Here is a 112926-nt window from a genome sequence, read left to right as displayed (position 1 = left end):
CTGTTCGACACCAAGTCGATGAGCGATTACGGCCAGCTTTCCAAGCGTCCGCTCGACGAGCAGCAGGCTGGCGCGCGCGTGGCTGTCGATGCGCACAAGAAGAACCCCGGCGACTTTGTCTTGTGGAAGCTTTCCTCCCATAACGAACCCGGCTGGGAGAGCCCCTGGGGGCGTGGCCGTCCGGGCTGGCATATCGAATGCTCGGCGATGAGTGGCCGCTATCTCGGCGAAGTCTTCGACATCCATGGCGGCGGCCTTGATCTCATCTTCCCGCACCACGAAAACGAGATCGCCCAGTCGCGCTGCGCCCATGGCACTGAAGTCATGGCGAATGTCTGGATGCATAACGGCTTCGTGCAGGTCGAAGGCAAGAAGATGTCGAAATCCGACGGCAACTTCATCACCATCAACCAGCTGCTGGAGACCGACACGTTCGGCGGCCGCAAGTGGCCGGGCGAGGTGCTGCGGCTTGCCATGCTGATGACGCATTACCGCGAACCGATCGACTTTTCGGTGAAGCGGCTCGAGGAAGCAGAAAGGCTTCTGGCCAAGTGGCCGGCGGTCGATCCGTCCGAGATCCCGGCAGGCACCGAGCCCTGCCCGATCGTGCTCGAAGCGCTTGCCGATGATCTGAACACGGTGGCCGCCGTACAGCGCATCCACGCGCTGGCGCAGGAAGCCAATGCCGATAGGACGCTGTTGCCGATGTTTGCCGCCAGCGCCGCACTCCTCGGTGTGCTACCGAAGAAAACCGAAGTCGATGAAGCGCTTGCGGGTGCCGTCGATGCGCTGGTCGCCATGCGACTTGAAATGCTGAAGGCGAAGAACTTTGCCGAAGCTGACAAGATCCGCGACGAACTCTCGGCCAAGGGCATCCAGCTGAAGGACGGCAAGGACGCGGCAACCGGCGAGCGTGTGACGACGTGGGAGCTGAAGCGGTAGGATGGTTACGGCAGCGGCAGTTGCTACCCCCCTCTGCCCTGCCGGGCATCTACCCCACAAGGGGGGAGATCAGCAGGTGGCACCGTCTCTGCTTAACAAAGACTACAGTGCCGTGTTCGCCTCACCGCGAGAGGAAAGCGGCAATCTCACCCTTGGATTGACGTGGCGGGTTCGCTACTCTCCGATCTCCCCCCTTGTGGGGGAGATGTCCGGCAGGACAGAGGGGGGTGATCTCCACTCCGCAGCAGACAACGAGGAGCATGACATGCCGCATGCCCCCGTCTCACCCAAGCTTCGCACCAACGCCAGACGCATGCGCAAGGCATTGACGGATGCCGAACTAAAACTCTGGAATGCCCTTCGCGCCCATCGCCTGATGGGCCTTGGCTTCCGCCGCCAGGTGCCGATTGCCGGCTATGTTGCCGATTTCGCTTGCCCCACGCCGCGCCTTATCGTCGAGGTCGATGGTTCCCAGCACGGCAATGATCACGACCTCGCTTATGACGCGGCAAGAACAAGGCGCCTGCAACAGGACGGCTGGACGGTTTTGCGTTTCTGGAACGACGATGTCTTGACGGATATCGACAATGTCTGCCTGCATATCCTGAAAATAGTCGGGGAGGCATGGTGATGACTCAGATCCATACCGGCGGCTGCCAGTGCGGCGCCATCCGTTATCGAGCGACAGGCGAGATCGGTTTTCCGCATGTCTGCCATTGCCGCATGTGCCAGAAGGCGGCGGGGAGCTATTTCATGCCCTTCGGCGGGGTGAAGCATGAGAATTTCACGCTCACTCGCGGCGAACCGGCGTGGTTCAAGTCTTCCGACACCGTGCGGCGCGGCTTCTGTCGCGATTGCGGTACGCCGCTGTTTTACGATGGCGGGCACGATCATGTCAGCATCACGCTCGGCTCTCTCGATGCTCCGGAAAGCGTAAAGCCGGAGATGCAGACCAATCTTGCCCGCAAGATGCCATGGTTCGGTGCGCTTGACGGCCTGCATCATGAACCCGGCATGGATACGACGCCGCAAGAGGCCGTCGAGATTGCCAAAAGCAGCCGGCAACATCCCGACCACGATACGCAACATTGGCCGAAAGCCGGATCGGAGTTCTGGATTTGACCCACCATTTCCATACGGGCGGCTGCCAGTGCGGTGCGGTGCGCTTCGTCATCGAGGGAAAGCCGGGCCAGTCGTCCATCTGTCACTGTCGCATGTGCCAGAAGGCGTTCGGTGCCTATTATGCACCATTGATCTCGACACGCGGCGCAAGCTTTCGCTGGACGCGCGGAGTGCCGAAACAGTTTCCGTCGTCGAACCATGTAAGCCGCGGGTTCTGCGGCAATTGCGGCACGCCGCTGACCTATGAGGCTTCAGACGGGATTGCCGTTTCGGCCGGTGCGCTTGACGATCCTTCGGCGCTGCCGCCATCGATCCAGTATGGCGTCGAGGCGAAGGTGCCGTTCGTCGATCACCTCGGCGCGCTTCCGGCGCATCACACGATGGATGATATCGCGGAAGCCCCCTTCCTTGCCGATATCGTTTCCAACCAGCATCCCGACCACGAGACGGAAACCTGGCAACCGGTTCCTGCTTCAGGCGGAACCACCAAGGAGGATGACGCATGAGCGAGACGACAGGAACGGCTGCCCCAAGAACCGGCGGATGCCAGTGCGGGGCCGTGCGCTTCAAGATCCATAGTAAGCTTGGCCGCGCCTCGATCTGCCATTGCCGCATGTGCCAGAAGGCTTTTGGCGGTTTTTTCGGCCCACTCGTCAGCGCACCCACGGACGGCCTCGAATGGACCCGTGGCGAGCCGACCTATTTCCAGTCATCGGTCAATATCGACCGCGGCTTCTGCAAGCGTTGCGGCACGCCGCTGACCTACCGTCACCCTGAGGGCATCGAGATCGCCATCGGCGCCTTCGACGAGCGCGATGATCTGGCGCCGCAGGTTCAGGTCAACCATGCCTTCCGGCTGCCCTGGGTCGAGACGATCTTCGATGCGCCGGTGCATGGCGACGTCGATTATTACGACCGGCAGGAGCAGATCATCTCCTTCCAGCATCCAGACCACGATACCGAGAACTGGCCCGAGAAAGGCTTGCACCTGTGACCGACATTCTGCGTACGCTTTATCCCGTCTCCAGCCCTTACGACACCGGCACACTCGATGTCGGCGACGGGCATGTGATCTACTGGGAACGCCATGGCACCAAGGGCGCAAAACCTGTCGTCTTCCTGCATGGCGGACCGGGCGGCGGGATCACGCCGATCCAGGCGCGACTGTTCGATCCGGACCTTTACGACATTCTTCTATTTGACCAGCGCGGCTGCGGCCGCTCGACACCGCATGCGGGGCTTGAAGCCAATACGACCTGGCATCTCGTCGCCGATATCGAACGGCTGCGCGAAATGGTCGGCGTCGACAAATGGCAGGTGTTCGGCGGCTCCTGGGGTTCGACACTGGCGCTGGCCTATGCCGAGACGCACCCGGATCGCGTTAGCGAGCTTCTTTTGCGCGGCGTCTATACGCTGACGAGGCCGGAACTCGACTGGTACTATCAGTTCGGCGTGTCGGAAATGTTCCCCGACAAGTGGGAGGCCTTCGTCGCGCCCATTCCGGAGGCCGAGCGTCATGAGATGATGGCGGCCTATCACCGCCGCCTGACCGGCAACGACCGGGCCGAGCAGATCGCCTGCGCCAAGGCATGGAGCGTGTGGGAAGGCTCGACGATCACGCTTCTGCCGGAACCAGACCTGGCCTCGAAACACGACGAGGACCATTTCGCGCTCGCCTTTGCGCGCATCGAGAACCATTTCTTCGTCAATTCCGGCTGGCTGGATGAAGGCCAGCTCTTGCGCGATGCGACGAAGCTTGCCGGCACTCCCGGCGTCATCGTGCACGGCCGTTACGACATGCCCTGCCCGCTCAAATATGCCTGGCAGTTGTCCAAGGTCTGGACGGATGCGGATTTCCACATCGTCGAAGGTTCCGGCCACGCCGTTTCCGAACCGGGGATCACCGACCGGCTGATCCGCGCGACGGACGGGTTTGCAGGGAAAATCTAGTTTCGGCCAAGTTTTTGGCAGCCCCTCATCCGGCTGCCGCCACCTTCTCCCCGTCCATACGGGGAGAAGGGATATGCCGCTCCCTCACCGCCTGACGCCCCGTCGCGTTGGGCACGTCCCCTCTCCCCCCTGCGGGGAGAGGGTTAGGGTGAGGGGCAGCTTCACACATAACAACCAGCTCCATGGGAGGAGCATCCATGACGACCCGAGACCGCCTATATCTCTTCGACACCACCCTTCGTGACGGGCAGCAGACGCCCGGCGTTGATTTTTCCGTCGAGGACAAGATCGCGATTTCGGCGATGCTGGACGAATTCGGCTTCGATTATGTCGAGGGTGGTTATCCCGGCGCTAATCCGACCGACACGGCCTTCTTCACCGAGAAGAGGACGATCAAAGCAAAATTCGTCGCCTTTGGCATGACCAAGCGCGCCGGCATTTCCGCCTCCAACGATCCGGGCCTTGCCACGCTGCTGCAGGCGAAGAGCGATGCCGTCTGTTTCGTCGCAAAGAGCTGGGACTATCACGTCAGGATAGCGCTCGGCTGCACAAATGAAGAAAACCTCGCCTCCATCCGCGATAGCGTCGAGGCGGCCAAGGCTGCGGGCAAGGAGCCGCTGGTCGATTGCGAACATTTTTTCGACGGCTACAAGGCCAATCCGGAATACGCTCTTGCCTGCGCCCGCACCGCCCATGACGCCGGAGCGCGTTGGATCGTGCTCTGCGATACCAATGGCGGAACACAGCCGAATGAGGTGCGCGAGATCGTCTCCGCCGTCATTGCCACCGGTATTCCCGGCGCGTCGCTCGGCATCCATGCGCATGACGATACCGGCCAGGCGGTGGCCAATTCGCTTGCCGCCATCGAAGCCGGCTGTCGCCAGGTTCAGGGCACGCTCAACGGCATCGGCGAACGCTGCGGCAATGCCAACCTGATCACGCTGATCGGAACGCTCTGTCTGAAGGAGGCCTATGCCTCCCGCTTCGAGACGGCGATCGACCCGGAGCGGCTGTCGGGGCTGACGCGCCTGTCGCACGCCTTCGATGAGCTTCTCAACCGCTCGCCCAACCACCAGGCACCTTATGTCGGCGCATCGGCCTTCGCCACCAAGGCCGGCATCCATGCCTCGGCGCTGCTGAAGGACCCGCGCACCTACGAGCATGTGACACCGGACAGTGTCGGCAACCTGCGCAAGGTCATGGTGTCGGACCAGGGCGGCAAGTCGAACTTCATCAATGCATTGAAGCGCCGCGGCATAGAGGTTGCCAAGGACGACCCCAAGCTCGACCACCTGATCTCGATCGTCAAGGAACGCGAGGCAACCGGTTATGCCTATGAGGGCGCCGACGCGAGCTTCGAACTGCTCGCACGCCGCACGCTCGGCACGATCCCCGAATTTTTCTCGATCGACGGGTTTCGGGTGATGGTCGAACGCCGCTTCGACAGTCTCGGGCGCATCAAGATAGTGTCCGAGGCGGTGGTGAAGATCGTCATCGACGGCGAGAACCATATGTCGGTGGCGGAAGGCGACGGCCCTGTCAACGCGCTCGACCTCGCACTCAGGAAGGATTTCGGAAAGTACCAGAACGAGATCGACGACCTCGTTCTGGCAGACTTCAAGGTGCGTATCCTCAACGGCGGCACCGAGGCCATCACCCGCGTCCTGATCGAATCCACCGATGGAAGCGGCGTGCGCTGGTGGACGGTCGGCGTGTCGGAAAACATCATCGATGCCTCGTTCCAGGCACTGATGGATTCGGTCATCTACAAGCTGATGAAAAACCGGGAACTGGCGGGCCGGATTGCTGCTGAGTGAACTCTATCGCCGCAGCACATCCGCCAGTGATGCCACCGCGATTGCCACTGTCGTATAGGCTTTGTTCCAGTCCGGCGAGCGTTTGCCCAGTTCGAGCAGGCGCGACTGGGTAGCGTCGAGGGCCTTGAAGGCGTCGGCTCGGGTGCCGTCATGGCTGTCGGCTTTTGTCGCTGCGTAATAACGCCGTGTCTTGAAGCGCGGATTGGCGCCGGGTTTGACTTCCAGCCTGTCCTGATCGCCGTCAGCATGGGCGTTGATGATCGGCGCGACGGATCCGGCACCAGATCTCAGCGCCTCTCGCATCGGGCCGTAATCGCCGTGATAGGGTATGCGCCGCGAGGTCAGTTCAAGCCCCTGGCGAATGCAATCCAGCCGATAGACGGGAGACGCCGTCATGCATTCGCTTCGCACCGAGGCCAGATCCCTGACAATGCTCTGCGTGACAAGACCGTTGAGGCTCTGGTCATAATCCGACGCCCCGTCGCGGCCTTCGGCGCGGGCATCCTGCGCATGGACCGCCGGCGTTATCGACAGGGATTGAACCGATGCCATCACGATGAAAAACAGCAAGCCCCGAACACCCATTATCGCCCCTTCCGATTGCTATCGGAGCCTCATATCCGTGCCCCCGCACGTCAGACGCCCCACGCAAGATGCTACCCTAGAGCCGCGGCAATCGGAATGGCTTTCGGGCGGCGTGAGAGACGCCGCCCGAAAACAAAGACCTATTGCTTGAGCAGGATCCGGCCGAGGAAATCGTTCATCAGCGGCGCGATCTCGTCGAGCTTGTCTTCCAGGGCGAAATGGCCGGTGTCGAGTATATGCATTTCGGCATCCGGCAGATCCTTCAGGTAGGGATGCGCGCCGGCTTCCGGGAAAATCTTGTCGTTCTTGCCCCAGACGATCAGTGTCGGCGGCTTGCGGTCGCGGAAGAATTTCTGGAACTGCGGATAAAGCGGCAGATTGGTGCGGTAGTCATAGAACAGGTCGAGCTGGATCTCGTTATTGCCGGGCCGATCGAGCAGCGCCTGGTCCTGCAGCCAGTTGTCGGGGCTGATGCGAGAAACATCCCTCACCCCGTCGGTATACTGGAATTTGGTGGCATCCAGCGTCAGTATGCCCTTCTGAACCTCGCGATCCTTTTCCGATCCGCTTGCCCAATAGGCCCTGATCGGGTCCCAGAATTCCTTCAACCCTTCCTCATAAGCATTGCCGTTCTGGACGACGAGGGCCGTCACCCGCTCGGGGTGTTTCAGCGCCAGCCGGTAGCCGACCGGGGCACCGTAGTCCATCACATACATGGCGTAGTTCGTCGCGCCGATCCGGCCGAGGAGATCATCGACGATATCGGTGTAATGGGCGAAGCTGTAGGTGAACTTGGTGTGGTCCGGCGCATCGCTGTAACCGAAGCCCGGATAATCCGGCGCGATCACCCGGTAGCGATCTGCAAGCAGCGGGATGAGGTTGCGGAACATGTGCGAGGAGGTCGGGAAACCGTGCAGCAGAAGCACGACCGGCGCATCCTTGCGGCCGGCCTCGCGATAAAAGACCTTGACGCCCTCCACCGTGGCGTAACGGTAATGGATGACGGCGGGTGCGGGGCGCGCAGCGGCGATCATGTCGGCGGCAGTTGCAGCGCCCGGAAGCGCCGCGAGACTGGCAAGCGACAATCCAAGGGAGATCACAAATCGATTCATTTCCATTCTCCAAGTGGTTGACATTACAATTAAAACTTTCGACGCTGCCGGATGTCCTTCGACCGGCTGCATGGGCGTCCGGCAAAGGCCGGTAAACGGGAAGACGATGGACCGCATAGAAGCGATGACGATGCTGATCAGGGTTGCCGACACCGGCAACTTTTCGGCCGCCGCAAGATCGCTCAACGTCCCGGTGACCACGCTTTCGCGCAAAATCTCGGATCTAGAAGCGGCGCTCGGGGCAAAGCTTCTCGTTCGCAGCACCCGCAGAACCGACCTGACGGATGCCGGCAGCAGCTATCTTGCGGCCGCACGGCGGATCATCGAGCAGGTGGAGGAAGCCGAACGCGAGGCGGCAGGCGAGTTCACCGAACCGAAAGGCCGGCTGGTCATCACCGCGCCGATCCAGTTCGGCCAGTTGCATGTGCTGCCGGTCGTCACCGACTTCCTTGCCCGTTTCCCTGAAATCGACATCCGCCTGCTGCTGCAGGACCGAAACCTGCAGCTGGTCGAAGACCATATCGACATGGCCGTGCGTATCGGTCGGTTGCCGGACAGTTCGATGATCGCGACTTCAGTCGGATCGGTCCGCATGGTGGTCTGCGCCAGCCCAAGGCTCATCGCGGCGCAAGGCATGCCGGAAACCCCGCTGGATCTTTCCCGTTTTCCCTCTGTCACGATCGAGACACCACTCTCCCAACCCGGCTGGCAATTTCGCGAAGCGGGCGACCGGTCGCCTTTCTCGGTCTCGCCTACCCCTCGCCTGTCGGTCACCACGGTCGAAGCGGCATTACAGGCGGCCATCCGCGATGCCGGCGTCATCCGCCTCTTCCACTATCAAGTGGCCGATGCCGTGAAGGCCGGCGACCTGAAGATCATCCTTGAAGATTACGAGACCGATCCTGTCCCGGTGAGCCTGATCCACGCATCACGGGGCCAGATGCCGCTGAAAATGCGCAGCTTTCTAGACTTTGCCGTTCCAAGGCTCAGGGCAGTCTTTCCGATCGAGACTTAGGCTGGGCCGGCCTTTGCCCGAAGCGCCGCATTTTCCTTTTCAAGTTCGGCAAGCCGATCCTGCAGCGGCCGCACGGCGGCTGCGACTTCCTTTTCGGTGAAGCGCGGGGTGATATGCTGCGGGCAGTTCCAGTCGAAGGCTTCCAGCCGCACCTTGAAGATGCGCTCGGCCTTACCGCGATAGCCTGCGTCGGTAACGAGAGCGGTGATCGCCGGGTCTTCATCCAGCGCCAGTTTTTCGACATGCGCATAGATTTTCAGCCGGGCGCGGCGCGGATAATCCATCAGGAACAGGCAGGCCTTGTCGCTGGAGGCCAGATTGCCGGTCGAGATGTACTGGCGATTGCCACGGAAATCGGCGAAGGCAAGCGTGCGGTCGTCGACGACTTTTAGGAACCCTGCCGGTCCGCCGCGATGCTGGATATAGGGCCAGCCGGTCTCGGAGACCGTAGCTATGTAGAAGCTGTCGCGTTCACCGATGAATGCCTTTTCGCCTTCGGTGAAGCGATCCATCGTGCGGTCGCCGGAAAAATCCGACCAGAAATGATCGATGCCCATTTCGGCTTGTGCTGCCCGCACGCTTGGCGTCGAGGCGATATCGAGAAATCCGTAGGACATGGCGTTCTCCCTTGAAACCTGAACCGGGGATCGATGGCGATCCCGCGCGGTTCGTTGGGAGAACTATGCCTCTTTTCATTCCTCGTAATAATCGGCCATTTCTGGAGATCATCTCTCCGGAAAATGGGCAGATGAAATCAGGGCTCGTCGAATGACAGGCCCCAGTCTTTCTCGCCATACCATTCCTCGCCTGTCGCCTCCGTCTTCCAGCGCAGGCTTCTTACCCTGCGCAGGCCACGCGCCCGGAAAGCGGCTTCCAGCCCGGCATGACGACCTTCCGGTACCGGCTTGGTACTTTCACCCCAGATGAAGGAGACGATCTGCAGGAAGCGCGCGCCAAAACCCTCAGCCTGACGGTCGATCATCAGGTAGCCCGCATGACGGGTGAAACCGATGCGGCTTTTTTCGATCGCCGGAATGCCGAGCGGGAAGATCAGGCGACCATAGGGCGCGAGCTTTTCAATCCAGGCTTCTGGCGGGTGGTCGAGGGCGAAATTGGCGTAGATGACATCGGCTTCTTCTCTCGGCCAGTCGAAGGCATCGCCCTGCACCACCTCGACATTTGCGTATGAGGCGAGATTGGCCTTCGCCCTTTGCGCCAGCGAGGCATCATATTCCACCCCGATCACCCGACCGGACGGGCCGACGAGTTCGGCCATGATCGCCGTATAATACCCGACGCCGGCGCCCATATGCACGACCGTCTCGCCCTCGCGGATCTTGAACGCGTCAAATGCCGCCGCATGCAGCGAGGGGGATCCGTTGTTGATGCCCTTTTCAGTCTTCAGCCCGACAAGCACATCCTGATAGAGCACGATCGGATCGGTCGAGGCGACGGGGCGGTATCCGCTGCCGAAGATATCGTCGAATATCCAAGGCGGCGGGCCGACATAGTCCTCGCGCGGCACGCGGGCAAAAGCGGCAAGCAGTCGCGCATTGTCGTCCACCCCGGCCTTGGCGAGGAGCTGGAGCGCATAGTTGCGACGATGCGCGGGCTGGTCTTCCAGGTTCATACGTCATTCTCCGGTCTGTTATCCATCATGCCGCGCTTTCCACCCGATCTGGCCTCTCGATCAGATTTGCGAAAGAGCTTCGCGTGTGGGTGGCAGGATGGATGACTTGTCTCAATGCAAGGTTCAAAGAAATGAATTGGTAGCACAGGGCACGATCCTGTAATTGCGCCATGATAATTACAAACACAATTACAACAGAATGCCGGAAGCACCCCATGGCCACCGAAAACGCCGCGTCCCCCGCCAACACGCCTGTTGCGGTCAATGAAGATACGCCACGCGGTTTCGCCTTCGGCTTGACTGCCTATTTCATGTGGGGTTTTCTGCCCTTCTACCTGAAGGCGGTGTCTCATCTTCCGCCGATGGAGGTGCTGGCGCACAGGGCGATCTGGTCCGTCCCTGTGGCGGGTATCGTGCTTATCATTCTCGGCCGGCTGAAGGATGTCCGGGCAGCATTCGCCAATCCGCGCATGCTCGGCATGGCCTGCGTCACCGCGACATTCATCACCCTCAACTGGGGCGTCTATGTCTGGGCGGTTGCCGCAGGACACGCGCTCGATGCCGCTCTCGGCTATTTCATCAACCCGCTGTTCAGCATCTTTCTGGCCGCCGTCATTCTGAAAGAAAAGCTCGCACCGTTGCAGATGGCGGCAATCGGGCTGGCCGTCGTGGCGGTCGCCATCCTTGCCTGGGGCGCCGGCGGGCTTCCGTGGGTATCGCTGGCTTTGACCTTCACCTGGGGCATCTATGCGCTCTTGCGCAAGACGCTGCCGATCGGCCCCAACCAGGGGTTCTTTCTCGAAGTGCTTTTGATCAGCATCCCGATGCTGCCCTATGTCATCTGGCTCGAAGCGACCGGACAGGGCCACTTCCTTGGCGGAACCGGTTTCGACATGGGCATGCTGGCGCTTTCCGGTATCGTGACCGCGGGGCCACTGATGATCTATGCAAACGGCGCCAAGCTTTTGAAACTGTCGACCATCGGCATCATGCAATATATCGCGCCGACGATGATCTTCCTGATCGCGATCTTTGCCTTCGGCGAGCCGCTGAGCCCGATAAAGCTTACAAGTTTCGTCTTGATCTGGGCGGCGCTGGCGCTCTACACCGTCGCCATGCTGCGCCAGTTGCGCGGCCGCTGATTTTCGCCACTGGTTCTCAAGGACAGACCGTCATGCAGATGTCAGACATTCCCTTCGGCGCGACCGACTGGTCGGAGATCGAACCGACCGTGCACAAGGGCGACAAGGGCCATTCGACCTGGCGGACGCAGCATTTCGGCGGCATTCGGGTGCGGATGGTCGAGCACTCGCCGGGTTATCTGGCCGACCACTGGTGCGAAAAGGGTCATATCCTTCTGTGCCTTGAAGGCGAGATGACGACGGAACTCGCCGACGGGCGGATGTTCGTGCTTAAACCCGGCATGAGCTATCAGGTTGCCGACAAGGCCGAGCCGCACCGCTCCTCGACGACGACCGGCGCAAAGCTGTTCATCGTCGACTGACTACGCGTTCAGACGTAGTCCTCTGGCCTGTCTTTCCGTCATCCTCGGGCTTGTCCCGAGGATTTATCCACGTCGCAAAAGCCGATATGTAGCAGATGCTCGGGACAAGCCCGAGCATGACACAGGATTGAGACTGCTACAGCTTTGAAATAACTGCCTCTTCCCCCTTTGAAGACGCCGTGATCTCGTCGCGCTCCAAAATTGCCGGCACGATGTCGTCGACCTCTGCGATGACCAGCGGCTGGACGAGATGGGCGCGGTGGATGAAGCCTTCGCCGCGCATGTGGTTTACGAGCGACAGCATCGGATCCCAGAAGCCGCCGATATTGGCAAAGACCATCGGCTTTTCATGGCGGCCGAGCTGGCCCCAAGTCATGATCTCTACGATTTCTTCAAGCGTGCCGATGCCGCCGGGAAGCGTGACGAAGGCGTCGGAGCGCTCGAACATCTTGTGCTTGCGCTCATGCATGTCCTTGGTGATGATCAGTTCGTTCAACTGACCTAGCGAATGGCGGGTCGCCTCCATGTCGACGAGGAATTCCGGGATGATGCCGGTCACCTGGCCGCCATTCGACAGGACACCGGCAGCAACTGCCCCCATGATACCCTTGGTGCCACCGCCATAGACGAGCCGCAGACCATGTGCGGCAATCGATTTTCCAAGCGCGCGGCCGGCGGCGATATAGGCAGGGTCACGGCCAGGCTGGGAACCGCAGTAGACGCAGATGGATCGTATTGGCACAGTTTTCTCCATTGGGCATTCAAAGGTGCGTCAGTTGTGGTCGCACCACACAAAATTGACGGGAAAATCCCGCAAGAGCAAGGCTTTATGACGTGAAAAGCTTGTTAAGAAGGGTGGAAAGGGCTAATCGGTAAAGTAGCGGAAACTCAGGCCCTATGAGGCAAAAGACGATGAAGAACCGTGCCGGCTGGCTCGCACTGATTGTACTTGCAATTGCTTCGTTGCTGATGATCTTCGTTGTCATGCCGAGGATTAACCAGGAAAGCAAGCCAGTCGCAGCCGCGATCAATGCTGCCGGCGATGCGGTCAAGGATGCCGTTACCGAGGGTAACAAGCCTCAGGAGACAGCGAAGGTCGAGCCTCAGACGACAGCTCCATCCTCTGCCCCGGCCAATGCGCCTGCAGCCGCCGCTGCGCCTCAGGCTGCCTCCCACGATACACCGACATTCGACGTGCTTCGCGTCGAACCGGACGGCTCCGCGGTCATCGCCGGCCATGCGGCACCCAATTCCACCCTCGAGATCACCAACGGCACTTCCGTCATCGCCAAGGTCGATGTCGGCCCGAGCGGTGATTTTGCCGCCGTGCTGGACAAGCCGCTGCCCCCCGGCGACCATCAGATCGTGCTCAAGGCAACGGGCAAGGACGGCAAGGTCTTCACGTCGGAAGAGGTCGCAACGGTTTCCGTGCCCGCCGACAAGAACGGCAAGCTTCTCGCCATGGTGACGAAGCCCGGCAAGGCGAGCCGCCTGATCGCCGTTCCGGAAGAAGCCGGCAAGGCCGCGGCTGCACCGGCGGCGACACAGCCTGCGGCAGGCGTCGAGGTTTCGGCCGCCCCTGCTGCTCCCCAATCCACCGACGTCGCTTCCGCTCCGTCTTCCGGCACCACTGCTCCGGCAGCGGCGCCTGCCATGTCGAGCGAGCTGCAGATCACGGCGGTCGAGATCGAAGGCTCGAAAATCTTCATCGCCGGCGTCACCAAATCGGGCCGTCAGGTTCGCGGCTCTGCCGATGGCTCCGTCGTCGGCCAGGCACAGGCCGGGGGCGACGGACATTTCGTCATTGACGGAAGTGCAAACCTCACCGTCGGTGATCACCGTATCGCCGTCGAGGCGCTCGGCAGCAATGGACAGGTTCTGGTCCGCGTCGAGGTGCCGTTCAACCGGCCGGCCGGCGATCAGGTTGCAGCCGTCGCATCGCCCGCGCCGACAAGCCCGGTCACGGTTTCCGATGGTGGCGCCTTCGACAATTTGCGCGGACAGGTGGCAAAGGCATTTTCGCTGCTCAAGGGCCTTTACGACGCAGGCAAGGTTCCCACCCTTGAAAGCATGACGGCAGCCCGTTCGGCAACCTCGATTGCGCTGCAGTCGCTTGGCGAATACAGGCTTCCGGCCGGTGCTTCCATCAATGCGACCGAAGCTGTCGGTGTCACGGCCGCCCATGCCAATGCGGCCCGCAAGGTGCTGGAAGACCTGCCGCGTGACGTGGCAGCGGTCGGTGCTGCCCTCGACAATCTGACCAAACTGATTGCCGATACGGTCGGCCCGGCACTGGCGCAGCAGTTCGGCGGCGCACCACAGACCGTGGCTTCGGCCGACGGTACGCGCACGTTCCAGCAGGCTCCGCTGACCCAGAGCAGCAGCAACTCCGTCATCATCCGCCGCGGCGACACGTTGTGGCAGATCGCGCGTCGCGCTTATGGCCAGGGCGTGCGCTACACGACGATCTATCTCGCCAACGAGGAACAGATCGCCAATCCGGATGTCATCCAGCCCGGCCAGATCTTTGGCGTGCCGGAACAGTTCCGGCCGGATTCGGAAGAACTGCATCGTGAACGGCTGCAGCATCGCAAGGGCTGATTGGTCCGCATCATCGATTTCCCCGGCCGGCGGTCCCAACAGGACCGCCGGCCGAAGTGTTTCTGAGAGCATGCAGTGCAGAGACGGATTGAGGGTCGAAGTCTGGTGTGCGGAACTTTCGCACTGGCGTCTGCGCGGGAAAGCGGGGATGGCTGAAGGGTATTTGAAAAAATCTTCGGAGCACGCGCAATCGCTTAGCGGTTCCGTCGACGCCTCTTCATCCCCGCCCTCACCGACAGGCCGATAATCACGTCGTCATCGGATGGGAACCGGGTTCGCGAACCGGCCTCCTTCACAACGGGTTGCCACTCGGTCTCCGGTGATGGTCGCGATTGCGATCGAACGGGAACTGACAAGTCCCGCAGGATCAAATGAGCCGGCCGGGGCAGGCGGAAAGCCTGAAATACCAAATACCCGATACCCCACCGCCTGCCCCTTCCCTATTCACCGAACCGGCCTTGCCGGTGCGGCTATCGGCGTTTGCCGGATTGCCACTCTCCGAAAGAATTGCGAGCACTGATCAGCTTCGCGCATGCCAGCCGCGGGACGCTTGCCTCATTGAGAATGACCGAATCGATTGACGCCAAGCCGATATTCTTCGCGAGGACAAAATGATTTCCAGCATCAGCTCCAGCCGGGCCTGGCCGCAACAGGTCGTGTTCAAGGCTTTTAACGACACGTCCGGCAATCCGGACAATCCGACACCCGGCTCGTCCGCCGCATCGCTTTCGCGGCTGTTCTATTCCGAAGCCGCCGATGAGGACGAGGATTACGGATATGAAAACGAACTGTCGTCGCAGTTCGGATCGATGCAGCGAACGGCAACGGAAAACAGCGCGGATCGATATACTGATGGCGCAATCGATGACATATCCTCGAATGCGTTCATGAAGGCTCTGCAGCAGAAGCTCGATCTATTGAAAGCCAGCGAAGATACATCCGCCATGGCCGAAACGATGCAGGCGGCGCTTGGAGATGGCCGGCTGACCGTCACCGATGTCGTTACCGGCGAGCAGGTCATCGCCCGCGATGTGGCGGGTGGCGACACGACATCCGGTGAGATCATCCAGGTCGCGACATCCGAATGGAGCAGCTTTCTCAGGGACACGCTCTTGCGCGACTCCTACGGCCGGTTTGTCCGCAACCAGGATTCCAGCCATATAGATAAGGCAAGCGGGGCCAGTTCGTATTTCGGTATGATCGGTGAAACGCATTACTATCTCACATGGACGGCAACGTCGAATTCCTGACGCCGAGCACATCCGCGCACTCGGATTGACAACTCCAGCATCGGCTGGAACACAGGTTCTGTCGCCTGCCTGAAACAGAGCCTATGGGAGTCGTCGTCATGCTGCGCTCGCTCTTTCTCTCGATCGCGTTCTTTTTGCGCGCCACGAATGCACTTCAAGCGCAAGAAGTGCAGGAGAACGTTGTTCTCTCCGTGGAACGGGACGTGGTGCGATGGGCCGCTGTCTACAAGATGCAGCCGGCACGAGAGGATGATCCCTACTTCCACGTTCGTGTCTTCGAACATCGGAAAGGTTGGCAGCCTTGGAAATTCAGGCCGCTCATCTTCCATATGGCCGTTACACCAGAGGCGCTGCAGGCCAGCCGCATTGACAGGCAGGCAACAATCTACAACTACAAGGATGTTGAGATCCGCGCAGCTTATCCCGCTGGCTGAATGGTTCTGAAGCGCGTACCAAAGTTCCCATCTGCGATACGGATATTCTGAACTGTATCGCAAGGCTGCAATAACACTCATGCAGCGCCTCATCGGCTCCATAGTACGTGCCCTTTATCTCCGATCGCCGCCCTCACTTCTGCGACTTTTTCTCGTGCCGCAAGCGGCGCCGGGAAAGAAACCGTTTCGACGGGCTGGGGAATAGCGCTTTTACAAGCGCCACCAATCATTGAGCGTATAAACCGGAAGCCAGCAAAACGACGGCGAAGAGAAAAACCGGGACTGACCAGTAATCCATCCGGATGAAAAACAGGTCGTGCCGCGCGCCCGGCAATCCCGTCCTGTTGAGAAAACGTCCGAGCTTCCAGTTGAGCAACCCGGCCACGAGAAAGATTGCCGCGAACTCGAAAATCTTCGCCCAGTCCGGCAGCTGCAGCGTTTCCGTCACCCAAAGCGCGGCGAAAAGCCCGGCAAAGATTACAACTCCGATGAGAGGGATGGTGAGAAAACCCCATCCGCGCCAAATAAAAACCATTTCAGTCCATCCAATTCCATCAAATCCGATTTCAGTGCCCCTCGTATGTGCAGATCGCCTCCGGCCGGCAAAGCAATGCCAAAAGGCATTGCCGGTGTTTCAGCGGCTCATTGAAGCTCTGCGAGAATATCGTCGTAGAGTTTGCAGGCGCCATTCGGATCGGTTGCAGTCTGAGCCTGTCCCGCCGTCATCTTCTGGGCTACGGCTGCAGCTCTCTGCGGGTCCTTTGCTGCCAGTTCCTGCATCTTTTGAGAGACTTCAGTCGCCTTGGCGGTCAGGTCTTCTGCGGTGCAGGCAAATGAGGGAGTTGCCGCGATAATGAGAGCGGCGGTCAGGAGGTAAGTTTTCATGTTATTCCTTATCAAATCCCCCGGTTGCAAACGGGGCGCCGCGGTGGAATTCACGCGGTTATTTTCGGTCCAACTGCGGAGACTGGGCCGCCGAAGCCCATATGGGGTTACAATCGTTATGGGATCGTAGCCACAGCTGGGCCAATTCTTGTGGTCATGAATGCGCTCGGTAAAGGTTCTTTATGGCATTCGCACCTGCGACCCACACCCTCCCCCCAATCCATAACCACCCTATTTCCAGCGGAAACACCCGGCCTGACATTGCATCCGCCTCCTTTGCCGCCTATGTGCCGAGTGGCGCCTCTTTCGCGCGTCCCGGAGACCTGCATGTCGAACAAGAAGAAGATCGTTTCCGCGGATGACGGCAATCCGCTCGGAACACTCGTCAACCTGTGGCCCTATATGTGGCCGACAGGGCGTGCGGACCTCAAGGCGCGGGTGCTCTGGGCCACGTTCTTCCTCATCCTCGCCAAGCTGGTGCTTCTCTCGGTTCCTTATTTCTTCAAATGGGCGACCGATGCGCTGAACGGCAAGCTGGATATGGCTGGGCTTCTGCCGGCCTTCCTGCTCGGCGCCGTGGTGCTGGTCATCGCCTACAATTTCACCCGCATCCTCCAGGTGGGCCTGAACCAGCTGCGCGACGCCCTATTTGCCTCGGTCGGCCAGCATGCGGTGCGCCAGCTTGCCCACAAGACCTTCGTGCACATGCACCAGCTTTCGCTGCGCTTCCACCTAGAGCGCAAGACGGGCGGGCTTTCGCGCATCATCGAGCGTGGCACCAAGGGCATCGAAACGATCGTCCGCTTCACCATCCTCAATTCGGTGCCGACGCTGATCGAGTTCGTGCTGACGGCCATCATCTTCTGGGCGGCTTACGGTTTTGCCTATCTCGCGGTCACGGCGATCACCGTTGCCGCCTATATCTGGTTCACCATCAAGGCCAGCGACTGGCGCATCGCCATTCGCCGGACGATGAACGACAGCGATACCGACGCCAATACCAAGGCGATCGACTCGCTTTTGAACTTCGAGACGGTCAAATATTTCGGTAACGAAGAGATGGAGGCCAGGCGCTTCGACGTGTCGATGGCGCGTTACGAAAAGGCCGCCACACAGGTCTGGACCTCGCTCGGCTGGCTCAACTTCGGCCAGGGCGTTATCTTCGGTCTCGGCCAGGCCGTGATCATGATCATGTCGGCGCTGGCAGTACAGCGCGGCGAACAGACGATCGGCGATTTCGTCTTCGTCAATGCGCTTTTGATGCAGCTTTCGGTGCCGCTCAATTTCATCGGCTTCGTCTACCGCGAAATCCGCCAGGGTCTGACCGATATCGAACAGATGTTCGAGCTTCTGGAAGTCGAGGCGGAAGTGACCGACCGGCCGGATGCAAAGCCGCTCGTCCTCAATGCTACGAGCAACGAAAAAGGCGCCATCGCCTTCAAGGATGTCCGTTTCTCCTACGATCCCGAGCGGCCGATCCTCAAGGGCATTTCCTTCGAGGTGCCAGCCGGCAAGACGGTTGCTATCGTCGGCCCATCGGGTGCCGGCAAATCGACGATCTCCCGCCTGCTCTATCGCTTCTACGATATTCAGGACGGCTCGATCACCATCGACGGCCAGGATGTGCGTGACGTGACGCAGAAGTCGCTGCGCGCGGCGATCGGCATGGTTCCACAAGATACGGTGCTGTTCAACGATACGGTCGCCTATAACATCCGTTACGGCCGACCGGGTGCCGATGACACGGAGGTGCAGAAGGCAGCCGAGATCGCGCAGATCGATACGTTCATCAAGCAGCTTCCTGACGGTTATGAAACCAGGGTTGGCGAACGCGGCTTAAAACTTTCCGGCGGAGAAAAGCAGCGGGTGGCGATCGCCCGCACGATTTTGAAGGCCCCGCCGATCCTCATACTCGACGAGGCGACCTCGGCACTCGACACGACGACTGAACATGAGATCCAGTCGGCGCTCGACAAGGTTTCGGAAAATCGCACGACGCTTGTCATCGCCCACCGGCTTTCGACCGTCATCGGCGCCGACGAGATCATCGTGCTGCGCGCAGGCGAGATTGCCGAACGCGGCACGCATGCCGGCCTGCTTGCAGAAAACGGTCTCTACGCCTCGATGTGGAACCGTCAGCGGGAAGCGACACAGGCGGAAGAACATCTGCGCCAGGTGCGCGAAAGCGACGATCTGGGTGTCGTCACGCGCGGCACGCCGGCGGCGGAATAGCGAATCCCAATAGAAAGTTAGGCCGAAGCGATGAAACGAAGGATGAATTTTTCCTGGAAACGCATGGCGGTGGCGGGCAGCCTCGTGCTCGCCTACCTTCTCGTGCTGACCTTCTGGGGCTCACCGCTTCTGGCGCTGACGACCTGGCTCGGTCTCGTCGACCCGGCGAAAATCTGAAACCCCAGCAAGCCGAGGGGCGCCCGCCGGGCAACGGGGCCAATGCTGTGAAGGCCACTTGCCGGATAGCAATCTACCAGCCAAGACATGGAACACCTGCCTTAGGCTGCGTCTTGCCAACCGGAATGCTTTCGCGTCGTTCCGGCGTAAACTCCACCGTCTCGCACAACACGAATGTCGTCTTGTCGGAGCGGCGCGGAGATTTGCCGACACCGTAGATTTCCGCTGCCGCATGCAGCAGCTGCGCAAACTCCGGCGTGGAAATGCCATCGGCCCGCCGAAGCTGGGCGATCAGTGGGTCGGATACGACATCTTCGATGGTCAGGTCGCGTTTCATGGTTTTGCTCCTCTATCAAAACCTGTACACGGGGTGGACTACAGTCACATTGCAAAACTACGGCCAAAAAGGGGCATTTTCGATGTGGCAAATTCTCCTTATGCGAGAAATCGCGCGTCAAATTCACGCAGGCGATCCCATCTCAAATATTGCCCATATCTGACCGCGGAAAGCTGGTATTTGAACACTGCGATAAAACGCAAAAAGCCGCCAACCGGGCGGCCTTGTTCAAGACAAAGCGGTGTTGACAATGGCGGCGGAAGACAGATCCACCTGACAGAAAGGCGTGGTCAAAGCGAGGAAGAAACCTCGAGTACAGCCTTTCCACCTGCGCATCAGAGCATGCTTGTGCGTCCATTCGGGCGCAGGGCGCTCTAGCGGCGCGACGAACCGAAACGCATGCGTTCGCGATAGCGACGCTGGCTCCAGACCGTATAGGCCACTGCGGCGATCACGATCGCAATATCCGCCGCTGCTATCAGGCACCAAGTAACGCTCATTTCTCCAACTCTTCCGTGTTCCAGCCGAAGCGAATATACGAAAAGTGCTCCCAACAATGGTTTAAGCGCATCCGTAACATTCGACTTTGATGTAAGTCAGCTGCCTCCTGACCGACTTTTGTGACAACCATATGAAAATCGAAGCAAAAGCCATGCCATTTTGCTGCATTGCAGCAAAAATCTGATTCACATTCACATGTGCCAACGTATCCGTCGCGTGATGGTTGCAATCCCCATACGGTTTGGTGAGGAGCACGGAACCGCATTGCCGCGAATACCGTTTTTCGATAGTCAGTGCCGCTAACACAGGCCTTACGCCCCAGGGAGAAACAGTTGATCAACCTCTTCGACACCATCCGCAACACGCTCGTGCCGATCCACAAGGAAGGCTACGTCTTCGTTGCGATCTTTTTTGTCGTGTCACTGATCCTTGGTTATTTCGCCGAACCGCTATTCTGGATCGGTTTGGTGCTGACGCTCTGGTGTGCCTATTTTTTCCGCGATCCCGAGCGCGTCGTGCCGCAGGATGACGATCTGATCGTCAGCCCGGCCGATGGCCGTATCAGCCACGTCGCCATGGTAGTTCCGCCGTCGGAACTGGGTCTCGGCTCAGAACCCATGCTGCGCATTTCCGTTTTCATGAACGTCTTCAACTGCCATGTGAACCGCTCGCCGGTCCGCGGTGAAGTCAAGGTGATCGAATATCGCGCAGGACAGTTCGTCAACGCGGAACTCGACAAGGCAAGCTCCGACAACGAGCGCAACGGCCTCGTCATCGAAAGCCGCCATGGCAATGTCGGCGTCGTGCAGATCGCCGGCTTCGTTGCGCGCAGGATCGTCTGCTGGGTCAAGCCGGGCGAGCCGCTCAATGCAGGCGAACGCTTTGGCCTGATCCGCTTCGGTTCGCGCCTCGATGTGTTCGTACCGAATGGCGGACAGGCGCGTGTGTCGATCGGACAGCTTGCCATTGCCGGCGAGACGGTGCTGGCTGAGTTCGGCTCGACCAAAGGCCCGTCGCTCGGCCGTCGCAGCTGATAGATAGCATCAAGGAGAAAACGGATGATGGATATGCCCCCAGGAGAGCCGAACCGCTCGACCGACGAGGCCCGCGGTCCACGTCTGAGGGAAATCCCCATCCGGTTGATGGTGCCGAACCTCATCACGGTTCTGGCCATCTGTGCGGGCCTGACGGGTATCAGGCTCGCATTCGAGGCACGCTACGAGCTGGCCGTCGCCATGGTTTTGCTGGCTGCCTTTCTCGACGGCATTGACGGGCGGATCGCCCGTCTCTTGAAGGCCACGTCGAAATTCGGCGTGCAGATGGATTCGCTTGCCGACATCATCAATTTCGGCGTCGCCCCAGCGCTGGTCTCCTACGCCTTCCTGCTGGACGGTGCCCGTTCGCTCGGCTGGATTGCGGCGCTGCTTTATGCGATCGCTGCGGGCCTGCGACTGGCACGTTTCAACGTCATGGAAGACCGCGGCATCAAAGCGCCCTGGCAGTCGGAATTCTTTGTCGGCGTGCCGGCCCCGATGGGAGCCCTCCTGATGCTGCTGCCGGTCTATCTCGGCTTCCTCGGCGTCGAGCGTACCCCGTTGTTCATCTATGGCAGCGTCGCATATACGGTCGGCATCGGTTATCTGCTGGTCAGCCGGCTGCCTGTCTGGTCCGGCAAGTCGAGCAAGATCCGCCGGGACATGATGTTTCCGATCATGCTTCTCGTCGTTCTCTATGTCGCGCTCCTGATGAGCTACACATGGGAAGTTCTCTCGGTCACCGTCGTCGCCTATCTTTGCGTGCTGCCATTCAGCGCAAGGGCATGGAAGCGACGCTACGGCACGATCACCATCGAAGACGAACGTACGCACGTCTGACGCGTACTTAGGCAATACGGCACCCGCTGCAATGCACTGAAATTGCTGCATTGCAGCTCCTGCCTGCGGCAAGTTGCCACGCGTAGACTCACCTCATCGAAAAGCAGCGGATAAGCCTTTATTCCGCCCCTATTGCCGGTGATTTCCCGGCGCCCCGCAGCACAGAAGAATCATGCGGGTGAAGTGATGAGGATAAAGACGTGAGCAATACCCAAAAGACCGAAAAGCCGGAACAGAAGCCCGACTTCACTGCACATTTCCGCCCGCTCGGCATCAAGGCCGTTGCAGCAGCAGCCATGATGCTGAAGCGGAAGCCGAAGCTGACGCCGGTCCGGTAAGCCGCTCAGAATTCGCTGAACGCACTCCACAAAAGACCGAACGCCAGCGCGCTCATGACAAGGCCGATCAGGCCGTCCAGAACCCGCCAGGCGGCGGGTCGGGCGAAGATCGGCGCCAGAAGACGGGCGCCGTAACCCAGCCCGAAGAACCAGACGAACGAGGCAATGGCTGCGCCTGCCCCGTAAGCTAAACGTTCATCTCCTTCAAAGCCGGCAGACAGGCTGCCGACCAGCAGGACGGTGTCGAGATAGACATGCGGATTGAGGAAGGTGAAGGCAAGGCAGGTCAAGACCGCCGCCTTCAGTGACAGGCCTTCCGTTTTCTCCGCCACCATGGCCGCAGGCCGCAAGGCGCGCTTGAAGGCCAGCGCCGCATAACTTCCCAGAAATATCGCACCACCGATCGTGACCAGCAGGATCAGCGTTTTCGATTGCGACACGATCGTGCCCATCCCGCCGACACCGGCTGCGATCAATGTCGCATCCGACAGGGCGCAGATCAGGCAGAGCAGGAAGACATGCCGGCGCAGCAAACCCTGGCGCAGGATGAAAGCGTTCTGGGCGCCGATCGCAACGATCAGCGACCCGCCGAGGGCAAAGCCGGACAGACCGGCAGACAGAAGATTCATTTGGGAAGCATTCCGGTGGGAGAAGAAACAGTGAGAGCGGAATCCGCCTAGAACAGCGACATCTGAGATGTGTCTTTGCCGGGTTTCGGAGGTTTGTCCTCAAGCTCCGCGACGGCAACCGGTTTCTGCACATCAGGCCCCATGTTGGAGACCTTGTTGACCAGATCCGAGACGGGGATCGCCTCGAAGAAATCGTCTTCGGCAGGCTTCAGGAGATCGGCGACCTGGCGCGGTTCCTGGGTCTTGCATTCCAGCCAGCGCTCGAAATCATCGGGCCGGATGACGACCGGCATCCTGTCATGAATGCCCCGGATCGCCCGATTGGCTTTGGTCGTCATGATCGCCGCGGTATCGACTTCCGATCCGTCGGCCGACGCATAGGTTTCCATAAGCCCGGCAAACGCTATGACACCGCCGCTCTTCGGCCTGATCCAGTAGGCCTGCGAACTCATGCCGCTTTCCTTCGGCGGACGCTTCCACTCATAGAAACCGGAGGCCGGAACGAGGATGCGGCGATGGCGCATGGCGGCGCGGAAGGAAGCCTTGTCGATCGCCGTTTCCGAGCGGGCATTGATCAGCAGCGGAAAGTCGCGCATGTCCTTGACCCATCCGGGGATCAATCCCCAGCGTGCAAGCGTTGCCCGGCGATCCGGCAGGTTGCTGCCCGGCTGGCGATCGGCCTGTGCGACCACGAGGATGGGTTGCGTCGGCGCGATATTGAATCGCGGCGGAAAATCATCCTCGAAATCGGCGACACCAACTGCGCCAAGAACTTCGTCCGGCTTGTGGGTCAGGGCATAACGTCCACACATCGGTTTTAGATGGCATCCGGTTTGAAAGCGGTCAAGAAATTCGACCGAGCAAAATCAGGCGCTGCGCGGTCCGAACAGGATGATCGCCCCGCCGACGAGGCAGACGATGGCCCCCGTTACATCCCAGCGATCGGGCGAACGGCCCTCGACACCCCAGAGCCAGAGCACCGAAGCGACGATATAGATGGCGCCGTAAGCCGCATAGGCGCGCCCCGCAGCTTCCGCCGGCACCAGCGCCAGCGCCCAGGCGAAGGCTGCCAGCGAAACCATTCCCGGCGCCAGCCAGAGCGCCGACTTGTCGAGTTTCAGCCAGGCCCAGAAGGCAAAACAGCCGGCAATTTCGGCAAGGGCAGCGAAGGCGTAAAGGAGATAGGTCTGCATGGGATTTTATTCGAAATCCTGTCATTTGACGTCCCGTGCCATGTGCAGCACGCGCAGAATCACGATCCGATCTGCGTAGGAACGATAAGCCGTTTCGCCCTTTTACCGCCCTTCGTCGTCATTCATGACATCCGCAAGCAGGGATTCATGAGTATCATATTCTATCCCGAGGCCTTCTGCGATCTGGCTCTCAGCTGACTGGATTGCCTGACGAAGAGACTGCACGCGCATCTCGTAGTCGGCAAGCATACGTATGCCCGCCCGAACGGCTTCAGTTTCCGTTCCAAAGCGGCCGTGTTTTACGAGATCCGCCAGGATGCCGTCATAAGCGTCACCAAGGGAAAAGGTCTTCGCACGCGCCATGGGATGCTCCTTAAAGATCGACAATACGGTATTTTGCAATACTTTTACAATATCGCGATGTGAGGTTAGGATTTGGCAGCCGCACAACCTCCCTGTTACCGAGTAATATCAAAACATGCCCCTCTCCCCCCAAGCCGCCTCTTCCGCAATTCTCGAACGCGATGGTCGCTTTCTGCTAATCCGGCGGAAGAACCCGCCGATGGCCGATCTGTTTGCCTTTCCCGGCGGACGGGCGGAGCCGGGCGAGACGCCGGCAGAAACGGCGCTAAGGGAATTCTTCGAGGAAACCGGCATCCAGGCGCGCAATCCGACGCTCTTTGCCACCTATGACCTGAAGAGCGAGAAGGATGGCGGAAGCCATTTCTTTCTCTCCGTCTTCAGGATCGAGGCCGATCGGCATGTCGAGGCTGTTGCCGCCGACGATGCGGCCGATCCCGGCTGGTACACCGCGGAAGAAATCCGCCGCCTGCCCTGCCCGCCGAGCGTTCGCGATTGCGCCGAAAAGCTGGCGGCGCTCGCAGCCGACCGGTAATATCGGCGCGTCGGATCGCTGCCGAATCATGAACAGGCGAATCGACCTCGGACACCAACCCAAGGAATTCCGTTTGAAATTCGCCGCCTGCCTCGCTCTCCCGATTTTTCTGATCATCGCCTCTCCGCTTGCAGCGCAGGGAACGAAGAAGTCTGCGGCCGAGACCAGGGCTCCGGTTCAGCAACCGGCACCGGCGGAAACCTCCCTTCCTGCCCCTTATGATGCGCAGCTTTTGCGGCTTTCCGAGGTCCTGGGCTCGATCAGCTACCTGCGCGAATTGTGCGGCGCACCGCAGGAGGACTGGCGCCGGACGATGCGGCAGCTGCTCGATTCCGATGCGGCAAACGAGCCAGCGCGGCGGGAGCGGTTGACGGCCGCCTATAATCGTGGATACCGCTCCTTTGCTGCCGTGCACACGTCCTGCACAGTTGCGGCGCGCACGGCTGAGGAGCGATACCGTAACGAAGGCGCAACACTTGCGACGGAAATAACCTCGCGTTTCGGAAATTAGCGGATTATTTACCTCTTTCGTCAGGAAGGCGTGTCGTTTCGATAAAAGGCTGATAAAGTTCTTAACGGCGCAGTAATCAAATCGGCCTCATTGGCCGGCACCGAGGAAAGTTCAGTATGCAGTCAGGCCGCAACGAAATCGATGACATGATCGTCCACGAAAAGATGCAGGTCGCGCTCGAATATCAGAACGACGCCTGGGCAGACGGACGCGCAGACGGTATCGAGCCGGAAATCATCGCAGACGCAGCAATCGCCTTCGCCATGCGCGAAACGATCCGCCAGCGTGGCGAGGAAGGTGCGGAAGCCCTGCTCGAATCACTTCGCCAGCGCATGCTGGCTGGCGAGTTTTCTCCCGAACGCAACATCCAGTAATATTCGAGCTTCCCATGCGGAACGCCATTTTCAAATCCGTCACGACAAGGCTGCTGGCAACGGCGGCTGCATTTTGCGTTTCAGCAAACGCGTTTGCGCTTTCGGATGGACGCATGGCGCCTGTCGCCGAGGATATTCGCCCGCAGGAAACGCCCCTGATTCAGGCGTTTGAAGACGCAACCCAGACGCGCCCCGGACTTTCGCCGGAAGGTGACGCGCGCCAGCAAGACGCGGAGAATACGGCGCCAGCTGCCGACGACAAAACCGCTCCCAAGAGTGATGGGACGGATGCCAATCCGAGTGGAGCCGGATCGACATCTGCTGCCGATCAGCCCTCGGCAGAAATCATCCGCGATCTCTCCGCCCTGCCCGCGCCGGTGAAAGCCATGCGCGAAAGGCTGGTGGAAGCAGCCGCGTCCGGTGATATCGAACGGCTGCGCCCGCTGATCGAAGGCACGCCGAAACCGCCGCAGATCATGAATAATGAGAGCGACGATCCGATCGACACGCTCAAAAACTTTTCCGGCGATGCGGAAGGCCAGGAAATCCTCGCAATCATGCTCGATCTTCTGGCGACGGGAGCTGCAAGGGTCGATGCGGGAACGCCGGACGAAGCCTACGTCTGGCCCTATTTCATCGGCAAGCCGCTTTCCGAACTCACGGCGCCGGAACGGGTCGAGCTGCTGCGCATCGTCACCGCAGGCGACCTGATGGGTATGGAAGAGACCGGCAATTACAATTTCTATCGTCTGGGCATTTCGCCGGACGGACAATGGAAGTTCATGGCCGGCGGCGACTAAGGTCCTCGCTCTAGGCCTCGCATGCTCGCATCGTACGCTCTGAGAGCGGATAGACGCCTTAACGCAACACCATGAGCAGTTTCGGCCTGCCCCCGCGGATATTTGGACTTTCCGAACCCGTTCATTTTCGAATATGGAGGATGCGGCTCAAGTTTGGCTGCTTCCTTCTGGCGTTCTGTCGCCGAACCACATTCCAGAGATGCCGTAATGCTTTCCCGTTTCTTTGCCTATTACCGCCCCTACAAGGGATTGTTCATTCTCGATTTCAGCTGTGCGGTTCTTTCCGGCCTGCTGGAACTCGGTTTTCCCATGGCGGTCAAGCTGTTCGTCGACCGGTTGCTGGTGACACAGGAGTGGTTCTTGATCGTGATCGCATCGATCGCGCTTCTCATCTGCTATGCGATGAATACCGGCCTGATGGTGGTGGTTACCTATTGGGGCCACATGCTTGGCATCAATATCGAGACCGACATGCGCCGGGAAGCCTTCAACCACATGCAGAAGCTTTCCTTCCGCTATTACGACAACCACAAGACCGGGCATCTGGTCGGGCGGCTGACCAAGGATCTGGAAGAGATCGGCGAGGTTGCGCATCACGGGCCGGAAGACCTGTTCATCGCCATCATGACCTTCATCGGCGCATTGGCGCTGATGATCTCGGTCAACTGGAAGCTGGCGCTGATCACCGCGCTGGTGGTGCCGCTGACGGCCTGGGTGACCAGCCGCTACGGTGCGCGGATGAGCGCCAATTTCCGCCGGCTTTTCGACCGAGTGGGCGATTTCAACACCCGTATCGAGGAAAATGTCGGCGGCATGCGGGTGGTGCAGGCCTTTGCCAACGAGCCGCATGAACGGGCGCTGTTCGAGCGCGACAACCAGAATTATCGCCGCGTGAAGCTCGAAGCCTACAAGATCATGGCCGCCAGCACCTCGCTCAGCTACATGAGCATGCGCCTGACGCAGATGATCGTGATGATCTGCGGCGCCTGGTTCGTGCTGCAGGGCGAACTGACCGCCGGCGGCTTCATCGGCTTCCTGCTGCTCGTCACCGTGTTCTTCCGTCCGGTCGAGAAGATCAATTCGGTGATCGAGACCTATCCGAAGGGCATTGCCGGTTTTCGCCGTTTCACCGAGCTTGTCGATACCGAGCCGGATATCGCCGATGCGCCGGATGCGGTCGCGGTCGGTGCGCTCAAGGGCGCGATCGACTATAACGGCATTTCCTTCGGCTACAGCGCCGACAAGCCTATCCTGAAAAATGTCAGCCTGTCGATCCAGCCCGGCGAGACGATCGCCTTTGTCGGTCCTTCGGGTGCGGGCAAGACAACGATGTGCTCGCTTCTGCCGCGTTTCTACGATGTCACGAGCGGCTCGATCACGATCGACGGCATCGACATTCGCCAGATGACCAAGGCGTCGCTGCGCCAGCAGATCGGCATCGTGCAGCAGGACGTGTTCCTGTTCGGCGGCACGATGCGGGAAAACATCGCCTATGGCCGCCTCGGCGCCAGCGATACAGAAATCATGGATGCAGCGCGCCGAGCGCGTCTTGAAGATATGATCGCCGACCTGCCGGAGGGTCTGGACACCGTTGTCGGCGAACGTGGCGTCAAGCTTTCCGGCGGCCAGAAACAGCGCGTGGCGATCGCCCGCATGTTCCTCAAAAACCCGCCGATCCTGATCCTCGACGAGGCAACCTCGGCACTCGATACCGAGACGGAACGGGCGATCCAGCGGTCGCTGTCGGAGCTTGCCGTCGGGCGCACCACGCTGATCATCGCCCACAGGCTTGCCACCATACAGGGTGCTGACCGTATCGTCGTGATCGATGAAAGCGGCATTCTGGAACAGGGCACGCATCAGGAATTGATCGCGCGTCGCGGCGCCTATAACCGCCTGCATTCGGCCCAGCACGGCGGTTGACGGAAAAAGCCGTAACGATCGGCGTCATGTTCGCCACGGTTGAAGATGCGCAAGAAACTTGATAAAATAAGAATAGTTTTCTCGTGGTCATTTGCACGAGGGTGGAGCCGCGGGGTCGGAGCATGACGTTTCAGCCGAGAATGCGTAATCAGATCGAGGGTTTTTCGGTTCTGGGCGGATTGCGTCGGCGATACTGGAACGGAATTACCGCCGATCTGTGGGACGTGGAATGCGCCGCTTACGCCGGTGGCTATTACGTTGCGCGTGATCCGCGCCTGTTCATCCTTTTAGACCAGCGCGGCCAGGGCCGCCCGGCGCTGAAGCGCACTCCGCGGGAAACCGGGCTGATGCAGGATGCAAGCCTGAGCCCGATCTCCTACATCCCCGCCGAAATGGACCTGTGGATCGATATAAAGGACGTGCAATATGTCCGGCATCTCGACATCCATTTCGAAGCAGACACGATGAGCCGGCGGCTGGGCGACAATCTCGATCCGCGGCGGCTGAAGGATCCACAACTGGTGTTTGCCGATCAACGCGTCATGGCGCTTGCCGAACTGATCGCCGCCGAGATCGCCAATCCCGATCCGCTGCACGATCTTTACGGCGACGGGCTGGCGCTGGCGCTTCTGATCGACGTGCTGAAGCTCGCCAAGTCGGAGCCACGCAAGCGCGGTGCATTGGCGCCTTGGCAGTTGAAGCGGGCAAGCGAGTTCATCGAACAGCATTGCCTGCGCAATATAAGGCTGGAAGAACTGGCGGTGTTGACCGGCCTGTCACAGTCGCATTTCTCGCATTCCTTCAAGGCTTCGACCGGCATGGCGCCGCACGAATGGCAGATGAATGCGCGGCTTTCGCGCGCCAAGGACATGCTGAAATCCGGAGACCAGCCGCTGACGGAAATCGCTGCCGAGACGGGGTTTTCCGACCACGCGCATTTTTCCCGCGTGTTCCGCAAGCATATGGGGCTGGCGCCATCGCAGTGGAAAAAGTCACAGTCGGAATAAAACATCCGGGCAAACGCGCGAGGGGTGAGAACTTTGCCCAATATCGTTCAAGTCCCGCACATCAAAACAAGCGCCGACAAGAAATCTGAGTTAACCACTCACCTTATTATTTTACCGCAGGAAAAGCGGCGCGAGTGGGGCAAAAATGAAGAAAACCGTCAAGTCTTCCGCAATGAGAGCGGGTGTCGTAAAGGCCAGCCTTTGGGCGGGTGTGGCTGCCATCGGGCTTGCTGCCGCCTGGAGCGCACAGGCACAAGAGGCTGAGAGCCAGAACAGCACGACGCTTGCACCGATCGTGCTTCAGGGCGAAGGCGAACAGGGCGGCACCGGCCCGGTCAAGGGCTATGTCGCCAAGCAGACGACGACCGGTTCCAAGACGGATACGCCACTGAATGAGCTTCCGCAGGCTGTCTCAGTCGTCGGCCGCAGCGAGCTTGATGACCGCGCTGTCGTCAACAAGGTCGATGAGGCGCTTCGCTACACGCCAGGCGTCGTCGCACAGCCCTATGGTACAGACCCGGATACGGACTGGTTCTACGTGCGTGGCTTCGATGCCAGCCAGACGGGTCTCTACATGGACGGCCTTAACCTGTTCGGTTACGCCTTCGGCAATTTCCAGATCGACCCGTTCATGCTGGAGCGCGTCGAAGTGCTAAAGGGGCCTGCCTCGGTTCTCTACGGCGGCGCCAATGCCGGTGGCGTCATAAATCTGGTGCGCAAGCAGCCGACGGACACCCCCTATTATTACACCGAGATCGGCATCAACAGTAACGGCAATGCCTTCACCGGCTTCGACTTTTCCGACAAGCTGGGCGACAGCGGCATATACAGCTACCGCCTGACCGGCAAACTGGCCGGTGGTGAGGGCTATACGGACTATACCAACGACATCCGCGGCTTCATCATGCCGCAGCTGACCATTTCACCGGACGACGCTACCAAGCTCACCGTCTTTGCCTATGCTGCAGGTCTCAACCAGCGTCATACCGGCAACGGCTTCCTGCCTTACGAGGGCACGGTCGTCGACGGCCCGTTCGGTGGCAAGATCTCCCGTCGCTTCTTCCCCGGCGAGCCGGATATCGATAACGGCCATTACGACCAGCAGATGCTCGGCTACGAACTGGAACACGAGTTCGAAGGCGGCTGGAAGGCGACTTCGAATTTCCGTTACAGCCATCTCGATAAGTGGGAACATTTCGTCTACCCGTATCTCTATACGGCAACCGGCGATCTCAACCGCATCAATTTCTCGGGCGACACGAGCGTCAACAACGTGGCGTGGGACAATCGTATCGAGAACGACTTCGATATCGCCGGCGCAAACCACAAGATCATGGTCGGTGCCGACTACCGCTATTATAATATCAAGAACATCCAGAACTCGACCTTCGGCGCGAGCACGATCGACCCGACGGATCCTGTCTATGGCCTGCCGCAGACACCGGCCGGGCCTCTCTACAACCAGGATGCCACGATGCATCAGGTTGGCATCTATGCGCAGGACCAGATCCGCTTCGGCGGTGGCTGGCTGGTGACGCTGAACGGTCGCTTCGACTATATCGACAGCGATTTCAAGGATAAGCTGCCGGTTACAGCCTTCGACGCTGACGACAGTTACAAGGATACCGATCACGCCTGGAGCGGGCGGGCGGGCCTCGCCTACGAATTCGACAATGGCGTGACGCCTTATGTCAGCGCCGCAACCTTCTTCAATCCGCAGATCGGCATGGGTGCGTCCGGACCGCTCAAGCCGGAAGAAGGCCAGCAGTACGAAGCAGGCGTCAAGTACGACCCGACCTTCATGGATGCTTCGTTCACCGCCTCGGTCTTCCACATCAAGAAGCGCAACAACACGGTTTCCGTCGGTTTCGCTCCGTGGGTGGACCAGCTCGGCGAGGTGGAATCCAAGGGCGTGGAACTGGAAGGCAAGGTCAATATCGATGAGAACTGGAAGATCCTCGGCTCGCTTGCCTATACCGACATGGAAGTGACGAAGAACGATCCGAACCCGGCACTCATCGGCAAGTCGCCCTATATCGTTCCAGACTGGACGGCGTCGCTATGGGCCGACTACACGGTCACCACCGGCGCGCTTGAAGGCCTCAGTTTGGGCGCCGGCCTGCGTTATAAGGGTGAGTCCTGGGCCAACGACACCAACACTCTCAAGGTTCCTTCTTCCACCGTCGTCGACGCGGCGATCCGCTACAAGAAGGATGATTGGACCGCCTCGCTCAACGTCACCAACGTGTTCGACAAGGAATATGTCGAGGCTTGCGGCGGGATCGGCGCCTGCGGTTACGGCGATGCCCGCACGTTTACTGTCAAGCTCAGCAAGGTCTGGTAAACCCATTACCTGAAACGCTAAGTTGACAATTCCAGTGAAGTTAATCAGGAAGGCCCCGATGGGGCCTTTCTTTTTCTGTCTTCGCCAGGTTCTAACCCGCATAGAGGAATGATCGTGAACGCAGCCACATTTCCGTATCGGGAATTCATTCTCACCGGCACGGCCATTCCTGCCGATGCGGGCGAGATGCTGAGCGAGATCTGCGAGCATTTTATCGACCATGCCGAAGTATTTCGCGACGGCGATCATGTGACGCTGTCGAGCGAGATCGGCGAGGCCTATATTTCAAAGGTCAGCGAACAGCTCGATATCAGGCTTGCCTGCTCGACCGGGGACATGCTGTCGATGACGCGTGGCATCATTGCTGAACATCTCTTCATGTTTGCCGGCGATGATCCGCTGACGCTCGAATGGGCCGACCAGCCGAAGCCGGAAAAGCTTGCCAATCTGAGCGAAATCACCGTGGTCTCGGCCATCAACGTGACGCCAAGGATGCGACGGCTTACCGTCTCCTGCACGGATACGGCCCGTTTCGACACGACCGAAGGACTGCATGTGCGCCTCCTTATGCCGCCGAAAGGGCGTGAACCGATCTGGCCGGTGACGATGGCAGACGGGCGCATCGGCTGGCCGGAAGGCGCGGACGAGATCGCGGTGCGCTATTACACGATCCGTAGCGTCGACCTCGAGCGCCGCGAGATGGCGATCGATTTCGTCGTGCATGACGACTGTGGGCGGCGCATGCCGGGGGCCGAATTCGGCCTGACCGCACAGCCGGGCGACCGGGCAGCGCTGCTCGGCCCCGGTGCGGGCGGCATGCCGGAGGCGAAAGATCTGCTGCTTGCCGGCGACGAGACGGCCCTCCCCGCGATCGCGCGGATGATCGAACTCGCCACGCCTGACATGAAGGTCCATGCAATCCTCGAAGTGGCGAACAGGTTAGAGGAACAGGCGATTTCCTGCGCTGCCGGTGATTTTTCGATCGAATGGCTGCATCGTGATGGTGCGGAGCCGGGTACCGCCGGGTTGCTGGAACCGGCGCTTGCTGCAAGGCTTGAATCGCTCGGCCCGGAGACCTTCGTCTGGGCGGCCTGCGAAAAGACCGAGGCTCAGGCAATCCGCGCCCGATTAAAGCAAAACGGGCTCGACCGGACACGGATGACCTCGATCACCTATTGGCGTCGCGGTCACACCGACTGATGGTTTCGCATTCGGCTTGCTCCGCTCACCGCGAAGACTTATCTCCGTGGTGAGTAGAGGGATTCCCGTTCCATGACCAAAGCCTATCTTCCGACCCGCAGCCTGATCCGCATTTCCGGCAAAGATGCCCAGGATTTCCTGCATTCGCTGATCACCACCGATATCGAGGGACTGCCGGACAAGGAGGCGCGTCCCGGCGCTCTGCTGACGCCGCAGGGCAAGATCCTGTTCGATTTCATCATCTGGCGGGATGGTGAGGGGTTTATTGCCGAGACAGAGACTGTCCAGCGCGATGCGCTGATGAAGCGGCTGATGATGTACAAGCTGCGTGCGGCGGTCGATCTTGCCGCCCTGCCCGAAGATGGCGTGACCGTGTTCTGGGATGACGAGGCGGATCAGGGTGCGGTCGTGGATAGCGCATTCGCCAAGGCGGGGATCGCGCTTTCGCGAAAACCGGGCCAGCATGCCGATGATCGGATGGACGCTTATCAGGCGCTCAGGATAACGGCCGGCCTCGTGGTGTCCGGTGATGACTATGCGCTGCAGGATGCGTTCCCGCATGACATCCTGCTCGACAAGAATGGCGGACTTTCCTTCCGCAAGGGTTGTTATGTCGGCCAGGAAGTCGTCTCACGCATGCAGCATCGCGGCACGGCGCGCCGGCGCGTGGCGCATGTAACGGCTGAGGCAGCGCTTCCGGCAGCGGGCACCGAAATTACGGCGGGCGGCAAACCGGTCGGAACGCTCGGGTCGGTCTCAGACAGGAACGGGCTTGCCATCGTGCGGATCGACCGTGTGGGGGATGCGGTCGCCAATGGCGTGCCGCTTCTGGCTGGCGATGTGCCGGTGGTAATCGAACTGCCCTCATGGACCGGGCTTACCTTCCCTGCCGAGGCCGAAGGGGTCGAATCTTGAGTGCGACAACCGGTGCGACCTCTGGCGCGCGCGCCTGGCAGCGCATGCTTTCGGGTCGGCGGCTCGATCTGCTCGATCCCTCGCCGCTCGATGTCGAGATTGCCGATATCGCCCACGGGCTTGCCCGCGTTGCCCGCTGGAACGGCCAGACGCGCGGTGACCACGCGTTTTCCGTTGCCCAGCATTGCCTTGTGGTGGAAGAAATCTTTCGCCGCTGCAACGAGACCGCGTCTTTCGATGCACTGCAGATGACGCTTCTGCATGACGCACCTGAATATGTGATCGGCGACATGATCTCGCCGTTCAAATCGGTGGTCGGCGGTGGCTACAAGACGGTCGAGGCACGGCTGGAAGCGGCCGTGCATATCCGCTTCGGCCTGCCGCCGCATCCGACCAGGGAGTTGAAGGTGCTGATCAAGAAGGCCGATACGATCGCCGCCTATTTCGAGGCGACCGAGCTTGCCGGCTTTACCGCAGTAGAGGCGCGCAAATTCTTCGGCCAGCCGCGCGGCATTACCCGCGAGATGCTGCCGCTTCAGCCACTTTCGGCCGTCGAGGCGCAGGCCCTGTTCATCGCAAGGTTCGAGGCGATCGAGGCGGAACGGACGAAGGCGGTGACCAAGTGAGCACCATCGTCGTCTGCCCGCTTGCCAGCATTGCCGAAACGGCCGTTCGCCACGGCGCGAAGGAAATGGTGAGCCTGATCGCGGAAAAACAGGATTTTCACCGGCCGGGCGTGATCCGTGCCGAGCGGCACCTGAAGCTGGCGATGAACGATATCGGTTTTGCCGGCACCGGCGGGTTGATTGCGCCGAGCGAGGCGCATGTCGCCCAGCTGATCGAATTCGTCCACGGCTGGGACCAGTCGGCGCCGCTTGTCGTGCATTGCTGGATGGGCGTTTCCCGCTCTCCGGCAGCAGCTGTCATCGCCATTCTGGCGCTTCACCCGGAAGAAGACGATGCCGCACTGGCGCAGCGCCTGCGCAAGGTCGCACCCCATGCAACACCAAATACGCGGCTGATCGAAATCGGTGACCGAATGCTTCAGCGTGACGGCCGGCTGATTGCCGCGGTGAAAGCGATAGGGCGCGGTGCGGAGACAGACGGTCGCGCTTCATTTTCGATAGAGACACAGCAGAAAACCTCGCCAAATAGTTGAATAATATGATATCTTCTTGAAATTGAAGAAAACCTTCCGCGATTGCCTTGACCTCTTAGCCCTTTGCGCCAATTACGGGCGCTAAGGAAAAATGGAGTTATTTGCGGAATGGATCAGGCATCCGATTTTGTCGTCGCGACACGAACGGCGCTTGCCCAGCTGACGGCCCTGGCCGTTCAATATTCCTTCTCCGTCATCGGCGCGCTCATTCTGCTGGTGCTCGGCTGGCTGGTGGCGGGGCTGCTCAGCCGCTGGGTCTATAACGGTCTGTCGCGCATCAGCGGTATCGACGCGACGCTGTCGCAGTTCTTCTCCAATATCATACGTTATGCGGCGCTGATCCTCGTCGTCGTCATGGTGCTCGGCCAGTTCGGCGTGCAGACGGCATCGATCCTTGCTGCACTCGGCGCGATCGGCCTTGCCGTCGGTCTGGCGCTGCAGGGTACGCTGCAGAACATTGCCGCCGGCATCATGCTGCTGGTGCTGCGCCCCTTCCGTGTCGGCGAAACGATCGAGACGGGCGCCGTCACCGGTACCATCGTCGATGTCGGCCTGTTTGCGACCGAGTTGAAGACCGCCGAAGGCGTCTATCGGCTGGCGCCGAACTCCACTCTCTGGAACGTGCCGATCACCAATTACAGCCGGCTTGCCTCCCGCCGCCACGAGATCACCATTTCGATCGGCGCGGACGAGAATGTCGATGTGACCGAGAGCAAGCTCATCAAGCTCGCGGCAGCGGACAAGCGCGTGCTGAAATCCCCCGCACCGACTGCGTTCATTTCCGATTTCGACGCGGGCAGCGCCAAGATCACCCTGCGATACTGGATCGGCAGCAAGCAGTGGTGGGAAGTCAGCCGCGACATGACCAAGGCCGTCAAGCTCGCTTTCGGCAAGGAGCCGGAAACCGAAGCGCCTCAATCCTCCGAGGAGGTCACGGTCTAACAGGGATCCCTATCCATCGTGTCGCCTGGCAGAGTACCGGCACGAGCGGACCTCCGCTGCCCCTTTCAGGGCGCGGGCGAGCCGGAGCCGGGCGCAGACGATGGCAAGGATGTATCGGGTCCGGTTACGAGGACCGGACCCGATACCTTTTGGATCGATCCGATCCTGACGCAGCGGCGCGATGCCGGTGATTTCCGCAACATACCGGTTTCCGACTATTCCTGGGCGTCGTCATGGCCTGTGGAAGGCCAACTCTGCCCCTTTTTTCGCGCGGTCCTTCCTCTACATTGACTTCGCCTGACGCTGCGACACTCTTGCCCGATACAGGGCTCGCACCGGCATAGGGGGAGTAAACGTGTTCCTGATCGATATCCTGCTGGTCATCCTTGTGTTCTTTCTGGTGTCGCAGAACCGGAAAGTGTCTGCCCGTGTGGACGGGGTGGAAAAGGAACTCGCTGCACTCAAGCAGATGATCGCCGAGGGTGGCTTCGACCCGGCAGTTGCGCCGCGACCGCTGCGCGAAGAGGCTGCCGACGCGGTTCTGGAGGAGATGCGGGCTGAAGAGCCGGACGCTGCGCAGGCCGCCCATGCGGATCAGGACGCCCCGGAGCCGATCGCCGCCGAGACCCAGGCCGAAGAGGCGATATCGGAGCCAACTCGCCCGGTGCGGGAAAAGCCGTCACGGGAAAATCTCGAAAGCTATCTTGGTGCCCGCTGGCCTGTCTGGGTCGGCGGCGTGGCGCTGGCATTCGGCGGCATCTTTCTCGTGCGTTATTCGATCGAGGCCGGCCTGCTTGGCCCCGCGGCACGGCTGACGCTGGCATCGATGTTCGGCCTGCTGCTAATGGCCGGTGGCGAGATCGTGCGGCGGAAGGCACTGCCGAAGATTTCCGAAATCTATGCCAATGCGATGATCCCCGGCGCGCTGACGGCAGCCGGTGCGGTGACGCTGCTGGGAACAGTGTTTGCGGCCTATGCCTTTTACGAGTTCATCGGCTCCGGTACGGCCTTCGTGCTGCTGGCGCTGGTCTCGTTTGCGGTGATTGCGCTGTCGCTGCTGCACGGTCAGGCGCTTGCGGGTCTCGGCCTGCTCGGTTCGCTCGTCACGCCGCTTCTGGTAACGACGGACGCGCCGAACGCCAATGCGCTGTTCCTCTTCCTCGGCATCACCTGGCTTGCGGTCGATGCCGCCTCGCGCATTCGCCGCTGGACTGTCGTGCCGATGCTCGCCAATATCGGCACCGGGCTTTGGGTGCTGGTCTATGCCGCAATCGGCACGGGTTTCGATCCGCTGCCGCCCACGCTTACCATGCTGGTGATGATTGCCGGCACGATCTTCCTCTGGCCAGGCCAGCAGTATTCCGCAGCCGCCGGCACCGGCTGGGCTTCGCTGCTGAAACGGCCGCCGCTGAAGATCACCCTGTCGCTATCGATCATGATCGTGCTTTGTGCGCTCGCCACCGTTGCCAGCGGCACCAGCACGGGGATCGACCCGCAATTCGCATTCCTGGCAGTCATCGTGACGCTTGCGGCACTGGGTGCGGCTCGCGCCTATGCATTCTGGCCGGCCATTATGTCGGCCGCAGGTGCGGTTCTCGGCACGCTTATCACCGCCCTTTCATTGCTCGATTATATCGCACCGGAAGGTCTGGACGGCACGCCGATCCCGCTTCCGCTTTCCGGTAACGAGATTGCGGTCAGCCTGCTGCTCGGCGCCATCTTTACGCTTTTGGGTGTCGCCGCCCTGAGGCGCTTCCGCAACGAGAAAAGGGAATATTCGATCGTCTGGGCCTTGCTGATGGGAGCGATGCCGGTGACGCTCGGCTTCATCTCCTTCCTCAACTTCGGCAATTTCTTCCGCGACTGGACGCACGGGCTTTATGGGGTGGTGATCGGTGCGGCGCTCATCGCCGCCGCCGAATGGCTGTTTCGAAGGAGCGAGGACGACGGAAACGACTGGCCGGCCAATCTTGCGGTTGCCGGTTCCTTCGCGGGCCTGACGCTGGCGCTGCATGCGCTGACCAACGGCATTGTCACCACCGTTCTCGTATCGCTTCTCGGCTTTGCCTATCTCATTGCCATGCGGGTCCGCACCTGGCCGGCACTGCCCTGGATGATGGCGGCGGCAATCGTGATCGTCTTCGGACGCGTCGCCTGGGAGCCGACGCTGATCGGCGCCAACAGCCTCGGCACGACACCGTTCTTCAACGCGCTTCTCATCGGCTACGGCATCCCTACCCTGCTTGCGATCATCTCCGCCTGGCTGCTGCGCGACTCTCCGGATTTCCGCGTGCGCAACATCATGCAGGCGCTCGCGTCGCTCTCGGCGCTGATCACGATTGCGGTTCTCGTGCATCACGCGATGAATGGCGGAAAGCTTTCCGGCGATGCGCCGACGCTTGGCGAACAGTCGATCTATACGCTGATCACCATCGGCTTCTCGGGCATATTGATGACGCTCGACCTGAAATCGCCCTCGCCGGTCTTCCGCTTCGGCTCGATGATCGCCGGCGTAGTGGCGACGGCGAATGTGCTTTCGCTGCATGTGTTTGCGCTCAACCCGTTCTTCTCGGGCGAGGACACCGGGCCGTGGCCCTTCGTCAACCTGCTGCTGCTCGGTTATCTCCTACCGGCTCTGGCTTACGCGTTCGTAGCCTATCTCGCCCGCGGGCGGCGGCCGGCGCCTTATGTGGCAATGCTCGCGGTTTCGGGTGCGGTGCTCGGTTTCCTCTGGGCGACGCTTTCGGTGCGGCGCTTCTGGCAGGGAACCAATATCGCCGACTGGAAGGGGTTCATTCCCGGTGAGACCTATACCTATTCGGTCGTCTGGCTGATCATCGGCGTCGGGCTGCTGGCGCTCGGCTCGAAGCTTGACGCCAAGAGCATAAGGCTTGCCTCTGCCGGACTGGTGCTGATCGCGGTGTTGAAAGTGTTCCTGATCGACATGTCGAACCTCGAAGGCATCTTGAGGGCGCTCTCCTTCATCGGACTTGGTGCGGTACTGATCGGGATCGGGCTTTTCTACCAGCGGATATTGGTGAAGAAGAGTGTCGAACCCGATTCCAAGGAAAGCACTGCATGACACTCACCCTCGCCGCCGCGTTTGCCCCTTACGAAGAACTGGCGCGGCAGCTCATTCCGCACGCGACCGACAGCGACGACGGAAGCCACGACATCGCGCATATCCTGCGGGTGTTCAGGAATGCGATGCGGATCCATGCGAAGGAAGGCGGCAATGGCGAGGTTCTGACTGCTGCCGTGCTGTTGCATGATTGCGTGGCGGTGGAAAAGAACTCGCCGCTGAGAGCGCAGGCCTCGCGGCTGGCGGCAGACAAGGCCAGCGGCATCTTGACCGGCATGGGCTGGGAGAAGACGGCGTTCGAGGCGGTCGCGCATGCGATCACGACGCACAGCTTTTCCGCCAATATTCCGCCCGAAACGCTGGAGGCAAAAATCCTGCAGGATGCGGACCGGCTGGATGCAATCGGCATGGTGGGCGCGGCGCGTTGCTTCTACATTGCCGGACGGATGGGATCAGGCCTTTATGACCCCGCAGATCCGCTTGCCAAAGAGCGTGCGCTGGACGACAAGAGTTTTGCCATCGACCATTTCGAGGTCAAGCTGTTCAAGCTCGCCGACGGGTTTCAGACCGAGGCCGGGCGGGCGCTGGCCGGTGAGCGGCACGAGCGGCTGAAACAGATAAGGGATATGTTCCTGGACGAAATTCAGGGCTGAGATCCGGAAACAGTATTTGAGGACGATATGATGAAGGTCGCGGAGCTGAATTTCTACCCATTGAAGAGCGCCCGCGGCATCTCGCTTAATGAAGCGGTGATCACCGCCGCCGGTATTCCCGGTGACCGGCAGATGATGGTGGTCGATCCGTCCGGACAGTTCATCACCCAGCGGGAATTGCAGGAACTGGCGCAGGTGATGGTCGAGCCACGCGATGTCGGCTACCGTTTTGCGGTCGATGGCAAGGGCGAAATCCTGCTTGCGGTTCCGCCCGCCGACCGGCGCATGGACGTCGTCGTCTGGAAATCTCCCGTCAGCGCCGCAGTCGCGGATGACGGGGCCAATGCGATCCTTTCCACCTGGCTCGGCCGCGAGGTGAAGCTCGTATTTTTCGACAAGAAGGCCGAGCGCATCGCAAGCGCCGAATGGGCGGGGCCGGATACGCCGGTCACCTTTGCCGACGGTTATCAGGTGCTGGTGACCACGACGGGTTCGCTTGCCGCGCTCAACGCCGACATGGCGAAAAACGGTGAAGGCGCGGTGGGCATGGACCGGTTCCGGCCGAATATCGTGCTCGACCATGACGAGGCCTGGGCCGAAGACAACTGGGAAGGCATCGAGATTTCCGGCGTCCGGTTCGATTTCGTCAAACCCTGCGCCCGCTGCATCATGACCACGCAGGACCAGCAGACCGGTTCGCGCGAGGGGCCGAGCCCGATCCCGGCGATGGGCCGTATCCGCATGTCGGGCGACCGGCGCGTACCCGGCCCGCTATTCGGCTGGAATGCCGTGCCGCGCGGCGAAGGCACGATCAGGCGCGGTGACGCAGCAACGATTACCGGCACACGCGATGCCTGGGCGATCAAGCGGCGCGCCTGACGCCGCATAGGGCGAAATTCCACGACAAGAGCGTACCGCGGACGGCAATAGGCGTCTTGACGCATGGCAGCCATGCGCAATGATATGTTGCCGGCATGGCGTGCTGACGGCCAAAAACGGCTGCATTCTCAAACATCAAGATTCGGGCCTTGCGTTGTCATCGTGCTTCCTGGGCGCTTTCTGACCGGAAAACGCTCAAGAGCATTTATTTCATGACACCACGCACCCAAGGCCTGTTTTTCGCACTGACCGCGGTTTCGATCTTCGCGGTTCAGGACGGTATTTCCAAACATCTCGGCCAGGCCTATCCGCCGGTCTTCGTGGCGATGATCCGCTACTGGTTCTTCGCCGCCTTCGTGCTGGCGCTCGCGACCCGCAACCAGGGTGGCATCAAGCAAACAGCCAAGAGCAGCAGGCTGGTTCTGCAGATCATCCGAGGTGCGCTTCTGGTCTTCCAGATCGTCGTGTCGATCTATTCCTTCGCCAATGTCGGTCTTGCCCAGACGCACACGATCTTTGCGGCCGCACCGCTGGTGGTCGCCTGCCTTTCGGTGCCGTTGCTCGGCGAGACCGTCGGATGGCGGCGCTGGGCTGCCATCGGCGTCGGCTTCATCGGCATTCTTTTGATCATCGATCCGCTGCATGCAAGCTTCAGCGCCAGCATCATCGTGCCTATCACCTGTACCCTGATGTTTGCGCTCTATTCGGTTCTGACGCGTATGGTCAGCAGGACCGATACGTCGCAAACCAGCTTCTTCTATACCGGCATTGCGGGAGCCGTGGCGATCACGTTGATCGGGCCGTTCTATTGGACGACGATCACACCCGACTACTGGTTCTGGATGCTAGCGCTCTGTGTTACCGGCATGACCGGACACTATCTGCTGATCCGCGCCTTCGACGTGCTGGATGCCGTCGTGGTACAGCCGATCTTTTACTGGCAGACCGTGCTCGTCTGCCTGATCGGCACGTTCATTTTCGGCGAGGTGATGAGCTGGAACATGATCGGCGGCTGCGTGATCGTCATCGGCGCCGGCCTGTTCACGATCCTGCGCGAAGCACAGCTCGGCAAGCGCCGTCCGCCCGTCCAGCCACCGGGGTCGCTGTAAAAAGGGTCAACCGGTCGAGCGGCGGTTTCAGTTGAACAGGCTGAGGATGTTTTGCGGCTGCGAGTTGGCGATCTGCAGGCTTTGCAGCGCGAGCTGCTTCTGCGTCTGAAACGCCTGCAGACGCATTGAAGCTTCTTCCATGTCTGTGTCGACAAGACGGCTCACACCGCTCTCGACCTCGTCCATCATTTTTTGTGAGAACGCCGCCTGCATCTCGATGCGTTGCTGAACCGACCCCAGCAGGGCGCCGCTATCGATCGACTGGCTGAGCATGTATTCGACGCCTTCCAGATATTCGTCGATGGTGAAATCGTCGGTTGTGACGTCGATTTCGGAAAGATCGAAGCGCAGCGTAAAGGGCGGATCCGGCCGGAACGAGCTGATGTAGAAATCCACCGCCTTGTTGCCGTAACCCGGATAGATCGCCTGATCCGCCCGGAATGTCAGGCGGTTGCCGGAAACGGATACGGCAAGGCCTTCGAAGCCTGGAACGATATAGTCGACAATTGCCTTGAGATCGGCACCACTGGTGATCCGGCCGTCGGTTGTTCCAAGTGCTGTGTCAACGGCGGTCCGATCGATCACGAAAGTCTGGAGCGGCGCGTTATCGATACTCAGGTCAAATGAGATCGTCGCGTCCAGCATCACCTTGAAGCTCCAGAGAAGATTCATCGAAGAGCTGGTGATCATGTTGTCATGGTCGATCCGGGGCATCGAATCGAGACCAAGCGTGCGCTCTGCCACCGTTGGCCCGAATGTGCTGGTTATGCCGCTGATATAGATGCTGGATCCAACATTCGGAGACGTTTCCAGCGTGCGGATCTCGTAATTGTATGCATCCGTGGGCGAAGTCGCCTGCGTGCCGTAGACGTCTGCGTAAGCGTTGGCGCCGACATTGGTGAAAGCCTGCTGAATGACCGTGCGCAATTGAAAGACATTGTCTATCTCGCCGTCATTCGTTCCAAGTGCCGCATCGATAACGCCCTTGTCGATCGTGATATGGAAAGGCATGCCGGCAGATTCCGGGCTGTTGTCGATGAGCAGATCGAACTGCACGGAATCGCTGCCGCTGAAGGTGATCGGTCCGTCGAAATAATGGTCTTCATGCCCTTCGTGATAGAAGCTGCTGGTGGTCATTCCACCGAGCGGCATGTAATAATCGAGATCGTCCTTCTGCAGGATGCCGCCGCCGAAATCGTTCAGCATGCTGGTTTTTCTCAGATCAACCTTGCTTGTGTTGATCGTCGTCGCGCCATCCGCATTGCGGGTGAACGAATCCACGACGACATCGTCCAGCTCGTTGATATTGTTGATGTGATCGCCGCTGTAGGTCTGCAGATAATTAATGCCGCTGAAGCTGGAGGACCTGACGATGCTGTCGGCCTGCTTGCTCAGCTGCGAGATCTGGTTCTGAATCTGAGCCTTGTCGACACTGTCTTCCCTGGCGGTGACGAGTGTCGCCTTCACATCGGTCAGCACATCGATTATCGCGCCGGTGCCAGCATAAGCGGTATCCACCTTCGCTGCACCGACACCAAGCGCATCGCTTGCCGCAGAAATCGATTTGTTGTCCGATCGCATGGTGGTCGAAATCGACCAATAGGCGACGTTGTCGGAAGCCACCTTCACCCGGAGACCGGAGGAAACCTGTTCCTGGGTGTCATTCAATCCGGAAGAGACTGCCCGCAGCGTCTGAAGCGCCGACATGGCAGAAATGTTCGCTAAAATACTTGTCATGACGTACCGGATAAATCGATTGAATTATGGCGTCGTCATGAGCCGGATCGCAGAAATCGCGATACTTGAACTTTGTCAGTTATGGTTAACAAAAAATTGCCAATTGGCAAGCCTCAAGCCTTCGTACGTAACCGTACAAACCGACTCGGCGCGTGTCCGAGCGTTCAATTCGAGCCTGGCGCCATCAATTGCGCTGATGGATGACGTTCGCAAAACTCGTTTCACCAACGCGTGATGACAGTATATGAACATCTTCCCATTATGGAGGACACCCATGTCTCAAGCTGCGCCCGTTTCCGCTCGAGCGACGATGCCCTGGCTTATCATCTGCGCTGGCGCGCTCGTTGCGCTTCTGACATTCGGGCCACGTTCGGCCATGGGTTTCTTCCAGCTGCCGATGCTTGCCGATACAGGCTGGGACCGCACGACCTTCGGGCTTGCCATGGCGATCCAGAATCTTGCCTGGGGTCTGGGCCAGCCCGTCTTCGGGGCGATCGCGGACAAATGGGGCACTGCCCGTGTCCTGACCTTCTCGGGTCTGCTTTACGCGGCGGGTCTGGCGCTGATGTCGACAGCGCATTCTGAGAGCATTCTCTACCTCTCAGGCGGGGTAATGGTCGGGCTTGCGGTAGGTGCCGGCTCGTTCGGCACGATCCTCTCGGCTTTCGCCCGCAACGTGACGCCCGAACAGCGCTCGTTCGCCTTCGGTATCGGAACTGCTGCGGGGTCGGCAGGCATGTTTCTCTTTGCACCGCTGAGCCAGGCCCTCATCTCCACTTACGGATGGTCGGACAGTCTTGTCATCATGGCGGTGATGATGCTGGCAATCCCGCTGCTCGCCATTCCGCTGCGCGGCAATTCAAGCTCGGGGACACAGTCGCAAGCCGCGTTCAAGCAGACTGCCGGCGAAGCGCTGAGGGAGGCGTTCGGCCACAAGGGATATCTGCTCCTGACCAGCGGCTTTTTCGTCTGCGGCTTTCAGGTGGCCTTCATCACGGCACACTTCCCGGCTTACTTGCGCGATATCGGCATCGATGCCCGTTATGCGGTGATCGCCATGGCGCTGATCGGCTTCTTCAACGTCATCGGCTCGCTGTCGGCAGGCGTAATCGGCCAGCGATATTCAAAGCCCTATTTCCTCGCCTACATCTATCTTGCGCGCTCGGTGGCGGTGACAGCCTTCCTGCTTCTGCCGCAGACGCCGCTTTCGGTGATCATCTTCGCCATCGTCATGGGGCTGTTGTGGCTTTCCACCGTGCCGCCGACGAACGGGCTTGTCGCGATCATGTTCGGCACACGGCATCTCGGCCTGCTGGGCGGGATCGTGTTCCTGTCGCATCAGGTCGGCTCGTTTCTCGGCGTCTGGATGGGAGGCACTCTTTATGACCAGCTCGGCTCCTACGATACCGTCTGGTGGTTCGGCGTGGCGCTCGGCATCTTTGCCGCAATCGTTCACTGGCCGATCCAGGAAAAGTCTGTAGACCGGCCGGCAGCAATCCAGCCGGCGGAATAAGGGTTCAGCCGGCCTGACGATCCACAGGGCGCGCAGAGAGCGCCTTCAAGGCTGCCTGAACGAACCCTTCACGGGCGTCGTTCGCGGTGATACCGCGCGGCTCGTAGACATGACGGTGAAGGAAGAACTGGGTCAGCCGGAACGCTGCCAGCATGCTGTCGCGGTCGGCTGCAGGTTTTGGCCCCTCCCCGAGAAATGCCGGCAGGGCCAGCATACGGTCGGCATAGGGTGCACCGGCCTCGCCGCATACCGCCCGGCCGCTTTTTGGCGAGACATATTTGAGGTTCTGCCGCACACCAGTCGCCGCGCATTCGGTAAGATCGAGGCCGTAACCGAGGTCGTTCAGCACTGCCAGTTCAAACCGGACGAAAAGCTCGCCCGCATCGGCGGGGTCATCCATCGTGTCGAGAATGATATCTAGCGCATCGAAAAGATGCGGGTGCGGATCGCGCTCAGGCAAAAGGCGTAGCAGCGCCCCCATGGCTTGCACGCCGTAAACGGCGGTGGCCGTTTCCATCAGCTTTGCGGCCCTAAGCCTCACAGGTTCGAGCTTCAGTTCACCCAGATGCTCATCGAGCCTTGCGCGCCAGACCGCCTCGACCCGGTTCCCCGGCTGCAGGACCGGCTGCATGGAGCGAGAGCGACCAGAGCGGACAAGGCCCAGATGGCGACCGCGCTCACGCGTCATCAACTCGGCGATGACGCTGGTCTCGCCATGCCGCTTGACGCCAATAATGATCGCCTCGTCCTGCCACTGCATCGATACTTGAAGACCTTTCCGAACCGATTCAATTCTACCGCATAAGTCGTTCAGATTGAATCTGTTTCGCGATGTGCAACAGATCTCGAAAAACTGCGATCGGGTGTCATCTCCAGTGGAACAAATTGACTGTCAGCGGAATTCTCTCGCCAAACAAGAACCGGTTCAGGGAGTTCCCATGAGACATATCGTTTTCGCTGCCACCTTGGCATCTGCGGCCCTTGCCGGTTTCCTGCCGGCACAGCCGGCTGCGGCGCAATCACCGCAGCTGGAGCAGGCGTGCGTGGCGGTGGCAAAGAATTTCCTGCTGGTACCATCGCTCAAGACCGGGATCGTGCAGTCCTTCCCCGAACTCGATCCGCCCGGCGCGCGCCTGACCTATTCCACCCGCGAGGATGCCAAGCCGACAGACTATAACAATGAGATCGAGTGCCAGTTCGACAAGGCGACACCGCCCTTCGGGCTGGTGCGCTTCTGCATCTCCAAAACCTGCTATGGCCCGGGCGAGCAGGAACCCGACAACCGCCGCCGCTTCGAGGAAGTCAAGGCGCTGATGGCGCGGCAAAAATAACGGCAAGCGCCGGCGGCACACCATCGCTTGCCGCCGGATCTTCTTTTTGGGGTCCATTAATTCTCGGCCCGTCGGCCAAGCGCTCCCAGCGCCGAAGTCAAATAGCGTTCAGCCAAGGCATGGCGGCGGCGCTTGGCAAGCTTCAGCGCCTCCATGCAATGCGAAGCCAGCCGATCCGCGTCGTTAGATTTCACACCGTTTTCCTCGGCGGTCACCAAACCGGTATAGATCGACGGCATGCCTTCGCCGTTGCGCAGGCAGCGCCCCTGCCCCGTCACGACAATGCTCTTGCCGCTCGGATGACTGATCTTGTAGGTCTGATGACACGGCTTGCCGGAGACGATGGTCTCGTGCAGCGCCTTGGCCACCCGGGGCATGTCGTCTTCCGCGACATGCTTGATGACCTGCTCGATCGGAGCTCCGATCTCTAGCTCGTGAGGCGGAATACCGTAGATATGGGCGAAAACACTGTCGGCGAAGACTTTGTTTTCGCTCAAATCCCAGCTGAAGAACCCGACAGCGTCCTTCAAATCCACGCCTTTGTCTCGTCCCATATATTTGCTGGTGGCCATGCGGTTCGCAATCCTTGTGGCGCTTTTTTCCATCCCTATCAGCCAACAGCCTGAATCAGACCAGTGACAAATCAGATCAAAGTTCCACAGTTGCGTCGTGTCAAGTTCACCGCGTATAGTTGTGCGTATATATAGGATATATCACGTTTGACTGTGGACTATTTCCATGCAGATCGGGCGGACCTGAAGGAAATCAAGAGCACGGGAAACGAGAAAAATCGTTGATCGATCAACCTTTTGGGAATTCCAGGCCCATTTCGCGGAAGCGTTCCGGGTCATCGCCCCAGTTCTCACGAACCTTGACGAACAGGAAGAGATGCACCGGCTGCTCGAGAATTTCGGACAGTTCCTTGCGTGATGCCGTCGATATTGCCTTGATAGCCTCGCCATTCTTGCCGAGCGCGATCTTCTTCTGGCTCTCGCGCTCCACATAGATGACCTGCTCGATGCGAACCGAGCCATCCTTGCGCTCTTCCCACTTTTCCGTCTCGACGTGAGAGGCATAGGGCAGTTCCTGATGGAGGCGCAGGAACAGCTTTTCGCGGGTGATCTCGGCTGCGAGCTGGCGCATGGGCAGATCGGAGATCTGGTCTTCAGGATAATACCATGGGCCTTCCGGCAGGGTCGTTGCGAAGTAATTCATCAGATCGTCACAACCGGAACCGGTCGTCGCAGAGATCATGAAGGTGCGCTCGAAGTCGGCCTTTTCATTGGCTGCGGCGGCAAGCGCCAGCAGATCCTCGCGCTTGACCTGATCGATCTTGTTCAAAAGCAGGATCTTTGGCTGACGAACGTCCTTCAGGCCTTCGAGGATCGTTTCGGCATCGCCGCGAATGCCACGCTCGCTGTCGATCAGAAGCGCGATCAGGTCGGCATCCTTGGCGCCGCCCCAGGCGGTCGTGACCATGGCGCGGTCGAGCCTGCGGCGCGGCTTGAAGATACCGGGCGTATCCATGAAAACGATCTGGGCATTGTCGTGAATGGCGATACCGCGCACGATGGCGCGGGTCGTCTGCACCTTGTGGCTGACGATCGAGACCTTGGCGCCGACGAGCCGGTTGACCAGCGTCGACTTGCCGGCATTGGTGGCGCCGATCAGCGCGACGAAGCCGGAATGGGTCGGGCCGCCGGCAGCTTCATTTTCTTCGCCGGCAATGTTGTGGTCTTCAGTCATATCGATCCAATCAATCCTGGCTCTTCGGCCAGATGCCCTCGCGCTCGAGGAGCTTCGTTGCGGCAACCTGCTCGGCTGCCCGTTTCGACCGGTCGGTGCCGGTTTCGGGCGCAACGCCCTTTATTTCTACCGTTACCGTGAAGCGCGGATCATGATCCGGTCCCGAACGGTCGTCCACCCTGTAGGACGGGGTGGTATTAAATTTCGCATGCGCCCATTCCTGCAGCTCTGTCTTGGCATCGCGCCGCGCAGCATCGGGCTTGCTGGCACGATCCTGCCAGTAACGCAGGATAAAAGCACGGGCAACTTCCAGACCACCATCAAGATAGAGCGCAGCGATGAGGCTTTCCACCACATCGGCGCGAACATTGAGCATACGCTTGCCGGTCAGCTTCTTGACGTCGGCGCCGGTACGGATGAAGCGGTGCAGTTCCAGCTCATCGGCGACGGTGGCACAGCTTTCGGCGCTGACCAGCTGGTTGAGGCGCACCGACAACTCTCCCTCTTCCGCCGAGCGGAAGGTGGTGAAGAGGAGTTCGGCGACGCACAGGCCAAGCACGCGGTCGCCGAGAAACTCAAGCCGTTCGTAATTGGCATTCTTGGCGGTGCCGGTGCTGGCATGGGTCAGCGCCCGGTCAAGCCATTGCTTGTCGGCGAAGACATGACCGATTACCGTTTCCAGCTGGCCTCGCTCTTCCGCCGACAATGGTTTCATCTTCATCAGTTGACGCCCTTGAACAGACGATCCCAACGCATGTTGGACGGCCACTTCCAGATTTCGCGGAACGAGGTGTCGTTGCCGAGCGAGAAGAAGATCACGCTGGCGCGACCGACCAGGTTTTCAGCCGGAACGAAACCGACGTCGAAACGGCTGTCGAGCGAGTTGTCGCGGTTATCGCCCATGAAGAAATAATGGCCTTCGGGAACGATGAACTCAGGCGTGTTGTCGCCACGGGAGTTTTGGTACATATCGAGCGTATCGTAGGTCTTGCCCGTATCGAGCGTTTCGCGGAAGATCGGCACATTGGTGCCCGGATCCTGCCGGTAATCCGAGGTGAAGCTACCGTCGGCCTGCTTCGGCACCGGCTGGCCGTTGATATAGAGAATGCCTTCGCGCATCTGAACCCTGTCGCCCGGCAAGCCGATCAGACGCTTGATGTAGTCGATATCCGGCTGCTGCGGCAGGCGGAAGACGATGACGTCACCACGCTTGGGCTCGCTGAATTCGAGGATACGGCCATCGAACAGGTCCGGCGAGAAGGGCAGCGAATATTTCGAATAGCCATAAGCGAACTTGTTGACGAAGATGTAGTCGCCGACGAGCAGAGTCGGCATCATCGAGCCGGACGGGATGGTGAAGGGCTGGAACAGAACCGTACGGATGACCATGGCAAGCAGCAGGGCCTGAATGATGACCTTGATGTTTTCCCAGATGGCATTCGGTTGCTTCGTCTCGGCTTTATCGGACACGTCAAAATTCTTTCTATCTCGGGGCGAGTGGCTGAACTGTCTAAACGCTTAGCCAAGCCGCGGCAATGGTGGTGAGATTACTAAACCTTCATGCATTGTCGGAAGCATGCATTTCCGCGCCGGCATCAGGCGGATATCGGTTTCGCCTCGATGATCACGAAAGCCTGGGCGTAAGGATATTCATCGGTGATGGTGATGTGGATGACGGGCTCATAGCCAGCAGGGATCAGTTCGGCCAGTCGGTCGCCGGCACCGCCGGTGAGGACCATTGTCGGCTTTCCGCCGGGCAGGTTGACGACACCCATGTCTTTCCAGAACACGCCATTGGCAAGACCGGTGCCCAACGCCTTGGAACAGGCTTCCTTGGCGGCAAAACGCTTGGCGTAGGATTCGGCCCGGTTCTTGCGGCGCTCCGATTTTGCCCGCTCGATCTCTGTAAAACAGCGGTGGGTAAAGCGTTCGCCGAACCGCTCTATAGATTTTTCCACGCGCCTTATGTCTATGAGGTCGCTCCCCATGCCGATAATCATCAAGCTGATCCTGTACCTAAATTGCCGATCCGGTTTCGGCTGACTTGAGGTGTCTTGCCCTCTCCGTCAAGCGGCCGAGGCGACGATCGCGAAAACCGCGCACGGCAAGATAGGTCACGGCATAGAAGAAAAGCGCACAGAGCAGGCCCAGAGGCAGCGAGCCGACAAGCATCGGCTCAAGCACCGGTCCCCAGAGCTGCGAGACGTCAAGATGGGCGAACAGGGCTTCAAGATCGATATGGCGCGAGGTCGGCTCGGCGCCGAGCATGAACTGACCCACTTCCCAGGTCAGCGGCCAGATGATCGGACAGGTCAGGGGATTTGCGAATGTCGTGCCGATTGCGGCAGCGATCATGCTGCCGCCAAGAAGCCAGGCGATCGGGATGGCGAACAGGACGTGAAACCCCAGAAAAGGAGTCCATGCGCTCAGCACGCCGACCGCCACGCCAGCGGCGACGGCATGGGGAGAACCACCGATGCGCATGACCTTGAGGCGATAATAACCGAGCGTACGGCGAAACCCTCTTTTCGGAACGAACATCCCGAAAAGCCTCTGACTGAGTGAAAGAGGAGTACGACGGCGAAAGGGCATTCCAGTTAACCTGTCCAATCGATCCGGACAGGGCCGGCCGTTCTGGCTATATATGATCAAGCGATATTATAGCGGAAACCGAAAATCGTGGCGAATTTGGGGATAAAGATCCGCGCCAAGCTTCAACCAGCGCCAGGAAATCCCGAAGGGTCGCCATAAGGCTTTCACCCTATCCAGCATCTCGTGCCCCGGCTCGCTGGCCAAAGGCACGACGGCGGTCAAGATTTAGAACTGCGACTTGCGGAACATACCGCGGTCGACCTGGCGCATACGGTATTCGAGATCGATCCGATCACGCGATTCATTGAGATAGGCCATTTCGCGATCCTGGGCCGAGGGAACGCGCAGGGCGCGTGCAAACTTGCGTACTGTGTCAAACATCGTCTTATCTTTCGTTCAGTTACTTTGCTGATGCTAAAATACGACTTCCTCGGCTCTTTTACCAACGCCTGGGAAGCGGTGCAGGCTTGCTCCCAATGCATGGCAAGCGCTTTGACGGCCGTCAAATTGACCAAATAACTGGCGACAACGAGCGCGACACGGCAAAAATGTTCAAAAAACAACCGCAGGAGCCGGCAAGCCCCCGCGGTTGGACATATCGTCGCAGCCGGAGGAGCAAATGCCCCTCAGCTCATCTCAGGTCTGACACTCAGAACTCTTCCCAACTGTCGTTCTTGAGTGCCGTGTTGCCGGAGAAGGCACTGGCCAGCTTGCGGCCCAAAGCGCGCGCCGGCGAAGCGGCGGGCGCTTCATCCACCTGCGCAGAGCGCACAGGTTTGGTCGGCAACCTTGCCGAACGTTCTGACGAGGCTCCGGAAAGCCTGAACTGGCCAAGCAAGGTATTGAGCGATGCAACGTCGCGGGCAAGGCCGTGGCTTGCCGCCGTCTGCTCCTCGACCATTGCCGCGTTCTGTTGCGTATCCTGGTCCATCGTGTTGACCGCAGAATTGATCTGCTGGAGGCCCGAGGATTGCTCCTGCGCACTCTCGACGATGGCGACGACGTGCCGGTTAATCTCCTGGACTTCCGCCACGATCGTCTCCAGCGCCTTGCCGGTCTCGCCGACAAGATGCACGCCGTTGCGAACCTGCTCGTTCGAAGTCGTGATCAGCGCCTTGATTTCCTTGGCGGCATTCGCGGACCGCTGGGCCAATTCGCGCACTTCCTGTGCGACAACCGCAAACCCCTTGCCCGCCTCACCTGCACGCGCGGCCTCGACACCGGCGTTCAGCGCCAGAAGATTGGTCTGGAAGGCGATGTCATCGATGACACCGATGATGTTGCCTATTTCGCCAGAGGACTTTTCGATCTCCTCCATTGCTTTGACGGCGTTCTGTACGACATGGCCGGACTTTTCCGCACCCTGACGGGTGCGGGTGACAAGATCACCGGCTTCCTGTGCACGCCTTGCGGCATCCTTCACCGTGGTGGTGATCTCTTCGAGCGCGGCAGCCGTCTGCTCGACAGCTGCGGCCTGCTGTTCGGTACGCTTGGCAAGACCATCGGCGGCCGACTTGATCTCGGACGAGCCTGCTTCAATGCTGTGGGCGTCTCCCGCGACCTGCTCAAGTGCAGCCTCGAGCTTGGCGGCAGAGGAATTGAAGTCGTTGCGGACACCATCGAGCGCCGTGGTGAACCGCGCTTCTATACGATGCGAAACATTGCCATCGGACAGCTGGCTTAGCGCCTCAGCGAGACTGTCGACGGCAAACTTGACGTCGGCGGCTTCACGCGCCCTACCTGCCTCACGCTCGATACGTTCCTTTTCCGAGAGGCTACGATTGTCGTCGGCTTCCTGTTCAAGCCGAATGCGCTCCAGTGCATTGTCGCGGAAGACGGCCACAGCTTCGGCCATCTGGCCTATCTCGTCCTTGCGGTCGAGACCAACGATTTCAGCTTCCGTTTCGCCGACTGCAAGCGAAGCCATACGCTCTCGAAGCCGGGCCATCGGTGCGGTTATGCCCGTCTGAGCGATCATCATGGCGGCACCCATAGCCAACAAGATGCCGACGACCATGCCGCAGATCGCGTAAAGGATCGTTGACGAAACGGACGCCGACATTTGGATGGCACCGTTGTTGAGGATCTCCGTCATGGCAACGTTATTGGCGGCGAACTTCAATGGCAATGCAACGATCACCCCGTCGAGCTTGGCCGAGAAATCGTGAACTCCAGCCGCATCACCGGCAACGTAAGCTTTCAGCAGGCCATCGCCTACCGCTTTCAGATTGTCGACACCGACAAGCAATTCATCGATTGCTTCCTTACGGCTTGGGACGATCGTGGGAATTTTGGTCAGGCGATCACGCGCTGCGGCAAATTCCTGACCAAAGCGCTCAGACAGTTCCTTGAATTTTTCGGACTTGGGATCCTGCACGAGCGCACGCCCCAGCCAGGTGGTTGACGTCCACATGCCGGCAGCAGCGCGCGGGCTCAAGGTCGCTGCGTTGCTTTCGTTCTGCAGGAAGTTGGAATAGGCGCTGTTGGCAGCGCTGAATTTACTTGTAACGTGCAGTAGGCCAGTCAGAGAAATGATCCCAAGGATGGCAATCGCCATCAGAAACTTGGTCTTGATCCGTAGATTTTTGAGCATAGGGAAACCTCGATACGTGCTGGAAAATCCATGCAAGAGGACAGATGAACGAACGAACGCAGGAACCGCCGGACGAAGGCGGCGCGTGTCATACGCGCAAAGAGCGGGGCATATCTCAAATTTCCCGGAACAATGCGTAGGGCGACGGGCTATAATAAACAGTTACGTTTCGATCATCGGAATATTGTTCCGATAAAATATTGCAACATGCGATTGCCGCGCCCCTCCTAATCAACCACGAACATGCGGCTTATCGGCAACGAGACAGCATTGCTCACCAAACGAAAGCGGCCGAGGACTCCATGTCCCCGGCCGCTACCGCTTATTTCGGAGATAGCGGGTTACAGAAACCGCTATCGATCAGACGCTCAGAACTCTTCCCAACTGTCGTTCTTGAGTGCCGCGTTGCCGGAGAAGGCACCGGCCAGCTTGCGGCCCAAAGCGCGCGCCGGCGAAGCGGTGGGCGCTTCGTCAACCTGCGCAGAGCGCACAGGTTTGGTCGGCAACCTTGCCGAACGTTCTGCCGAGGCTCCGGAAAGCCTGAACTGAGCCAGCAAGGCATTGAGCGATGCAACGTCGCGGGCAAGGCCGTGGCTTGCCGCCGTCTGCTCCTCGACCATTGCCGCGTTCTTCTGCGTATCCTGGTCCATCTGGTTGACGGCCGTGTTAATCTGCTGGAGGCCCGAGGATTGCTCCTGCGCACTCTCGACGATGGCGGCGACGTGGCGGTTGATCTCCTGGACCTCCGCCACGATCATCTGCAGCGCCTTGCCGGTCTCGCCAACCAGATGCACGCCGTTCTGGACCTGATGGTTGGACGCGGTGATTAGCGTCTTGATCTCCTTTGCGGCATTTGCGGACCGCTGTGCCAGTTCGCGCACTTCCTGTGCGACAACCGCAAACCCCTTGCCCGCCTCACCTGCACGTGCGGCCTCGACACCAGCGTTCAGCGCCAGAAGATTGGTCTGGAAGGCGATGTCATCGATGACACCGATGATGTTGCCTATTTCGCCGGAGGACTTTTCGATCTCCTCCATTGCCTTGACAGCGCTGTGCACGACTTCACCTGACTTTTCCGCACCCTGACGGGTACGCGTGACAAGCGAGCCTGCCTCGGTGGCGCGACGGGCTGCGTCCTTCACCGTGGTGGTGATCTCTTCCAGAGCGGCAGCCGTTTCTTCGACGGAAGCGGCCTGCTGTTCGGTGCGCTTGGCGAGATCGTCGGCTGCGGAGCGGATTTCCGCCGAACCGGCTTCGATGCTGCGGGCATTGCCTGCAACCTGCTCGAGCGCTTCCTGGAGCTTGGATGCCGAACTGTTGAAGTCGTTGCGCACTCCATCGAGTGTTTCCGTGAAAGGCTGCTCGATGCGATAGGAGACATCACCGTTGGAGAGCTGGCTCAGTGCCTCGGCGAGATTGTCGACTGCATATTTGACGTCGGCGGCTTCGCGGGCCTTCGCTGCTTCGCGTTCGATGCGTTCCTTTTCCGAGAGGCTACGATTGTCGTTAGCCTCCTGTTCGAGACGCTGACGTTCCAGCGCGTTGTCGCGGAAAACAGCGACGGCTTCGGCCATCTGGCCGATCTCGTCCCTGCGGTCGAGACCGTCGACTTCAGCTTCAGTCTCACCGGCGGCCAGGGACGCCATGCGTTCCCGCAAGCGCGCCATCGGCGTGGTGACACCCTTCTGCGCGATCAACATGGAGAAAGCGATGGCAGCGGCAATCCCGATCAACATGCTGACGATCGTGACCAGAATTGCATCGGTAACACGCGCATTGAGCTGGTCCGAACCATTCTTGATCAGGTCCGCCATGGCAGTATTGTTGGCGCCCGACTTTGCCGAGAAGTCGATGGTGGCCTGTTCGAGCTTGACCGTCATGCTGTCGAACAGTGCCTTGTCACCGACGGCATGGGCCTTGATCATTTCCCCGCCGATCTGCCGCATGGCGTCTATGGCGCTCACCAATTCGTCGATTGCGGCCTTTCGGCTGGGAACGATGGCCGGGATCTGCTCCAGACGGCCGCGGGCGCCGCTCAATTCGTTATTGAAGCGGGCAGCGAATTCCGTGAATTTGTCCGACTGTGGATCCTGGCTTACGGTACGGTTCAGCCAGTTGATAGCCGTCCACGCGCCGGCAACACCACGAGGCCCATAGACAGCCGCGGTGCTCTCGTTCTGGAGGAAATTGTAATATGTGCTGTTCGCCTCTTCGAAGCGTAGAGTGACGAAAGCCAGGCCCGCCAGCGAAATGAACGCCAGGATCGCAATCGCCATCAGAAATTTGGTCTTTATTTTTAGGTTCTTGAGCATCGGATACCTCCACAACGCGATGAACTCAGCGCATTGAGCCGGGAACCGGGCTTGGTTCTCGGAGACACTATGCGCAAGTCTATTTGCTGCAGCACCAGCCGCCGCGGGATCCCGCGCTTGGTGCAACAGTGCAGACTCCCGACGAAAGAGCCAACCAAACAGGAGCCGTCCAACCATGTGATCTGGAGGAACGACGCACATCATGCGCGCTTGAGAACAAGGGGGTATCTCGAATGTCCCGGGCAGAGCATAGAACCCGGTCCGATAATAAAATCTTACGTTGTATCGAATTTTATAAAACTCACGGCAAAATGCCGCACCGTCCGTTCAAACGCCTATCACGATACCGGTGGAAGGCGACTTCGGAGAGATTTTGCCCAAAGGAAAGGCCGCAGACGGGTTGCCTGCGGCCTTTCCTGATCTTGGGAATGATCGTCCTCAGGACGAGCCGGACTTAGAACTCTTCCCAGCTTTCGTTCTTGACGGCAGCATTGCCAGAGAAGGCGCCGGCCAGCTTACGGCCAAGGGCGCGTGCCGGCGAGGCCGCGGGCGTTTCATTTGCCTTCACCGCACGAACGGTCGACTGGTAGGTCTGAACCGAAAGCTTGAACTGGGAAAGAAGCGCGTTCAGCGAAGCGGCGTCGCGGGCAAGACCATGGCTTGCTGCGGTCTGCTCTTCGACCATGGCAGCATTCTTCTGCGTGTCCTGGTCCATCGTGTTGACCGCGGTGTTGATCTGCTGCAGGCCTGAAGACTGTTCCTGAGCGCTTTCGACAATCGCGTTGACGTTGCGGTTGATCTCCTGGACTTCGCCGACAATCGTCTGCAGCGCCTTGCCGGTTTCGCCAACGAGATGCACACCGTTCTGGACCTGCTCATTCGACGCGTTGATCAGGGTCTTGATTTCCTTGGCGGCGTTTGCGGAACGCTGGGCCAATTCGCGAACTTCCTGAGCGACGACTGCAAAGCCCTTGCCCGCCTCACCCGCACGCGCGGCTTCAACACCGGCATTGAGTGCCAGAAGGTTGGTCTGGAAGGCAATGTCATCGATGACGCCGATGATGTTGCCGATCTCGCCGGAGGACTTTTCGATCGCTTCCATGGCCTGAACAGCCTTCTGGACGACCTCGCCGGACTTTTCTGCGCCCTGACGGGTGCGGGCAACGAGGTTGCCTGCTTCGGTGGCGCGGCGGGCGGCGTCCTTCACAGTGGTGGTGATCTCTTCCAGAGCGGCTGCGGTTTCCTCGACGGAAGCAGCCTGCTGCTCGGTACGCTTGGCAAGATCGTCGGCAGCCGACTTGATCTCGGCCGAACCGGCCTCAATGCTGCGGGCATTTTCTGCGACCTGTTCCAATGCACCCTGCAGCTTTGCAGCCGAGGCGTTGAAGTCACCGCGGACACCATCAAGCGCTGCGGTAAACGGCTTTTCGATACGGTAGGAGACGTTGCCATCGGAAAGCTGGCTCAGCGCCTGAGCGAGATTGTCGACGGCGAATTTGACGTCGGCAGCTTCGCGGGCCTTGGCGGCTTCGCGCTCGATGCGTTCCTTTTCCGACAGGCTGCGGTTGTCGTCGGCTTCCTGTTCCAGGCGGGTGCGCTCGAGAGCGTTGTGACGGAAGACTTCGACGGCTTCGGCCATCTGGCCGATTTCGTCCTTTCGGTCGAGACCATCGATTGCAGCGCGGGCATCGCCGGCGGCAAGCGACGCCATACGTTCGCGAAGGCGCGCCATCGGAGCTGTGATACCCTTCTGGGCGATCGTCAGTGCCAACACGATAGCAACGGCGATACCGATCAGCATGCCGACAATCGTGAACTTGATGGTGGATGAGACTTCAGCCGACAGCTGATCGCCGCCGTTCTTGATCAGGTCCGCCATGGCGCCGTTGCTGGCACCAAACTTCGGGGACAGTTCAACAATAGCCTTGTCGAGATCCCCCGAAAGAGAGGTGACCTTCGCTTCGTCGCCAGCAACATGAGCCTTCAGCAGATCATCACCGATTGCCTTGAGCTTATCTGCGCCTGCGAGCAATTCGTCCGTTGCGGCCTGGCGGCTCGGCACAAGACCGGGGACCTGTGCCAGACGTGCGCGCGCACCGGTGATTTCCTTGCCGAAGCGCTCGGACAAATCCTTGAACGCAGCGGATTGCGGGTCCTGTGCAAGAGCGCGGCTGAGCCAAGTCGTAGCCGTCCACATGCCTGCGGCACCGCGCGGTACGAAGGTCGCAGCCGTGCTCTCGTTATGCAGGAAATTCGAATAGGATTCATTGGCAGCGCTGAAACGCTGAGTCACAAATAACAGACCGGCAAGCGAAATGACGCCAAGGATGGCGATCGCCATCAAAAACTTGGTCTTGATTTTTAAGTTCTTGAGCATGGGGGGACCTTCTCAGGAAGACTGAAAACACGCATTCGGGGGAGGAGGAAAATGCAGGAACCGTTTTGACGGCGCGCATCATGCGCGTGAAGGATCGACTAAGGCGATCTCTGTGTCCTTGTCGCACCCTAGGGCGAATTTCATAAAAAAATCTTACATTTGCTGCAGTGCATTATAGTTTTCGACAAAGGCGAGAAAACTGCCCTTGCTCTCCGATCATCGGCCTTCATGCCTCCTTAATCATGGGGGGAGAATGCATCAGATTTATATTGCAGCGCACAATGTTACGAAGTTAACAGGGCACCAAGGCGATGATTGCCGCCTCCCGCAGAACGGGCAGATTGATATGAAATCAACGACTATTATCGAAGGAATTTTCCCGTGGATCTTAGCCGCCGCAACCTCATGACATTCGGTGCCGTCGCAGCCGCAACTGCCGTCACCATCAAAAACGCCTCCGCCCAAGCGATCAGCTTCACCCCCTCCCCGATCTATCCCGATCCGGCCATTCAGGTTCTCGACCCGAGCTTTGCGAAATACCGTGTTGCCAGCGCTTCTCTGGAACAGGTTGCCACCGGCGCTCGCTGGCTGGAAGGTCCGGTCTATTTCGGTGACGGCAAGTATCTGCTGGTTAGCGATATTCCGAACAATCGCGTCATGAAGTTCGACGAAACGAACGAGACATGGAGCGTGTTCGACGCCAATTCGAACTATGCCAACGGCCATTGCCGCGACCTGCAGGGCCGCCTTATTGCCTGCGAACACCTGACCCGCCGCGTCACCCGCACGGAGCATGACGGCTCGATCACGGTTCTTGCCGACACCTACAATGGCAAGAAGCTGAATTCGCCGAACGACATCGTCTGCAAGTCGGACGGCTCGCTGTGGTTCACCGATCCGCCATTCGGCATCGGCGGCATGTGGGAAGGCGAAAAGGCAGACCCGGAACTGCCGCATTCTGTCTACCGCATTTCAGCCGAAGGTGAGTTGTCGCTGATCACCGACGAACTGAAGGGCCCGAACGGGATCGCCTTCTCCGAAGACGAGAAGAAGCTTTATATCGTTGAAGGCCGCGCGCAGCCCTACCGTATCGTCTGGGCTTACGACGTCTCGAAGGACGGCAAGACAGTTTCCAACAAGAAGGCGCTGATCACCGCTGACGACAATGGCGGTCTCGACGGCTTCAAGGTCGATGTCGACGGCAACCTTTGGTGCGGCTGGGGCTCGTCCGGTGCTGCCGGCGCAAAGCCGGAAGAGCTGAACGGCGTCAAGGTGTTCAACAAGGAAGGCAAGGCGATCGGCTTCATCAAGCTGCCGGAGCGTTGCCCGAACCTTGTTTTCGGCGGCAAGAAGAAGAACCGCCTCTACATGGCGTCGAGCCACTCGGTCTACGCACTTTATGTCGAGACCCGCGGCGCCGTCTGATCGCTCTCACCAGCATCATTGAATTGAGAAGCGGGCCGGAGCAATCCGGCCCGTTTCCGTTTCACCGGATAGCAAATATCAGCGGAAGCCGTTTTCGGGGTGACAAGCCGGGATTGCGCCAATAGGAAACATTCTCACATTCTGCAGATCATGTATTTTCAGATGATCGACGCCTTTCCCCAGCGGACTTAGGGCGCAGATGAATAAGTCCCCAGGCATTTCAACAGATTGAGGGGAGAACGGTGTGTGCGCCTGATAACCATGGCTTGTTGTGAGCCATCGGACGCCACCAGTGAAGAGGAGGTAGTTGGAGCGGATACCAGACCCGAAACAGGATGAAACCTGATCGGTCCGAGACGCCAACCAAGTGATCTCGATATAGCGATCCGATGTGCGAGCCGCCAATGCGGCCGATCCTGCGGTTTCAAGCTGATATTTCAAACGAGGACAATTTGATGAACACCGGAAACATGATCCGGTCGCTGGCTGTTGCGGCCTGCGTCCTGACGCTTTCTGCCTGTGACGAAAGCAAGACCAGCAATAAAGAACAGAACCAGCCATCCGCCGAGCAGGCCGAAGTGCTGAAATACAACGCCTATGTCGAAGTGGCGAACTCGTTCCAACGCTCCTATGCCAAGGAACTGGCGACCTTCCAGAGCTATGTCCAGCCCGTGCTCGACGGCAAGGACGAGAATGACAACCTGTTCTACTCGACCAACAATCTGGATAGGTTGAAGAACGCCCTTGCCAAGGCCCGTGAGATGAAGCCCGACATGGCCGAGCTCGACGGTTCGGCCGATGCCTATCGCGACGCAGCCGAGAAGGCCGAACCGCTCGATCGGGACATGGGCAATTATATCTCCGCCAAGACCTATCTGAGCGACAAGGGCGCGCATGGTCGCGAGATCCGGCAGGCCTTCATCGCCGCGATGGAAACGCTTGCCGCCGCGCAGGGCAATTTCATCAGCGCCATCGACGCCAAGGACCGCGCCCGGATCAAGACCGAGTTCGAAAGTGCGCAGAAGGATACCCGCGACTATTTCCGCATCGGCATGATCTACCACATCAAGGAAAGCATGGACGCCGCCGACGGCTTTCTGCAGGGCAAGGGGCTGGGCGACAGGAAGGATGCGCTGAAGACCTCGCTCGATCAGTTCAACACGATGGCGACAGGTTATGACGCCAAGGTGCGCGAGAAGAACCATGCCGGATGCTCGTCGATGATGCTCAACGTCAACGCCTATCTTTCCACCGGCCGCCAGATCATCCTGCGGACCGAGAACGGCCGCTATCAGGAAGACAAGAAAGCGCAGTTCCAGATGATGTCGGCGGAACGGCAGGACGCAACGCAGTTGCTGCAGGACTATAACAACGTCATCAACGCGATCAATTTCAACAAGTGCTGAGGTGACGCGGCGTCAGGTGAGCCGCATCTCCCCGTTTGTGAAAAAACATGGCGGGCCGGAGAAATCCGGCCCGTTCGCGTTCATGACGGGGCATTCGCAGGCATAGCGCAGATGCCAAGAATAGCCGTGATATGTTTGAGACATGGACGGTCTACCGTAGAATCGTCACATTGAGCGGTTCCAAGCTTTGCAGCTTGACGATCGCAAGCTGCCAGACCTATGCAAACATGACCTTCAGCCTGCCTTCAGAAATCCCTTTTACCCTTTAAATCCTTTCCCCAACCTTCGGAGCTGCCATGAGCGTGAGTTGGACTGATGCCGCCATTCTTGGACTTGTCCAGGGATTGACCGAATTCCTGCCGGTTTCCTCCAGTGCGCATTTGCGCATTCTCGGCGAATTCCTGCCCTCTGGCACCGATCCTGGCGCGGCATTCACGGCCATCACCCAGCTCGGCACGGAGACTGCGGTTCTCGTCTACTTCTGGAAAGACATCGTCAATATCGCCACCGCCTGGCTACGTCAGGTGTTCAGGATCGGCGATTACGACAGGGACGCGGCCCGAATGGGCTGGCTCATCATCATCGGCTCGCTGCCGATCATCATCCTGGGGCTTGGCTTCAAGGACCAGATCGAACACGGCTTGCGCAACATGTATATCACCGCCGTGATGCTGATCGTCTTCGGTCTTATCCTGGGCTGGGCTGACCGCATCGGCAAGAAGAAATATGCGCTTAGGCAGCTGATCTGGCGCGACGGCATCATCTTCGGTTTTGCCCAGGCGATGGCGCTGATCCCCGGCGTCTCCCGCTCCGGCGGAACGATCACTGCCGGCCTTCTCCTTGGCTACACGCGCGAGGCCGCGGCGCGTTATTCCTTCCTGCTCGCTGTTCCTGCCGTATTCGGCTCGGGCTTCTACCAGCTCCTGAAGACGATGGGGGAAGACACGGCGGTCGCGGCCGGTCCGACCGCGCTTGCAACGCTGATCGCCTTCGTCGTCGGTTACGGCGTCATCGTCTGGTTCCTGAAACTCGTATCGACCAAGAGCTACATGCCGTTTGTCTGGTATCGCGTGGTGATCGGCGTGGCGCTGCTTGGCTTGCTCGGCTTCGGCTATGTCAGCCCGATCTGAGCCTGGAGATCCGGCCGTCGAACAGAAAAGCTGTTCCGATCAAACGAAAAACAAAACCCGCCGACGCTGTCGGCGGGTTTTGTTTTAGATGCTGTTTAACGGAGGGGCGAGCCCCGGCCAACCAGATTACTTGCCGAAACGGGAGGTCCCGGATGGGCTTGCAGAGACTTGCGCAAGGCGCAGAGCGCGAAGTTTCTGCGTCTTCTTTTCCCTCTCGGCGACCTCGGAATCCAGAATGTCGCGGACGATGGAATTGGTCGTTTTCGCCTTTGCATCGGCTGAAAGCTTCGTCGGCTTGAAGAAACGGTCTTTCGTCACAGTCATGTCAGTCCTCCTGCGTTTCAGGTCAAAAGCGCACTAAAACAATCTGAAAACCATGCCTCGGCGACGGGTGCCGCGGGGAACCGATATCGAACCGGCAATCAGCGAGCCCGAGGAGCAATGACCTTCTTCTTCGGAGCAGGCAACAGCCCTTCACGCTGCATCTGCTTGCGCGCCAGTTTGCGGGCGCGCCTGATCGCCTCGGCTTTTTCGCGGGCGCGCTTTACCGACGGCTTCTCATATGCGCTGCGCGCCTTCATTTCCCGGAACAGGCCTTCACGCTGCAGTTTTTTCTTCAGAACGCGAAGCGCTTGATCAACATTGTTGTCTCTTACAAGTACCTGCAAAATATCTCCTGACGCGGCAAAGCCACTATTTCTTGATTTTGATCGTATTCACGTTGATCCACGAACTACCAGATGGAAGCGGTGTCGCGGTCGATGTCTTCGAGAGATCCACAGAACCCTCATGACTGATATCGCCATGCGTAATGCGGCGCTCGCAATTCTCACCGTCAAATTGGACGCGATATTGCGTCAGCCCGTACGCATCCGGCAAAACAGCAACAATCCGGCATGAGCCATTCGTTTCGCCGAAGCGAAATGCACCACTCTTCAAGACGACCACGTCGCCGGCATCATAACGGTGCTTGCTCATCATGACCTCCAAGGGTCAAAACAAAAGGCCGGAGTTTGACGCCCGACCTTCGTTTATCATCAAGCCTTTCGCGTGCCAGTACATCCGTGGTCACACGAGGGCGATGACATATTATTCTGCGCGCAGGTTGTCTGCGGAGCTTTTGCCGGAGCGATTGTCCTGCACGAGCTCGTAGCTGATCTTCTGCCCGTCGTTCAGACCGCGCAGACCCGCACGCTCCACGGCAGAAATGTGCACAAACACATCCTCGCTGCCATTGTCCGGCTGGATAAATCCGAAGCCCTTCGTGCTATTAAACCACTTCACTGTACCAGTGCTCATAACGATTTCCTTTCAATCGCTGGGTAAGCCGGTTGCCCGGCGCTAAATCGACGATGAGAGAAAATCAAGAAGAGCCGTTAGGCTGCCGACGAGAGTCGCTAGCAAGGTTCGATAAAATCTAAAATAGCGATTAATGGGCCAACAACAAGGCATGCGCGAAAATAAAGACTTTGCATGGAGATTGCGGGGGCCTTGCTGCACGACGCCGGCTGCATAGGAAGCTCAGACACCCTGCGCAGAGAATTGGCTAAGGATGGAGCTTGATCATGTAGTCAGCATAAGCGGCGATAAAATGCTGTCGCGCGGTCTCGGCGTCTCCCCTGCAGCGCAGGACCGACTGACACGCCCACACGGCAGACAAATAAGATCGCCCGGACTGAAAAACGAAGTCATTCCGCAGGTAATTCAAAGCCTGTCCGGGACCATTTATGGCAACAGAATTTCCACTGCGCCTTGCTACCATGACGGGATATTCCCATCGTGTACGAAAGTCGATTTGGATAACGGTGAGCAATGCATGATCCTTCCATGGCGTCGACCGAATATGCTCCAAGTCCAAGCGGAGATTGTCGATCGCCGGTGTCTTCCAAATGCTTCCAGGCGATAAATTCACGCCTGATCTCGAGCGCGCGAGCAGACCTGGATTGTGCGGTCCTGCAGATGGCCACCTGTCCGATGCGGAAAGATCATTGCGCGCCGGGAGACTGATACCCCGACAGCCAGGCATCATAGCGCAGACTGCTCTGGTCGAGGATGTACGGGCAGGCCCGGCTGTCGAGGAGAAGGGTACCTGCCTGCTTGCCCTCATCGACCAATCGATCTCTGTATGCGGCACTCATACCGTCCGCGAACTCGCGATAGCCCTCAACCCAGGCAGAGAGGCGGTAATTGCTTTCGTCGCGCAGATAGGGGTTGGCACTCAGGCTTTTTCCATCCTCAGCGTCCCGCCATCCATGGTCGAATATTGCCTGCAAATCGTGAGAGGTATGGGGCAATTGAGCCTCCCGCCTTGAGCGAGAGCCCATCTCATCCCTCGGCCGTCGCTGCTCGTTCCGACACGACGATCAAAGTGAGATAGTGCAGCATAGGCAAATGTCGAGCCTCGAAGGTCAAATCGGCCTAAATCATCAGCCGCACGTCAATCATAAACCCGCTTCAGATTGGCCACGCAGTCCAGTTCTTTCAACTGCGAAAGAAGTTGGTTGAGCTGACGCAGGTCCCAGACCTCGATTTCCATCGCGATCTCGGAAAAGTCGTCGGCGCGGTTGGAGCCCATGGACATGGTGCGGATATTGATGTCGAGCGCACCGATCGTCGTGGCGACGGTTGCGAGCGTGCCGGGTTCATTGATCGTGTTGATCTCGATCTTTGCCGGGAAGCGCGACTTGTTGGCTTCGTCGAGATCCCAGCGGACATCGATCCAGCGTTCCGGCTCGTCGTCGAATTTCTGCAGCGCAGGCGCCTGGATCGGATAGATGGTGATGCCCTTGCTCTTGCCCGCATCCATAATGCCGACGATGCGATCACCGGGGACCGCGCCGCTCGGGGCGAAGCGCACCTGGGTATTGGCGGCAAGGCCGCGGATCGGCAATAGGGTCGCCACGAGATCTGCTGCCTGGGCGTTTTCCAGATCTGTCTGGGATTTCGCCGGCAGCTTGAACATCATGCCGGTTGCGCTCGGGACGTTGAACCAGCCCTGATCGGCTGCCGGCTTCACGGTTACGCGTTCGTCCTTGTAATCCGGGAAGACGGCGCGAAGCACGTCGAGCGAAGAAAGCTCACCGCGACCGACAGAGGCGATCGTATCCTCGACATCCTTCTGCGCCAGACGGTGCAGCGCCGGCTTCAGCGCGTCGCGGGAAAACGTCTTGCCGGCGCGTTCGAAGGTGCGCTCCAGAATGCGGTGACCGAGGCCGGCATATTGCTTGCGGATCGCCATGCGGGTAGCGCGGCGGATCGCCGAGCGCGCCTTGCCGGTGACGACGATCTCTTCCCAGGCAGCCGGCGGAACCTGGACGCCGGAACGGATGATCTCGACTTCGTCGCCGTTGTTCAGCCGGGTTACGAGCGGCATGATACGGCCGTTGATCTTGGCGCCGACCGTGGTGTCGCCGATGTTGGTATGAACTGCATAGGCGAAGTCGATGGGGGTTGCACCGCGTGGCAGCGCGATAAGCTTGCCCTTCGGGGTGAAACAGAAAACCTGGTCCTGGAACAGTTCGAGCTTGGTGTGTTCGAGGAACTCTTCGGGATTATCACCCTCGGCCAGCGATTCGATCGTGTGGCGCAGCCAGGAATAGGCGTTGCTCTCCTTCGGCAGAAGCTCGTCACTCTTGGCCGGTCCCTTGCCTGCAACAGACTGGCCGTCCTTGTAGAGCGTATGAGCGGCGATGCCGTATTCGGCGATTTCCTGCATGAGCTGGGTGCGTATCTGCAGCTCGATACGCTGGCGGGACGGACCGACGATGGTGGTGTGGATCGAGCGGTAGTCGTTCTGCTTCGGGTTGGAGATATAATCCTTGAAGCGACCGGGAACGACGCGCCAGCGTGTGTGGACGATACCGAGCGCCTTGTAGCAGCAGGCAACGTCGTCAACGATGATGCGGAAACCGTAGACATCCGAAAGTTGCTCGAAAGAGAGCGACTTCGACTGCATCTTGCGGAAGACCGAATAGGGTTTCTTCTGCCGTCCCTTTACGAAAGTTCCATTCAGGCCGTTGGCGACCAGAAGCTCGCGCAGTTCATCCTCGATCTTCTTGATCAGGCCCTCATTGCGGGCGGACAGATCCGCCAGGCGCTGCGTGACCGTCTCGTAGGCTTCCGGATTGATATACTGGAAGGACAGGTCCTCCAGTTCGTCACGCATGTCCTGCATACCCATGCGGCCGGCGAGTGGCGCATAGATATCCATCGTCTCTTCGGAAATGCGTGCCTTCTGCTCGGCCTTCATGTGGTCGAGCGTGCGCATGTTATGCAGACGGTCGGCGAGCTTCACCAGCAGAACGCGGACGTCATCGGAAATGGCGAGCAACAGCTTGCGAAGGTTCTCGGCCTGCTTGGCCTTTTTCGACACGAGGTCGAGGCGTTTCAGCTTAGTCAGACCTTCGACGAGCCGACCGATATCCTCGCCGAACAGTTCGTCGATCTCGGCGCGGGTGGCTGTCGTATCCTCGATCGTGTCATGCAGAAGCGCGACCGCGATGGTCGACTCATCGAGATGCATGTCGGTGAGGATGGCCGCTACTTCGAGCGGATGGGAAATGTAGGGATCACCGGAGGCGCGCTTTTGCTGGCCATGCTTCTGCATGGCGTAAACATAGGCCTTGTTGAGAAGAGCTTCATTGGCGTCGGGCTTGTATTTCTGCACCCGCTCAACAAGCTCGTACTGCCTCATCATTCCCGGAAATGCCCTTCAAATACGGTGTGGCGACAAAAGAAAATGGCGCGCCAACCATCGGTTAGCGCAGCCATCATTATTGAGACAACCAGATTAGGGCGATAGGATGAACGATACCTTGCCGCAGCGCACTATCGTTCCGATCGGAGCGATTATTCCGACCGTTTTATCCGCGCCAAGCGAATATCGGTTGAAATCCGCTCAGGCACACTATGCCGATCAGTAGTCGTCGCTCTTTTCCGGCGGGACCAGACCTTCGATACCGGCCAGCAGTTCTTCTTCCGACATCTGGTCGAAATTGACGGTTTCCGGAGCATCTTCATCTTCAATGTCAGAGGCAACCGATACACCGCCGGCGGCAATCAGAGCTGCCGGATCGGGCTCGGGCTCGTCAACTTCAACATGCTTCTGCAGCGAGTGGATCAGGTCTTCCTTCAGGTCGTCGGGAGACAGTGTCTCATCGGCAATCTCGCGAAGAGCGACGACGGGGTTCTTGTCATTATCGCGGTCGATGGTGATCGCAGCGCCCTGCGAAATCTGGCGAGCGCGATGGCTTGCGAGCAGAACCAGCTCGAAACGGTTGTCGACTTTGTCAATGCAATCTTCTACTGTGACGCGGGCCATTGCCTGTCCTTTGCGGTCCTGGATTTCCGGAATTGATACGCCCGATACAGCCATCGGACGGGAAATTCAAGTTTTTCCTAAACCCGGGGCCAATCGAGTGGTGAGTTACGGGGCGTTTACTGAGGAGAAAACGCTCCATTCGAAGGCGCAAAGCACTGACAGCATGATCTCTGTCAAAGCCTGGCGGCGAAGAAACGGGTGAGGTTCACCTGTTTATCCGGATACCAAATCCGGCAAGCGCTGCGCCCGAGAACTCATAGTCGAATGGTCCGCGCCTTGGACATTAAGACTAAAGTGCTTGGGATGGAGGAATATATTCAATCAGCACGTGCTTGGAATATTGCGAATCGTAACTTACATGACAGATATATGAATAGTTCGTAATGTAAGAATTATTCCGATATCGTCGGTACATATTTCGTTTTACCGATCTGCTCGGAAAACGGGCATAAAAAGGGATGGAGACATATGTTTGACCCGAGAGAGAAAATTGCTCTCTTTATCGATGGCGCGAATTTGTACGCCGCCTCAAAAAGCCTCGGCTTCGATATAGACTATCGAAAGCTTTTGAAGGCTTTCCAGAAACGCGGCTACCTGCTTCGCGCCTATTATTACACGGCGCTTATCGAAGACCAGGAATATTCCTCGATCCGCCCGCTGATCGACTGGCTGGACTATAACGGATACAAGGTCGTGACCAAGCCCGCGAAGGAATTCACGGACAGTCTTGGTCGTCGCAAGATCAAGGGCAACATGGATATCGAACTGGCCATCGATGCGATGGAACAGTCGGAAACCGTCGATCATCTGGTGATCTTCTCCGGCGACGGCGACTTCACCAATCTGGTGGAAGCGTTGCAGCGTCGTGGCCGTAAGGTTTCGGTCGTCTCGACGATGCAGACGCAGCCTCCGATGATCGCCGACGACCTACGTCGTCAGGCCGATCACTTCATCGACCTGATGACGCTGAAGGCGGAGGTCGGCCGCGACCCGAGCGAACGCGCGGTACGCCCGACCGAGCCCACAGAGCCGGCCGACGCGTAACTGTCGAAGCAGGCATAATCAGAAAAATAGGCGCCCGTTTTTCGGCGGCGCCTATTTTCGTTTCGGGCTAGAAGAGTGTCATGCTGTTTCAACGCCCTTCCGACGACATTCTTTATGATGCGCTGATCGCCCGCGATCCTTCCTATGAAGGATTTGCCTGGGTGGCCGTGAAGACAACCGGCATTTTCTGCCGCCTCACCTGCCCTGCCCGCAAGCCGAAGCGCGAGAATTCAACTTTCTATGAGACGATCGCCGAATGCCTCGAAGCCGGCTTTCGCCCCTGCAATCGATGCCGGCCGATGTTGAAGCTTGGCGAGACCGATCCCGTGGTCACAAGGCTGATCGATGCACTCAGTGCCGATCCGATGCGGCGCTGGAGCGAAGGCGACGTGAGCGCCTTAGGCGTCGATCCATCCACCGTTCGACGTGCGTTCAAGCGGCAATTCGGCATGAGTTTTCTGGAAATGGCGCGCCTGAGACGAATGGGCAAGGCTGCGGAAGTGCTGAATGACGGCGCCAATGTGATCGACGCCCAGCTCGATGCGGGTTACGAATCCGGTAGCGGCTTTCGTGCCGCGATCGCAAGGCTGTTCGGGGAAGCCCCGGCGAGACTGCGTGGCATGGCCCTGCTGCGTGCCGACTGGATCGATACGCCGATCGGCCCGATGATCGCGATCGCCGACACGCACGCCCTGCATATTCTGGAATTTGCCGAGCGCAACGCGCTACCGGCAGAGATCCGCAGACTGCAGAAGGCGAGCGGCAGCAGCATCGTCATGGGGAGATATCCGCCGATCGACGAGATCGAGGCGGAGTTGAAGGCCTATTTTTCCGGCCAAAACAAGGGGTTCAGGACGCGGCTTGCCGAGCATGGCTCGCCGTTCCAGCGGCAGGTGTGGCAGGCGCTACGCGATATCCCGGCGGGGGAGCTTCGCACCTATGGCGCACTTGCGAGCGACATGAACAGGCCCTCCTCCACCCGCGCCGTTGCGGGTGCCAACGGCGCCAACCAGATCGCCATCGTCATTCCCTGCCACCGGGTGCTTTCAGCCGATGGCAGCCTGACCGGTTATGGCGGGGGCCTGTGGCGCAAACGCTGGCTGATCGAACATGAGCGCCGCATGGCGGAACGCTGACTTTCTATCCGGCAGAGACCGCTGCGCGTTGATCGCCGTTCGGCTGCGGGCTACTGCCCGACTTTCTTGCCCGGAAGATGGCCTCGACGACGAGCGACAGCGGCAGGCCGATGAAGAGCGGGATGAAGAAGTAGATCACCCGGAAGGCGACCAGCGAGCCGATCGATGCCTGATCGCCCATGACATGCCGAACTGTCGCTTCCAGCACGCCCAGGCCGCCGGGCGCATGGGTGATGAGGATCGCAACATTGGCGAGTACGAAGGCGGTTGCAGCCTTGAGATAACTGACATCCGCGCCTGCCGCCATCACCTCGCGCAGGCAGGCCGAGACCAGAGCGAAGTTGACCGTGCCGATGACCACTTGAGCGACGGCAATTTTCCAGGTGGGCATCTGGAAGGTCCAGCTGCAGATTTTCAGCGGCGCACGCAGGAAGGCGGCAAGCGCGATGTAGAGTGCCGTTGTGGCAAGGCAGCCTGCGCCGATGGCAATCACGACCTCTTGCCTCAGGCGCAGTACCGCGGCGGCATCCTGCGGGTTGAGCACCATGACGATGCCGGCAAGCACGGCCATGCCGAGCCCTACCGTGACGCCCGAGAGCAGCACGATCTTCGCCACATCTTCAGTCGTCATGCCCCAGTGGGCGTAATAGCGATAGCGCAGCGCACCGCTGCTGAGGCCCGACATGCCCACGCTCTGGCCGATGGAGAGCGCGATGAAAGACGCGAGCGCGATTTTAGGATAGGGCAGATCGTTCTTCACATAACGCACGCCGCACCAGTCAAAGCCGGTGAGGCAGAGATAGGAGCCGAAGGCGAAGAGGAGCGCCAGAGCCAGATTGCCAGCTGGGATATCGCGGACCGACTGGACGATCTCGGAGAAGGAGTGTTCGCGAAAAACCTGGTAGAGGAGCCAGGTGGCAAGGCCGAAGCCGACAACCAGCATCAGGTAGGTGAAAAACTGCTTCTTCGTCATTATCCGCTTACCCGCATGAACGTGCGGGGAAACGGCGGGGGATGAGTTTGGTTCCGGTGGAGGTTTATCTCGGCGCCAGCTTCAGCGCCTCATCCGCCTGCCAGCACCTACTGCCCGCAGGCGGGGAAAAGGACCCAAGCCAAGCCGTTACCGTGCGCCGCAGATCTCGAACAGGGCACGTTCCCTTCGCCCCGCTTGGGGGCAGAGGGTCAGCGATTACGCCGAATGCGCATTTGATCAGTCTCAGCCGTTCTTCAACAGCCGCGACTTCTGCCGGTTCCAGTCGCGTTCCTTCTCGGTCTCGCGCTTGTCGTGCAGCTTCTTGCCCTTGGCGAGCGCGAGCTCCAGCTTGGCCCTGCCCTTTTCGTTGAAATAGATTTTCAACGGCACGAGCGTCATGCCTTCGCGGTTGATGCTGTTGCGCAGGCGACCGATCTCGCGCTTCGACAGGAGCAGCTTGCGGCGGCGGCGCGGCTCGTGGTTGAAGCGGTTGGCCTGCAGATATTCCGGCAGGTGGCTGTTGATCAGCCAGATCTCCTCGCCTTCGTCCGACGCATAGGATTCGGCGATATTGGCCTTGCCGTCGCGCAGAGACTTCACCTCGGTACCAGTCAGCACCAGGCCTGCCTCATAGGTGTCGATTATCTCGTAGTTGAACCGGGCCTTGCGGTTTTCCGCAACGACGTTGTTGACCACGCGCTGGCTGCCTTTGGGTGCCATCAGACGAATTCCATTCCGCTTAGAGCGTATCCGCTTTTCTTCGAAAGGCGAAAAGGCTCCAATACTCTGTTTGACGCAATTCCGGACACAAAACCGTTCCCACTTTTGCTGGAATTGCTTTTCCAAATAAGAACCCCGCCCAAAAGCAATGAGCGGGGTTAAGCATTGATATAATGCGGTCAGGACCGAATGTGAAGCTTATGCGTCAGCGACTTCGAGCGCCAAGGCAATGCCTCAGTTCAACAGGCCTGCATGGCGCAGCGCCGCATCGATTGCGGCTTCGGTCGCAGGCTCAAGCTCGGAGACCAGGGGCGAGCGCACGGTACGCTCCATGCCGCGCAACTTGCTCAGACCGTATTTGGCGCCACAGAGACCCGGCTCCATGAAGATTGCCTTGTGCAGCGGCATGAGACGATCCTGGTATTCGAGCGCCTTCTTGTAATCTCCGGCCAGCGTCGCCGCCTGGAATTCGGCACAGAGGCGCGGCGCGACATTGGCCGTGACCGAAATGCAGCCGACACCGCCATGCGCATTGAAACCGAGCGCCGTAGCATCCTCGCCGGAAAGCTGGATGAAATCAGTACCGCAGGAGATGCGCTGTTCCGAGACGCGCTCGATCTTGCCCGTCGCGTCCTTGACGCCGACGATATTCTTATGCGCCTTGGCGAGCTTGCCCATGGTTTCCGGGCTCATGTCGATAACGGAACGCCCCGGGATATTGTAGATGAATATGGGCAGGGAAACCGCATCAGCGATTGCCGAGAAATGGGCGAAAAGCCCCTTCTGGGTCGGCTTGTTGTAATAGGGCGTGACGACAAGCAGAGCATCGGCGCCGGCCTGTTCTGCATGCTGTGCGAGCTCGATCGCTTCCGTCGTATTGTTGGAACCAGCACCAGCAATGACCGGCACGCGCTTGGCAGCGACCTCTACACAGAGTTCGACCACACGCTTGTGCTCATCATGGGAAAGCGTCGGCGATTCACCCGTCGTGCCGACCGGAACGAGGCCCGAGCTGCCCTCTGCAATCACCCATTCGACATGATCTGCAAACGCTTTTTCATCGACAGCCCCGCCAGTGGTGAACGGCGTTACGAGCGCGGGGATCGATCCCTTGAACATGCAAAACTCCCAATGGCCGCAGTCCATGCTTCGGCCGTAATCAATGACTAAGGTGGCGCACCATAAAGCGGAGGCAGATCGCCGACAAGCGCAAAGCTCACGGGAAACTGATCGCCGGCCACCGCTCATTGATACGTATTTTAGAGGTCGTGGTAAGGTTTCGTTAATGCCGCCGGAGCCTAATGGGAGAACCCGATAGGGGTATATGTCTTTTTCGCGAGTCGCCGGATGAAGAAGCCCGCTCTGATCCTCACCTTAGGATTGGGTGCAGCCAGCATATCGAGCCTTGTGCTCGCCCAGAGCGGTGGCGCTGGCAGCGGCATCGTGCCGCTTCCCTTTGCCCGGCCGAACGCACCGATGAGCGCGCCTGTGCCAACGCAACCGGGCTCCCAGGCTATCCCCACGCCAACCGCCATGCCCATTCCCGAGATTACCGGCTCCATTCCAAGGCTCGACCGACCGCTGGCATCTTCTGCACTCAAAACCGGGCTCGACGCGCTTTCCGGCAATGATGCGGGGCTGGCGATTGCTGCACGCGACAGCCTGCCGGCAGGCTCGCTCGACCGCAAAATCCTCACCTGGGCGATTGCCAGTTCGGGAATGAAGGATGTGCCCTATCGCGAGATTGCTAACGCTTCACGCGAGCTGACCGGCTGGCCGGGGCTCGGCGGATTGCGCGAGCGGGAAGAGCGCGCGCTTTATCGCGAAAACCCGCCTGCTGCAGCCGTGCTTTCCGCCATGGGCAATTCACGCCCGCAGACGCCGGAAGGTGCAATGATCCTCGCCCGCGCGCAGACGGCAGCTGGGAAAACCGCTGAGGCCGCCCGGACCCTGCGCGGTCTATGGTCTTCCGAGACACTCGATGTGGCGACCGAAGACAAGCTGCTTGGCGAATTCGGCGGGTTGTTTACCGCAGCCGATCACAAGACCCGCATGGACTATCTCATGTATCGCGGCCGCGTGGCGCAGGCGAAACGGTTTTCCGGTCTCGGCAATGCGCAGTCGCTTTATAACGCGTGGGCAGCCGTTGCGAACAATGCCAGGAATGCCGATGCGCTGATCAATGCTGTTGCAGGCTCGTGGGCGAGCGATCCCGCTTATCTCTTCGCCAAAATAGAATATGCAAGGCGGCAGAACGATTATGCCGGAGCGGCAAAGCTGCTTGAGCGCATACCGCGCGATCCGGCAAAACTCGTCTATCCAACGGAATGGTGGAACGAGCAACGGATCGTCTCGCGCGGGCTTGCGGATCTAGGTCAGTTCAGCGCCGCCTACAGGCTGGTCGCAAATCATCTGGCTCAGTCTACCGTCGATCGCGCCGATGCGGAATTCCATGCTGGATGGTATGCACTGAGGGCACTTCAGGATCCGGCGACGGCCGAGACGCATTTCCGCAAGATTTACGAAGCTTCCAACCGGCCGCTTTCCGCGTCGCGGGCGCTCTATTGGCTCGGCCGATCGGCTGAGGCCGGCGGACCGGGAGAGGCGCGTAACTTTTATGAACAGGCGGCGCGTTATTCCGGCACGTTCTACGGGCAGTTGGCCGCAGCAAAACTCGGCAAATCGACGCTCGATGTAAGCTACCCCTCCCCCACGGCGCAGGACCGTGAGCGCTTCGCTTCGCGTGAGGTGGTCCGTGCCATCGCGCGGCTTGACGCCGTCGGCCATGACCGGCGATCAGCAGCACTTTATGCGGCACTCGGCGAGCAGATCGACAGCCCGGGCGAACTTTCGCTTTTGACCGCACGCGCGGAAGCACAAGGCGACCATGCACTATCGCTGCGAATCGGCAAGTCGGCATTTTCCCGCGGTGTCGATGTGGCGGCACTCGCCTATCCTATCGGCGTCATTCCGGCCGGCGCCGATATTGCCGGTTCCGGCAAGGCGCTTGCCTATTCGATCGCAAGGCAGGAAAGCGCATTCAACCCGTCAGCCGTTTCCGCAGCGAATGCCCGCGGCCTTCTACAGCTTTTACCCGGGACGGCACAGGGCGTTGCCAAGCGGCACGGGATGAGCTTCAAGGCGGACCGGCTGACCAGTGACGCTGGTTACAACGCCACGCTTGGCGCGCATTATCTCGGCGAGCAGATCGACGCTTTCGGCGGCTCCTATGTACTGACCTTCATAGCTTACAACGCCGGACCGAAGCGTGTGCCGGAATGGATTGCTCGTTATGGTGATCCGCGTGGCAAGTCGCTCGAAGAGGTGATCGACTGGGTTGAACGCATCCCCTTCCCCGAAACGCGCAACTACGTTCAGCGCGTCTTGGAGAATTATCAGGTCTACAAGACCCGGCTGGGGCAGAAGGCCGATATCGTTGACGATCTACGGTTCGGCAGGGGTGAGACCGAGAGCCATAGACAGCCGCGCCTTACCCCGGTTCTCGAACAGTTCGATAGCAAGATACCCTGATAAGCACGAAAAAGCCCGGCCTAGCCGGGCTTTTCAACTTCTGTGATTAGAAATCCCGCTGCAGACGCAGGAAGCCGTCGAAACGGTCGCCATCGCCATAACCGGCAGTGTCAATGTCAACATTGTTGTAGTTGAAGGTCGCCTTGGCGAGGAGGTTCGGCGTGACCTGATAATCCGCAGTCACGCCGACGCGCCAGACACTGCCGCCCGTATAGTCGTCGCTCGTGGGAATGATGTTATCCCAATACTGGACGCCGGGCGTGAGCTTGAACTTTTCGGAAACAGCGAAGGCATACTCGGCGCCAATCGTCCATTCCGAATAATCCCAGTAGCGGGTCGGGCCGGAAGAATAGACACCGAAAACACCCAGTTTGCCCGGTCCGATCTCGGCCGACAGAGTGGATGCGACGACGCCGTCTTCGTGGTCGAACTCATAGGCGCCGAACAGATCGATGGAAAACGCGTCAAACTTGCCGCCTATGAGACCGCTGAGACCGATCTCGTCAGCGCTGCCATCGGCGTCGGTCTTCCAGCCCGCCTGCGAATTGAAGAAATCAGCCTGACCGTATGCAGTGAATGCTCCAGATTCGAACGTGTAGCGAATGGAATTGTTCAGCGTATCTCCGCCAATATAGTCCCCGAAAATATCGGTTGCGCTGCCCGAAAGCGGGCCTTCGTCCGACAGCACGGTCTCACCCGGCAGGCCGGTATCAAAGTAATTGTAGAAGTAGCCGATGCGGAAACCGCCCAGCTCGATATAGGTCTCGTTCAGCGCGAAGTCCGAGCTGTCGGAGTTATTGTTGGCGCGCAACGTGACGCGTGAACCAAGGGGGCCGAACTCGGTGTCGGACTTGGCTTCGAACCGGAGCTGCGCACGCGTATTTGTGCGATAGCCAGCATCATCGTCGAGTTCGACCGCGCCAGCACTTGTGTCGATGTCGTAATTGCTGCGGCCATCCAGCTGCAGACGAATATAACCGCCGATCTTGAGACAGGTCTCCGTGCCAGGGATATAGAAATAGCCGGTGCCGAAAGCGTCGCAGACGCGGACATATTCCAGTGGTTCCGGCTCGGCAGCGACAATGGCATCAGCGGCGTGGGAAACAGATGTAGCAACCAGGCTTGCTGCCGATGCGATGAGAAAACTGGTCAGCTTCATTGGGATTTCCTCGGTGAGCTGCATTCGCACATTGAAAAACGCTACTCGCGATCAGGATAAGTGCAAGCGGCTTCGTACATTCAGATCCACTACATCACGCAGTTGGAAACTGACAGTTACCAATTTATCACGGACGAATTTCGACGTCGCCAGAACAAGAAAAGCCCGGCACAAGGCCGGGCTTTCCAAATTAGATCCGAGAGCCGGATTAGAACGAGCGCTGCAGACGCAGGAAGCCGTCCCAACGGTCGGCGTCGCCGAGATCGTCAGCGTCAACATCGGTGTAGTTGACAGTTGCCTTGGCGGACAGGCCGGTCGTGATCTTGTAATCAGCCGTGATACCAGCGCGCCATGCATTGCCGCCGTCGAAATCGCCATCGGCGTCGAGAACAACGTTATCCCAGTACTGGATGCCCGGTGCGATGGAGAACTTGTCATTCACAGCGATCGCGTATTCCGCACCGATGGTCCACTCAGCGGCGTCGAAGTAACGGTTTTCACCGAAGGAGTAGGCAGCGAAGACGCCGAGCGAGCCCGGGCCGATTGCAGCCGTCAGCGTGGAAGCCAGAGCAGCATTTTCGCGGTCGAAGTCGTAACCGGCGAAGAAGTCGATGGTTACGCCACCGAACTTGCCGGTGATGACGCCGTTGATGCCGATTTCATCCTGGCCACGACCGGTGCCCGCTACGTCGTCCTTCCAGCCGTCCTGAGAGTCGAATGCATCGACCTGACCGTAGACGGAGAAAGCGCCGGCGTCGTAGGTGTAACGGATACCGTTGTTGAGGGTGTCGCCACCGAAACCACCATTGCCGAACGGTGCGCCATCGGAGAGAACGGTTTCGCCCGGAAGTCCGGTATCGAAGTAGTTGTAGAAGTAACCAACGCGGAGACCACCGAGTTCGATGAAGGTTTCATCGAGGAAGAAGTCGGTCCCGTTGTCCGGATTGTTGGTGTTCGCTTCCAGCGTGATGACCGAAGCAAGCGTGCCGTATTCAGTATCCGACTTGGCATCAAGGGTCAGGTGACCACGGGTGTTGGTGCGGTAGCCGCTTTCGCCGCCGAAGTCGTCGCTGCTGCGAGCGTCAACCTGAACGCGGACATAACCACCGATCTTGAGGCAGGTCTCGGTACCCGGAATGTAGAAGTAGCCGGTGCCGAAAGCGTCGCAAACGCGAACATATTCCAGCGGCTCCGGTTCAGCGGCGACGATTGCGTCAGCTGCCTGCGCGACGGTAACGCTTGCAAGCGCCGCGGTCGATGCGATGAGAAGGCTCGTGATTTTCATTTGGGGTTCCCCGGTCAACTCTAGGCTTTACATTCATCAAGGTACAGGCGGGCGGCGGGTGCTTACAAGCACTTCTGCATCTGCGACCGGCGAACATCAGGCAGTTGCGACGTGGTCGTTACTTATTTGTCACAAATTTGACGGGTAAACCGAACCTAAAGCTGCCTGTCCGTGCATTTGCATCCACTACTTATTGCGGGAATTCTGCGTCCGCATCCGACTCAACAGAAACAAAAAGCCCGGCGCAAGGCCGGGCTTTTCGTCCATATCTGAAAGATCAGATTAGAAAGAGCGCTGCAGACGGAGGAAACCGTCCCAACGATCAGCAGAGTCCGTACCGGAGTCTACGTCGGTGTAGTTGATGGTTGCCTTAGCAGCCAGGTTGGTGGTGATCTTGTAATCAGCCGTGATACCAACGCGCCATGCGTCACCAGCGTCGAAGTCGCCGTCAACAACAGTGATGTTGTCCCAGTACTGAACGCCAGGAGCAACCGAGAACTTGTCGGTGACCTTGATGGCGTATTCAGCGCCGATCGTCCACTCAGCAAAGTCGAAGTAACGGTTAGCACCGGTTGCGTAGGCGGCAAAAACGCCGAGCGAACCCGGGCCGATGGCAGCCGTCAGCGTGGAAGCGAAGGCAGCTTCTTCACGATCGAAGTCATAACCAGCGAAGAAGTCGACAGTTACGCCACCGAACTTGCCGGTAACAACGCCGTTGACGCCGATTTCGTCGTCAGAACCGTTGTCGGTCTTCCAACCAGCCTGCGAGTTGAACGCGTCAACCTGACCGTAAACCGAGAACGAACCAGCGTCGTAGGTGTAACGGATGGAGTTGTTGAGCGTGTCGCCGCCGAAGCCGCCGCCACCGAAGCCAGGGCCGCCGTCAGAAAGAACGGTTTCGCCCGGAAGGCCGTTATCGAAATAGTTGTAGAAGTAACCAACGCGAAGACCGCCGAGCTGGAGGTAGGTTTCTTCCAGATAGAAGTCAGTGCCACGAACCGGATCGTTCGTATTGGCGCGAACAGTGATCTTCGAAGCAAGCGTGCCGTACTCGGTATCGTTCTTGGCTTCAACAGCGATCTGGCCGCGGGTATTGGTGCGGTAACCGCCCTGCGCACCGGTCAGATCGAAGTCCGAACGGCCGTCAACCTGAACGCGGACGTAACCACCGATCTTGAGGCAGGTTTCGGTGCCCGGGATGTAGAAGTAGCCGGTGCCGAAAGCGTCGCAAACGCGAACGTATTCCAGCGGCTCGGGCTCAGCAGCCACGATTGCGTCGGCAGCCTGTGCGCCAGAAACTGCTGCGAGGGCAGCAGCGGAGCCGAGAAGAAGGCTCTTGATGTTCATTTTTGACCTCCAGTCAAAATCAGGAGGTCGCCATGACTATTTCTCGTCAGACTGCGGCTCTGATGGCCTTCTGAGAAGAACGGGTAAACACACGTCCAGGTCGTGTGAGGCGAGGTGAGCATAGCGCATTGTCATCTGCAAGGTTTGGTGGCCCAGCCACATCTGCACCCGTCGAATATCAATTCCTCCACGCACCAGCCGGGACGCGCAAGTGTGTCGAAGAACATGCGGAACGACATCGTCGTCCGTACCGAGGCCCACCTCTCCTTTGGCGGCGTTCCATGTAGCGCGAAAGCGTTGTTGATCGATGTTCGCGAAAGGTCCGTCAGGCGCGCCTGCATGTTCTTGAATAGCGTCAATGGCTCGGGGAGTGAGCGGCACGGTACGGCTTTTGCCGGATTTGGTGATCCAGAAGGTGGCGCGGTTTTCAAAAATATCGTTCCAACGTAGGCCGATGCCCTCGCCCAGCCTGGCACCTGTATCGACAAGAAACACGCACAAGTCCGCGTAAAGTTCATCCTTGCTGCGGATGGCCGCAAAGAGGCGATCCTCTTCGGCGTACTCCAGGAAACGAATACGGCCCGCCTTTTCTCGTTGGCGGCGAAACTCGGGAAGGCTATGAATGTCACCCATTTTGAACGCTTTCCGCAGCAACTTGCTCAGCGCCGCCATCTTTCGATTGATGGTCGCGTTGCTGTTGCCACGTTTGCGTAGTTCGCCGATGAGCCGGTCCACCATCTCGTCTGTGAAGCTGTCAAACGGTTGAGAAAGAAGGATCTCATCCAGTTCACTGACAAAGGCGATCACATTCTTCTTGTGGCTTCCTGGCTCCCAGAGGATATCCCCGTACAGCCCCAAGAGCTTGGTAAGTCGGGTAGATTTAACAACCTTGATGGGACCGCTGGCATTAAACTGATAATTGACAGCGTAAGTTTTACCGATGGAAGAGAGGTCTAACACCTCAATCTTTTTGTCGGTTTCCTTGCCCATCCCGCCCTCGCTGATCGACAGCGACAAGAATTACCGGGACACGTTGAACTACAATGGGCATTGCGCCAAAGCGGGACGCGCTTTGGGGATGTTTTTTTTGTTCGTGGCTGAACAGCAACAGCCCGCGGTCGGAAGACCGCGGGCTATCTTGATAGTCAGATTAGAACGAGCGCTGCAGACGCAGGAAGCCGTCCCAACGGTCAGCAGAGTCTGCGCCGGTGTCAACGTCGGTGTAGTTGACGGTTGCCTTAGCGGACAGGCCGGTGGTGATCTTGTAATCAGCCGTGATACCAGCGCGCCATGCATCGCCACCATCGAAGTCGCCATCGGCGTCGAGGGTGATGTTATCCCAGTACTGTACGCCCGGTGCGATGGAGAACTTGTCGGTGACCTTGATGGCGTACTCAGCGCCGACGGTCCATTCAGAAGCGTCGAAGTAACGGTTTTCACCGAAGGAGTACGCTGCGAAGATGCCGAGCGAGCCCGGGCCGATTGCAGCCGTCAGCGTGGAAGCAAGAGCAGCATTTTCGCGGTCGAAGTCGTAACCAGCGAAGAAGTCGAGCGTCACGCCACCGAACTTGCCGGTGATAACGCCGTTGATGCCGATTTCGTCGCGGTTATCAGGACGAATGATGTCAGCACCTGTGACCGGGTCAACGCCAACGACGACGTCGTCGGTCTTCCAACCAGCCTGCGAGTTGAAGGCGTCAACCTGACCGTAGATCGAGAACGAACCTGCATCGTAGGTGTAACGAACCGAGTTGTTCAGCGTGTCGCCACCGAAGCCGCCGTTAGCAAACGGAGCGGCGTCCGAGAGAACGGTTTCGCCCGGAAGACCGTTATCGAAGTAGTTGTAGAAGTAACCAACGCGGAGACCGCCGAGCTGCAGATAGGTCTCTTCCAGGAAGAAGTCCGTGCTCGCGCTGTTGGTGTTTGCGCGAACAGTGATCTTCGAAGCGAGCGTGCCGAATTCGGTGTCGTTCTTGGCTTCAACAGCAACCTGACCACGGGTGTTCGTGCGGTAACCGCCTTCACCACCGAAATCATCATCGCTACGGCCGTCAACCTGGAAACGAACGTAACCACCGATCTTGAGGCAGGTTTCGGTGCCCGGGATGTAGAAGTAGCCGGTGCCGAAAGCGTCGCAAACGCGAACGTATTCCAGCGGCTCGGGCTCAGCAGCCACGATTGCGTCGGCAGCCTGTGCGCCAGAAACTGCCGCGAGGGCAGCAGCGGAGCCGAGAAGAAGGCTCTTGATGTTCATTTTTGACCTCCAGTCAAAGTTACGTATGGGTCTAGGTCTTGATTTACCGAAGGACAAAAATTCCTTGGGCCCATCCCCGTGTTTGAAAGCTGACGAACCACCGCCGCGCTTCGGAGTTGAAAATACAAATCGCCGTGAGCTGCGCAATGCCGAACTGGGGATGAGCGAGAGTTTCAAGGCAGCTTCCCAAAACCATGTTGCCGAAAGGACACAAAACCGCAGTCCGCGGTCATTAAAAATTTAGTTTTCGTTAAGAAAACGGTTTTGCGACAGCAACTTAAGGAAAGGTCACATTCGAATACGTAGCCTTGCGAGAATGTTGCCGACAGGCAACAGGCATAACTCGCAGGCGCTTCGTGCGCTCACGCTAATGATCCAGCGATTTCATGAAGGATAGTGGCGGAGAGGATGGGATTCGAACCCACGATACGCTTTTGACGTATACTCCCTTAGCAGGGGAGCGCCTTCGACCACTCGGCCACCTCTCCGGTGCGGCCTGATTATTGCGGATAAATCCCGAATGCAAGGTCTTTTAGCAAAAAGAGGCGTCGCAGGCTGGGGATGAACCCCAGCCGCAGCATTATTTCGGCGCGGAGCGGACGAATCCACGAGATTGCCGGCTCAATAACCCGAGCCTGCCGGACCTGCGCCCGGGCCGCGCCCGTAACGGCCGGCAAGGTTTTTCAGCGTCGCGGCAAGCTCGGTGACGTCTGCGCCAACGGCAACAAAGTTTGCACCGAGTTCGAGGTAACGACGATTGAGAGTTTCGTTGAAGGTCAGGATGCCTGCGGGCTTGCCGGCGGCGATGATTCGGCCGATCGCCGATTCGATGACGCCCTGCACTTCCGGCGCCTCGATTCGGCCGAGGCAGCCCAAGTCGGCTGAGAGATCCGCCGGGCCGATGAAGACGCCGTCAACGCCGTCTATCGCGGCAATCGCCTCGATATTGTCGATGGCGACACGCGTTTCGGCCTGAACCAGCAAGCAGATCTCGTCATCGGCTGTCTGCGCATAATCGGAAATAGCATTAAAACCCGAAGCGCGTGCGACGGCGGCACCGAGCCCGCGCGTGCCGCGCGGCGGATAACGCACGGCCTGGACCAGCGCTTTGGCCTGTTCGGGCGAATCGACCATGGGAATGAGGAGCGTTCGCGCACCGGCATCCAGCAACTGCTTGATGAACCATGTCTCGCCTGAAGGCGGGCGCACGACGGGTTCGACGGCAAAGGGAGCCAGCGCCCGTAACTGGGCGATAATGCTGCGCAGATCATTCGGCCCGTGTTCCGAATCGATCACCAGCCAATCGAAGCCCGCGCTTGCAGCAATCTCCGCCGGAAGCGCCTCGCCGGTGTTCAGCCATAGGCCAATCTGCTGGCGGCCGGCACTGATCGCAGCCTTGAAGTCATTCTTCGGTACCGGCATTTCTCCTCCTATGCCTTTTCGTCATAAATCCCGGCCGCGAAATGCAGACCATATATAATCAAGATAACAGCAACTTGAGATCCGTGGCCGGATCGGCCAGGCGGGACCTGTCCGGGTTGATGCCAGTTTCCAGCATCTTCTTGCCCGTTACATAGGCCTTCGCATCATTGATCGCATCGACAGCAATCAGCATGCCGTTCCGGAAATACCAGACCGAGACGGCTCCCTCGCGGCTGCCTGCGCGCACCAGCGTCTCGTCATAGCCGAGATTAAAGCCGGCGATCTGCAGCTTCACATCGTACTGGTCGGACCAGAACCATGGTTTTGGCAAATAGGGCCTAGCGTCGCCGGCAAGTGTCGCGGCAACCGATTCGGCCTGGTCGACGGCGTTCTGTACCGATTCTAGGCGAATGCGCCCCTCTTCCCACGGCAACAGGGCGCAATCGCCCATGGCGAAGATCGACGGGTCGGAGGTGCGGGCAAATTCGTCGACGATGATGCCGTTGCCGACATCGAGGCCGCAATCCTGCGCCAGACGGTCGTTCGGGGTGACACCGATGCCGACGATGACAAAATCCACATTGATGACCGTGCCATCGGAAAGTTCGGCGGCACGTACTTGGTCATCCTCGCCGATCAGGCGGGTAAGGCCGGTCTGTTCGCAAATCACGACACCGCGCTCTTTATGTATCGCGCGCATGATGTCTGCGGTCTCCTTCGAGGCAACACGGGCGAGTATACGGTCGGCCATTTCGATCAGCGTTACGTCGAGACCGAGATGGCGTGCAACGGCTGCCGCTTCCAGCCCGATATAACCGCCGCCGATGATCAGCAGGCGACGACCGGCCTTCATTTCATCGGCCAGCCGATCCGCGTCACGCTTGTCGCGGACAGTATATACACCCTTAAGTTCGCCGCCGATGCTGGCAGGCAAAGTACGCGGGGTGGAGCCCGTCGTCAGCGCCAGGGTTTCATATTCGAGCCCCGAACCATCCTGCATGCGGACGGTCTTTTTCTCGCGGTCGATTTCCTCGACATAGGTGGAGAGTCGGACTTCCACGTCGTTTTCGGCAAACCAGTTATCCGGGCGAAAGGTTAGGCGATCGAAACTCATCTCGCCGAGAAGGTATTTCTTGGAAAGCGGCGGCCGCTGGTAGGGATAAACCTCTTCAGCGCCGATCATCGTGATGGGCCGTGTATCCTTCAATGCCCGAAGTTTCGCCGCAAGCGCAAAGCCCGCCTGCCCTGCCCCGACGATTACCAGCCTGCCTGTCACTTGCTTGCTCCATTCCTGTTCGACCGCCAAGAGATAGCACCTCGAACGGCCGCAAAGGCGTATCGTCGCGACGCGTGGGCGTCAACAACGCGACATTGTGTCCAGTGAGCGGAATGAGGCGGATAAGGACACCATAGATCGAGAAAAATTTACCAATCAACTTTAGAATGCATCAGAATTGCAGGAATAAAATCATATTCGCGGGACAAGTCAGGAGGATACCATGGCCCCATTGATGGACGGGACCAACACGCAAGAACCGGCGGGCCTGCGCCGTGTCTTTGAAAAATTCACGATTGATCGGCCGGGTAAGATTGTGCTCGTCGAACACCATTTAAGCACCAAGACGAGTATTCGCTGCCTGATCCGTACGATCTCTCTGCAGGGAGCCGAACTTGAGGTAACCCCGCACATTCCGGTGCCGTCTCATTTCTTCCTCGCCATCCTCGGCATACGCGACGAGATCGGCTGCACGGTCATGGCGCGCGAAGAGGAGAAGGTGACGGTCGGCTTCAACATGCTGATCAACCCTGAATTCCTCCACCATGTCATTCGGCTGAGCTTCGAGACGAGCCACTGAGTCGGAATACGGAGTTGGTGCCGCAGGCGGTTCCGGCAAAAATCAGCGCCGCGCTCGGCGCCATCCAGCCGCCTGGGCATCCGCCTCGGAGCAGAACCAGCGCTCACCATATTGAGCGCTGATCCTGGTTTCATCGTAATATTCCTGGCCGGGCACATGATAAATGCGCTCACCGGAGTTGATCGAGATATTGCCCTTGATCCGGCATGAGGTGCCGATATTCGCCTCGACGTAACGGGGGATGCCCGGAAGCAGCGTATGCCCGCCCGTGGCGAGGAAACTCGCGGTCGCTGCTCCAAGAACAATCAGCACGAATTTGCTCATCCGACGAAGATGGGCCGAAAAGATTGATTGCTCGCTTCAGCAATTCCTAAAATTGCATATTTCGGATCACAAAACCTCAGGATGCATCGAGGTGTCCGGCATTCCGCGAATCGTCGTCCGGAAGGCTACCGGTCAAACTCCTACCCTTGCACAGCAGCGAAAGCTTTCTATTGTGTCCCGGCTTTCAACCGGACTTATCCCACATGCCTGCATTTTCTCGTTTTACTCCGCTGATCAATTCACTGCCCTCGACCGTGCCCTTTGTCGGCCCGGAAGCGCTGGAGCGAAAGAGCGGTGCGGTCGTCAAGGCGCGCATCGGCGCCAATGAAAACGGCTTCGGCCCGGCGCCATCCGTAATTGCAGCCATGACGGAAGCCGCGACGGGCATCTGGAAATATGCCGATCCGGAAAATTTCGACCTCAAGGCGGCGCTTGCTGCCCATCTCAACTGCAAGCCGGAAAACCTGGCGATCGGCGAAGGGGTCGACAGCCTTCTCGGCCAGATCGTGCGGCTCGTCATCGACCCGGCAGCGGCAACGCCTATGCCGGTGGTGAATTCCTTCGGCGGCTACCCGACCTTCAATTTCCACGTCGCCGGTTTTGGCGGCCGGTTGGTGACCACGCCTTACGTGAACGACCGCGAGGACCTGAACGGGCTGCTCGATGCCGTGCGCCGGGAAAATGCGCCGCTCGTCTATTTCGCCAATCCTGACAATCCAATGGGAAGCTGGTGGGAGGCCGACGAGGTCGTGGCCTTTGCAAAGGCCCTGCCGGAAACGACGCTGCTGGTGCTCGACGAGGCCTATTGCGAAACGGCGCCGGCAAGCTCGACGCCGTCGATCGAGGCGTTGATCGACATGCCGAACGTCATCCGCACGCGCACGTTCTCGAAGGCTTATGGAATGGCTGGCGCGCGCGTCGGTTATGCGATCACGACGGAAGGCACGGCAAAAGCCTTCGACAAGATCCGCAACCATTTCGGCATGAACAGGATCGCCGTTGCAGGCGCAATCGCTGCCCTGAAGGACAAGGCCTATCTCAAGCAAGTCGTCGGCAACATCAAGGCATCGCGCGAGCGTATTGGAGCGATCGCGGCCGCCAACGGTCTCAAGGCGCTGCCTTCGGCCACCAATTTCGTCGCGATCGATTGCGGACGCGATGCGGCTTACGCCCGCGCGATTGTCGATGGGCTTTTAGGCCACGGCGTCTTCATTCGCATGCCGGGTGTCGAGCCTCTCAACCGCTGCATCCGCATCAGCGCCGGAAAAGAGCCCGACATGGCGCTTCTGGAGGCCGCGTTGCCTCAGGTTTTGAAATCGCTCTGAGCTGGATAGGAACTAGGCAAAACCGCGCCGGCCTTGTCTCTGCCGGTCGCGGTTTGATTACGAAAAGCCGGATAAGTGCAGGCTCTTCTGCGAAGTGGTTCTGCTCAGTGCACCGTCATCCATTCGCGGGCGGCGCGCAATGCTTCCGCAAGCTGCATCTTCGTCAACTGCGGGGTCAGATCGGCACGCAGTTCGGCGGCGCGGTCGGAGCCCTTGATGGCGGCAATGTTCAGCCATTTGTGGGCGGACACGAGGTCGATTTCGACCCCGCGGCCCGTTGCATACATCAGGCCCATATCGCAGAAGACTTCTGCGCGGGCATCGCCGCCCATGGTGGCCATTTCAGTCATCGAAATTTCAAAGCGTGCCATCGGTTTTGATCCCTGTTTAAGACCTTGTTTCTTCTTCTGCCCTGTTCATCATTCCCTTCCGGACCACCGTCTTATGCGGCTTTGTTAATCCATCAGGGTGGCGGTTTTTCCCGCTCGCTTGATGAGACCAATATGATCCCAAGGTTCGAAAATCCGACTAAAAAGAATGCTTAACTTGCGGAAAACAAAGTTCAAATGCTTCGTAAATTTGAGTTTTCGTTAAGCACTACAATGCCTGTACGTTAAGGGTTTTCGGCTTTCGTTTACGAAACGTTAGGATTTCGATCGAAACCCTTTGCTAACCATGTTTTCCGCTTCCGTTTTCAGGAAAGAGAAAGTCGGCCGCCACGCAGTCGGCTGAAAACATCCGAAAAACGGACCTACTACCAGCACTCCGCAACTTTACCTTTACGTACTGGTAAGCTAATTTAGACACGGGGCGTCGATTGCTGGAGGGCTGTCGAACGCCGCAATAACGAGGATCTGAGGAGGGATCTCATGCTGAAGACTTTTGCCGCGGCGGCGGCATTGCTGGTGAGTGCTGCGGCGGGCCACGCCGCGGAGCCGATCGAGGGCAACTGGAAGACCCAGAGTGGCGCGACCGCCGAGATCGGCAAATGCGGATCGGCTTATTGCGTAACGCTGAGAACCGGCAACCATGCCGGCAAGCAGATCGGAAAAATGTCCGGCACCGGCGACGAATATTCCGGCGAGATCACCGACCCTGAAAACGACAAGACCTATAGCGGCTCCGGCTCCGTTGCCGGCAATACGCTGAAGATGAAGGGCTGCGTGCTGAAGGTTCTGTGCAAATCGCAGACATGGACGCGGCTCTAACCTTAATCCCCCGATACGAAGCCGGCTGTCACAGCCGGCTTTTTTTCTACCCGGAATCTGGAGCCCGGCCCGTTAATCACCCTGAACGCCAGATGAAAAGGGCTCTCAGCCTTCATACAGCCGGTCGCCATTATTCTGCCCTCATTCAGCCAGGGACGGATCGGAACCTGGCATTTCGGGAGCAGGATCATGACGACCATTGCACGCCGCCTGACCATCGTCACCTTGATGATGACGATCTTCGCATTGTCCTTTGCCGCACTTGCCGTGCAACCGTCCAAGCGACCGTTGGGCTTCAACATCAGCACGGGCAGCCTGTGTGTCTATTTCAACAGCGGCGAATGCGTCGCCACGCTTTGAAGAGGCACAATCAAGCGAAAAAGTGGGACGATGATCGCCGTTTGATTGTCATGGAGTTCTCCTTATAATGGCTCATGAACACACGAATCTCTCCCTTTTCTCCGCTTTCCTACATCAGCCCGAGCGCGGTGGAACCGCAGGCTTTCGACAACGCCGAAGCGGCCGTCGATGCCCTGACCGCGCTTTATGAGCGTAATACGAAATTCCTGATCGACAGTTTTGGCGCGCTGGCCAAGAGCGGCACGATGACCGGCCGTTATCGAGCCTTCTATCCGCAGGTCTCGATCGAAACGACCTCGTTCGGCCATGCCGATTCGCGGCTTTCCTACGGCCATGTTGCGGCCCCGGGCATTTACACGACGACCGTGACGCGGCCAAAACTGTTCCGCCATTACCTGATCGAACAGCTGGATCTGTTGATGCGCAATCACGGCATTCCCGTCACCGTGTCGGAATCGACTACGCCCATCCCGCTCCATTTCGCATTCGGCGAAGGCGCTCATGTGGAAGCTTCGGCCGGTCACGCGATGGCCGATATACCGATGCGCGACCTGTTCGACACGCCGGATCTCACCAATACCGATGATCTGATCGCCAATGGCGAATATGAAGCTCCGGCGGGAGAACCGGCGCCGCTTGCACCGTTTACCGCACAGCGCATCGATTATTCTCTGGCTCGACTCAGCCACTATACAGCCACGGGTGCCGAGCATTTCCAGAACTTCGTGCTGTTCACCAACTACCAGTTCTATATCGACGAATTTGCCGCCTGGGCCCGCAAGCTGATGGCCGAGGGTGGCGGTGGCTACACGGCCTTCGTCGAACCGGGCAATGTCATCACGCTTGCCGGCAAGGATACGCCGGAGACGACGCCGATTACCCGCATGCCGCAGATGCCGGCCTACCACCTGAAGAAGGACGACCATTCCGGCATCACGCTGGTCAATATCGGCGTCGGCCCTTCGAACGCCAAGACGGCCACCGACCATATCGCCGTGCTGCGCCCGCATGCGTGGCTGATGGTCGGCCATTGTGCAGGCCTTCGCAACAGTCAGCGTCTCGGTGATTATGTTCTCGCCCACGCCTATGTGCGCGAGGATCATGTGCTGGACGACGACCTGCCGGTGTGGGTGCCGATACCGGCGCTGGCTGAAGTTCAACAGGCGTTGGAAAGTGCCGTCGAGGAAGTAACCGGTTATGAAGGCTTCGAGCTGAAGCGGATCATGCGCACCGGCACGGTCGCCACGATCGACAACCGCAACTGGGAACTGCGCGACCAGCGCGGGCCGGTAAAGCGGCTTTCCCAGTCACGCGCGATTGCGCTCGACATGGAATCGGCAACGATCGCCGCCAACGGGTTCCGTTTCCGTGTGCCCTACGGAACGCTGCTTTGCGTTTCCGACCGTCCGCTGCATGGCGAACTGAAACTGCCGGGCATGGCGACAGCCTTCTACCGCACACAGGTCAGCCAGCACCTGCAGATCGGCATCCGCGCCGTGCAGAAGCTCGCAGCCATGCCGACCGAAACGCTGCATTCTCGCAAGCTCAGAAGCTTCTACGAGACGGCGTTCCAGTAATAATTCCAGCCACCATGCCCATGCTGTATGATTTCAAAATTCATACACCATGGGTGTCAGCTGCGCGCCAATATCGAATTGGATGACGAGCTTATCGCCGAGGCCATGGAACTTGGAGGCTTGCCTACCAAGAAGGCTGCAGTTGATCAGGCGCTGAGAGATTTCGTGCGGATCAAGAGGCAATTGCGCGTGATCGACAATCTCGAGGGTATCGGCTGGGAATGCGACCTTGACGCCTCAAGAGACAAAGCGGGCAGATACTCGAACCGGGGTTTTCAGCAGGACGAATGATCTTCGCGGATAGTTCGCCTAGATATCGCTCTTTAGAAGAGAATGCCGAGGCTGTCTCCACGCTCAGATCCCTCTTACCGTGCGGAGTTGTCCTGCTCGGCGATGTCATCCTGATGGAAGGGCCTTGGGGGGCATCGGATAGTCATCAGGTCCTTTGGATGGAACAGGACTTCCGGGATTTCCCCATCGCGCAGATATTGTCGGCCGAATTGGCGACAACCCTGCATGGCAATGACCGAACACCTCGGGCTAAAATTGGCCTGATCCCGTTACCCCTTCCCTCTCGCAGCAAACAGCGACAGCGCCGTGCCGATCAGCGAAGAGACGATGACGAGAAGGTGGGTGTTGACGGCGGCCTGAGCGAGTTCTTCGAAAGCAGGCCCCGAGGCTGCTGCGCCGAAGGCGACGGCACCGGCGCTGATGCCGGCGGGATAGGTTCCGACACCGGCGGGCGCATGGAGCGGCAGGACGGAGGACAGTTCGCCGCCGAGTGCACCGCCGAAACCGGGCGCCATCGAAATGCCGCCGAGCAGGCCGAGCACCCAGGCAAGGACTGCGATCTTAGTGAACCAGTTGATCAGCGTTGCGCCCCAGGCCCTCGCAAAGGCTGCGGCATCGACGGGAAGGCCCGCTTCGACTTCGGCAAGCAATCTTTCAGCCTTTGCCGGCAGTACCCTTGCAGCAAACCGAAGGCCGATGCCGCGCAGGGCAAAACCTGCGACCGGCAGGACAAGGAAGCCGAACCAAAGCGCCCAGGCCCATGACGAATGATGCTGCAGGACCAGACCGATGCCGGCTGCTGCGAGCAGAGCATGAAGATCGAAAAGCCGCATGACGAAAAGAGCGGCGGTGCTTCTTGCCAGCGACAAGTCGAACTCGCGTTTCATCAGCAGCGGAAAGCTTGCCTCCCCCGAACGAAAGGGTAGCATGATGTTCAAAAGATTGTGCACCTGGGTGAGGCGCAGCAGCGTTCCGAAGCGGCCGCCGGTCTCTGTCGGAAAATAATCATAGATACGCCAGGTGCGCAGGACATAGGTGCCAAGCAGTGCGGCAAGCGCGAGAAAAGCCGAGCCGAGGCCGGCACTTTTCCATAGAGCCAGCACGGTCGCCCAGCCCCAAACCCACTGTATGAAGATCGCATAAAGCGCGACGGTCGCCAGCGTCAGCAGCGTCATGGCGTTACGAATTATCCACGCTCTCTGGCTGGCAACGGAATAATTCTTCATATAGTAAGTGGCCCCAATGCGATAAATTCGGGTCTATGCGACGATGCTGCGCCATGGCGCGCCGCCCGTATAAGCCCGCACTTCTAGGAGAAACACACGGTGGGTACAACAGCAGAGTCGGTCACCCGCCTCATCGAGACGACCAGCCCGGTCGAACTGTCGCTGGTCGTGCCGCTTTTCAATGAAGAGGAAAGCGTCAAGCCCCTGATCGAGCGGATCGTGACGTCGATGGCCGGTTATGCAGCCTCATGGGAGCTGATCCTGGTCGATGACGGCAGCACGGATGCCACGATCGCCAATGCCCGAACTGCGCTCAATCGCCCCGGCCTCGACCTGAAGATCGTTGCTTTGCAGCGCAATTTCGGCCAGACGGCCGCCATGCAGGCAGGCATCAACCAGGCTGAGGGCCGGCTTATCGCCACGCTCGATGGAGACCTGCAGAACGATCCGAAGGACATCCCTGCGATGGTCGCTGAACTTGAGCGCCGTGAACTCGATCTGCTCGTCGGCTGGCGCCAAAACCGCCAGGACGGCCTGCTTTTGCGCAAGGTTCCATCCTTCATCGCCAATCGGCTGATAGGCCGCATCACCGGCGTGCGCCTCCACGATTACGGCTGCTCGCTGAAGATCTACCGTTCGACGGTCATCAAGCAGGTGAAGCTGATGGGCGAAATGCACCGTTTCATCCCTGCATGGGTCGCCGGTGTCGTACCTAGCTCGCGTATCGGCGAAATGCCGGTAACGCACCACGCCCGCCAGCACGGTGTATCAAAATACGGCATTTCCCGGACGTTCCGGGTTATTCTCGACCTCCTGTCGGTGATGTTTTTCATGCGCTTCAAGGCGCGGCCGGGACATTTCTTCGGTTCGCTCGGCCTTGGCCTCGGCGCGATCTCGGCACTGATCCTGTTCTACCTGTTCATAGACAAGTTCATCATGGGCAACGACATCGGCACGCGACCGCTGTTCCTGATCGGCGTGATGCTGTTCCTCTCGTCCGTACAGATGATCACGACAGGTATTATCGCGGAAATGATAGCTCGCACCTACTACCGCGAGGATAGCGCCCTCAGCTATATCGTCAGGGAAGTCTATCAGGCTGATGCACCGGCCGCGTGATGTCCTAACCCGGAAACCGGAGCGTGTTCTTTGGCTGATTGCGGCCTATTGCCTGGCCGCAATCGTGGTGAGGGTATTGCGGACCGAAGGCCTGCAGGCGGACGAGTCCGAGCAGATCTTCATGTCGCAATTTCTGCTCCTGGGCTACGGGCGGCAGCCGCCGTTCTACAACTGGCTTCAGTACGGCGTAATCCATCTGATCGGTCCCTCGGTTCTGGCGCTGACACTGCTGAAGAACAGCCTCCTGTTTCTCTCCTGTGTATTTATCGGCCTTGCGGTCAGGCAGGTCAGTGACCGGAAAGATGTCGTGGCGGCGGCCATGCTTGGCGTGCTGGCCCTTCCAGCGGTCTCGGTTCTGTCTCAGCGTGATCTCAGTCATGCGGTGGCGTTGCTTTTCTGCGTCTCCCTATTTCTCCACGGCTTCATCGGCGCGCTGAAACAGCCCACGCTCTGGCGATATGCGCTGACGGGGTTTGCAATAGGCATCGGGGTGATCTCGAAATACAATTTCGTAGTAGTTCCGATCGCAGCAATTCTCGCTATTCTGCCTGACCCGGACCTGCGCCGCCGCCTGTTCGACCGTAGGCTGATCGCAACCATCCTGGTTGCGGGGCTCATCTGCGTGCCGCATGCACTCTGGTTCCTTAACAACATCGACGCCGCCACCACCGATACGATCGACGAGATGCGCGATGGTCCTTCGGGGAATTTCATCGCCGATCGCCTGGAAGGCCTGATTTCACTGGTCACCTCAGCCGTAGAGGGCGCACTTCCACTCATCATTTTCTTGGCGATTGCCTTTGGTCGTGAGATTTGGGCCGGCAGGCGGGCGGGAACGGTCTGGACGCGTGCGATCGGCCGGATGTTTCTGCTCTGTCTTTTGATTGTCGGCCTGATTTCCTTCGTTATGGGGGCGACGAAGATCAGCCAGAAATGGTTGTCACCCTTTTTGCTGATCCTGCCGGTTTATCTCTGTCTGAAGATCGAAGCCGCAGGCGGCTTCGATCGACGTCCCCATGCGGTCGCAATTCTGGCTGTGCCAACGTCGATACTGATGTTTGGTTTCCTGCTCTACCTGACAACCGGCAATCTGCTTGGGCCACTCCACGGCAAATACCAGAAGGACAGTTTTCCTTCGGTGCCTTTCGTTCGCCAGGTGCTGACAGAGGCGGATACCCCGCTGGACTTCATCGTGGCAGACGGCATGACGCTGGCCGCAGCGGCACGGGTCAACGCCCCACAAGCTGGAGTAGCACAACCCGGATTTGCCCGTTCCAGGACGTTCATCTCTCCGCAAAACCGCGGACTGGTGATCTGGAATAGCACCAATAGGCCGGACCTGCCTCCCGCACTTGGAGAGTTTCTTCGCTCCAACGGCATTGACACCGCCGCACTCATCACCAAAACGATGGCGGTTGCCTACCCGTTCTCGGGCGGGCGCGACACGGAACAATTCAATTACGCTTGGACCGCAGATCCGTCAGATCAAAACTGACAAGCCGTCAAGGCAGAATGCCGGAGACAAATTTGCCGAAGATTTCCTCACCGACACAGGCGCATGCCGCACCAGCTTTTTCCGACCGGCTCGGTAGCGGGCAAACTCTTGCTCTGGTGCTTGCCGCCTATTTCGTTATCCAGGTCATCGTGCGCTTCGTGCTTCCGCACGGGCTGGAACTCGACGAGTCCGAGCAAGTCTATGTGTCGCAATGGCTGCTTGCCGGCTATGGCGCGCAACCGCCCTTCTATAACTGGCTGCAGCACGGCGCTATCCAGATTTTCGGCATCTCGATCATCACACTTTCGGGCATGAAGGCGCTGATGCTCTTCCTGTCCTACATCTTCTATTATCTCGCTGCACGGCAGGTGCTGGAAGACAAGCGGCTGGCGGTCGTTGCCGCACTCGGGCTTCTCACCATTCCGCAGGTCTCCTTCGAGGCGCAGCGCGACCTTTCACATACGGTCGCTGCCATTTTCGGCGCATGCCTGTTTCTTTTTACCCTGCTGAGGGTCATTTCCCGGCCAACGCTCGAGGCCTTTCTGCTATTCGGCATTGCCATCGGCATCGGTGGCATCACGAAATACAATTTTGCCGTCCTGCCGGTTGCCGCCGGACTTGCCGTGCTGATGGACCGCGACATGCGCCGTACGATGCTTTCTTGGAAGCTGATACCCGCCGGTGTCCTGGCTCTGGCGATCGTCGCACCGCATGCGCTATGGCTTGTCGACAATTTCAGCGATGCGAGCCAGAGCACGCTCAAGAAACTCGGCGGTGACGATGCAGGGCTGATCGGCGGGATTGCCAGCGGCCTCGGCTCACTGACGATCGGCTTTTTCAGTTTCACAGCCCTTACGCTGATCATCTTTGCAGCCGTCTATCGCGAGCACCTGAAAGCCATCTTTAGCGCTCATAGTCGCTGGACGCGGCTTGTCGGCCGCATTCTCGTGCTCTCGCTTGCACTGATCGTGCTGATGATCCTGTTTGCCGGTTTCGAGAACGTGCGTGATCGCTGGCTGACGCCACTTCTGCTCGCCACACCGCTCTATCTCGCGCTGAAGGTGGATGCAGCAAAAATCCCGGTCGAGGTGAGTTTCAAGCGCCTCTGGGGCGTGGTGATCGTGATTATGGTGCTGATCCCGGCTGCGCTGGCGCTTCGCGCCAATATGGGCCGCATCAACGGCAATTACGGCTATGTGAACATTCCGTTCGCGGCTCTTTCAAAGACCGTTGCGGAAAAGGCCGCAGGCGCCAATACGGTCGTCGTCGCCTCGGACCGGCAGCTTGCCGGCAACCTGCATTTCAGCCTGCCCGAACAGCCGGTTGCCGTGGAACCGCCGCCGCCGGGACTGAAAAACCGGCCGCTTGCGGATTTCGACCGGGTCGTTTTCGTCTGGCGCACGAAGGATGGCAGCATGCCGGTCGCCTTCGACAAGGAGTTCTCCGGATATCTGCTTGAACAAGGGATCACCACCGCACCGCAGGATGTCGCGATCGTCGGCTACCCCTATCAATGGGGCCGGCCGATGGACCAGTACCGCTTCGGTTATGCGGTGATGGATCTGCCGCGTTAAAATCTATTCCTTCACCGTATGGCGCAGATGATCGAGTGCTTGGCCCAGCTTCTCGATCACCTCGTCGATTTCCGATCGCGTGATCGTCAGCGCCGGCGAGGCCAGCATGCGGTCGCCGGTGGCGCGCATGATCAGACCGTTCTCGACGCAATGATTGCGCACCAGCGAGCCGATATCGTCGGGCTTTGCGTAACGGCGGCGCGTGGATTTGTCAGCGGCAAGCTGCAGTCCGCCGATCAGGCCAATACTTTCCGCTTGACCGACGACTTCGTGATCCTCGAGGCTTTTCCAGGCTGAGGCGAAATACGGGCCGATATCGTCGCGCACCCGCTCGACCAGCCCTTCCTCCTCGATGATGCGAAGGTTTTCCAGCGCGGCTGCTGCGGCAACCGGATGACCGGAATATGTATAGCCGTGGGCGAAATCGCCGAATTCGCTGATCATCACTTGCGCCACGCGATCCGAGACCAGTACGCCGCCAATCGGCAGGTAACCCGAGGACAGACCCTTGGCGATGGGTGCGAGATCGGGCTCGACGCCAAAATGCTGGTAACCAAACCATGAGCCGAGACGGCCGAAACCGCAGATGACTTCATCCGAGATCAGGAGGATGTTGCGGGCCTTGCAGATGCGGGCGATTTCCGGCCAATAGGTGTCGGGCGGGATGATGACGCCGCCTGCCCCCTGGATCGGTTCGGCGACGAAGGCGGCGACGCGATCTTCGCCCAGCTCATCGATCTTGGTCTCAAGTTCGCGGGCCATTTTAAGGCCGAATTCGGCAGGCGTCAGATCGCCGCCATCGGCATACCAGTAGGGCTGGCCGATATGATGGACGCCTTCGATCGGCAGGTTGCCCTGTTCGTGCATGTGCTTCATGCCGCCGAGCGAGGCACCGGCGACGGTCGAGCCATGATAGGCGTTTTTCCGCGCGATGACCTGCGTCTTCTCCGGCTTTCCGAGCGCCTTCCAGTAGACGCGGGCGATGCGAAACCATGTGTCGGTCGCTTCCGAGCCGGAATTGGTGAAAAAGACGTGGTTCATCCTTCCACCGGTCTTCGAAGCGATCTTCTGTGCAAGCAGCGTCGCCGGCGGCGTCGTGGTGCCGAAGAAGGTGTTGTAATAGGGCAGTTCCTGCATCTGCCGGAAGGCTGCCTCCGCGATCGACTTGCGGCCGTAACCGACATTGACGCACCACAGCCCGGCAAAGGCATCGAGATATTTCTTCCCCGTGGAATCGTAGATATGGACGCCCTCGGCGCGTTCGATGATGCGCGTGCCTTTGGCGTTCAGTTCCTTCATGTCCGAGAAGGGGTGGATGTGGTGGGCGGCATCGATGGCTTGAAGATTGGAAATGCCAGGATTGGAAATGGCCGGCTTGTCGTTCATCGCGTCGCTCTCCTGAAGATTGTGCGGTCAATTCTTATCGGCTACGAACGAGGTTCCGCAACCTTAGAGATGATGCTTCATGACCGATCGCATTGAGCCCCATACCGAAATCCTGCTCGTCGGCATGAACGGGGATCTGCGCGGCAAACGCATTCCGAAATCGAAGGAAAAGAAGGTGTGGGACGGGCTTGTTCGGCTGCCCTCCTCCACCCAGTCGCTCGACATATGGGGCGACGACAATGACGATATTACCGGCCTGTCGCTGACGATCGGCGACCCCGACGGGCAGTGCGTTCCAGACCCGCGCAGTGCGGCGCCGATGCCATGGGGGCCTGAAGGCTCGACACAGGTTCTGGCCACCATGCACGAGATGGATGGCTCTCCGAGCTTCATGGACCCGCGCGCCATTCTCGCCAACCTGCTGAAGCGTTTCGAGGAACGCGGGCTGACACCGGTGGTGGCGACCGAACTTGAATTTTACGTGATGCAGGACGACTGGCGTGAGACCGGCCGCCCTCGCCCGCCTGAAAAGCTGATGTACCGAGACCAGCCGAACGGGTTCCAGCTCTATGACATGAGCGCCGTCGACGCGCTTGACGAGTACCTGCAGACGGTGCGCCACTGGGCCAAGCTGCAGGATATTCCCGCTGACGCGACGACAGCCGAATTCGGCCCCGGCCAGTTCGAGATCAATCTCCTGCACCGGGCGGACGCGCTCGCTGCCGCCGATGACTGCATCTATCTCAAGCGCATTGCCGAACAGGCTGCGCGCAAGTTCGGCATGAAATCCACCTGCATGGCCAAGCCGTATGGCGATCAGGCAGGCTCCGGCCTGCATGTGCATGCCAGCATCATCGACCGCGACGGCAACAACATTCTGGATGCCAAGGGCGGTGATCCGGTGAAGCTGAAGTCGGTGACGGCGGGCATGCTCAAGACAATGCGCGATGCGCAGCTGATCTTTGCCCCGTTTGCCAACTCCTATCGCCGTTTCCAGCCGGGGTCATTTGCGCCGGTCGATATCGACTGGGGTTTCGGGCATCGCGGCACGGCTGTGCGCATTCCCGACGCCAATGGGCCGGCGGCACGCGTCGAGCACCGGGTCGCCGGTGCCGACGCCAATCCCTATCTGCTGCTCACGGCCATTTTAGGCGGCATGCTGGCGGGATTGGACGAGGTCCTCGATCCCGGTCCGGCAACAGAGCCGGGACAGGAACCACCCGAAGGCACGAAGCGGCTGACGCATGATTTTCTGACCGCCGTCGACGATTTCTCCGCCTCGCCTTTCATCCGCGATGTGTTCGGCGAGCGCTACCGGAAACTCTATGGCGATACGAAGCGCAAGGAGGCGATCACCTATCTGCGCACGGTCAGCGACTTCGATTACCAGACCTATCTGCCGAGGATTTGACCCGACAGCAGTTAAGGAATGCGCTCAAGGCAGCGTTAGTCTTTGCGTATGTACCTATTATTGCTCGCCAATTCTGACAAACAGCAAGAATACGACCAGTCTTTAATCGTTTCATTCAGCCCTCGTTAAAATTCCGACCTCTAATCACATCACCATATTTGATTGGTTTGAGGGCGGCGCATGCGCGTTATTCTGTTGAAATCGATACTGATCGGAATATTGGCTACGCTTGCCTCGCTTGGGCTGTCTTTTGCGATCGTGCCGCATCTCGGTGGACAAGTGGCCGGCGCCGGACTGATCATGACGATCGTCTGCCCTTTCGTGATCTCTATTCCCGCCTCGATCCTGCATCTGTGGCAGTCCGACCGGATCAGGCGCGCCAAGGCGGAGACGATGGAGGCTCTGGAAAAGCTCGCAGTCGCCTATGAAGACTTAAAGCAGCTTGCTCGCCATGATGGATTGACCGGCCTGCTCAACCGCACGTCATTTCTCGATGAGTTGGCCTCCCTCAGCCGGCAGGGAGTGACGGGCGGACTGATGTTTCTCGATCTCGACCACTTCAAGTCGATCAACGACCGGTACGGGCACGCCACCGGCGACGAGGCCCTGCGCCTGACGGGCAAGCTGCTGGCTGCCCACCGGATGGAACAGCACGACATTTCCGGCCGGCTGGGCGGGGAGGAATTCGCGCTTTTCCAGGTGGGGCTGACGTCGAAGGCGCTGGCACGGCGCTGCGAGGATGTCCGGCAGGCGATACAGGCGATCGACCTGCGCTCCTCATCCGGCGCCCGTATTCCGCTCTCGGCCAGTATCGGAGCGCTGATGTGCAGCCCCGGATTCGATCCGGACGATTGCCTGAAAGGGGCCGACGAGTATCTCTACCAGGCAAAGTCACGCGGGCGAAACCAGGCTGTCGCGTCGATATAGGCTTCGCAAAAGTCCCCATTCGCGCCGGGCCATCTTGCTGATATAAATCGCAGGTACGGATTGTCGCACCGGTCTGTACGGAAGGCGACAGCGTCGTTGAGGACGTTGGCCATGGACATGATATTCGCATTCCTCCGCACCACATTCGCCGCCATCGTCGTGACGATCGCCCTTGGCGGTTCTGCCATGGCGGATGACGCGCCACTGAAGATCATCGTCCATCCCGGCCAGAGCGAGGCCGATGTCGAGCAGATCCTCGATTTCGCGGCACGAAGCGGCAGGCCTGTGGCGATCGAGGTCGGACAGGCGACGACGGTTTCACCCGGGACTGCGACACCTATTCCGGGAGCGGTAGCAGGCAATACCAGCACAACGCCCGCGACATTCACGCAAGTCACATCCACCCAAGCTGTATCCCAGGTACCCGCATCTTCGCCACCTGCGGTACCGGCACCTGCCGCAGCCGCACCCGCACCCGCGCCTGCCCCCATGACACCGACGCCCGAAATGATGGCGACAGACATGGGTATGGCGAAGTGGAGCCAGTTTTCCGCCGCCTTCATGCGCGGCGCGACGACAGCTCTCTCCGGCGTCGGCAGCCTGCCCACGGCGATGGTGATGGCAGACGAGAAATTGACCGAGGAAGGCAGCAGCCATGGCCGGGTCCTGCTTCTTGCGCTCTCGACGATCGCAGCCGCGGCCACCGCGACACTCATTCTGCGGCGGCTGATTGCGGCTGCATTCACGCGGGAAGTGCCTCAGGGCGGGCGAATGACCGGGATTATTGGTCAGAGCCTGAGGCGAATGATCGGAGATCTCGCCTCGGTGGCGTTTTTCCTTGTCGCCACACGCTTTGTGTTTGATCTGCTCGGACCGCAAGGGGAAGCCACGACCCGCATGGTGAGGAGCATCGTGACGGCCATTATCGTGGCATCGCTCTATGTCTCGCTTGCGCGGCTGCTGTTCAAGAAAAACCACGGCGGGCGCAGCCTGGTGCCGATCAAGCGGCCGGAATGGCATTTCCGCATATTGGTGACCTACGGCCTAATCAGCGCGGCGATTGCCGAAATGGCAAGGCTTGCAGGCGCTATCGGGATAGACAGCCTGGTTATCGACGGCTGGTTCCTGACCGGCAATACGCTGCTGACACTGTTGAAGCTCTACTGGTTCATCGGTGGGCGCAACGATATTCGCGACGCCTTCATCAGCGACAATCCAGGCATTGTACGCCGGGTTGCCGGAAATCTTCTGCCGGAATTTTACGTCGTGACGGCGCTGGCGCTGTGGCTGATCTGTGTGCTGTTTGCCGGAACGCCGAACAGCGCCCGCTGGATCTTCGCCGCTGGCACGACGCAGATGGCTCTGCTGGCACTGCCGATCCTTGCACTCGGCGCACATGCGCTGGTCGATGATTTTACGCGGCACCATGAGCGGGTGCGAGGTGCTGGTCTTGGTTCTTCACTTCTCGCAAGCCTCAGGGTGCTCTGCGCGGGTGCCGTGTGGATCGGTGGGTTGCATCTGATCACCGCCATATGGTCGCCGTTCATGGGCGGACAGGCGGCGGACGCGACGGGCTGGATCCTCTGGCTCGAAAGACTGAGCTTTGCGATCGTGGCAAGCTGGGCTGTGGCGAGTTTCATCTGGCACTATTCGGAAGCGCTTGCCCCTTCGCCGGCCATCATGCTGCCGGGACATGAGGACCAGAACGAGAAACGCCAGACCAGCAGGCTCTCGACGGCGATGCCCGTCGTGCGCAATCTGGCGCTCGGAGCGGTGCTTGCCGTCGGTGCGCTGGTCATATTGAGCGCTCTCGGGGTCAATGTGGCGCCGCTTCTTGCAGGCTTCGGCGTGCTGGGCCTGGCGCTCTCCTTCGGCTCGCAGGCACTGGTAAAGGATATCGTGTCGGGCATCTTCTTCATCGCCGAGGACGCATTCCGCATTGGCGAATATATCAGCACCGGCAGCCAGCAGGGCACGGTGGAACAGATCGCCATCCGCTCGGTCAGGCTGCGCCACCATAACGGGCCGATCCATACAGTGCCCTTCGGCCAGATCAGCTCTGTCAGCAATTACAGCCGTGACTGGGGCACGATCAAATTCCAGCTGAAGTTCGAGCGGGAGAGCGATCCCGAACTGATCCGCAAGACAGCCAAGAAGGTTGGCATCGCCATGCTGGACGATCCCGAATTCGGAGCGGATTTCCTAGTCCCCCTGAAGATGCAGGGCATTCAGGACATTACCGAAACGTCGATCGTGGTGCGCTTCAAGTTCACCTCGCTGCCGGGCAATCCGAGCATCATCAAGCGCGAGGCGATCAAGCGGCTGATTTCCGCCTGCAAGGCTGCGGGGCTGGAATTTGCGTCCAATGCCGTGACGGTGAAATCACGCGGTGAGATGCATGACGATGCGGCGGCCGCGACCATGCTTCAGCCGCTGGCACCGGTCGCATCGTCTGCATGAATCCTATCAGATGCCGCTGCCCTGCTGTTCGGCAACTTCCTTCTGCGGGATCAGGTCGACGAGGACCTTCAACTCGCCGGCATGGATTTTGAGCAGGATATCGCGATCCATCGGCAGGAGTTCGCCATCGATGACGCAGCGGACATCCTTGCGGTGGCGGGGGAAATGCAGTTCCAGCTCGGTCACGGTCATCGCCGTCACCGCCTCGTTGTCCTTCAGTCGCCCACGCAGGATATCGAGCGTGAGCTTTGCGACACCGGCAGGCGTCAGCGGATCGGCAATGTAGAAGCCGAGATGACCGCGGGTGACATCGTCGGCATACATCAGCGCGTCGCTGCCGAATTCGTTATTCGATACCGAGATCGCCGAAACCCGGCGCACACCAGTCTTGCCCTCAGCATTGAACTCGACCTCGAATTCCGGCGGGTTCAGCATCACACCGATCGCGGCACGGGCGCTGGCGCGGATTTTTCCCAGACGAGAGGCATAGCTCATCGAGTTGCGGTAGCGCACCATGCGGGCATGCAGCCCGGCGGAGAACTGGTGGACAAAGCTCCTGCCATTGGCGCTGGCGATATCGACATTGCGCACATCCGAATGGGAGAGAACATCGATGGCATCCCAGATATCCAGCGGGATCTTCAGCGAACGGGCAAACAGGTTCATGGTGCCGGCCGGCACGATGCCGAGCGCGATGCCGCTCTTCCAGGCGATCGAGGATGCGGCGGAAATGGTGCCATCACCGCCGCCGGCGATCAAGCCGTCGACTCCGTTCAAGGCTGCGGCCTTCTCCATCGTCTCGACAACCTTGTCGCCGGACACGACATGGCACTCGATCTCATGCCCCGCTCCTTCGAACGCCCGCAGGGCATGGGCGCAATAGGCATCCATGTCGGTGGTTCGGAAGGTGCCGCCATCGCGGTTGAACACTGCATAAAGGTTCATGAACTATCCGGTTTGAAATTTGAGGCGGCGAGACAACGGGTGGATCAGGAAATGGTTGCGGGACGGGTTCTTATCAAGAGCGCCGCGTTGATAGATGAGCAGAAGATATGTCGATCGCATGTGAAAATTTGACGAAATACAATGTTCATCTACCGCACTGCACAATGACGTGGTAAGCTGATATCCGCGGGCGGGTTTGCGGCCGCAACGGCCAATCGGGCGGGATGGTTCCTGCCTGTCCCATTCTTCAAGACGATCCGACATCATGACCGATAGCGTACATTCCATGGATGCCGCACGCGCTGTATCCAGCCATCAGACCCTTTCTCCCGTCGCGGTGCTGCTTATAACCTTCGCCCTTGCAGTGGGTGGCTTCGGCATCGGTACCGGCGAATTCGTCATCATGGGGCTGTTGCCGGACGTGGCGAAGACCTTCGATGTCAGCATTCCGATGGCAGGGTATGTCATCAGCGCTTATGCGCTGGGCGTCGTCGTCGGTGCGCCGATCATCGCGGTGCTTTCGGCACGGGTGCCGCGCCGCACGTTGCTGCTCTGGCTGATGGGCGTATTTTCGGCGGGCAATATCCTGTCTGCCATGGCGCCCGACTTCTGGAGCTTTACCTTCCTGCGCTTCCTGACCGGCCTGCCGCACGGCGCCTATTTTGGCGTCGCTTCGCTGGTGGCAGCGTCGATGGTGCCGCCGAACAAGCGCGCACGCGCCGTCGGCCGGGTCATGCTGGGCCTCACCATCGCGACGCTCCTAGGCACGCCGCTTGCCACATTCATGGGCCAGCTTCTTTCCTGGCGCGCCGCTTTCTATCTGGTCGGCGGAATCGGCGCCCTGACGGTCGCGCTGGTCTGGTATTTCAAGCCGAAGGATAAAGTGCAGGAAGGTGCGAGCATCCTGCGCGAACTCAGCGCATTCGCCAAACCGCAGGTGTGGCTGACGCTCGGCGTCGCAGCCGTCGGCTTTGGCGGCATGTTCTCGGTGTTCAGCTACATCGCCTCGACGACGACCGAGACGGCCGGCCTGTCGGCGAGCATGGTTGCCGTAGTGCTGGCGCTGTTCGGCATCGGCATGAATGTCGGCAATATAGTCGGCTCGCGGCTCGCCGATATCTCGCTGAAGGGTACGATCGGCGGTTCAATGGTGTTCTACATCATCGTCATGCTGATCTTCGCCAATTTCGCGCAATATCCGATCGTGCTCTATATCACCGTCTTCCTTGTTGGCTGCGGTTTTGCACCCGCGCCTGCACTGCAGACACGCCTTATGGATGTGGCCGCCGATGCGCAGACGCTCGCCGCGGCCTCCAACCACTCGGCCTTCAACATCGCCAATGCACTCGGTGCGGCCCTCGGTGGTCTCGTGATCTCCTGGGGCTGGGGTTTTGCGGCAACCGGTTATGTCGGCGTCTTGTTCTCGCTGCTCGGGCTCGGCGTATTCTCCGTCTCGATCTGGCTCGAACGCAAGACCGGTCACGCCTGAGATCTGCCACCACAGGATTTGATAGGGGCCGTACCGAGTGCGGCCCATCGCTCCTTGCCCCAGGCCCGAGTCCGCGCCATCTCTAGTCCTCGATACAGCAAGGGAGATGATCGATGCGCGCCGTGGGTTTCAACCAGAACCAGCCGATTTCGTCCGAAACAGCTCTGGTCGACATCGACCTGCCGATGCCGGAGGCCAAGGGGCGTGACCTGCTGGTCGAGATCAGAGCGATTTCGGTCAATCCTGTCGATACGAAGACCCGCAAAAATGCGGTTCTCGAACCCGGCCAGTACAAGGTACTTGGCTATGACGCGGCCGGTGTGATCAAGGCGGTCGGCCCGGATGTGAAACTCTTCAAGCCGGGCGACGAGGTCTATTATGCCGGCGCGATCAATCGCCAGGGCACCAATGCCGAGTTCCATCTGGTCGATGAGCGGATCGTCGGGCCTAAGCCGAAGACGCTGAGCTTCGAGGAGGCAGCAGCGCTGCCGCTCACCGCAATCACCGCCTATGAGACGCTGTTTCACCGGATGCGGGTGCAGGACAAGGTGGCAAGCGCGTGGAACGCCGTGCTTCTGATCGGCGGTGCCGGCGGTGTCGGCTCGATTGCCATCCAGCTCCTGCGCGAGCTTTCAGACGTCACAGTGATCGCCACCGGCTCACGGCCCGAGACGCAGGACTGGATCAGACAGCTCGGCGCGCATCATGTGCTCGACCATTCAAAGCCGCTTGCCCGGCAGATCGCAGAACTGGCGATCGGTGCACCGGCCTTTGTCTTTTCGATCACGGAAACCTCGCAGCATATCGGCGATATTCTGGAACTCATCGCTCCGCAGGGTCGTCTCGGCCTGATCGACGATCCGAAAGAGCCGGTCGACGTGCGCCAGTTCAAGCGCAAGGCGCTTTCGATCCATTGGGAAACGATGTTCGCCCGGCCGGTCTTCCAGACGGCAGACATGATCGAGCAGCACAAGCTTTTGACGCAGGTCGCGGAACTGGTCGATGCCGGGAAGATCAGGACGACGCTGTCTGACGTCCTCGGCCCGATCAATGCGACCAACCTGAAGGCGGCACATGCTTTGATCGAAAGTGGCAAGACCCGCGGCAAGCTGGTTCTCTCTGGATTCTGACAACGAAGCCAGCTCTGTCCGAACTCTCCCTATACTTACCAAAGCGCAAATTTCTCGCTATGATTGTCCCCTCAAGCCTATGGGGGGACATCATGGCGACATCTCAGACATCATCATATGGCAATCCGAACCCGATCAGCGCTCTGACCGGCTCCACCTGGTTCGGTTATCTGGCGCGCACCATCCTGACCTTCATGTTCTGGGCAAGCGGGCTTTCCAAGCTGATCGACTTCAATGCCGGCGTCGCCGAGATGGCGCATTTCGGGCTGGAACCGGCGGTCGCCTTCAACATCGCAACGATCGTCACCCAGCTCGGCGGCTCGATCCTGATCATCCTCAATCGCTGGACCTGGCTCGGCGCAGGCGCTCTGGCAGTTTTCACCGCCTTGACGATACCGCTCGTGCATCACTTCTGGACAATGGAGGAGCCGTTCAAGACGATCGAATTCTATGTGGTTATGGAGCATATCACAGTGATCGGCGCGCTGATGGTGGTCGCCTGGAAAGCGCGGACCTGAAATGCAAAAGCCCGCCGCGATCGACGCGACGGGCCTGACTGAATTCGAGCTTACGGGTTCAGGCCTGGATGACAAAGACCTTCGCGCCAACCTGAACGCGGTTGTAGAGATCGATCACGTCGTGGTTCATCATGCGGATGCAGCCGCTCGACATGGCGTGGCCGATCGATTCCGGCTGGTTGGTCCCGTGCAGGCGGAACATCGTGTCGTTGCCGTTTCGGTAGAGATACATGGCGCGGGCGCCGAGCGGGTTGTTCGGGCCGCCCGGCAGGCCGCCGGCGAGCTTGCGATAACGTTCCTCGCGGCGCTGCATGGCGGGCGTAGGGGTCCAGGACGGCCATTCGGCCTTGCGACCGACATAGGCATTGCCGGAAAGCGCCATGCCAGCGCGGCCGACACCGACGCCGTAACGGATCGCCTGACCGCCGCCGAGGACGTAATAGGCGCGGCGTGCAGGGGTATCGACCACAACGGTGCCGGGGGCATAGTTGCCGGAGAAGGCAACCTGCTGGCGGCGCAGTTCCGGCTTGATCTTGTCGATCGGCACCCGGTGAAGCGGGAACTCTTCTTCCGGCACGGCAGCGTAATTTTGCTGCTCGTTATAGGTCGAAGCGCAACCGGCCAGCAAAAGCGGCAAGCCAGCCAGAAGGCCGCGGCGTGAAATCGGCATGATCGTGTCCTTGATGCGTCGAAAAGATGACGCAAGCTAAGGACGTTATGGTTAATGGTTCGCTAATGACGTGTGTCGCGGAAGCCTCGGCTGGTAACAATCGTGTTTGATGTCACTCGTCTTCGCAGGGCCATGAGGGCGGCATCTTCAGTCCCTCCGGCAATTTCGTCCTGTCGTCGCCGCAAGCCAGCGCAATCTGGTCCTGCTCGAGGCCCGTCGCCTTGGACAGATCAACACCTTCGATCCGGGTCAGGAAAAGGAACGCGTTATTGAAATCAACCGGCCCGCTCATGTCGACATTATGGAAGGTTGCGCGAGAAAGATTGACCAGCGCAAAACGAGTGTTCGCCAGCTTTGCCTTGTAAAAGATCGCGCGACCGAGCTCGGCCTTGGTGAAGTCGACATTGGTCAGGTCGGCATCGGAAAAATTCGATCGCTGCATTTCGGCCGACACGAACGTCGCGCCGGAAGCAGAAATGCCGGAGAGATTGCTGCGATAGCCTTCCGCGCGCTCGAAATTGGCATCTCTCGCATCCGAACCGGCGAGCGAGGCACGCACCAGCATGGCCTTGCTGAAATTCGCATTCTTGATGTTCGTGCGGCTGAGATCGGTCATGCTGAAATCAACGCCGGAGAGATTGGCTCCCTCGAAATTGCTGTTGTCCAGCATCAGCAGCCGCTTCTTGCAGTTGCTCCAGTCAACACCGGGCGTCGGATAGGCACGGCAATCGACCGCGGCCGCTTCACCCGCAAAGAAGAATGCCGGCATGATCGCAATCGCGGCGAAGATAAAAATACGCCTGATGGCCCCGATCACGGAGGCGACGCCGAAGACGATATCTCTGTTGCTCATCACATGCTGACCTGTTGGCGCGAACGAAGCCGATTTCTTATCCTGAACCATACCTATTCTTCTTTCACGCGACACGAAAGAGATAGGCAATCAGCCAGATGTGATCAGATATAAGAATGAACTCAGCGTTACCAAGACCTTTTCAGCCCCGGATAATATCCGGCGGATGAAATTGAAAAACGGCAACTTAAAAGCTGCCGTTCATCATTGATGTTGCACGAGACACTCTCGCAACCGGACCGAAGATCACATGTTCGGATAGACCGGTCCCTCGCCGCCCTGCGGCGGCACCCAGTTGATATTCTGGTTGGGGTCCTTGATATCGCAGGTCTTGCAATGGACGCAGTTCTGCGCGTTGATCACATAAACCTCCTCGCCATTCTGCTCGCGCCACTCGTAGACGCCTGCCGGACAGTAACGCGTAGACGGACCGGCATAGATGTCGTGCTCGGAGCGCTTCTGAAGCTCCATGTCCTTCACCTTGAGATGGACCGGCTGATCCTCCTCGTGATTTGTGTTGGACAGAAAGACGGACGACAGGCGGTCGAAGGTCAACACGCCATCCGGCTTGGGATAGTCGATAGGTTTATGCTTTGCCGCCGGTTCGAGCGACTGGGCGTCGGTCTTGCCGTGTTTCAGCGTGCCGAACAACGAGAAGCCGAATAGCTGGTTGGTCCACATGTCCAGCCCGCCGAGCGGGATGCCGATGACGGTGCCGAATTTGGACCAGAGCGGCTTGACGTTGCGGACCAGCTTCAGGTCCTTGCCGATCGGGCCGGAACGCCATTCATTCTCGATCTCGACCGGTTCGTCGTTGGCGCGGCCGTCGGCAATTGCTGCGGCGATCTTGTCGGCGGCGAGCATGCCGGAGAGAACGGCATTATGCGAACCCTTGATGCGCGGCACGTTGACGAAGCCTGCCGAGCAGCCGATCAGCGCGCCGCCAGGGAAGGAAAGCTTCGGCACCGACTGGTAACCGCCCTCGGTGATGGCACGCGCGCCATAGGAGATGCGCTTGGCGCCCTCGAAAGTGGGTGAGATCGCGGGATGGGTCTTGAACCGCTGGAATTCCTCGAAGGGGAAAAGATAGGGGTTCTTGTAGTTCAGGTGCAGGACGAAGCCGACGGCAACAAGATTGTCTTCCAGGTGATAGAGGAAGGAACCACCGCCGGTCTTCATGTCGAGCGGCCAGCCGAAGGAGTGCTGGACGAGACCCTGCTTGTGGTTCTCGGGCTTGACCTCCCAGAGTTCCTTGATGCCGATGCCGAATTTCTGGACGTCACGATCCTTCGACAGCTCGAACTTCTCGATCAGCTGCTTGGCAAGCGAGCCGCGCACGCCTTCACCGATCAGCGTGTATTTGCCCAAGAGCGCCATGCCGCGGGTATAATTCGGGCCCGGCTCGCCGTTCTTCTCGATGCCCATGTCGCCGGTCGCTACGCCGATAACGTTGCCTGCATCGTCATAAAGCACTTCGCTTGCGGCAAAGCCCGGATAGATCTCGACACCGAGTTCCTCCGCCTTGGTCGCAAGCCACCGACAGACATTGCCGAGCGAGACGATGTACTTGCCGTGATTGTTCATCAGCGGCGGCATGGCGAAGTTCGGCAGTCGGACGGAGCCGGCTGGCCCCAAGAACAGGAACTGGTCGTCGGTGACCTTGGTCTTGAACGGATGCCCCTCCTCCTCCTGCCAACCAGGCAGGAGCGCATCGATGCCGACCGAATCTACCACCGCGCCGGAGAGAATATGGGCGCCGACTTCCGCGCCCTTTTCCAGCACCACGACGGTGAGGTCGGGATTGATTTGCTTCAGCCGGATTGCAGCGGACAGGCCGGCCGGGCCAGCACCGACGATCACGACGTCGAATTCCATCATCTCCCGTTCGGGAAGTTCCATCTCTTCGCTCATTCCATATGCCTCCGCCTTGGCGGGATCCCCTTTTGTCAAACTATTCCTTGGCAAATGCCAGGATGGTTGTCGAGCCGAGATGCGACACCCGCTGACCAGACACGAAGACCCACTCCCTTATCTGCAGGACAAATAACGTTTACGTCAACGTCAAAATGTCGCACAAATCTCCAAGCTCTTGTTGTCATACAACCTGACAAGCTGCAAGTTCTCTTCGAAACAGGATATCCGTAAAGTCAAAGCGCACCACAAGCCAAGGCCTCATGCATGATTGCGTCCTAACGCCGCCCCGCTTCGTCTGCGCCCGATCGAGCCGATCCAAAGACCGGATCAGGCTTCCAATGTGAGCCGCGGCCATTATAACCGCATGCACAGACAACATCGTCACAGGAGAACGGAATGGATCTGGGAATTTCGGGCAAAAGGGCGCTTGTCCTCGCTTCTTCGCGCGGTTTGGGCCTCGGGATCGCAACGGCGCTCGCCAATGAAGGCGCCAATGTTCTCCTGGTGGGACGTTCGGGCGACAAGCTTGCCGAAAACTGCAAGACGATCAACGCCGCCGGAAAAGGCAAGGCTGACTGGGTCTGGGGCGACCTCGCCGACGAGAATTTCGTCGAGGCCATGGTTGAAGCGGTTAGCCAAAAGCTCGGCGGCATCGATATTCTTGTCAACAACACCGGAGGCCCGACGCCCGGCGGCACGCAGGACATGAGCGCCGACAAGCTCGACAGCTTCTTCCAGTCGATGGTGCTAAGGGTGATTTCGCTGACCAACGCGCTCCTGCCGCAGATGAAGGAACAAGGCTGGGGCCGCATCCTGACCGTCGCCTCTTCCGGCGTCCTCGAACCGATCCCCAATCTGGCACTGTCCAACACGCTGCGCGGCGCGCTGGTCGGCTGGAACAAGACGCTTGCAACCGAAGTCGCCGGCTCCGGCGTGACCGCAAACATGCTGCTTCCAGGCCGTATCCTGACGGACCGTATCGAGGAACTCGATGGCGCCAATGCCAAACGGCTCGGCAAGAGCATGGAAGAAGTCCGCGAAGCTTCAGTGAAGACCATTCCCGCCGGTCGCCTCGGCACGGTCGCGGAATTCGGTGCCGCCGGCGCCTTCCTCTGCTCGGAACCGGCAAGCTACATTACCGGCACGATGCTGCGTGTCGATGGCGGCGCGGCAAAGTCGCTCTGACAATATCAGGCCCGGTGAACAGCCGGGCCCTTTCATTTGCGGGGATCGGTTTGCCGCATCCGCGGCAACCATCCGGCATTGATGGCAGCGGCATTCGTCTTATCTTCCTCGTGACCTCAACGACATGAGAGAGCGGCAATGCATTTAATCAGGCTTATCGCCGGTATTTTCGGTTTTCTCGTCGGCATCATCGGGCTTGTCTGGATCGGTCAGGGCACGGGCGTGTTCCCCTACCCGCGCTCCAGCTTCATGATAAACCAGACGCCCTGGATCTTTTGGGGCTTGCTGGCAACCGTCATAGGCGTGCTGATCGTCTGGGCATCGCGCCGCTTCCGGATCTGACGGGCTTCGGCTATCATCTGATTCCGGCGCGGCCCGCGCCTCCCCCTCCGATCGGGAAAGCAGATTTCATGCCGGGCACTGGCGATTTCAACCGACTGTCCGGGCAGCTGCAAAAGGAGGGATTGCGAATATTGCTCGCATCAGGAGGTTTTCGTCGATGAAACTTTCGGCCCCCATCTATCACCTGAAGCGCAAGGCCAAGGCCCTGTCGCGCCAACAATCCATCCCGCTCAATGCCGCGCTCGACCGTATCGCACGAGCGGAAGGCTGCGAAAGCTGGAGCCTGCTTGCGGCCCGCCATGCCGCGACGTCTCCCGCCACGGAACTGTATGAGCAACTGAAACCGGGCGATCTTCTTCTGATCGGCGCAAGGCCCGGGCTCGGCAAGACGCTGATGGCGCTGGAACTGGCAATCGAGGCGATGAGGGCAGGCAGCCGCGCCTTCTTCTTCACGCTGGAATATACGCAAGCGCAGATCGCCGACCGGCTCTTACGGCTGGGAACGGAGCCTTCCCGCTATGGCAAGCGGTTCGTTTCGGATTGCTCGGACGGGATCAGTGCCGATTACATCATCAAGGCCACGGAGGATGCCGCCCCCGGCACATTGATCGTGGTCGACTATCTGCAATTGCTGGATCAGCGACGTTCGACCCCACCGCTCGACCAACAAATTTCGGCGCTGCAATCCTTCGCGAGATCGAAAGGCCTGATCATCGTTTTCGTATCGCAGATCAGCCGCAGCTATGATCCGAAAGACAAGCCGTTTCCGACCCTGGAAGACGTGCGGCTTGCCAATCCGCTGGATCTGACCGCATTCGACAAGACCTGCTTCCTCAACGAAAGCGGCGTGCGTTTTCAGGCAAACGCCTGACGGAATGTGCGAGCCGGGTCGATATCCCGGCTCGCATCCGATTTCAATTCGGCCGAGCGGAAGTCAGCTTGGGCAGATCGGCAATCAGGCCGTCGCGAACGGTGAAGCTGATCGGCTGATCGGCATGACGCTTGTTATCCACCAGCATGCGGGCGAAGACGACCTTCCTGTCGCCCTTCTCGGCCCAGCCGACGAACCAGCCGAGCGGGCGGCTGCCGTCCAGCTTGCCATTGGCGTTTCGAAGAGAGCCTGCGCCGGTCTTGCCATGAACCGTCCAGCCGTCACCGGCCTCGAAAACAGGCACGATCGCCTGTGTCATGGTCACCGCCTTTGCCGAGATCGGGAGCTTGCCGGTGATGAAGCGCCGCAGGAAATCCACCTGCTGGTCGGGCGATATCCTCAGCGAGGAACTGAGCCAGGATTCCGTCAGCCCATCGGTGCCGCCCGGCCCGCCATTAACGTCCCGATTGCCGTAGTCGAACCGGCGGACGTAATCGGCGAAGGCCTCCTTTCCGAGACGGCGGGTGATTTCCTGCGAATACCAGACGATCGAGTCCTTCTCCCATATCGTCGGGTCGGTCGTCTTCTGCTCGCGCTCAGAGCGCTTGAACTTCGCCTGGTATTCCCAGCGGGGATTATGGTCATCCACAAGAATACCCTTGTCGTAGCCCATCATCGCCAGCGGCAGCTTGAAGGTCGATTGCGGATAGAAGGGGCTATCACATCCGCCCTCCCGGTGGATTGCCATACCGGTGTCGACGTCGAGAATGACGGTGCAGCGCACTGGCTCGGCGGCCCGGGCGGGAGCCGCAACGGCAATAACGGCCGCACCGAAAAGAGAGAGAAAGGAGAGTTTTCCAGGGGTCAAGGCAGATCAACTCCATACGTTCGACAAGGGCCTTGCGATAGACATGAGCGACCCGGCCAAAACATGGCGGCATGGACATCCGGGCCATGATTTCACCAACATGAGAAATCTATCATTCAATCATATTTTCAGATGCTTAAATATTGATTTTATTTGTCATTCGCGCGTTGACCCCGCTTCAATCCGCAGCTGCTAGAGGCCGCTCCGCATTCGTTAACAGCGGAGAATATAGTGTTTCTCGAAGGTATTTTCGGTGGCGGAAGCCAGTCCAGCTCACCGAGCCAATCATCGCCATCGTCCGGTTCTTCCGATGCGACGGACAACGAAACGACGACTGGTGAAAACAACACGGCACCATCAAGCGGCAGCCAGTCCGACACAGTCGAAAACTACTCGCCGGAAGAAACCGATGACGGCACCTATGGCCCGACGCCGCCTGCCGAAGCGGGAACGGACGAGCCGGTAGACGAGAGCGCCTCTCAGCCTGTGGACGAGACCGAGACCGCCGAGGCGCCCTATGCGGCAGACGGCGATGTTCCACCAGATGAAGCCGTCGCCGAGCACTCCACCTCTGATGAAGCTTCGGCATCGACCGAGGACGATAGCATATCGGGCAGCGAGCCGGATGCGGATTCATCTGCCGGCCAGGCGGACGGTTCAGCATCAACAAGCGCGCTCCCGGCAGGTTCGGGTGTCCGGGATTTCGTCGCCCCGCTGCTGGCCGATCTTCAGGCGATCAGCCAACGTTCGTCTGCGAAGGCCAATGAGGACGTCTCGGCCGGCCAGCGGCGCGCTGCGGCCAATGTACATGACCAGATGATCATGCAGATGCTCGACCAGATCTCGGCAACGGACACCGGCGCTTCGTCGACGCAGCTGTTCAAAAGCAAGGAAGCCGAACAAACGCAATCCCTGCCCGCCCGCTGGTACGCCGAAGCCTGACCGACACGATCGGGATCGGGCCGAAGCAAGGGGCGCAGCATCTGCGCCCCTTTTGCTATCCGCAAATGCAGTCGATGTCTGCCATCGGCCGATACTGTTGAAAAACTCACTTTGCTCAAGGGAGCACTTGCAGGAGTAGAGTAGGTGAGCTTAGGAAAATGCCAACGACGAGGCCGACGAAACCCAAGGCAATAGCACCGACAATTCCGTGGGTTTCCCAGCCGATCACCGCGCCTAGTCCGGTGGCCACAATGATAAACGACACTGTCCAGATCACCTTGATGATGGACCAAATGCGTTTTCTCGCTGTGGGTTGTTCAGGTGGCATAATAGCTCGCTGCAGTGCTCGGCTAGCTCGATATAATATTGGATTTGCATTCCACGAT

Annotated in this window: 113 protein-coding genes, 1 tRNA gene and 2 pseudogenes (1 of these 116 only partly in view); 62 read left to right on the top strand and 54 right to left on the bottom strand. The window is 59.3% G+C overall.

The window, feature by feature from the left end; all coding sequences use genetic code 11:
* The 7 genes from cysS to cimA all read left to right on the top strand — a co-directional run.
* Window positions 1–942, top strand: the 3' portion of a protein-coding gene (gene cysS / locus MRBLMR1_RS23790; RefSeq protein WP_500066627.1) for a cysteine--tRNA ligase. The gene continues 456 nt to the left of window position 1, outside the view; the window shows 942 of its 1398 coding nt (coding positions 457–1398); its start codon lies beyond the left edge, outside the window; its stop codon occupies window positions 940–942.
* Window positions 943–1207: 265 nt separating this feature from the next.
* Window positions 1208–1573, top strand: a complete 366-nt coding sequence (locus tag MRBLMR1_RS23785; RefSeq protein WP_148145424.1) for a DUF559 domain-containing protein — start codon at window positions 1208–1210, stop codon at window positions 1571–1573.
* Window positions 1573–2064: a GFA family protein gene (locus MRBLMR1_RS23780; protein ID WP_500066625.1), complete on the top strand. Its 492-nt coding sequence runs from the start codon at window positions 1573–1575 to the stop codon at window positions 2062–2064. Before MRBLMR1_RS23785 ends, MRBLMR1_RS23780 begins: the two co-directional genes overlap by 1 nt.
* Entirely contained in the window at window positions 2061–2570 is a 510-nt protein-coding gene (locus tag MRBLMR1_RS23775) for a GFA family protein (RefSeq protein ID WP_500066623.1), read from the top strand. Before MRBLMR1_RS23780 ends, MRBLMR1_RS23775 begins: the two co-directional genes overlap by 4 nt.
* Window positions 2567–3058 carry a GFA family protein gene (locus tag MRBLMR1_RS23770; protein ID WP_500066621.1) on the top strand — a complete coding sequence of 164 codons (492 nt, stop codon included), beginning with the start codon at window positions 2567–2569 and terminating at the stop codon, window positions 3056–3058. Before MRBLMR1_RS23775 ends, MRBLMR1_RS23770 begins: the two co-directional genes overlap by 4 nt.
* The gene (gene pip / locus MRBLMR1_RS23765) at window positions 3055–4014 is read left to right on the top strand and encodes a prolyl aminopeptidase (protein WP_500066619.1); all 960 of its coding nucleotides are present in this window, start codon (window positions 3055–3057) and stop codon (window positions 4012–4014) included. Before MRBLMR1_RS23770 ends, pip begins: the two co-directional genes overlap by 4 nt.
* Before the next feature lie 197 nt (window positions 4015–4211).
* A complete protein-coding gene (gene cimA, locus MRBLMR1_RS23760; protein WP_500066617.1) occupies window positions 4212–5831 on the top strand; it encodes a citramalate synthase in 1620 nt (539 codons plus the stop codon).
* A gap of 3 nt (window positions 5832–5834) precedes the next feature.
* On the opposite strand, the gene MRBLMR1_RS23755 is transcribed toward cimA, so the two are convergent.
* Window positions 5835–6416 (bottom strand): hypothetical protein, encoded by a 582-nt coding sequence (locus MRBLMR1_RS23755; protein WP_500066615.1) that lies wholly within the window; start codon window positions 6414–6416, stop codon window positions 5835–5837.
* A 140-nt stretch (window positions 6417–6556) separates the two neighbouring features.
* The gene (locus tag MRBLMR1_RS23750; RefSeq protein WP_500066613.1) at window positions 6557–7528 is read right to left on the bottom strand and encodes an alpha/beta fold hydrolase; all 972 of its coding nucleotides are present in this window, start codon (window positions 7526–7528) and stop codon (window positions 6557–6559) included.
* Window positions 7529–7634: 106 nt separating this feature from the next.
* On the opposite strand from MRBLMR1_RS23750, the gene MRBLMR1_RS23745 reads away from it, so the two are divergent.
* Entirely contained in the window at window positions 7635–8543 is a 909-nt protein-coding gene (locus tag MRBLMR1_RS23745) for a LysR family transcriptional regulator (protein WP_148145431.1), read from the top strand.
* Here the strand turns inward: MRBLMR1_RS23745 and MRBLMR1_RS23740 are convergent.
* Together MRBLMR1_RS23740 and MRBLMR1_RS23735 are read right to left on the bottom strand one after the other, a co-directional pair.
* On the bottom strand, window positions 8540–9160 hold the full coding sequence (locus tag MRBLMR1_RS23740) for a pyridoxamine 5'-phosphate oxidase family protein (protein ID WP_500066611.1): 621 nt from the start codon (window positions 9158–9160) through the stop codon (window positions 8540–8542). The two genes, MRBLMR1_RS23745 and MRBLMR1_RS23740, sit on opposite strands and share 4 nt — an antisense overlap.
* Before the next feature lie 137 nt (window positions 9161–9297).
* Window positions 9298–10173, bottom strand: a complete 876-nt coding sequence (locus MRBLMR1_RS23735; RefSeq protein ID WP_500066609.1) for a protein-L-isoaspartate O-methyltransferase family protein — start codon at window positions 10171–10173, stop codon at window positions 9298–9300.
* A gap of 215 nt (window positions 10174–10388) precedes the next feature.
* Here MRBLMR1_RS23735 and rarD point away from each other — a divergent pair, with 215 nt between their 5' ends.
* A complete protein-coding gene (rarD, locus tag MRBLMR1_RS23730) occupies window positions 10389–11315 on the top strand; it encodes an EamA family transporter RarD (RefSeq protein ID WP_148145434.1) in 927 nt (308 codons plus the stop codon).
* A 32-nt stretch (window positions 11316–11347) separates the two neighbouring features.
* Window positions 11348–11677: a DHCW motif cupin fold protein gene (locus MRBLMR1_RS23725; RefSeq protein WP_500066607.1), complete on the top strand. Its 330-nt coding sequence runs from the start codon at window positions 11348–11350 to the stop codon at window positions 11675–11677.
* 136 nt (window positions 11678–11813) lie between these two features.
* On the opposite strand, the gene MRBLMR1_RS23720 is transcribed toward MRBLMR1_RS23725, so the two are convergent.
* A complete protein-coding gene (locus MRBLMR1_RS23720) occupies window positions 11814–12431 on the bottom strand; it encodes an LOG family protein (RefSeq protein ID WP_148145436.1) in 618 nt (205 codons plus the stop codon).
* 158 nt (window positions 12432–12589) lie between these two features.
* On the opposite strand from MRBLMR1_RS23720, the gene MRBLMR1_RS23715 reads away from it, so the two are divergent.
* The 3 genes from MRBLMR1_RS23715 to MRBLMR1_RS23705 all read left to right on the top strand — a co-directional run bounded on the left by MRBLMR1_RS23715 (window position 12590) and on the right by MRBLMR1_RS23705 (window position 15962).
* A complete protein-coding gene (locus tag MRBLMR1_RS23715) occupies window positions 12590–14278 on the top strand; it encodes a LysM peptidoglycan-binding domain-containing protein (RefSeq protein WP_500066605.1) in 1689 nt (562 codons plus the stop codon).
* Window positions 14279–14889: 611 nt separating this feature from the next.
* Window positions 14890–15528 (top strand): hypothetical protein, encoded by a 639-nt coding sequence (locus MRBLMR1_RS23710; RefSeq protein ID WP_500066603.1) that lies wholly within the window; start codon window positions 14890–14892, stop codon window positions 15526–15528.
* Window positions 15529–15626: 98 nt separating this feature from the next.
* On the top strand, window positions 15627–15962 hold the full coding sequence (locus MRBLMR1_RS23705; RefSeq protein ID WP_500066601.1) for a DUF5086 family protein: 336 nt from the start codon (window positions 15627–15629) through the stop codon (window positions 15960–15962).
* 226 nt (window positions 15963–16188) lie between these two features.
* On the opposite strand, the gene MRBLMR1_RS23700 is transcribed toward MRBLMR1_RS23705, so the two are convergent.
* Together MRBLMR1_RS23700 and MRBLMR1_RS23695 are read right to left on the bottom strand one after the other, a co-directional pair.
* Entirely contained in the window at window positions 16189–16497 is a 309-nt protein-coding gene (locus tag MRBLMR1_RS23700) for a hypothetical protein (protein WP_500066599.1), read from the bottom strand.
* A 107-nt stretch (window positions 16498–16604) separates the two neighbouring features.
* The gene (locus MRBLMR1_RS23695) at window positions 16605–16847 is read right to left on the bottom strand and encodes a hypothetical protein (protein WP_500066597.1); all 243 of its coding nucleotides are present in this window, start codon (window positions 16845–16847) and stop codon (window positions 16605–16607) included.
* Window positions 16848–17174: 327 nt separating this feature from the next.
* Here MRBLMR1_RS23695 and MRBLMR1_RS23690 point away from each other — a divergent pair, with 327 nt between their 5' ends.
* Window positions 17175–19079, top strand: a complete 1905-nt coding sequence (locus tag MRBLMR1_RS23690; RefSeq protein WP_183827424.1) for an ABCB family ABC transporter ATP-binding protein/permease — start codon at window positions 17175–17177, stop codon at window positions 19077–19079.
* 42 nt (window positions 19080–19121) lie between these two features.
* Window positions 19122–19256, top strand: a complete 135-nt coding sequence (locus MRBLMR1_RS23685; RefSeq protein WP_286194669.1) for a hypothetical protein — start codon at window positions 19122–19124, stop codon at window positions 19254–19256.
* 73 nt (window positions 19257–19329) lie between these two features.
* On the opposite strand, the gene MRBLMR1_RS23680 is transcribed toward MRBLMR1_RS23685, so the two are convergent.
* Both MRBLMR1_RS23680 and MRBLMR1_RS23675 read right to left on the bottom strand, forming a co-directional pair.
* Window positions 19330–19593, bottom strand: a complete 264-nt coding sequence (locus tag MRBLMR1_RS23680; protein WP_148145444.1) for a hypothetical protein — start codon at window positions 19591–19593, stop codon at window positions 19330–19332.
* A gap of 374 nt (window positions 19594–19967) precedes the next feature.
* Window positions 19968–20093 carry a hypothetical protein gene (locus MRBLMR1_RS23675; protein ID WP_281388852.1) on the bottom strand — a complete coding sequence of 42 codons (126 nt, stop codon included), beginning with the start codon at window positions 20091–20093 and terminating at the stop codon, window positions 19968–19970.
* 336 nt (window positions 20094–20429) lie between these two features.
* Here MRBLMR1_RS23675 and MRBLMR1_RS23670 point away from each other — a divergent pair, with 336 nt between their 5' ends.
* The 3 genes from MRBLMR1_RS23670 (at window position 20430) to MRBLMR1_RS23660 (ending at window position 22306) form a co-directional block, all read left to right on the top strand.
* A complete protein-coding gene (locus tag MRBLMR1_RS23670) occupies window positions 20430–21128 on the top strand; it encodes a phosphatidylserine decarboxylase (RefSeq protein ID WP_183827538.1) in 699 nt (232 codons plus the stop codon).
* A gap of 27 nt (window positions 21129–21155) precedes the next feature.
* A complete protein-coding gene (locus MRBLMR1_RS23665) occupies window positions 21156–21968 on the top strand; it encodes a CDP-alcohol phosphatidyltransferase family protein (protein ID WP_148145582.1) in 813 nt (270 codons plus the stop codon).
* Between the two features lie 200 nt (window positions 21969–22168).
* On the top strand, window positions 22169–22306 hold the full coding sequence (locus MRBLMR1_RS23660) for a hypothetical protein (protein WP_183685015.1): 138 nt from the start codon (window positions 22169–22171) through the stop codon (window positions 22304–22306).
* Window positions 22307–22311: 5 nt separating this feature from the next.
* Here MRBLMR1_RS23660 and MRBLMR1_RS23655 read toward each other — a convergent pair whose 3' ends face one another.
* The 4 genes from MRBLMR1_RS23655 to MRBLMR1_RS23640 all read right to left on the bottom strand — a co-directional run bounded on the left by MRBLMR1_RS23655 (window position 22312) and on the right by MRBLMR1_RS23640 (window position 24491).
* A complete protein-coding gene (locus MRBLMR1_RS23655) occupies window positions 22312–22935 on the bottom strand; it encodes a LysE/ArgO family amino acid transporter (RefSeq protein ID WP_500066593.1) in 624 nt (207 codons plus the stop codon).
* Between the two features lie 47 nt (window positions 22936–22982).
* Entirely contained in the window at window positions 22983–23747 is a 765-nt protein-coding gene (locus MRBLMR1_RS23650; protein WP_500066591.1) for an SOS response-associated peptidase, read from the bottom strand.
* Between the two features lie 54 nt (window positions 23748–23801).
* Complete coding sequence (locus MRBLMR1_RS23645; protein ID WP_183827433.1) at window positions 23802–24128, bottom strand: YnfA family protein; 327 nt, start codon at window positions 24126–24128, stop codon at window positions 23802–23804.
* 102 nt (window positions 24129–24230) lie between these two features.
* The gene (locus MRBLMR1_RS23640; RefSeq protein WP_148145449.1) at window positions 24231–24491 is read right to left on the bottom strand and encodes a type II toxin-antitoxin system ParD family antitoxin; all 261 of its coding nucleotides are present in this window, start codon (window positions 24489–24491) and stop codon (window positions 24231–24233) included.
* A gap of 115 nt (window positions 24492–24606) precedes the next feature.
* On the opposite strand from MRBLMR1_RS23640, the gene MRBLMR1_RS23635 reads away from it, so the two are divergent.
* From MRBLMR1_RS23635 to MRBLMR1_RS23560, 16 genes are all read left to right on the top strand, one after another.
* Window positions 24607–25023: an NUDIX hydrolase gene (locus MRBLMR1_RS23635; RefSeq protein WP_148145450.1), complete on the top strand. Its 417-nt coding sequence runs from the start codon at window positions 24607–24609 to the stop codon at window positions 25021–25023.
* Window positions 25024–25051: 28 nt separating this feature from the next.
* The gene (locus MRBLMR1_RS23630) at window positions 25052–25534 is read left to right on the top strand and encodes a TIGR02301 family protein (RefSeq protein ID WP_500066588.1); all 483 of its coding nucleotides are present in this window, start codon (window positions 25052–25054) and stop codon (window positions 25532–25534) included.
* A gap of 116 nt (window positions 25535–25650) precedes the next feature.
* Window positions 25651–25908 (top strand): hypothetical protein, encoded by a 258-nt coding sequence (locus MRBLMR1_RS23625; protein WP_112457080.1) that lies wholly within the window; start codon window positions 25651–25653, stop codon window positions 25906–25908.
* Window positions 25909–25922: 14 nt separating this feature from the next.
* Window positions 25923–26708, top strand: coding sequence for a hypothetical protein (locus MRBLMR1_RS23620; RefSeq protein ID WP_500066586.1), 786 nt, complete (start codon window positions 25923–25925; stop codon window positions 26706–26708).
* 207 nt (window positions 26709–26915) lie between these two features.
* On the top strand, window positions 26916–28631 hold the full coding sequence (locus tag MRBLMR1_RS23615) for an ABC transporter ATP-binding protein (protein WP_500066584.1): 1716 nt from the start codon (window positions 26916–26918) through the stop codon (window positions 28629–28631).
* 122 nt (window positions 28632–28753) lie between these two features.
* Window positions 28754–29638 carry a helix-turn-helix domain-containing protein gene (locus MRBLMR1_RS23610; protein ID WP_500066582.1) on the top strand — a complete coding sequence of 295 codons (885 nt, stop codon included), beginning with the start codon at window positions 28754–28756 and terminating at the stop codon, window positions 29636–29638.
* A 145-nt stretch (window positions 29639–29783) separates the two neighbouring features.
* Complete coding sequence (locus MRBLMR1_RS23605; RefSeq protein WP_500066580.1) at window positions 29784–31982, top strand: TonB-dependent siderophore receptor; 2199 nt, start codon at window positions 29784–29786, stop codon at window positions 31980–31982.
* Between the two features lie 114 nt (window positions 31983–32096).
* On the top strand, window positions 32097–33182 hold the full coding sequence (locus MRBLMR1_RS23600) for a DUF2218 domain-containing protein (RefSeq protein ID WP_500066578.1): 1086 nt from the start codon (window positions 32097–32099) through the stop codon (window positions 33180–33182).
* Window positions 33183–33254: 72 nt separating this feature from the next.
* Window positions 33255–34097: a CAF17-like 4Fe-4S cluster assembly/insertion protein YgfZ gene (ygfZ, locus tag MRBLMR1_RS23595; protein WP_500066576.1), complete on the top strand. Its 843-nt coding sequence runs from the start codon at window positions 33255–33257 to the stop codon at window positions 34095–34097.
* 44 nt (window positions 34098–34141) lie between these two features.
* Window positions 34142–34723, top strand: coding sequence for an HD domain-containing protein (locus tag MRBLMR1_RS23590; protein ID WP_500066913.1), 582 nt, complete (start codon window positions 34142–34144; stop codon window positions 34721–34723).
* Entirely contained in the window at window positions 34720–35256 is a 537-nt protein-coding gene (locus MRBLMR1_RS23585; RefSeq protein ID WP_206826463.1) for a tyrosine phosphatase family protein, read from the top strand. Before MRBLMR1_RS23590 ends, MRBLMR1_RS23585 begins: the two co-directional genes overlap by 4 nt.
* Window positions 35257–35364: 108 nt before the next feature.
* Window positions 35365–36198: a mechanosensitive ion channel family protein gene (locus MRBLMR1_RS23580; protein ID WP_500066573.1), complete on the top strand. Its 834-nt coding sequence runs from the start codon at window positions 35365–35367 to the stop codon at window positions 36196–36198.
* A 361-nt stretch (window positions 36199–36559) separates the two neighbouring features.
* Window positions 36560–39280, top strand: a complete 2721-nt coding sequence (locus MRBLMR1_RS23575) for a DUF2339 domain-containing protein (protein ID WP_500066912.1) — start codon at window positions 36560–36562, stop codon at window positions 39278–39280.
* A complete protein-coding gene (locus MRBLMR1_RS23570; RefSeq protein WP_500066571.1) occupies window positions 39277–39933 on the top strand; it encodes an HD domain-containing protein in 657 nt (218 codons plus the stop codon). Before MRBLMR1_RS23575 ends, MRBLMR1_RS23570 begins: the two co-directional genes overlap by 4 nt.
* Before the next feature lie 30 nt (window positions 39934–39963).
* Complete coding sequence (locus tag MRBLMR1_RS23565) at window positions 39964–40812, top strand: MOSC domain-containing protein (RefSeq protein WP_500066911.1); 849 nt, start codon at window positions 39964–39966, stop codon at window positions 40810–40812.
* Window positions 40813–41024: 212 nt separating this feature from the next.
* Entirely contained in the window at window positions 41025–41921 is an 897-nt protein-coding gene (locus tag MRBLMR1_RS23560; RefSeq protein ID WP_500066569.1) for a DMT family transporter, read from the top strand.
* 27 nt (window positions 41922–41948) lie between these two features.
* Here the strand turns inward: MRBLMR1_RS23560 and MRBLMR1_RS23555 are convergent, their stop codons facing one another.
* Window positions 41949–43628, bottom strand: coding sequence for a flagellin N-terminal helical domain-containing protein (locus tag MRBLMR1_RS23555; protein ID WP_500066567.1), 1680 nt, complete (start codon window positions 43626–43628; stop codon window positions 41949–41951).
* On the opposite strand from MRBLMR1_RS23555, the gene MRBLMR1_RS23550 reads away from it, so the two are divergent.
* Window positions 43627–43893: a hypothetical protein gene (locus MRBLMR1_RS23550; RefSeq protein ID WP_500066565.1), complete on the top strand. Its 267-nt coding sequence runs from the start codon at window positions 43627–43629 to the stop codon at window positions 43891–43893. The genes MRBLMR1_RS23555 and MRBLMR1_RS23550 overlap by 2 nt on opposite strands.
* Window positions 43894–43932: 39 nt before the next feature.
* Window positions 43933–45171 carry an MFS transporter gene (locus MRBLMR1_RS23545; protein WP_404945242.1) on the top strand — a complete coding sequence of 413 codons (1239 nt, stop codon included), beginning with the start codon at window positions 43933–43935 and terminating at the stop codon, window positions 45169–45171.
* A gap of 4 nt (window positions 45172–45175) precedes the next feature.
* On the opposite strand, the gene recO is transcribed toward MRBLMR1_RS23545, so the two are convergent.
* On the bottom strand, window positions 45176–45931 hold the full coding sequence (gene recO, locus MRBLMR1_RS23540; RefSeq protein ID WP_148145460.1) for a DNA repair protein RecO: 756 nt from the start codon (window positions 45929–45931) through the stop codon (window positions 45176–45178).
* Window positions 45932–46109: 178 nt separating this feature from the next.
* Between recO and MRBLMR1_RS23535 the strand changes: the two genes are divergently transcribed.
* On the top strand, window positions 46110–46502 hold the full coding sequence (locus MRBLMR1_RS23535; RefSeq protein WP_183827461.1) for a hypothetical protein: 393 nt from the start codon (window positions 46110–46112) through the stop codon (window positions 46500–46502).
* A 56-nt stretch (window positions 46503–46558) separates the two neighbouring features.
* On the opposite strand, the gene MRBLMR1_RS23530 is transcribed toward MRBLMR1_RS23535, so the two are convergent.
* The 10 genes and pseudogenes from MRBLMR1_RS23530 to MRBLMR1_RS23485 form a co-directional block, all read right to left on the bottom strand.
* The gene (locus tag MRBLMR1_RS23530; protein WP_183685014.1) at window positions 46559–47074 is read right to left on the bottom strand and encodes a PAS domain-containing protein; all 516 of its coding nucleotides are present in this window, start codon (window positions 47072–47074) and stop codon (window positions 46559–46561) included.
* A gap of 229 nt (window positions 47075–47303) precedes the next feature.
* Entirely contained in the window at window positions 47304–48248 is a 945-nt protein-coding gene (gene era / locus MRBLMR1_RS23525; protein WP_148145463.1) for a GTPase Era, read from the bottom strand.
* Between the two features lie 10 nt (window positions 48249–48258).
* Window positions 48259–48969, bottom strand: coding sequence for a ribonuclease III (gene rnc, locus MRBLMR1_RS23520; RefSeq protein ID WP_183685013.1), 711 nt, complete (start codon window positions 48967–48969; stop codon window positions 48259–48261).
* Complete coding sequence (gene lepB, locus MRBLMR1_RS23515; RefSeq protein ID WP_500066561.1) at window positions 48969–49718, bottom strand: signal peptidase I; 750 nt, start codon at window positions 49716–49718, stop codon at window positions 48969–48971. Before lepB ends, rnc begins: the two co-directional genes overlap by 1 nt.
* 125 nt (window positions 49719–49843) lie before the next feature.
* The gene (gene acpS, locus MRBLMR1_RS23510; RefSeq protein ID WP_148145465.1) at window positions 49844–50248 is read right to left on the bottom strand and encodes a holo-ACP synthase; all 405 of its coding nucleotides are present in this window, start codon (window positions 50246–50248) and stop codon (window positions 49844–49846) included.
* A 16-nt stretch (window positions 50249–50264) separates the two neighbouring features.
* Window positions 50265–50789 carry a DUF2062 domain-containing protein gene (locus MRBLMR1_RS23505; protein ID WP_183685012.1) on the bottom strand — a complete coding sequence of 175 codons (525 nt, stop codon included), beginning with the start codon at window positions 50787–50789 and terminating at the stop codon, window positions 50265–50267.
* A 276-nt stretch (window positions 50790–51065) separates the two neighbouring features.
* A complete protein-coding gene (locus MRBLMR1_RS23500; RefSeq protein ID WP_148145467.1) occupies window positions 51066–51221 on the bottom strand; it encodes a DUF3563 family protein in 156 nt (51 codons plus the stop codon).
* Window positions 51222–51489: 268 nt separating this feature from the next.
* Entirely contained in the window at window positions 51490–53433 is a 1944-nt protein-coding gene (locus MRBLMR1_RS23495) for a methyl-accepting chemotaxis protein (protein ID WP_500066558.1), read from the bottom strand.
* A 368-nt stretch (window positions 53434–53801) separates the two neighbouring features.
* Entirely contained in the window at window positions 53802–55745 is a 1944-nt protein-coding gene (locus MRBLMR1_RS23490; RefSeq protein WP_148145469.1) for a methyl-accepting chemotaxis protein, read from the bottom strand.
* A 454-nt stretch (window positions 55746–56199) separates the two neighbouring features.
* A pseudogene (locus MRBLMR1_RS23485) lies at window positions 56200–57456 on the bottom strand (methyl-accepting chemotaxis protein); the annotation flags it as partial.
* Between the two features lie 1047 nt (window positions 57457–58503).
* Between MRBLMR1_RS23485 and MRBLMR1_RS23480 the strand changes: the two are divergent.
* The 3 genes from MRBLMR1_RS23480 (at window position 58504) to MRBLMR1_RS23470 (ending at window position 62083) form a co-directional block, all read left to right on the top strand.
* Window positions 58504–59547, top strand: a complete 1044-nt coding sequence (locus tag MRBLMR1_RS23480; RefSeq protein ID WP_500066556.1) for an SMP-30/gluconolactonase/LRE family protein — start codon at window positions 58504–58506, stop codon at window positions 59545–59547.
* Window positions 59548–60002: 455 nt separating this feature from the next.
* Window positions 60003–60953, top strand: a complete 951-nt coding sequence (locus MRBLMR1_RS23475; protein WP_500066554.1) for a DUF3829 domain-containing protein — start codon at window positions 60003–60005, stop codon at window positions 60951–60953.
* A gap of 296 nt (window positions 60954–61249) precedes the next feature.
* A complete protein-coding gene (locus tag MRBLMR1_RS23470; protein ID WP_500066552.1) occupies window positions 61250–62083 on the top strand; it encodes an undecaprenyl-diphosphate phosphatase in 834 nt (277 codons plus the stop codon).
* Window positions 62084–62209: 126 nt separating this feature from the next.
* Here the strand turns inward: MRBLMR1_RS23470 and MRBLMR1_RS23465 are convergent, their stop codons facing one another.
* The 8 genes from MRBLMR1_RS23465 to rpoZ form a co-directional block, all read right to left on the bottom strand.
* Window positions 62210–62407: a hypothetical protein gene (locus tag MRBLMR1_RS23465; RefSeq protein WP_148145474.1), complete on the bottom strand. Its 198-nt coding sequence runs from the start codon at window positions 62405–62407 to the stop codon at window positions 62210–62212.
* Window positions 62408–62505: 98 nt separating this feature from the next.
* Window positions 62506–62751, bottom strand: coding sequence for a 30S ribosomal protein S21 (gene rpsU / locus MRBLMR1_RS23460; protein ID WP_148145475.1), 246 nt, complete (start codon window positions 62749–62751; stop codon window positions 62506–62508).
* Window positions 62752–62776: 25 nt separating this feature from the next.
* Entirely contained in the window at window positions 62777–63061 is a 285-nt protein-coding gene (locus MRBLMR1_RS23455) for a cold-shock protein (protein ID WP_500066549.1), read from the bottom strand.
* Between the two features lie 111 nt (window positions 63062–63172).
* Window positions 63173–63382, bottom strand: a complete 210-nt coding sequence (locus MRBLMR1_RS23450) for a cold-shock protein (RefSeq protein WP_148145477.1) — start codon at window positions 63380–63382, stop codon at window positions 63173–63175.
* Between the two features lie 247 nt (window positions 63383–63629).
* Window positions 63630–63845, bottom strand: coding sequence for a DUF982 domain-containing protein (locus tag MRBLMR1_RS23445; protein WP_404945293.1), 216 nt, complete (start codon window positions 63843–63845; stop codon window positions 63630–63632).
* A 223-nt stretch (window positions 63846–64068) separates the two neighbouring features.
* Window positions 64069–64377 carry a hypothetical protein gene (locus tag MRBLMR1_RS23440; RefSeq protein WP_500066548.1) on the bottom strand — a complete coding sequence of 103 codons (309 nt, stop codon included), beginning with the start codon at window positions 64375–64377 and terminating at the stop codon, window positions 64069–64071.
* A gap of 143 nt (window positions 64378–64520) precedes the next feature.
* A complete protein-coding gene (locus tag MRBLMR1_RS23435; RefSeq protein ID WP_148145479.1) occupies window positions 64521–66779 on the bottom strand; it encodes a RelA/SpoT family protein in 2259 nt (752 codons plus the stop codon).
* Window positions 66780–66998: 219 nt separating this feature from the next.
* Window positions 66999–67403, bottom strand: a complete 405-nt coding sequence (gene rpoZ / locus MRBLMR1_RS23430; RefSeq protein ID WP_500066546.1) for a DNA-directed RNA polymerase subunit omega — start codon at window positions 67401–67403, stop codon at window positions 66999–67001.
* Window positions 67404–67871: 468 nt separating this feature from the next.
* Between rpoZ and MRBLMR1_RS23425 the strand changes: the two genes are divergently transcribed.
* Together MRBLMR1_RS23425 and MRBLMR1_RS23420 are read left to right on the top strand one after the other, a co-directional pair.
* Window positions 67872–68447, top strand: coding sequence for a LabA-like NYN domain-containing protein (locus MRBLMR1_RS23425; RefSeq protein ID WP_112511088.1), 576 nt, complete (start codon window positions 67872–67874; stop codon window positions 68445–68447).
* 80 nt (window positions 68448–68527) lie between these two features.
* Window positions 68528–69583 (top strand): bifunctional transcriptional activator/DNA repair enzyme AdaA, encoded by a 1056-nt coding sequence (locus MRBLMR1_RS23420; RefSeq protein ID WP_500066544.1) that lies wholly within the window; start codon window positions 68528–68530, stop codon window positions 69581–69583.
* A gap of 4 nt (window positions 69584–69587) precedes the next feature.
* On the opposite strand, the gene MRBLMR1_RS23415 is transcribed toward MRBLMR1_RS23420, so the two are convergent.
* The 3 genes from MRBLMR1_RS23415 to dapA form a co-directional block, all read right to left on the bottom strand.
* Complete coding sequence (locus MRBLMR1_RS23415) at window positions 69588–70556, bottom strand: lysylphosphatidylglycerol synthase transmembrane domain-containing protein (protein ID WP_500066542.1); 969 nt, start codon at window positions 70554–70556, stop codon at window positions 69588–69590.
* Window positions 70557–70799: 243 nt separating this feature from the next.
* Window positions 70800–71276: an SsrA-binding protein SmpB gene (gene smpB / locus MRBLMR1_RS23410; protein WP_500066539.1), complete on the bottom strand. Its 477-nt coding sequence runs from the start codon at window positions 71274–71276 to the stop codon at window positions 70800–70802.
* Window positions 71277–71510: 234 nt separating this feature from the next.
* Complete coding sequence (dapA, locus tag MRBLMR1_RS23405) at window positions 71511–72395, bottom strand: 4-hydroxy-tetrahydrodipicolinate synthase (protein ID WP_148145484.1); 885 nt, start codon at window positions 72393–72395, stop codon at window positions 71511–71513.
* Between the two features lie 228 nt (window positions 72396–72623).
* On the opposite strand from dapA, the pseudogene MRBLMR1_RS23400 reads away from it, so the two are divergent.
* Window positions 72624–74735 (top strand): annotated as a pseudogene (locus tag MRBLMR1_RS23400) (lytic transglycosylase domain-containing protein); the annotation flags it as partial.
* A 118-nt stretch (window positions 74736–74853) separates the two neighbouring features.
* On the opposite strand, the gene MRBLMR1_RS23395 reads toward MRBLMR1_RS23400, so the two are convergent.
* From MRBLMR1_RS23395 to MRBLMR1_RS23360, 8 genes are all read right to left on the bottom strand, one after another.
* Complete coding sequence (locus MRBLMR1_RS23395; RefSeq protein WP_500066537.1) at window positions 74854–75966, bottom strand: porin; 1113 nt, start codon at window positions 75964–75966, stop codon at window positions 74854–74856.
* Between the two features lie 208 nt (window positions 75967–76174).
* The gene (locus tag MRBLMR1_RS23390) at window positions 76175–77251 is read right to left on the bottom strand and encodes a porin (RefSeq protein ID WP_500066535.1); all 1077 of its coding nucleotides are present in this window, start codon (window positions 77249–77251) and stop codon (window positions 76175–76177) included.
* A 282-nt stretch (window positions 77252–77533) separates the two neighbouring features.
* Window positions 77534–78598, bottom strand: coding sequence for a porin (locus MRBLMR1_RS23385; protein WP_148145488.1), 1065 nt, complete (start codon window positions 78596–78598; stop codon window positions 77534–77536).
* A 36-nt stretch (window positions 78599–78634) separates the two neighbouring features.
* On the bottom strand, window positions 78635–79588 hold the full coding sequence (locus MRBLMR1_RS23380; protein ID WP_500066533.1) for a tyrosine-type recombinase/integrase: 954 nt from the start codon (window positions 79586–79588) through the stop codon (window positions 78635–78637).
* Between the two features lie 160 nt (window positions 79589–79748).
* Window positions 79749–80852: a porin gene (locus tag MRBLMR1_RS23375; protein WP_500066531.1), complete on the bottom strand. Its 1104-nt coding sequence runs from the start codon at window positions 80850–80852 to the stop codon at window positions 79749–79751.
* A gap of 397 nt (window positions 80853–81249) precedes the next feature.
* Window positions 81250–81340 (bottom strand) — tRNA-Ser (locus MRBLMR1_RS23370).
* Between the two features lie 133 nt (window positions 81341–81473).
* A complete protein-coding gene (locus MRBLMR1_RS23365; RefSeq protein ID WP_183822504.1) occupies window positions 81474–82274 on the bottom strand; it encodes an aldolase/citrate lyase family protein in 801 nt (266 codons plus the stop codon).
* 58 nt (window positions 82275–82332) lie between these two features.
* Window positions 82333–83550 carry an FAD-dependent oxidoreductase gene (locus MRBLMR1_RS23360; RefSeq protein ID WP_183822506.1) on the bottom strand — a complete coding sequence of 406 codons (1218 nt, stop codon included), beginning with the start codon at window positions 83548–83550 and terminating at the stop codon, window positions 82333–82335.
* Window positions 83551–83773: 223 nt separating this feature from the next.
* On the opposite strand from MRBLMR1_RS23360, the gene MRBLMR1_RS23355 reads away from it, so the two are divergent.
* Window positions 83774–84130 carry a hypothetical protein gene (locus MRBLMR1_RS23355; protein ID WP_246435909.1) on the top strand — a complete coding sequence of 119 codons (357 nt, stop codon included), beginning with the start codon at window positions 83774–83776 and terminating at the stop codon, window positions 84128–84130.
* A 42-nt stretch (window positions 84131–84172) separates the two neighbouring features.
* Here MRBLMR1_RS23355 and MRBLMR1_RS23350 read toward each other — a convergent pair whose 3' ends face one another.
* Window positions 84173–84454, bottom strand: coding sequence for a sunset domain-containing protein (locus tag MRBLMR1_RS23350; RefSeq protein ID WP_148145491.1), 282 nt, complete (start codon window positions 84452–84454; stop codon window positions 84173–84175).
* A 203-nt stretch (window positions 84455–84657) separates the two neighbouring features.
* Here MRBLMR1_RS23350 and MRBLMR1_RS23345 point away from each other — a divergent pair, with 203 nt between their 5' ends.
* A complete protein-coding gene (locus MRBLMR1_RS23345; RefSeq protein ID WP_183822508.1) occupies window positions 84658–85779 on the top strand; it encodes a pyridoxal phosphate-dependent aminotransferase in 1122 nt (373 codons plus the stop codon).
* Window positions 85780–85883: 104 nt separating this feature from the next.
* On the opposite strand, the gene MRBLMR1_RS23340 is transcribed toward MRBLMR1_RS23345, so the two are convergent.
* Window positions 85884–86150 (bottom strand): SEL1-like repeat protein, encoded by a 267-nt coding sequence (locus tag MRBLMR1_RS23340; protein ID WP_148145493.1) that lies wholly within the window; start codon window positions 86148–86150, stop codon window positions 85884–85886.
* A gap of 498 nt (window positions 86151–86648) precedes the next feature.
* Between MRBLMR1_RS23340 and MRBLMR1_RS23335 the strand changes: the two genes are divergently transcribed.
* The 4 genes from MRBLMR1_RS23335 (at window position 86649) to MRBLMR1_RS23320 (ending at window position 89215) form a co-directional block, all read left to right on the top strand.
* Window positions 86649–86987 carry a DUF2147 domain-containing protein gene (locus tag MRBLMR1_RS23335; protein ID WP_500066527.1) on the top strand — a complete coding sequence of 113 codons (339 nt, stop codon included), beginning with the start codon at window positions 86649–86651 and terminating at the stop codon, window positions 86985–86987.
* 189 nt (window positions 86988–87176) lie between these two features.
* Window positions 87177–87347: a hypothetical protein gene (locus MRBLMR1_RS23330; RefSeq protein ID WP_500066525.1), complete on the top strand. Its 171-nt coding sequence runs from the start codon at window positions 87177–87179 to the stop codon at window positions 87345–87347.
* Window positions 87348–87421: 74 nt separating this feature from the next.
* Window positions 87422–88924, top strand: coding sequence for an AMP nucleosidase (locus tag MRBLMR1_RS23325; RefSeq protein ID WP_183822512.1), 1503 nt, complete (start codon window positions 87422–87424; stop codon window positions 88922–88924).
* Window positions 88925–88951: 27 nt separating this feature from the next.
* Window positions 88952–89215, top strand: a complete 264-nt coding sequence (locus tag MRBLMR1_RS23320) for a type II toxin-antitoxin system VapB family antitoxin (protein WP_500066523.1) — start codon at window positions 88952–88954, stop codon at window positions 89213–89215.
* Window positions 89216–89484: 269 nt separating this feature from the next.
* Here the strand turns inward: MRBLMR1_RS23320 and MRBLMR1_RS23315 are convergent, their stop codons facing one another.
* Window positions 89485–90441 carry a lysylphosphatidylglycerol synthase domain-containing protein gene (locus MRBLMR1_RS23315; RefSeq protein ID WP_500066521.1) on the bottom strand — a complete coding sequence of 319 codons (957 nt, stop codon included), beginning with the start codon at window positions 90439–90441 and terminating at the stop codon, window positions 89485–89487.
* A gap of 99 nt (window positions 90442–90540) precedes the next feature.
* On the opposite strand from MRBLMR1_RS23315, the gene MRBLMR1_RS23310 reads away from it, so the two are divergent.
* The 3 genes from MRBLMR1_RS23310 to MRBLMR1_RS23300 are packed head-to-tail and all read left to right on the top strand — an operon-like array spanning window position 90541 to window position 94629.
* Entirely contained in the window at window positions 90541–91560 is a 1020-nt protein-coding gene (locus tag MRBLMR1_RS23310; protein WP_148145498.1) for a glycosyltransferase family 2 protein, read from the top strand.
* Window positions 91544–93055: an ArnT family glycosyltransferase gene (locus MRBLMR1_RS23305; protein ID WP_500066519.1), complete on the top strand. Its 1512-nt coding sequence runs from the start codon at window positions 91544–91546 to the stop codon at window positions 93053–93055. Before MRBLMR1_RS23310 ends, MRBLMR1_RS23305 begins: the two co-directional genes overlap by 17 nt.
* A 32-nt stretch (window positions 93056–93087) precedes the next feature.
* Window positions 93088–94629, top strand: a complete 1542-nt coding sequence (locus tag MRBLMR1_RS23300) for an ArnT family glycosyltransferase (RefSeq protein WP_500066517.1) — start codon at window positions 93088–93090, stop codon at window positions 94627–94629.
* Window positions 94630–94632: 3 nt separating this feature from the next.
* Here MRBLMR1_RS23300 and MRBLMR1_RS23295 read toward each other — a convergent pair whose 3' ends face one another.
* Window positions 94633–96015, bottom strand: a complete 1383-nt coding sequence (locus tag MRBLMR1_RS23295) for an aspartate aminotransferase family protein (protein WP_500066515.1) — start codon at window positions 96013–96015, stop codon at window positions 94633–94635.
* Window positions 96016–96094: 79 nt separating this feature from the next.
* Here MRBLMR1_RS23295 and MRBLMR1_RS23290 point away from each other — a divergent pair, with 79 nt between their 5' ends.
* From MRBLMR1_RS23290 to MRBLMR1_RS23280, 3 genes are all read left to right on the top strand, one after another.
* A complete protein-coding gene (locus MRBLMR1_RS23290; RefSeq protein ID WP_500066513.1) occupies window positions 96095–97426 on the top strand; it encodes a glutamine synthetase family protein in 1332 nt (443 codons plus the stop codon).
* A 180-nt stretch (window positions 97427–97606) separates the two neighbouring features.
* Window positions 97607–98353, top strand: coding sequence for a GGDEF domain-containing protein (locus tag MRBLMR1_RS23285; protein ID WP_500066511.1), 747 nt, complete (start codon window positions 97607–97609; stop codon window positions 98351–98353).
* Window positions 98354–98464: 111 nt separating this feature from the next.
* Window positions 98465–100813, top strand: coding sequence for a mechanosensitive ion channel family protein (locus tag MRBLMR1_RS23280; protein WP_500066509.1), 2349 nt, complete (start codon window positions 98465–98467; stop codon window positions 100811–100813).
* 6 nt (window positions 100814–100819) lie between these two features.
* Here the strand turns inward: MRBLMR1_RS23280 and MRBLMR1_RS23275 are convergent, their stop codons facing one another.
* The gene (locus MRBLMR1_RS23275; protein WP_500066507.1) at window positions 100820–101758 is read right to left on the bottom strand and encodes a diacylglycerol/lipid kinase family protein; all 939 of its coding nucleotides are present in this window, start codon (window positions 101756–101758) and stop codon (window positions 100820–100822) included.
* Window positions 101759–102023: 265 nt separating this feature from the next.
* Between MRBLMR1_RS23275 and MRBLMR1_RS23270 the strand changes: the two genes are divergently transcribed.
* The 3 genes from MRBLMR1_RS23270 to MRBLMR1_RS23260 all read left to right on the top strand — a co-directional run bounded on the left by MRBLMR1_RS23270 (window position 102024) and on the right by MRBLMR1_RS23260 (window position 104895).
* Window positions 102024–103247 (top strand): MFS transporter, encoded by a 1224-nt coding sequence (locus tag MRBLMR1_RS23270; protein ID WP_500066505.1) that lies wholly within the window; start codon window positions 102024–102026, stop codon window positions 103245–103247.
* Between the two features lie 113 nt (window positions 103248–103360).
* Window positions 103361–104377, top strand: a complete 1017-nt coding sequence (locus MRBLMR1_RS23265) for a zinc-binding alcohol dehydrogenase family protein (RefSeq protein ID WP_500066503.1) — start codon at window positions 103361–103363, stop codon at window positions 104375–104377.
* 92 nt (window positions 104378–104469) lie between these two features.
* The gene (locus MRBLMR1_RS23260; RefSeq protein WP_183685004.1) at window positions 104470–104895 is read left to right on the top strand and encodes a DoxX family protein; all 426 of its coding nucleotides are present in this window, start codon (window positions 104470–104472) and stop codon (window positions 104893–104895) included.
* Window positions 104896–104953: 58 nt separating this feature from the next.
* Here the strand turns inward: MRBLMR1_RS23260 and MRBLMR1_RS23255 are convergent, their stop codons facing one another.
* From MRBLMR1_RS23255 to MRBLMR1_RS23245, 3 genes are all read right to left on the bottom strand, one after another.
* A complete protein-coding gene (locus tag MRBLMR1_RS23255; RefSeq protein ID WP_500066500.1) occupies window positions 104954–105565 on the bottom strand; it encodes a L,D-transpeptidase in 612 nt (203 codons plus the stop codon).
* A gap of 112 nt (window positions 105566–105677) precedes the next feature.
* Window positions 105678–106334 carry a pentapeptide repeat-containing protein gene (locus MRBLMR1_RS23250; RefSeq protein ID WP_500066910.1) on the bottom strand — a complete coding sequence of 219 codons (657 nt, stop codon included), beginning with the start codon at window positions 106332–106334 and terminating at the stop codon, window positions 105678–105680.
* A 330-nt stretch (window positions 106335–106664) separates the two neighbouring features.
* A complete protein-coding gene (locus MRBLMR1_RS23245; RefSeq protein ID WP_500066498.1) occupies window positions 106665–108329 on the bottom strand; it encodes an electron transfer flavoprotein-ubiquinone oxidoreductase in 1665 nt (554 codons plus the stop codon).
* 399 nt (window positions 108330–108728) lie between these two features.
* On the opposite strand from MRBLMR1_RS23245, the gene MRBLMR1_RS23240 reads away from it, so the two are divergent.
* The 3 genes from MRBLMR1_RS23240 (at window position 108729) to MRBLMR1_RS23230 (ending at window position 110730) form a co-directional block, all read left to right on the top strand.
* Window positions 108729–109517 (top strand): SDR family oxidoreductase, encoded by a 789-nt coding sequence (locus MRBLMR1_RS23240; RefSeq protein WP_500066496.1) that lies wholly within the window; start codon window positions 108729–108731, stop codon window positions 109515–109517.
* A 138-nt stretch (window positions 109518–109655) separates the two neighbouring features.
* A complete protein-coding gene (locus tag MRBLMR1_RS23235) occupies window positions 109656–109859 on the top strand; it encodes a hypothetical protein (RefSeq protein WP_183822555.1) in 204 nt (67 codons plus the stop codon).
* Window positions 109860–110016: 157 nt separating this feature from the next.
* Window positions 110017–110730 (top strand): DNA helicase, encoded by a 714-nt coding sequence (locus MRBLMR1_RS23230; RefSeq protein ID WP_500066494.1) that lies wholly within the window; start codon window positions 110017–110019, stop codon window positions 110728–110730.
* A gap of 43 nt (window positions 110731–110773) precedes the next feature.
* On the opposite strand, the gene blaOXA is transcribed toward MRBLMR1_RS23230, so the two are convergent.
* Complete coding sequence (gene blaOXA, locus MRBLMR1_RS23225; RefSeq protein ID WP_500066493.1) at window positions 110774–111598, bottom strand: class D beta-lactamase; 825 nt, start codon at window positions 111596–111598, stop codon at window positions 110774–110776.
* Between the two features lie 231 nt (window positions 111599–111829).
* On the opposite strand from blaOXA, the gene MRBLMR1_RS23220 reads away from it, so the two are divergent.
* On the top strand, window positions 111830–112540 hold the full coding sequence (locus tag MRBLMR1_RS23220) for a hypothetical protein (RefSeq protein ID WP_500066492.1): 711 nt from the start codon (window positions 111830–111832) through the stop codon (window positions 112538–112540).
* Window positions 112541–112655: 115 nt separating this feature from the next.
* On the opposite strand, the gene MRBLMR1_RS23215 is transcribed toward MRBLMR1_RS23220, so the two are convergent.
* The coding region (locus MRBLMR1_RS23215; protein WP_500066490.1) for a hypothetical protein at window positions 112656–112926 on the bottom strand (271 nt) is incomplete at its 5' end.

Origin of the sequence: Neorhizobium sp. LMR1-1-1.1 (assembly GCF_040675795.1) — a bacterium.
In the GTDB taxonomy this organism is placed as follows: domain Bacteria; phylum Pseudomonadota; class Alphaproteobacteria; order Rhizobiales; family Rhizobiaceae; genus Neorhizobium; species Neorhizobium cellulosilyticum.
Note: the sequence above shows the minus strand (reverse complement) of the source record. Positions and strands in the feature narration are given on the sequence as shown.

Coding starts and splice junctions, on each gene's coding strand:
- acpS (WP_148145465.1), bottom strand. CDS start 50,248: ATGATTATCGGCATGGGGAGCGACCTCATAGACATAAGGCGCGTGGAA.
- MRBLMR1_RS23780 (WP_500066625.1), top strand. CDS start 1,573: ATGACTCAGATCCATACCGGCGGCTGCCAGTGCGGCGCCATCCGTTAT.
- MRBLMR1_RS23435 (WP_148145479.1), bottom strand. CDS start 66,779: ATGATGAGGCAGTACGAGCTTGTTGAGCGGGTGCAGAAATACAAGCCC.
- MRBLMR1_RS23550 (WP_500066565.1), top strand. CDS start 43,627: ATGGCAGAAATGTTCGCTAAAATACTTGTCATGACGTACCGGATAAAT.
- MRBLMR1_RS23325 (WP_183822512.1), top strand. CDS start 87,422: ATGAACACACGAATCTCTCCCTTTTCTCCGCTTTCCTACATCAGCCCG.
- MRBLMR1_RS23785 (WP_148145424.1), top strand. CDS start 1,208: ATGCCGCATGCCCCCGTCTCACCCAAGCTTCGCACCAACGCCAGACGC.
- MRBLMR1_RS23470 (WP_500066552.1), top strand. CDS start 61,250: ATGAGCGTGAGTTGGACTGATGCCGCCATTCTTGGACTTGTCCAGGGA.
- MRBLMR1_RS23290 (WP_500066513.1), top strand. CDS start 96,095: ATGACCGATCGCATTGAGCCCCATACCGAAATCCTGCTCGTCGGCATG.
- MRBLMR1_RS23640 (WP_148145449.1), bottom strand. CDS start 24,491: ATGGCGCGTGCGAAGACCTTTTCCCTTGGTGACGCTTATGACGGCATC.
- era (WP_148145463.1), bottom strand. CDS start 48,248: ATGACTGAAGACCACAACATTGCCGGCGAAGAAAATGAAGCTGCCGGC.
- MRBLMR1_RS23335 (WP_500066527.1), top strand. CDS start 86,649: ATGCTGAAGACTTTTGCCGCGGCGGCGGCATTGCTGGTGAGTGCTGCG.
- MRBLMR1_RS23695 (WP_500066597.1), bottom strand. CDS start 16,847: ATGAAAACTTACCTCCTGACCGCCGCTCTCATTATCGCGGCAACTCCC.
- MRBLMR1_RS23500 (WP_148145467.1), bottom strand. CDS start 51,221: ATGTTTGACACAGTACGCAAGTTTGCACGCGCCCTGCGCGTTCCCTCG.
- smpB (WP_500066539.1), bottom strand. CDS start 71,276: ATGGCACCCAAAGGCAGCCAGCGCGTGGTCAACAACGTCGTTGCGGAA.
- MRBLMR1_RS23420 (WP_500066544.1), top strand. CDS start 68,528: ATGCTGTTTCAACGCCCTTCCGACGACATTCTTTATGATGCGCTGATC.
- MRBLMR1_RS23545 (WP_404945242.1), top strand. CDS start 43,933: ATGTCTCAAGCTGCGCCCGTTTCCGCTCGAGCGACGATGCCCTGGCTT.
- MRBLMR1_RS23560 (WP_500066569.1), top strand. CDS start 41,025: ATGACACCACGCACCCAAGGCCTGTTTTTCGCACTGACCGCGGTTTCG.
- MRBLMR1_RS23240 (WP_500066496.1), top strand. CDS start 108,729: ATGGATCTGGGAATTTCGGGCAAAAGGGCGCTTGTCCTCGCTTCTTCG.
- MRBLMR1_RS23355 (WP_246435909.1), top strand. CDS start 83,774: ATGGCCCCATTGATGGACGGGACCAACACGCAAGAACCGGCGGGCCTG.
- MRBLMR1_RS23530 (WP_183685014.1), bottom strand. CDS start 47,074: ATGGCCACCAGCAAATATATGGGACGAGACAAAGGCGTGGATTTGAAG.
- MRBLMR1_RS23580 (WP_500066573.1), top strand. CDS start 35,365: ATGGATCAGGCATCCGATTTTGTCGTCGCGACACGAACGGCGCTTGCC.
- MRBLMR1_RS23615 (WP_500066584.1), top strand. CDS start 26,916: ATGCTTTCCCGTTTCTTTGCCTATTACCGCCCCTACAAGGGATTGTTC.
- MRBLMR1_RS23740 (WP_500066611.1), bottom strand. CDS start 9,160: ATGTCCTACGGATTTCTCGATATCGCCTCGACGCCAAGCGTGCGGGCA.
- MRBLMR1_RS23375 (WP_500066531.1), bottom strand. CDS start 80,852: ATGAACATCAAGAGCCTTCTTCTCGGCTCCGCTGCTGCCCTCGCGGCA.
- MRBLMR1_RS23555 (WP_500066567.1), bottom strand. CDS start 43,628: ATGTCGGCGCTTCAGACGCTGCGGGCAGTCTCTTCCGGATTGAATGAC.
- MRBLMR1_RS23630 (WP_500066588.1), top strand. CDS start 25,052: ATGAACAGGCGAATCGACCTCGGACACCAACCCAAGGAATTCCGTTTG.
- MRBLMR1_RS23750 (WP_500066613.1), bottom strand. CDS start 7,528: ATGAATCGATTTGTGATCTCCCTTGGATTGTCGCTTGCCAGTCTCGCG.
- MRBLMR1_RS23495 (WP_500066558.1), bottom strand. CDS start 53,433: ATGCTCAAAAATCTACGGATCAAGACCAAGTTTCTGATGGCGATTGCC.
- MRBLMR1_RS23735 (WP_500066609.1), bottom strand. CDS start 10,173: ATGAACCTGGAAGACCAGCCCGCGCATCGTCGCAACTATGCGCTCCAG.
- MRBLMR1_RS23235 (WP_183822555.1), top strand. CDS start 109,656: ATGCATTTAATCAGGCTTATCGCCGGTATTTTCGGTTTTCTCGTCGGC.
- MRBLMR1_RS23245 (WP_500066498.1), bottom strand. CDS start 108,329: ATGAGCGAAGAGATGGAACTTCCCGAACGGGAGATGATGGAATTCGAC.
- rarD (WP_148145434.1), top strand. CDS start 10,389: ATGGCCACCGAAAACGCCGCGTCCCCCGCCAACACGCCTGTTGCGGTC.
- MRBLMR1_RS23610 (WP_500066582.1), top strand. CDS start 28,754: ATGACGTTTCAGCCGAGAATGCGTAATCAGATCGAGGGTTTTTCGGTT.
- MRBLMR1_RS23475 (WP_500066554.1), top strand. CDS start 60,003: ATGAACACCGGAAACATGATCCGGTCGCTGGCTGTTGCGGCCTGCGTC.
- MRBLMR1_RS23390 (WP_500066535.1), bottom strand. CDS start 77,251: ATGAAAATCACGAGCCTTCTCATCGCATCGACCGCGGCGCTTGCAAGC.
- MRBLMR1_RS23280 (WP_500066509.1), top strand. CDS start 98,465: ATGGACATGATATTCGCATTCCTCCGCACCACATTCGCCGCCATCGTC.
- MRBLMR1_RS23465 (WP_148145474.1), bottom strand. CDS start 62,407: ATGACTGTGACGAAAGACCGTTTCTTCAAGCCGACGAAGCTTTCAGCC.
- MRBLMR1_RS23315 (WP_500066521.1), bottom strand. CDS start 90,441: ATGAAGAATTATTCCGTTGCCAGCCAGAGAGCGTGGATAATTCGTAAC.
- rnc (WP_183685013.1), bottom strand. CDS start 48,969: ATGAAGATGAAACCATTGTCGGCGGAAGAGCGAGGCCAGCTGGAAACG.
- MRBLMR1_RS23275 (WP_500066507.1), bottom strand. CDS start 101,758: ATGAACCTTTATGCAGTGTTCAACCGCGATGGCGGCACCTTCCGAACC.
- MRBLMR1_RS23295 (WP_500066515.1), bottom strand. CDS start 96,015: ATGAACGACAAGCCGGCCATTTCCAATCCTGGCATTTCCAATCTTCAA.
- MRBLMR1_RS23265 (WP_500066503.1), top strand. CDS start 103,361: ATGCGCGCCGTGGGTTTCAACCAGAACCAGCCGATTTCGTCCGAAACA.
- MRBLMR1_RS23725 (WP_500066607.1), top strand. CDS start 11,348: ATGCAGATGTCAGACATTCCCTTCGGCGCGACCGACTGGTCGGAGATC.
- MRBLMR1_RS23720 (WP_148145436.1), bottom strand. CDS start 12,431: ATGGAGAAAACTGTGCCAATACGATCCATCTGCGTCTACTGCGGTTCC.
- MRBLMR1_RS23770 (WP_500066621.1), top strand. CDS start 2,567: ATGAGCGAGACGACAGGAACGGCTGCCCCAAGAACCGGCGGATGCCAG.
- MRBLMR1_RS23385 (WP_148145488.1), bottom strand. CDS start 78,598: ATGAACATCAAGAGCCTTCTTCTCGGCTCCGCTGCTGCCCTCGCAGCA.
- dapA (WP_148145484.1), bottom strand. CDS start 72,395: ATGTTCAAGGGATCGATCCCCGCGCTCGTAACGCCGTTCACCACTGGC.
- recO (WP_148145460.1), bottom strand. CDS start 45,931: ATGCAGTGGCAGGACGAGGCGATCATTATTGGCGTCAAGCGGCATGGC.
- MRBLMR1_RS23320 (WP_500066523.1), top strand. CDS start 88,952: ATGATTTCAAAATTCATACACCATGGGTGTCAGCTGCGCGCCAATATC.
- MRBLMR1_RS23700 (WP_500066599.1), bottom strand. CDS start 16,497: ATGGTTTTTATTTGGCGCGGATGGGGTTTTCTCACCATCCCTCTCATC.
- MRBLMR1_RS23260 (WP_183685004.1), top strand. CDS start 104,470: ATGGCGACATCTCAGACATCATCATATGGCAATCCGAACCCGATCAGC.
- MRBLMR1_RS23490 (WP_148145469.1), bottom strand. CDS start 55,745: ATGCTCAAGAACCTAAAAATAAAGACCAAATTTCTGATGGCGATTGCG.
- MRBLMR1_RS23250 (WP_500066910.1), bottom strand. CDS start 106,334: ATGCCGGCATTCTTCTTTGCGGGTGAAGCGGCCGCGGTCGATTGCCGT.
- MRBLMR1_RS23450 (WP_148145477.1), bottom strand. CDS start 63,382: ATGAGCACTGGTACAGTGAAGTGGTTTAATAGCACGAAGGGCTTCGGA.
- MRBLMR1_RS23745 (WP_148145431.1), top strand. CDS start 7,635: ATGGACCGCATAGAAGCGATGACGATGCTGATCAGGGTTGCCGACACC.
- MRBLMR1_RS23365 (WP_183822504.1), bottom strand. CDS start 82,274: ATGCCGGTACCGAAGAATGACTTCAAGGCTGCGATCAGTGCCGGCCGC.
- MRBLMR1_RS23565 (WP_500066911.1), top strand. CDS start 39,964: ATGAAGGTCGCGGAGCTGAATTTCTACCCATTGAAGAGCGCCCGCGGC.
- MRBLMR1_RS23685 (WP_286194669.1), top strand. CDS start 19,122: ATGAATTTTTCCTGGAAACGCATGGCGGTGGCGGGCAGCCTCGTGCTC.
- MRBLMR1_RS23755 (WP_500066615.1), bottom strand. CDS start 6,416: ATGGGTGTTCGGGGCTTGCTGTTTTTCATCGTGATGGCATCGGTTCAA.
- MRBLMR1_RS23635 (WP_148145450.1), top strand. CDS start 24,607: ATGCCCCTCTCCCCCCAAGCCGCCTCTTCCGCAATTCTCGAACGCGAT.
- MRBLMR1_RS23445 (WP_404945293.1), bottom strand. CDS start 63,845: ATGGTAGCAAGGCGCAGTGGAAATTCTGTTGCCATAAATGGTCCCGGA.
- MRBLMR1_RS23230 (WP_500066494.1), top strand. CDS start 110,017: ATGAAACTTTCGGCCCCCATCTATCACCTGAAGCGCAAGGCCAAGGCC.
- MRBLMR1_RS23255 (WP_500066500.1), bottom strand. CDS start 105,565: ATGCCGATTTCACGCCGCGGCCTTCTGGCTGGCTTGCCGCTTTTGCTG.
- MRBLMR1_RS23590 (WP_500066913.1), top strand. CDS start 34,142: ATGCTTTCGGGTCGGCGGCTCGATCTGCTCGATCCCTCGCCGCTCGAT.
- MRBLMR1_RS23625 (WP_112457080.1), top strand. CDS start 25,651: ATGCAGTCAGGCCGCAACGAAATCGATGACATGATCGTCCACGAAAAG.
- MRBLMR1_RS23710 (WP_500066603.1), top strand. CDS start 14,890: ATGATTTCCAGCATCAGCTCCAGCCGGGCCTGGCCGCAACAGGTCGTG.
- MRBLMR1_RS23395 (WP_500066537.1), bottom strand. CDS start 75,966: ATGAAGCTGACCAGTTTTCTCATCGCATCGGCAGCAAGCCTGGTTGCT.
- MRBLMR1_RS23305 (WP_500066519.1), top strand. CDS start 91,544: ATGCACCGGCCGCGTGATGTCCTAACCCGGAAACCGGAGCGTGTTCTT.
- MRBLMR1_RS23425 (WP_112511088.1), top strand. CDS start 67,872: ATGTTTGACCCGAGAGAGAAAATTGCTCTCTTTATCGATGGCGCGAAT.
- MRBLMR1_RS23455 (WP_500066549.1), bottom strand. CDS start 63,061: ATGAGCAAGCACCGTTATGATGCCGGCGACGTGGTCGTCTTGAAGAGT.
- MRBLMR1_RS23350 (WP_148145491.1), bottom strand. CDS start 84,454: ATGAGCAAATTCGTGCTGATTGTTCTTGGAGCAGCGACCGCGAGTTTC.
- MRBLMR1_RS23715 (WP_500066605.1), top strand. CDS start 12,590: ATGAAGAACCGTGCCGGCTGGCTCGCACTGATTGTACTTGCAATTGCT.
- MRBLMR1_RS23650 (WP_500066591.1), bottom strand. CDS start 23,747: ATGTGTGGACGTTATGCCCTGACCCACAAGCCGGACGAAGTTCTTGGC.
- MRBLMR1_RS23645 (WP_183827433.1), bottom strand. CDS start 24,128: ATGCAGACCTATCTCCTTTACGCCTTCGCTGCCCTTGCCGAAATTGCC.
- MRBLMR1_RS23345 (WP_183822508.1), top strand. CDS start 84,658: ATGCCTGCATTTTCTCGTTTTACTCCGCTGATCAATTCACTGCCCTCG.
- MRBLMR1_RS23330 (WP_500066525.1), top strand. CDS start 87,177: ATGACGACCATTGCACGCCGCCTGACCATCGTCACCTTGATGATGACG.
- MRBLMR1_RS23690 (WP_183827424.1), top strand. CDS start 17,175: ATGTCGAACAAGAAGAAGATCGTTTCCGCGGATGACGGCAATCCGCTC.
- MRBLMR1_RS23605 (WP_500066580.1), top strand. CDS start 29,784: ATGAAGAAAACCGTCAAGTCTTCCGCAATGAGAGCGGGTGTCGTAAAG.
- MRBLMR1_RS23620 (WP_500066586.1), top strand. CDS start 25,923: ATGCGGAACGCCATTTTCAAATCCGTCACGACAAGGCTGCTGGCAACG.
- MRBLMR1_RS23380 (WP_500066533.1), bottom strand. CDS start 79,588: ATGGGCAAGGAAACCGACAAAAAGATTGAGGTGTTAGACCTCTCTTCC.
- MRBLMR1_RS23675 (WP_281388852.1), bottom strand. CDS start 20,093: ATGAGCGTTACTTGGTGCCTGATAGCAGCGGCGGATATTGCGATCGTG.
- MRBLMR1_RS23705 (WP_500066601.1), top strand. CDS start 15,627: ATGCTGCGCTCGCTCTTTCTCTCGATCGCGTTCTTTTTGCGCGCCACG.
- MRBLMR1_RS23570 (WP_500066571.1), top strand. CDS start 39,277: ATGACACTCACCCTCGCCGCCGCGTTTGCCCCTTACGAAGAACTGGCG.
- MRBLMR1_RS23505 (WP_183685012.1), bottom strand. CDS start 50,789: ATGTTCGTTCCGAAAAGAGGGTTTCGCCGTACGCTCGGTTATTATCGC.
- MRBLMR1_RS23655 (WP_500066593.1), bottom strand. CDS start 22,935: ATGAATCTTCTGTCTGCCGGTCTGTCCGGCTTTGCCCTCGGCGGGTCG.
- cimA (WP_500066617.1), top strand. CDS start 4,212: ATGACGACCCGAGACCGCCTATATCTCTTCGACACCACCCTTCGTGAC.
- ygfZ (WP_500066576.1), top strand. CDS start 33,255: ATGACCAAAGCCTATCTTCCGACCCGCAGCCTGATCCGCATTTCCGGC.
- MRBLMR1_RS23340 (WP_148145493.1), bottom strand. CDS start 86,150: ATGGCACGCTTTGAAATTTCGATGACTGAAATGGCCACCATGGGCGGC.
- MRBLMR1_RS23535 (WP_183827461.1), top strand. CDS start 46,110: ATGAGACATATCGTTTTCGCTGCCACCTTGGCATCTGCGGCCCTTGCC.
- MRBLMR1_RS23270 (WP_500066505.1), top strand. CDS start 102,024: ATGACCGATAGCGTACATTCCATGGATGCCGCACGCGCTGTATCCAGC.
- MRBLMR1_RS23680 (WP_148145444.1), bottom strand. CDS start 19,593: ATGAAACGCGACCTGACCATCGAAGATGTCGTATCCGACCCACTGATC.
- rpoZ (WP_500066546.1), bottom strand. CDS start 67,403: ATGGCCCGCGTCACAGTAGAAGATTGCATTGACAAAGTCGACAACCGT.
- MRBLMR1_RS23665 (WP_148145582.1), top strand. CDS start 21,156: ATGGATATGCCCCCAGGAGAGCCGAACCGCTCGACCGACGAGGCCCGC.
- MRBLMR1_RS23285 (WP_500066511.1), top strand. CDS start 97,607: ATGCGCGTTATTCTGTTGAAATCGATACTGATCGGAATATTGGCTACG.
- MRBLMR1_RS23415 (WP_500066542.1), bottom strand. CDS start 70,556: ATGACGAAGAAGCAGTTTTTCACCTACCTGATGCTGGTTGTCGGCTTC.